This window comes from Alteromonas sp. IB21, assembly GCF_016405965.1.
GTDB lineage: Bacteria > Pseudomonadota > Gammaproteobacteria > Enterobacterales > Alteromonadaceae > Alteromonas.
The window spans coordinates 1-115,343 of the sequence record NZ_JAEFCD010000005.1 but is presented as its reverse complement, the minus strand read 5'-3'; the positions used below and the strand labels follow the sequence as shown (position 1 = coordinate 115,343).

General features: G+C 44.0%; 108 protein-coding genes and 6 tRNA genes. 56 read left to right on the top strand and 58 right to left on the bottom strand.

All coding sequences use genetic code 11. The features are described 5' to 3' along the window. Positions 1–31: 31 nt before the first annotated feature. Together JC525_RS05480 and JC525_RS05475 are read left to right on the top strand one after the other, a co-directional pair. A complete protein-coding gene (locus JC525_RS05480) occupies positions 32–1,234 on the top strand; it encodes a tyrosine-type recombinase/integrase (protein ID WP_233094998.1) in 1,203 nt (400 codons plus the stop codon). Between the two features lie 239 nt (positions 1,235–1,473). Further along, on the top strand, positions 1,474–1,824 hold the full coding sequence (locus tag JC525_RS05475; RefSeq protein ID WP_198814903.1) for a hypothetical protein: 351 nt from the start codon (positions 1,474–1,476) through the stop codon (positions 1,822–1,824). A gap of 52 nt (positions 1,825–1,876) precedes the next feature. Here JC525_RS05475 and JC525_RS05470 read toward each other — a convergent pair whose 3' ends face one another. Then, positions 1,877–2,233 carry a diacylglycerol kinase gene (locus JC525_RS05470; RefSeq protein ID WP_198814902.1) on the bottom strand — a complete coding sequence of 119 codons (357 nt, stop codon included), beginning with the start codon at positions 2,231–2,233 and terminating at the stop codon, positions 1,877–1,879. 97 nt (positions 2,234–2,330) lie between these two features. Continuing rightward, positions 2,331–2,753: a universal stress protein gene (locus tag JC525_RS05465; RefSeq protein ID WP_198814901.1), complete on the bottom strand. Its 423-nt coding sequence runs from the start codon at positions 2,751–2,753 to the stop codon at positions 2,331–2,333. 200 nt (positions 2,754–2,953) lie between these two features. Between JC525_RS05465 and JC525_RS05460 the strand changes: the two genes are divergently transcribed. Continuing rightward, positions 2,954–3,427, top strand: a complete 474-nt coding sequence (locus tag JC525_RS05460) for a c-type cytochrome (protein WP_198814958.1) — start codon at positions 2,954–2,956, stop codon at positions 3,425–3,427. Between the two features lie 71 nt (positions 3,428–3,498). Here the strand turns inward: JC525_RS05460 and JC525_RS05455 are convergent, their stop codons facing one another. Continuing rightward, a complete protein-coding gene (locus JC525_RS05455; protein ID WP_198814900.1) occupies positions 3,499–5,130 on the bottom strand; it encodes an FMN-binding glutamate synthase family protein in 1,632 nt (543 codons plus the stop codon). A 357-nt stretch (positions 5,131–5,487) separates the two neighbouring features. Between JC525_RS05455 and JC525_RS05450 the strand changes: the two genes are divergently transcribed. The 3 genes from JC525_RS05450 (at position 5,488) to bfr (JC525_RS05440) (ending at position 8,136) form a co-directional block, all read left to right on the top strand. Beyond that, positions 5,488–7,059 carry a cation:proton antiporter family protein gene (locus JC525_RS05450; RefSeq protein ID WP_198814899.1) on the top strand — a complete coding sequence of 524 codons (1,572 nt, stop codon included), beginning with the start codon at positions 5,488–5,490 and terminating at the stop codon, positions 7,057–7,059. Positions 7,060–7,192: 133 nt separating this feature from the next. Continuing rightward, positions 7,193–7,669 (top strand): bacterioferritin, encoded by a 477-nt coding sequence (gene bfr / locus JC525_RS05445; RefSeq protein ID WP_198814898.1) that lies wholly within the window; start codon positions 7,193–7,195, stop codon positions 7,667–7,669. Further along, positions 7,669–8,136, top strand: coding sequence for a bacterioferritin (gene bfr, locus JC525_RS05440; RefSeq protein WP_198814897.1), 468 nt, complete (start codon positions 7,669–7,671; stop codon positions 8,134–8,136). The genes bfr (JC525_RS05445) and bfr (JC525_RS05440) overlap by 1 nt, the downstream gene beginning before the upstream one ends. Positions 8,137–8,372: 236 nt before the next feature. On the opposite strand, the gene JC525_RS05435 is transcribed toward bfr (JC525_RS05440), so the two are convergent. Then, positions 8,373–8,852 carry a hypothetical protein gene (locus tag JC525_RS05435; RefSeq protein WP_198814896.1) on the bottom strand — a complete coding sequence of 160 codons (480 nt, stop codon included), beginning with the start codon at positions 8,850–8,852 and terminating at the stop codon, positions 8,373–8,375. Positions 8,853–9,080: 228 nt separating this feature from the next. On the opposite strand from JC525_RS05435, the gene ccoN reads away from it, so the two are divergent. The 12 genes from ccoN to JC525_RS05375 all read left to right on the top strand — a co-directional run bounded on the left by ccoN (position 9,081) and on the right by JC525_RS05375 (position 20,282). Beyond that, positions 9,081–10,514, top strand: a complete 1,434-nt coding sequence (gene ccoN, locus JC525_RS05430) for a cytochrome-c oxidase, cbb3-type subunit I (protein WP_198814895.1) — start codon at positions 9,081–9,083, stop codon at positions 10,512–10,514. A 15-nt stretch (positions 10,515–10,529) separates the two neighbouring features. Next, the gene (gene ccoO, locus JC525_RS05425) at positions 10,530–11,135 is read left to right on the top strand and encodes a cytochrome-c oxidase, cbb3-type subunit II (protein WP_014949590.1); all 606 of its coding nucleotides are present in this window, start codon (positions 10,530–10,532) and stop codon (positions 11,133–11,135) included. A 1-nt stretch (position 11,136) separates the two neighbouring features. Next, complete coding sequence (locus tag JC525_RS05420; protein ID WP_012518547.1) at positions 11,137–11,298, top strand: cbb3-type cytochrome oxidase subunit 3; 162 nt, start codon at positions 11,137–11,139, stop codon at positions 11,296–11,298. 16 nt (positions 11,299–11,314) lie between these two features. After that, positions 11,315–12,268: a cytochrome-c oxidase, cbb3-type subunit III gene (gene ccoP / locus JC525_RS05415; protein WP_198814894.1), complete on the top strand. Its 954-nt coding sequence runs from the start codon at positions 11,315–11,317 to the stop codon at positions 12,266–12,268. 216 nt (positions 12,269–12,484) lie between these two features. Continuing rightward, positions 12,485–12,964 (top strand): FixH family protein, encoded by a 480-nt coding sequence (locus tag JC525_RS05410; RefSeq protein WP_198814893.1) that lies wholly within the window; start codon positions 12,485–12,487, stop codon positions 12,962–12,964. Then, the gene (locus JC525_RS05405) at positions 12,964–15,396 is read left to right on the top strand and encodes a heavy metal translocating P-type ATPase (protein WP_198814892.1); all 2,433 of its coding nucleotides are present in this window, start codon (positions 12,964–12,966) and stop codon (positions 15,394–15,396) included. Before JC525_RS05410 ends, JC525_RS05405 begins: the two co-directional genes overlap by 1 nt. Position 15,397: 1 nt before the next feature. After that, complete coding sequence (gene ccoS / locus JC525_RS05400) at positions 15,398–15,628, top strand: cbb3-type cytochrome oxidase assembly protein CcoS (RefSeq protein WP_105931353.1); 231 nt, start codon at positions 15,398–15,400, stop codon at positions 15,626–15,628. Next, entirely contained in the window at positions 15,615–16,274 is a 660-nt protein-coding gene (locus JC525_RS05395; protein ID WP_198814891.1) for a sulfite exporter TauE/SafE family protein, read from the top strand. Before ccoS ends, JC525_RS05395 begins: the two co-directional genes overlap by 14 nt. A gap of 46 nt (positions 16,275–16,320) precedes the next feature. Continuing rightward, positions 16,321–17,061, top strand: coding sequence for a fumarate/nitrate reduction transcriptional regulator Fnr (fnr, locus tag JC525_RS05390; RefSeq protein ID WP_198814890.1), 741 nt, complete (start codon positions 16,321–16,323; stop codon positions 17,059–17,061). Positions 17,062–17,299: 238 nt separating this feature from the next. After that, on the top strand, positions 17,300–18,229 hold the full coding sequence (gene uspE / locus JC525_RS05385; RefSeq protein ID WP_198814889.1) for a universal stress protein UspE: 930 nt from the start codon (positions 17,300–17,302) through the stop codon (positions 18,227–18,229). A gap of 73 nt (positions 18,230–18,302) precedes the next feature. Beyond that, positions 18,303–19,256, top strand: a complete 954-nt coding sequence (gene ttcA, locus JC525_RS05380) for a tRNA 2-thiocytidine(32) synthetase TtcA (protein ID WP_198814888.1) — start codon at positions 18,303–18,305, stop codon at positions 19,254–19,256. Continuing rightward, positions 19,257–20,282: a patatin-like phospholipase family protein gene (locus JC525_RS05375; protein ID WP_198814887.1), complete on the top strand. Its 1,026-nt coding sequence runs from the start codon at positions 19,257–19,259 to the stop codon at positions 20,280–20,282. Between the two features lie 17 nt (positions 20,283–20,299). Here the strand turns inward: JC525_RS05375 and JC525_RS05370 are convergent, their stop codons facing one another. The 8 genes from JC525_RS05370 to JC525_RS05335 form a co-directional block, all read right to left on the bottom strand. After that, positions 20,300–20,947 carry a DUF2987 domain-containing protein gene (locus JC525_RS05370; RefSeq protein ID WP_198814886.1) on the bottom strand — a complete coding sequence of 216 codons (648 nt, stop codon included), beginning with the start codon at positions 20,945–20,947 and terminating at the stop codon, positions 20,300–20,302. After that, positions 20,944–21,735 (bottom strand): glucosaminidase domain-containing protein, encoded by a 792-nt coding sequence (locus JC525_RS05365; RefSeq protein ID WP_198814957.1) that lies wholly within the window; start codon positions 21,733–21,735, stop codon positions 20,944–20,946. Before JC525_RS05365 ends, JC525_RS05370 begins: the two co-directional genes overlap by 4 nt. Continuing rightward, the gene (locus JC525_RS05360) at positions 21,728–22,459 is read right to left on the bottom strand and encodes a stress protein (protein ID WP_198814885.1); all 732 of its coding nucleotides are present in this window, start codon (positions 22,457–22,459) and stop codon (positions 21,728–21,730) included. Before JC525_RS05360 ends, JC525_RS05365 begins: the two co-directional genes overlap by 8 nt. 80 nt (positions 22,460–22,539) lie before the next feature. Next, entirely contained in the window at positions 22,540–23,166 is a 627-nt protein-coding gene (locus JC525_RS05355) for a LysE family translocator (protein ID WP_198814884.1), read from the bottom strand. 10 nt (positions 23,167–23,176) lie between these two features. Continuing rightward, positions 23,177–23,902 (bottom strand): Sir2 family NAD+-dependent deacetylase, encoded by a 726-nt coding sequence (gene cobB, locus JC525_RS05350; protein ID WP_198814883.1) that lies wholly within the window; start codon positions 23,900–23,902, stop codon positions 23,177–23,179. 87 nt (positions 23,903–23,989) lie between these two features. Continuing rightward, positions 23,990–24,826: a sulfurtransferase gene (locus tag JC525_RS05345; protein ID WP_198814882.1), complete on the bottom strand. Its 837-nt coding sequence runs from the start codon at positions 24,824–24,826 to the stop codon at positions 23,990–23,992. 149 nt (positions 24,827–24,975) lie between these two features. Beyond that, entirely contained in the window at positions 24,976–25,473 is a 498-nt protein-coding gene (gene tpx / locus JC525_RS05340; RefSeq protein WP_105931364.1) for a thiol peroxidase, read from the bottom strand. Between the two features lie 74 nt (positions 25,474–25,547). After that, positions 25,548–26,240 (bottom strand): tRNA-uridine aminocarboxypropyltransferase, encoded by a 693-nt coding sequence (locus JC525_RS05335; RefSeq protein ID WP_198814956.1) that lies wholly within the window; start codon positions 26,238–26,240, stop codon positions 25,548–25,550. A 286-nt stretch (positions 26,241–26,526) separates the two neighbouring features. Between JC525_RS05335 and JC525_RS05330 the strand changes: the two genes are divergently transcribed. Beyond that, on the top strand, positions 26,527–27,720 hold the full coding sequence (locus JC525_RS05330; RefSeq protein WP_198814881.1) for an ISL3 family transposase: 1,194 nt from the start codon (positions 26,527–26,529) through the stop codon (positions 27,718–27,720). 36 nt (positions 27,721–27,756) lie between these two features. Here JC525_RS05330 and JC525_RS05325 read toward each other — a convergent pair. The 13 genes from JC525_RS05325 to JC525_RS05265 form a co-directional block, all read right to left on the bottom strand. Then, positions 27,757–27,843, bottom strand: a tRNA-Leu gene (locus tag JC525_RS05325). A gap of 58 nt (positions 27,844–27,901) precedes the next feature. After that, positions 27,902–27,975: transfer RNA gene (locus JC525_RS05320), tRNA-Cys, on the bottom strand. Between the two features lie 41 nt (positions 27,976–28,016). Beyond that, positions 28,017–28,092: transfer RNA gene (locus tag JC525_RS05315), tRNA-Gly, on the bottom strand. A gap of 169 nt (positions 28,093–28,261) precedes the next feature. Beyond that, positions 28,262–28,834 (bottom strand): CDP-diacylglycerol--glycerol-3-phosphate 3-phosphatidyltransferase, encoded by a 573-nt coding sequence (gene pgsA, locus JC525_RS05310; RefSeq protein WP_105931366.1) that lies wholly within the window; start codon positions 28,832–28,834, stop codon positions 28,262–28,264. A 124-nt stretch (positions 28,835–28,958) separates the two neighbouring features. After that, complete coding sequence (gene uvrC, locus JC525_RS05305) at positions 28,959–30,776, bottom strand: excinuclease ABC subunit UvrC (protein ID WP_198814880.1); 1,818 nt, start codon at positions 30,774–30,776, stop codon at positions 28,959–28,961. Positions 30,777–30,807: 31 nt separating this feature from the next. After that, positions 30,808–31,452: a UvrY/SirA/GacA family response regulator transcription factor gene (uvrY, locus tag JC525_RS05300; protein ID WP_198814879.1), complete on the bottom strand. Its 645-nt coding sequence runs from the start codon at positions 31,450–31,452 to the stop codon at positions 30,808–30,810. 190 nt (positions 31,453–31,642) lie between these two features. Continuing rightward, on the bottom strand, positions 31,643–32,374 hold the full coding sequence (locus tag JC525_RS05295; protein WP_198814878.1) for a pirin family protein: 732 nt from the start codon (positions 32,372–32,374) through the stop codon (positions 31,643–31,645). A 175-nt stretch (positions 32,375–32,549) separates the two neighbouring features. Continuing rightward, entirely contained in the window at positions 32,550–33,896 is a 1,347-nt protein-coding gene (locus JC525_RS05290; protein WP_442859522.1) for an aminotransferase class I/II-fold pyridoxal phosphate-dependent enzyme, read from the bottom strand. A 329-nt stretch (positions 33,897–34,225) separates the two neighbouring features. Continuing rightward, the gene (gene ovoA / locus JC525_RS05285) at positions 34,226–36,337 is read right to left on the bottom strand and encodes a 5-histidylcysteine sulfoxide synthase (RefSeq protein ID WP_198814877.1); all 2,112 of its coding nucleotides are present in this window, start codon (positions 36,335–36,337) and stop codon (positions 34,226–34,228) included. A 462-nt stretch (positions 36,338–36,799) separates the two neighbouring features. After that, positions 36,800–36,891: transfer RNA gene (locus JC525_RS05280), tRNA-Ser, on the bottom strand. A gap of 492 nt (positions 36,892–37,383) precedes the next feature. Further along, positions 37,384–37,475, bottom strand: a tRNA-Ser gene (locus JC525_RS05275). A gap of 139 nt (positions 37,476–37,614) precedes the next feature. Next, positions 37,615–38,469: a DODA-type extradiol aromatic ring-opening family dioxygenase gene (locus JC525_RS05270; RefSeq protein WP_198814876.1), complete on the bottom strand. Its 855-nt coding sequence runs from the start codon at positions 38,467–38,469 to the stop codon at positions 37,615–37,617. A 62-nt stretch (positions 38,470–38,531) separates the two neighbouring features. After that, complete coding sequence (locus JC525_RS05265) at positions 38,532–38,981, bottom strand: DoxX family protein (RefSeq protein WP_198814875.1); 450 nt, start codon at positions 38,979–38,981, stop codon at positions 38,532–38,534. A 165-nt stretch (positions 38,982–39,146) separates the two neighbouring features. Between JC525_RS05265 and JC525_RS05260 the strand changes: the two genes are divergently transcribed. Continuing rightward, positions 39,147–40,052: a LysR family transcriptional regulator gene (locus JC525_RS05260; protein ID WP_198814874.1), complete on the top strand. Its 906-nt coding sequence runs from the start codon at positions 39,147–39,149 to the stop codon at positions 40,050–40,052. 30 nt (positions 40,053–40,082) lie between these two features. Here JC525_RS05260 and JC525_RS05255 read toward each other — a convergent pair whose 3' ends face one another. Beyond that, positions 40,083–41,549: a DUF3360 family protein gene (locus JC525_RS05255; protein ID WP_198814873.1), complete on the bottom strand. Its 1,467-nt coding sequence runs from the start codon at positions 41,547–41,549 to the stop codon at positions 40,083–40,085. 143 nt (positions 41,550–41,692) lie between these two features. Continuing rightward, positions 41,693–41,784, bottom strand: a tRNA-Ser gene (locus JC525_RS05250). A gap of 239 nt (positions 41,785–42,023) precedes the next feature. On the opposite strand from JC525_RS05250, the gene JC525_RS05245 reads away from it, so the two are divergent. The 6 genes from JC525_RS05245 to JC525_RS05220 all read left to right on the top strand — a co-directional run bounded on the left by JC525_RS05245 (position 42,024) and on the right by JC525_RS05220 (position 44,980). After that, positions 42,024–42,689 carry a Bax inhibitor-1 family protein gene (locus tag JC525_RS05245; RefSeq protein WP_198814872.1) on the top strand — a complete coding sequence of 222 codons (666 nt, stop codon included), beginning with the start codon at positions 42,024–42,026 and terminating at the stop codon, positions 42,687–42,689. A gap of 56 nt (positions 42,690–42,745) precedes the next feature. Beyond that, a complete protein-coding gene (gene tusD, locus JC525_RS05240; RefSeq protein WP_198814871.1) occupies positions 42,746–43,135 on the top strand; it encodes a sulfurtransferase complex subunit TusD in 390 nt (129 codons plus the stop codon). Further along, positions 43,135–43,503 (top strand): DsrE family protein, encoded by a 369-nt coding sequence (locus JC525_RS05235; RefSeq protein WP_198814870.1) that lies wholly within the window; start codon positions 43,135–43,137, stop codon positions 43,501–43,503. The genes tusD and JC525_RS05235 overlap by 1 nt, the downstream gene beginning before the upstream one ends. Beyond that, positions 43,503–43,814, top strand: a complete 312-nt coding sequence (locus tag JC525_RS05230; protein WP_198814869.1) for a DsrH/TusB family sulfur metabolism protein — start codon at positions 43,503–43,505, stop codon at positions 43,812–43,814. Before JC525_RS05235 ends, JC525_RS05230 begins: the two co-directional genes overlap by 1 nt. Continuing rightward, positions 43,811–44,158, top strand: a complete 348-nt coding sequence (locus JC525_RS05225) for a TusE/DsrC/DsvC family sulfur relay protein (protein ID WP_198814868.1) — start codon at positions 43,811–43,813, stop codon at positions 44,156–44,158. Before JC525_RS05230 ends, JC525_RS05225 begins: the two co-directional genes overlap by 4 nt. A gap of 384 nt (positions 44,159–44,542) precedes the next feature. Further along, positions 44,543–44,980, top strand: coding sequence for a baeRF12 domain-containing protein (locus tag JC525_RS05220; protein ID WP_198814867.1), 438 nt, complete (start codon positions 44,543–44,545; stop codon positions 44,978–44,980). 139 nt (positions 44,981–45,119) lie between these two features. Here JC525_RS05220 and JC525_RS05215 read toward each other — a convergent pair whose 3' ends face one another. The 7 genes from JC525_RS05215 to lrp all read right to left on the bottom strand — a co-directional run bounded on the left by JC525_RS05215 (position 45,120) and on the right by lrp (position 53,334). Next, positions 45,120–45,821, bottom strand: a complete 702-nt coding sequence (locus tag JC525_RS05215; RefSeq protein WP_198814866.1) for an SOS response-associated peptidase family protein — start codon at positions 45,819–45,821, stop codon at positions 45,120–45,122. A gap of 101 nt (positions 45,822–45,922) precedes the next feature. Next, complete coding sequence (gene serS, locus JC525_RS05210; RefSeq protein WP_198814865.1) at positions 45,923–47,221, bottom strand: serine--tRNA ligase; 1,299 nt, start codon at positions 47,219–47,221, stop codon at positions 45,923–45,925. Between the two features lie 10 nt (positions 47,222–47,231). Then, positions 47,232–47,615 carry a fluoride efflux transporter CrcB gene (gene crcB, locus JC525_RS05205; protein WP_198814864.1) on the bottom strand — a complete coding sequence of 128 codons (384 nt, stop codon included), beginning with the start codon at positions 47,613–47,615 and terminating at the stop codon, positions 47,232–47,234. A gap of 101 nt (positions 47,616–47,716) precedes the next feature. Beyond that, complete coding sequence (locus JC525_RS05200) at positions 47,717–49,024, bottom strand: replication-associated recombination protein A (RefSeq protein ID WP_198814863.1); 1,308 nt, start codon at positions 49,022–49,024, stop codon at positions 47,717–47,719. Continuing rightward, positions 49,011–49,757, bottom strand: a complete 747-nt coding sequence (lolA, locus tag JC525_RS05195; protein ID WP_198814862.1) for an outer membrane lipoprotein chaperone LolA — start codon at positions 49,755–49,757, stop codon at positions 49,011–49,013. The genes JC525_RS05200 and lolA overlap by 14 nt, the downstream gene beginning before the upstream one ends. A 16-nt stretch (positions 49,758–49,773) precedes the next feature. After that, the gene (locus JC525_RS20185) at positions 49,774–52,563 is read right to left on the bottom strand and encodes a DNA translocase FtsK (RefSeq protein ID WP_198814861.1); all 2,790 of its coding nucleotides are present in this window, start codon (positions 52,561–52,563) and stop codon (positions 49,774–49,776) included. Positions 52,564–52,848: 285 nt separating this feature from the next. Beyond that, positions 52,849–53,334, bottom strand: coding sequence for a leucine-responsive transcriptional regulator Lrp (lrp, locus tag JC525_RS05185; protein WP_198814860.1), 486 nt, complete (start codon positions 53,332–53,334; stop codon positions 52,849–52,851). A gap of 184 nt (positions 53,335–53,518) precedes the next feature. On the opposite strand from lrp, the gene ald reads away from it, so the two are divergent. Continuing rightward, the gene (ald, locus tag JC525_RS05180) at positions 53,519–54,652 is read left to right on the top strand and encodes an alanine dehydrogenase (RefSeq protein WP_198814859.1); all 1,134 of its coding nucleotides are present in this window, start codon (positions 53,519–53,521) and stop codon (positions 54,650–54,652) included. Between the two features lie 238 nt (positions 54,653–54,890). On the opposite strand, the gene pyrF is transcribed toward ald, so the two are convergent. From pyrF to gyrA, 10 genes are all read right to left on the bottom strand, one after another. Then, a complete protein-coding gene (pyrF, locus tag JC525_RS05175) occupies positions 54,891–55,589 on the bottom strand; it encodes an orotidine-5'-phosphate decarboxylase (RefSeq protein WP_198814858.1) in 699 nt (232 codons plus the stop codon). Between the two features lie 6 nt (positions 55,590–55,595). Beyond that, positions 55,596–56,765 carry a lipopolysaccharide assembly protein LapB gene (lapB, locus tag JC525_RS05170; protein WP_198814857.1) on the bottom strand — a complete coding sequence of 390 codons (1,170 nt, stop codon included), beginning with the start codon at positions 56,763–56,765 and terminating at the stop codon, positions 55,596–55,598. After that, positions 56,765–57,022 (bottom strand): LapA family protein, encoded by a 258-nt coding sequence (locus tag JC525_RS05165; protein WP_198814954.1) that lies wholly within the window; start codon positions 57,020–57,022, stop codon positions 56,765–56,767. The genes lapB and JC525_RS05165 overlap by 1 nt, the downstream gene beginning before the upstream one ends. An 81-nt stretch (positions 57,023–57,103) precedes the next feature. Continuing rightward, positions 57,104–59,446: a PilZ domain-containing protein gene (locus JC525_RS05160; RefSeq protein ID WP_198814856.1), complete on the bottom strand. Its 2,343-nt coding sequence runs from the start codon at positions 59,444–59,446 to the stop codon at positions 57,104–57,106. Between the two features lie 207 nt (positions 59,447–59,653). After that, positions 59,654–59,941, bottom strand: a complete 288-nt coding sequence (gene ihfB / locus JC525_RS05155; RefSeq protein WP_014949641.1) for an integration host factor subunit beta — start codon at positions 59,939–59,941, stop codon at positions 59,654–59,656. Positions 59,942–60,017: 76 nt separating this feature from the next. Continuing rightward, the gene (rpsA, locus tag JC525_RS05150) at positions 60,018–61,688 is read right to left on the bottom strand and encodes a 30S ribosomal protein S1 (RefSeq protein ID WP_105931390.1); all 1,671 of its coding nucleotides are present in this window, start codon (positions 61,686–61,688) and stop codon (positions 60,018–60,020) included. A 119-nt stretch (positions 61,689–61,807) separates the two neighbouring features. After that, a complete protein-coding gene (gene cmk, locus JC525_RS05145) occupies positions 61,808–62,479 on the bottom strand; it encodes a (d)CMP kinase (protein WP_198814855.1) in 672 nt (223 codons plus the stop codon). Positions 62,480–62,650: 171 nt separating this feature from the next. After that, the gene (aroA, locus tag JC525_RS05140; protein ID WP_198814854.1) at positions 62,651–63,934 is read right to left on the bottom strand and encodes a 3-phosphoshikimate 1-carboxyvinyltransferase; all 1,284 of its coding nucleotides are present in this window, start codon (positions 63,932–63,934) and stop codon (positions 62,651–62,653) included. Between the two features lies 1 nt (position 63,935). After that, the gene (serC, locus tag JC525_RS05135; RefSeq protein WP_198814853.1) at positions 63,936–65,021 is read right to left on the bottom strand and encodes a 3-phosphoserine/phosphohydroxythreonine transaminase; all 1,086 of its coding nucleotides are present in this window, start codon (positions 65,019–65,021) and stop codon (positions 63,936–63,938) included. 143 nt (positions 65,022–65,164) lie between these two features. Continuing rightward, complete coding sequence (gene gyrA / locus JC525_RS05130; protein ID WP_198814852.1) at positions 65,165–67,879, bottom strand: DNA topoisomerase (ATP-hydrolyzing) subunit A; 2,715 nt, start codon at positions 67,877–67,879, stop codon at positions 65,165–65,167. A gap of 301 nt (positions 67,880–68,180) precedes the next feature. On the opposite strand from gyrA, the gene ubiG reads away from it, so the two are divergent. From ubiG to yfaE, 4 genes are all read left to right on the top strand, one after another. Continuing rightward, positions 68,181–68,885: a bifunctional 2-polyprenyl-6-hydroxyphenol methylase/3-demethylubiquinol 3-O-methyltransferase UbiG gene (ubiG, locus tag JC525_RS05125; protein ID WP_198814851.1), complete on the top strand. Its 705-nt coding sequence runs from the start codon at positions 68,181–68,183 to the stop codon at positions 68,883–68,885. A 544-nt stretch (positions 68,886–69,429) separates the two neighbouring features. Beyond that, positions 69,430–71,751 (top strand): class 1a ribonucleoside-diphosphate reductase subunit alpha, encoded by a 2,322-nt coding sequence (nrdA, locus tag JC525_RS05120; RefSeq protein WP_198814850.1) that lies wholly within the window; start codon positions 69,430–69,432, stop codon positions 71,749–71,751. 123 nt (positions 71,752–71,874) lie between these two features. Beyond that, the gene (gene nrdB, locus JC525_RS05115; protein ID WP_198814849.1) at positions 71,875–73,005 is read left to right on the top strand and encodes a class Ia ribonucleoside-diphosphate reductase subunit beta; all 1,131 of its coding nucleotides are present in this window, start codon (positions 71,875–71,877) and stop codon (positions 73,003–73,005) included. Positions 73,006–73,019: 14 nt separating this feature from the next. After that, positions 73,020–73,292, top strand: coding sequence for a class I ribonucleotide reductase maintenance protein YfaE (gene yfaE, locus JC525_RS05110; RefSeq protein ID WP_198814848.1), 273 nt, complete (start codon positions 73,020–73,022; stop codon positions 73,290–73,292). Between the two features lie 30 nt (positions 73,293–73,322). Here yfaE and JC525_RS05105 read toward each other — a convergent pair whose 3' ends face one another. Beyond that, positions 73,323–73,565, bottom strand: coding sequence for a DUF2164 domain-containing protein (locus tag JC525_RS05105; protein WP_198814847.1), 243 nt, complete (start codon positions 73,563–73,565; stop codon positions 73,323–73,325). Between the two features lie 275 nt (positions 73,566–73,840). On the opposite strand from JC525_RS05105, the gene JC525_RS05100 reads away from it, so the two are divergent. Both JC525_RS05100 and JC525_RS05095 read left to right on the top strand, forming a co-directional pair. Continuing rightward, on the top strand, positions 73,841–74,155 hold the full coding sequence (locus JC525_RS05100) for a hypothetical protein (protein ID WP_198814846.1): 315 nt from the start codon (positions 73,841–73,843) through the stop codon (positions 74,153–74,155). A 296-nt stretch (positions 74,156–74,451) separates the two neighbouring features. Beyond that, on the top strand, positions 74,452–75,549 hold the full coding sequence (locus tag JC525_RS05095) for an NADH:flavin oxidoreductase (RefSeq protein WP_198814845.1): 1,098 nt from the start codon (positions 74,452–74,454) through the stop codon (positions 75,547–75,549). A gap of 41 nt (positions 75,550–75,590) precedes the next feature. Here the strand turns inward: JC525_RS05095 and JC525_RS05090 are convergent, their stop codons facing one another. The 5 genes from JC525_RS05090 to dapA all read right to left on the bottom strand — a co-directional run bounded on the left by JC525_RS05090 (position 75,591) and on the right by dapA (position 82,056). Next, on the bottom strand, positions 75,591–77,924 hold the full coding sequence (locus JC525_RS05090) for a sensor domain-containing phosphodiesterase (protein ID WP_198814844.1): 2,334 nt from the start codon (positions 77,922–77,924) through the stop codon (positions 75,591–75,593). A 304-nt stretch (positions 77,925–78,228) separates the two neighbouring features. Further along, positions 78,229–79,104, bottom strand: coding sequence for a DMT family transporter (locus JC525_RS05085; RefSeq protein WP_198814843.1), 876 nt, complete (start codon positions 79,102–79,104; stop codon positions 78,229–78,231). A 225-nt stretch (positions 79,105–79,329) separates the two neighbouring features. Further along, a complete protein-coding gene (gene purC, locus JC525_RS05080) occupies positions 79,330–80,043 on the bottom strand; it encodes a phosphoribosylaminoimidazolesuccinocarboxamide synthase (RefSeq protein ID WP_105931403.1) in 714 nt (237 codons plus the stop codon). A 12-nt stretch (positions 80,044–80,055) separates the two neighbouring features. Beyond that, a complete protein-coding gene (gene bamC / locus JC525_RS05075) occupies positions 80,056–81,159 on the bottom strand; it encodes an outer membrane protein assembly factor BamC (RefSeq protein ID WP_198814842.1) in 1,104 nt (367 codons plus the stop codon). A 12-nt stretch (positions 81,160–81,171) separates the two neighbouring features. Further along, a complete protein-coding gene (gene dapA / locus JC525_RS05070) occupies positions 81,172–82,056 on the bottom strand; it encodes a 4-hydroxy-tetrahydrodipicolinate synthase (RefSeq protein WP_198814840.1) in 885 nt (294 codons plus the stop codon). Positions 82,057–82,234: 178 nt separating this feature from the next. Between dapA and JC525_RS05065 the strand changes: the two genes are divergently transcribed. Together JC525_RS05065 and bcp are read left to right on the top strand one after the other, a co-directional pair. Then, positions 82,235–82,798 carry a glycine cleavage system protein R gene (locus JC525_RS05065; RefSeq protein WP_198814838.1) on the top strand — a complete coding sequence of 188 codons (564 nt, stop codon included), beginning with the start codon at positions 82,235–82,237 and terminating at the stop codon, positions 82,796–82,798. Continuing rightward, positions 82,776–83,240 (top strand): thioredoxin-dependent thiol peroxidase, encoded by a 465-nt coding sequence (gene bcp / locus JC525_RS05060; protein ID WP_198814836.1) that lies wholly within the window; start codon positions 82,776–82,778, stop codon positions 83,238–83,240. Before JC525_RS05065 ends, bcp begins: the two co-directional genes overlap by 23 nt. A gap of 132 nt (positions 83,241–83,372) precedes the next feature. Here the strand turns inward: bcp and JC525_RS05055 are convergent, their stop codons facing one another. Continuing rightward, positions 83,373–84,461: an AI-2E family transporter gene (locus tag JC525_RS05055; RefSeq protein ID WP_198814835.1), complete on the bottom strand. Its 1,089-nt coding sequence runs from the start codon at positions 84,459–84,461 to the stop codon at positions 83,373–83,375. A gap of 326 nt (positions 84,462–84,787) precedes the next feature. On the opposite strand from JC525_RS05055, the gene JC525_RS05050 reads away from it, so the two are divergent. Beyond that, positions 84,788–86,251 carry a M48 family metalloprotease gene (locus JC525_RS05050; RefSeq protein WP_198814834.1) on the top strand — a complete coding sequence of 488 codons (1,464 nt, stop codon included), beginning with the start codon at positions 84,788–84,790 and terminating at the stop codon, positions 86,249–86,251. 12 nt (positions 86,252–86,263) lie between these two features. Here JC525_RS05050 and JC525_RS05045 read toward each other — a convergent pair whose 3' ends face one another. Next, positions 86,264–86,773, bottom strand: a complete 510-nt coding sequence (locus JC525_RS05045) for a TlpA family protein disulfide reductase (protein WP_198814832.1) — start codon at positions 86,771–86,773, stop codon at positions 86,264–86,266. 248 nt (positions 86,774–87,021) lie between these two features. Here JC525_RS05045 and arsC point away from each other — a divergent pair, with 248 nt between their 5' ends. From arsC to JC525_RS05025, 4 genes are all read left to right on the top strand, one after another. Continuing rightward, positions 87,022–87,375 carry an arsenate reductase (glutaredoxin) gene (gene arsC / locus JC525_RS05040; protein ID WP_198814830.1) on the top strand — a complete coding sequence of 118 codons (354 nt, stop codon included), beginning with the start codon at positions 87,022–87,024 and terminating at the stop codon, positions 87,373–87,375. Continuing rightward, positions 87,375–87,977 (top strand): NAD(P)H:quinone oxidoreductase, encoded by a 603-nt coding sequence (gene wrbA, locus JC525_RS05035; protein WP_198814829.1) that lies wholly within the window; start codon positions 87,375–87,377, stop codon positions 87,975–87,977. Before arsC ends, wrbA begins: the two co-directional genes overlap by 1 nt. Before the next feature lie 50 nt (positions 87,978–88,027). Continuing rightward, positions 88,028–88,450, top strand: coding sequence for a DUF2069 domain-containing protein (locus JC525_RS05030; protein WP_198814828.1), 423 nt, complete (start codon positions 88,028–88,030; stop codon positions 88,448–88,450). Between the two features lie 95 nt (positions 88,451–88,545). Continuing rightward, positions 88,546–90,513, top strand: coding sequence for a hypothetical protein (locus JC525_RS05025; protein ID WP_233094997.1), 1,968 nt, complete (start codon positions 88,546–88,548; stop codon positions 90,511–90,513). Between the two features lie 74 nt (positions 90,514–90,587). Here the strand turns inward: JC525_RS05025 and hda are convergent, their stop codons facing one another. Together hda and JC525_RS05015 are read right to left on the bottom strand one after the other, a co-directional pair. Continuing rightward, positions 90,588–91,331 carry a DnaA regulatory inactivator Hda gene (hda, locus tag JC525_RS05020; RefSeq protein WP_198814827.1) on the bottom strand — a complete coding sequence of 248 codons (744 nt, stop codon included), beginning with the start codon at positions 91,329–91,331 and terminating at the stop codon, positions 90,588–90,590. Between the two features lie 6 nt (positions 91,332–91,337). Then, positions 91,338–92,756 (bottom strand): DUF2066 domain-containing protein, encoded by a 1,419-nt coding sequence (locus JC525_RS05015; protein ID WP_198814826.1) that lies wholly within the window; start codon positions 92,754–92,756, stop codon positions 91,338–91,340. A gap of 301 nt (positions 92,757–93,057) precedes the next feature. On the opposite strand from JC525_RS05015, the gene purM reads away from it, so the two are divergent. The 5 genes from purM to JC525_RS04990 all read left to right on the top strand — a co-directional run bounded on the left by purM (position 93,058) and on the right by JC525_RS04990 (position 98,993). Then, positions 93,058–94,098 (top strand): phosphoribosylformylglycinamidine cyclo-ligase, encoded by a 1,041-nt coding sequence (gene purM / locus JC525_RS05010; RefSeq protein WP_198814824.1) that lies wholly within the window; start codon positions 93,058–93,060, stop codon positions 94,096–94,098. Continuing rightward, on the top strand, positions 94,095–94,745 hold the full coding sequence (purN, locus tag JC525_RS05005; protein WP_198814823.1) for a phosphoribosylglycinamide formyltransferase: 651 nt from the start codon (positions 94,095–94,097) through the stop codon (positions 94,743–94,745). Before purM ends, purN begins: the two co-directional genes overlap by 4 nt. Then, entirely contained in the window at positions 94,705–95,451 is a 747-nt protein-coding gene (locus JC525_RS05000; protein WP_233094996.1) for a DUF3108 domain-containing protein, read from the top strand. Before purN ends, JC525_RS05000 begins: the two co-directional genes overlap by 41 nt. 382 nt (positions 95,452–95,833) lie before the next feature. Next, positions 95,834–98,296 (top strand): acyl-CoA dehydrogenase FadE, encoded by a 2,463-nt coding sequence (gene fadE / locus JC525_RS04995; RefSeq protein ID WP_198814821.1) that lies wholly within the window; start codon positions 95,834–95,836, stop codon positions 98,294–98,296. Next, on the top strand, positions 98,280–98,993 hold the full coding sequence (locus JC525_RS04990; protein WP_198814819.1) for a CAP domain-containing protein: 714 nt from the start codon (positions 98,280–98,282) through the stop codon (positions 98,991–98,993). Before fadE ends, JC525_RS04990 begins: the two co-directional genes overlap by 17 nt. Before the next feature lie 29 nt (positions 98,994–99,022). On the opposite strand, the gene JC525_RS04985 is transcribed toward JC525_RS04990, so the two are convergent. After that, the gene (locus JC525_RS04985; protein WP_105931421.1) at positions 99,023–99,658 is read right to left on the bottom strand and encodes a response regulator transcription factor; all 636 of its coding nucleotides are present in this window, start codon (positions 99,656–99,658) and stop codon (positions 99,023–99,025) included. A 173-nt stretch (positions 99,659–99,831) separates the two neighbouring features. Between JC525_RS04985 and cmoA the strand changes: the two genes are divergently transcribed. From cmoA to JC525_RS04940, 9 genes are all read left to right on the top strand, one after another. Then, complete coding sequence (gene cmoA, locus JC525_RS04980; protein ID WP_198814818.1) at positions 99,832–100,563, top strand: carboxy-S-adenosyl-L-methionine synthase CmoA; 732 nt, start codon at positions 99,832–99,834, stop codon at positions 100,561–100,563. Between the two features lie 51 nt (positions 100,564–100,614). Then, entirely contained in the window at positions 100,615–101,613 is a 999-nt protein-coding gene (cmoB, locus tag JC525_RS04975) for a tRNA 5-methoxyuridine(34)/uridine 5-oxyacetic acid(34) synthase CmoB (protein WP_198814817.1), read from the top strand. 93 nt (positions 101,614–101,706) lie between these two features. Next, positions 101,707–102,579 carry a kinase gene (locus tag JC525_RS04970; RefSeq protein WP_198814816.1) on the top strand — a complete coding sequence of 291 codons (873 nt, stop codon included), beginning with the start codon at positions 101,707–101,709 and terminating at the stop codon, positions 102,577–102,579. After that, positions 102,576–103,385 carry an HAD-IIB family hydrolase gene (locus JC525_RS04965; RefSeq protein ID WP_198814815.1) on the top strand — a complete coding sequence of 270 codons (810 nt, stop codon included), beginning with the start codon at positions 102,576–102,578 and terminating at the stop codon, positions 103,383–103,385. The genes JC525_RS04970 and JC525_RS04965 overlap by 4 nt, the downstream gene beginning before the upstream one ends. A gap of 12 nt (positions 103,386–103,397) precedes the next feature. Then, positions 103,398–104,621, top strand: a complete 1,224-nt coding sequence (locus tag JC525_RS04960) for a glycosyl transferase (RefSeq protein ID WP_198814814.1) — start codon at positions 103,398–103,400, stop codon at positions 104,619–104,621. Positions 104,622–104,626: 5 nt separating this feature from the next. Then, positions 104,627–106,381: a sugar phosphorylase gene (locus JC525_RS04955; RefSeq protein ID WP_198814813.1), complete on the top strand. Its 1,755-nt coding sequence runs from the start codon at positions 104,627–104,629 to the stop codon at positions 106,379–106,381. A gap of 79 nt (positions 106,382–106,460) precedes the next feature. Next, positions 106,461–107,141 carry a phosphoglycolate phosphatase gene (locus JC525_RS04950; RefSeq protein ID WP_198814811.1) on the top strand — a complete coding sequence of 227 codons (681 nt, stop codon included), beginning with the start codon at positions 106,461–106,463 and terminating at the stop codon, positions 107,139–107,141. A gap of 151 nt (positions 107,142–107,292) precedes the next feature. Continuing rightward, complete coding sequence (gene moeA / locus JC525_RS04945) at positions 107,293–108,513, top strand: molybdopterin molybdotransferase MoeA (protein WP_198814810.1); 1,221 nt, start codon at positions 107,293–107,295, stop codon at positions 108,511–108,513. A gap of 125 nt (positions 108,514–108,638) precedes the next feature. Then, the gene (locus tag JC525_RS04940; RefSeq protein WP_198814809.1) at positions 108,639–110,012 is read left to right on the top strand and encodes an MATE family efflux transporter; all 1,374 of its coding nucleotides are present in this window, start codon (positions 108,639–108,641) and stop codon (positions 110,010–110,012) included. Positions 110,013–110,039: 27 nt separating this feature from the next. Here the strand turns inward: JC525_RS04940 and JC525_RS04935 are convergent, their stop codons facing one another. The 3 genes from JC525_RS04935 to JC525_RS04925 form a co-directional block, all read right to left on the bottom strand. Continuing rightward, positions 110,040–110,858 (bottom strand): nucleotidyltransferase family protein, encoded by an 819-nt coding sequence (locus tag JC525_RS04935; protein ID WP_233094995.1) that lies wholly within the window; start codon positions 110,856–110,858, stop codon positions 110,040–110,042. A gap of 271 nt (positions 110,859–111,129) precedes the next feature. Continuing rightward, positions 111,130–112,311 carry a vWA domain-containing protein gene (locus JC525_RS04930; protein WP_198814806.1) on the bottom strand — a complete coding sequence of 394 codons (1,182 nt, stop codon included), beginning with the start codon at positions 112,309–112,311 and terminating at the stop codon, positions 111,130–111,132. After that, a complete protein-coding gene (locus JC525_RS04925) occupies positions 112,311–113,147 on the bottom strand; it encodes an AAA family ATPase (protein WP_198814804.1) in 837 nt (278 codons plus the stop codon). The genes JC525_RS04930 and JC525_RS04925 overlap by 1 nt, the downstream gene beginning before the upstream one ends. Before the next feature lie 270 nt (positions 113,148–113,417). On the opposite strand from JC525_RS04925, the gene cysK reads away from it, so the two are divergent. Together cysK and JC525_RS04915 are read left to right on the top strand one after the other, a co-directional pair. Continuing rightward, on the top strand, positions 113,418–114,383 hold the full coding sequence (gene cysK / locus JC525_RS04920) for a cysteine synthase A (RefSeq protein WP_105931433.1): 966 nt from the start codon (positions 113,418–113,420) through the stop codon (positions 114,381–114,383). 243 nt (positions 114,384–114,626) lie between these two features. Further along, on the top strand, positions 114,627–115,085 hold the full coding sequence (locus tag JC525_RS04915) for a hypothetical protein (protein WP_198814803.1): 459 nt from the start codon (positions 114,627–114,629) through the stop codon (positions 115,083–115,085). Positions 115,086–115,343 lie beyond the last annotated feature (258 nt).

The window sequence follows — 115,343 nt, the reverse complement described above, 5'->3', positions numbered from 1 at the left end:
CGTTATCATTATTGTCAGTAAAGGCTCATTAATGTCCTATAAACAAGATACTTCACGATTTTTACCGCAAAAGTCGACGGGTGCGCCCAGTAGTAATGTTTACCGGCAGGACAAAGATACCGCCGATACACAGCAAGAAGAAATCCTAGGTTTTAACTATACCGAAAACAACAGTACTCTCAATTTGAATGCTCAACTTATCACACCTGGTGACGTCTCTTCAGCGCAAAACTTTGAACATTATTACCATGATATTTTTACTAAACTGCCGTATAACACGCAACGAGCTTATATTAGTGATTACAATGAGTTTGCTATTTTTTGCAAACAATCTGGTATACAAGGTTTTACTAGTGACTTCACTCACAATGAAGCATGTATCAAGCTGTATGTGGATGAGTTATGCCGGTCCCCCCTCGCCTACAGAACTATCAAGCGTCGCCTTTCTGCTCTGAGTAAATTTCTTGGGGTTGCAAAACTTCCAAATCCAATCGTACGCTCAGCATATCTAAGAGACTTTATTCGCTTGTCGCTAATAGAGAATCGAAAATATCGTTTGTCCCATAAGCAAGCAGTACCACTTACCATTGAAATGCTTGAACAGATTAATAACGCCATCATTCCTGATTCTCTTCTAGAGTTGAGAGACATCGCCATCATTAATCTTATGTTCGATGCTTTGTTACGAGCAGACGAATTAGTTCGAGTTTGTGTCGAACACATATCTTCTCGTAACAATACGTTGCTTGTAGTCTCTTCCAAAAGTGATCAATCTGGTCAAGGCCAATATAGGTTTGTTTCTTCAAGTACAATTTCTATGATTCAAGAGTATATTAATGAGGCTAATCTTGACCCGAAAACCAAACAGCCTCGTCATTTAACAGACCTACGTGGTTTACACAAAGGTATTCTTTTTCGGCGCCTAACAAATCATAAAACGGCGCTTTTACCGTTTGATGAAAATATGCCTAATCAGATGGCGAACGTATTGAATTACTCCAGTGTTTATAGGATTTGGCAGCGAATAGCACATCGAGCAGGAATAACAGAAAGTATTACGCCTCACAGCGGGCGCGTTGGTGGTGCAGTCTCACTCGCGGAAGACGGGGCATCTCTTCCAGAGTTGCAGCTTGCGGGTGGCTGGCAGTCACCAGAAATGCCGGGCCACTACACTAAACAAGCTAATGTTAAACGTGGTGGTATGGCTAAGCTGTCAGCTAAAAGAAAACGATGATAGAGAATCACATCAATGGATAACATCTTTATTTTATAGTAGTAGTAAAGTAACGCGTAACGCGCATCTGACAAAACCAACGCCCAGCGCGACCGCCCTCTTCTCTCTCATCATCTTATTATTGAACCTAAAGTCGCATTCATTGCGTACCTAAATGTAGATACAAATTTGCGTCAATGTATTGATGGTAATCACCTTCAAATCAAGCGCGTTGTTGTTTTTAAATAAAGGAGTTTTACATGAGCAGTGGAATTGATACCAAGCACGGAAAATTACTCGCAGAACTGGTCGTCCCTTCTTCTTCGTGGCATATCCAACCAGAAAAACAAGACCCTTTCAAAACGAAAGAAGCTGCGGTGGAATATTTAAATTCACACAACGAGCCACTTTATCTTCATGTTCCACTGGCACAGTCTGAAGATTTCGTTCGAATATGTGTCACATCTCGTGACGAGGATGTGGTGTTCACTATAAAAGACATTAACATTGGCGGCGAGACGTCACTTCACTATTCTCACATCAAAAATCTAGACAGCACTATTCGTACTTTGGTTAATGAGTGTTGTGATAAAAAGATAAAGGCACTGTAGTTTTACGCGGGTGATTTTGGCTATCTCTTTCGGTGAAATTCTGTTTTACCATTCACAATAAAATAGTAAGCCAAACAAATCCAGCCAGTAAGAGACTGACAAAAACTGCTGCTGAGCCAATATCTTTTGCTCTCCCGATGAGTATATGAATATCTGTTGATACATGATCGCAGAGCTTTTCGACGGCGGTGTTGAGAAGCTCTGTTATTAGCACAACAAATAGCGAGATGATTAGCAGGATGCGTTCTACACCGCTCACATCTGCATAGAAAGCAAGCGGCACGAGAAACAACATCACGAAAATTTCTTGCCTTATTGCGGCTTCACTCGCAAACGCTGATCTTAAACCTTTTATCGAATAATAGGTGGCGTAAAGAATTCTTGATAGTCCCGAACGTTTTATCATCATCGTTAGATCTCATAAATGAAATCACGCTATCGAACATTTATTACGACCACATGACGACTAAAATCTTTTTAGACCAAACAATAGCTAAAAATTAGCATTATACTTTTACAGCAAGAACATCAGTTTTCACGCCATGCAATACGGCGTTTGCCGTAGACCCTAACAATAAGCGAAGCCCACTTTGTCCATGGGTACCCACGACGATAAGATCAGCATTTATTTTTTCTGCCATATGATGAATTTCATCGGCAGGCGATCCAATTTCTACATTCACATGGCTATACGGAATATCGTGTTTTGACGCTACGTCTTTTAACTGCCTTAACGCTTGTTCTCTTACTTCCTCGGAAAAGTCTCTTTCTAAAAACAATCCATATGGTTCCATGGTTGTTTGAGGATAGGCAACGTAAAGAAGATGAATCTTATGACTATTGCCGGCCACAGCAATGGCTTTTTCAACAACTAACTCATAATCTGAGTAAACGTCGATTGGTACTAAAATAGTGTCATAGCTTTGCATGGGATTTCTCCTTAATGTGTAATGAGAAAATATGAAACGTCAGTTCTGCCTTCTCAGTATTTACCCTTTGATAGTAGTCCGATGAATCTGGTTTAACATTGCGCTAGGTCAATGTTTGTTCGCATAGATAAGCCATACTCATATTGTTGAAACGTAGAAGCGTGACCTTCACATTTAAACATTAACGGGAGAAGTTGATGATGAAAATTGCAGCATTAGTACTAGCTACACTCTTACTTTTTGCCTGCGAACAAGGCGCAAATTCACCAAGAGGATTTAGTCTACCCGAGGGTAATATGGAGAAAGGCTATCAAGTTTTCGAAAAGTATCGGTGTCAAGATTGCCATAGAATAGCTGGAGAAGAAGAGCCAGAAAACGCACAGTATTTATTGGCAAAAGCAATACCACTAGGTGGTAGCAGTGGTCGAATTAAGACCTATGGAGAGCTGGTGACCAGCATTATCAACCCCTCACATAAGCTCACACCTCGTCAACCAGCAAGTTTTACTAGTGAAGACGGCGTATCATTAATGCGAGTAGTAAATGATGAACTTACGGTGTCAGAACTAATCGATTTGGTTGCATACCTACAACCCAAATATAAAGTCACGCCCTATAGAACAAGTGACTACCGCCTTTATCAACTGCGCACTCCTGACAAACCCGTTGAATAGTCGGTAAAAAATAAAGCCCCATCTCTTTGGTTGGGGCTTTAATTCTTAACGTAAAAAAATATCGATTAAAACTAAGAAACAGCTTTTGTTTCCTTTTCAATTTCAGCCAATAAGCTACAAGGCATAAAGCTCTGAGCATTTGCTTCCTTGAAGTGTAATTTAAATCTGTCAGGCACCTCATCAGTTAAAAAACTGCCTGTTTTAACGAATGGAAAGATTTCATCGTAGCGCGCCACATGACATTGATCGACCCTTCTAAAAATATGAGTTCTGTTTAGTTCAGTTGTGCTTATATGGCCTGTAGAGGATAAAATATCCATCAACGCAAGAACGGTTTTGTTGTGAAACCGATAAACCCTTTCATATTTATTCTGCACATTCAGACCCTTAGCAAGCTTGGGATCTTGTGTCGCAACGCCGGTTGGGCACCTGTTCGTATTACACGACAGTGACTGTACACAGCCTAGTGCCAACATCATGCCTCTGGCGCTATTGCATATGTCAGCACCTAGACTTAGATTTTTAGCTAACTGAAAAGCGGTAATAATCTTGCCCGAAGCAATGATTTTTATTTTGTCTCTCAGTCCAAAGCCCGTTAAACAGTCATCAACAAACGCCAGCGCCTCGCGAAGAGGAAATCCGATAGAATTTGAATACTCCAGAGGTGCCGCTCCGGTGCCTCCTTCACCACCATCGACGGTAATGAAATCGGGTGTAACCCCCTTCTCAACCATAGCTTTACACATAGCTATAAATTCACTTTTTCTTCCTAACGCTAGCTTAATACCTATGGGTTTAAAGTCACTGAGTTCTCTTAATTGCGTTATAAAATCAATCATTTCCAATGGCGTTGAAAATGCGCTGTGTCTGGGCGGTGAATCAACCTGCGTGCCTGGTTCAACCCCCCTTATTTCTGCAATTTCCGGGGTGTTTTTATAGGCTGGCAAAATTCCGCCATGACCAGGTTTTGCGCCTTGACTCAGCTTTATCTCAATCATTTTAACGCTGTCAAGATTGGCTTTTTCTTTAAATAAATCAGGCTCAAAGCCGCCATCTTTACTTCTACATCCGAAATAGCCCGTTCCAATTTGCCAGACAATATCGCCGCCATTTTCTAGATGGTAAGGTGTTAAACCTCCCTCGCCCGTATTGTGATAAAACCCTCCTTTTGCCGCTCCTTTATTTAAGGCAAGTATGGCGTTTTTTGATAGACTGCCGAAACTCATCGCACTGATATTTAATACACTCGCACTATACGGTTTCTTGCAATGCGGGCCCCCTACCGTTATTCGAGGGTCTTCGTCCATGTCCTCTACTTCTCGTGCAGACAAAGAGTGACCTATCCACTCATATCCATCTTTATAAGTGTCGAGTTGTGTACCGAAAGGTACCGTTTCTCGACTATTTTTCGCACGCTGGTAAACAATTGAACGGTACATTCTTGAAATCGGTGCACCACCGGTGTCTGTTTCGATAATGTATTGCTGTATATAAGGTCTCAGCCCCTCAACAGTCCATCTCACTCGGCCGATTAGTGGAAAGTTTTTGAGGATTGCATGCTTATTCTGAAACGCATCATGTAACCCAAACAATAATAAAGTAATGGAGAGCAGAAGGAACCACCAAACTGGTGCCCACAGTACTCCAATAATCACATTAAAAGCCACAAGTAGTAAGAGTACCGTTAATATAGTAAATCGCATTCAAATTCCTTCTTTAATTCGGCATGTCACAGCACATATTATGCTCACTGCAATCATCAATACACCCAAATAAGCGAACCAGTTTCATATTTGCGTTAATTCACTGAAATATAGCGATAATCTATTACCATAGGTCGAACAAGATTTAGTTACGCATAACCTATAAGTGTCGCTTTTTCTGTTTTTTTAGCTGCGAAAACAAGTTATTACGTGCTAGTCTTAGGCTTGCGTTTAAATGAGGAACCTTTGGCTTTTAAGCTGGCTTTTCAAAACCTCAAGACATCATTTGGTGCTTTAAATATTATAACCTTATTTGAGAATAACGGATTTTACGTTCAACATTTTGAAAGGTAATTCATGGAGTATGCATTTCTTCTCTTCGCATTTGTGTGCGGCTTAACAGTTAAACTCATCGGCATTCCTCCTCTCGTCGGCTATCTCGTCGCCGGTTTTTTACTTAATTTTGCAGGCTATACGTTAACCGAAGATTTAACCCAAATCGCTAATTTGGGCATTACGATTATGCTTTTCACCATTGGTTTAAAACTGAATATCAGAGATTTAAGCCGACGGGAGGTTTGGGCTGGAAGCGTTACCCACACACTGGTTTGGGTGGGCATTATTACTTGCTGTGTTTATCTTCTAGGCGCCATTGCAGCAAGTTTCGTCGATGGACTAAGCTGGAAAAGCGCAGCACTTATCGCCTTTGCGCTGAGTTTTAGTAGTACAGTGTGTGTTGTCAAAGTTTTAGAAGAAAGTGGAGAAAGCAAAACCCGCCATGGTCGTTTAGCCATTGGTATTTTAGTAATGCAGGATGTGTTTGCGGTTGTCTTCCTTGTGGTAGCAACAGGCAAACTTCCCTCTATATGGGCGCTAGCTTTATTAGCCTTGTTCCCTGCGATGCCCATCATTAAAAAGATGCTAAATAAGTCGGGTCACGGAGAGCTACTTCCGCTTACCGGGTTTATTTTGGCGTTAGGTGGATACCACGTATTTGAGCTGGTTAATATAAAAGGTGACTTGGGTGCACTAATTTTTGGGATTATGCTGGCTCAACACGAAAAAGCATCGGAACTTGCGAAGTCACTGCTTAGCTTTAAAGATCTTTTATTAATTGGTTTTTTCCTAACCATCGGGCTCACTGCGCTACCTGATCTGGGCATGATTACCCTTGCATTTATTTTCTGTTTATTCATTCCATTAAAAGCAGCGCTCTTTTTCGGCTTATTTACTTCGCTACGTTTGCGAGGACGAACAGCCTATTTAAGCAGTTTGGTGCTTTCTAACTATAGCGAGTTTGGGCTTATCGTGGGTGCATTAGCAGTGTCATTAGGGCTAATCGCGAATACATGGTTGGTCGTAATTGCGCTTGCTGTTTCTATCTCGTTCGTTATTACCAGTGTGCTTTATCGGAATTCCCATTCTCAATATCACAGTTACAAACACCTGATAAAACGTTTTGAAAAGGAAGAACGTTTAAAAGAAGACGTTTATCCGACGTTAAATAACGCAGAGTTTTTAGTCTTGGGTATGGGTCGTGTTGGACGAGGAGCGTTTAACGCGTTGTCAAAACTAAGCGATGTTAACGTGTGGGGTATGGATGCTGACAGAATGAAAATAAAAGAAATGTCGGCTGAAAGATATAATGTAATTTGTGGTGATGGCGAAGACGTAGACTTATGGGACAACTTAGATTTAAAGCACGTTCGGTTAGTGTTACTGGCTCTACCTTCTATCCAAGACTCCATCAACATTGCCCGTCAGCTCAAGAATGCTGGGTATACAGGTAAAGTGGCGGCCATTGCCCGCTATGAAGATGAAGTGTCATACCTTCTAGAGAACGGCGTTGATAAAGTGTTTAATTTCTTTACCGAAGCGGGGCTTGGTTTTGCTGAAGAGAGTTTAGCTTACGCCCAAACACAACAGTAATGCGGTTCTAAATGCGAACAATGGATGAATTGAGAAACGTTATCGTTTGTAAACATATGTTTTAAAAGGTTTTTTTGACAGAGCGCTAAAATAAGACTACACTTCAAACAAATAGGTTAAAAGGGTTTTCACAATGCAAGGTGATAAACAAGTCGTTGCAAAATTGAACGAAGTACTAACAAGCGAACTTACTTCGATAAATCAATACTTTCTGCACGCTCGTATGTTCAAAAACTGGGGTTTTTCAGAGCTCAACGAAAAGAACTATAAGAAATCCATTAAGGATATGAAGCAGGCCGACGATCTTATCGAACGTATTCTCTTTCTAGAGGGCCTGCCTAACCTTCAAGCACTAGGTAAGCTTTATATCGGTGAAGACACCGCTGAAATGCTATCTTGCGACGCACGTTTTCAAAAAGAGCAGCTTCCTATTCTTCGTGACGCCATAGCACTGTGCGAGGAAAAACAAGATTATGTGTCTCGAGAGCTTCTTGAAGACCTACTTGAATACGAAGAAGAACATTTAGACTGGATTGAGACGCAAGAATACCAAATTGATGCGATGGGTATTGAAAACTATTTACAAGCGCAAGTAATGGGAGATGACTAATGAAAGGTAACCAAGCAATCATCGATGGCTTAAATGAACTACTCTCTTATGAGTTAGCTGCCATGGATCAGTACTTCATTCACTCTCAGATGTATCTTGATTGGGGTTTTAAGAAGCTTTATGAGCGTATCGACCACGAGTTCGACGATGAACGTGGACACGCAACGAAGCTAATTGAGCGTATGCTGTTTTTAGAAGGTACGCCTGACATGACGAAGCGTACTGGGTTTAAAGTGGGCACAGATGTACCTGAGATGCTTGAAAGCGATCTTCGGGTTGAATATGAGGTAGACGCGAAGTTGCGCGAAGTAATTGCAATTTGCGAAACCGAAAAAGACTATGTAACTCGCGACATGCTTATCGTGCTATTAGACGATACAGAAATGGACCATGCCCATTGGTTAGAGCAACAGCTGGGCCTTATTAAACGCTTAGGCTTATCAAACTATCTGCAATCACAAATGTAGATAGCGCTTTACTTTCAAATCACTATTTAAGAACGGCAGCCATTAGCGCTGCCGTTCTTCGTTTTACCTATTTAACTGTTCACCACCCCGTGGTTAACGTTATTTCTGTTGCCTAATGTTTTGTGCTAGCGGTTTATTGGGTCATCTTGCGCTCATATGAGTTTTCCAGGCATTTGCCACTTTTAGTCTAGTGCTGCTAATTTGTAATTTCTCACCCATGTTTCAATGATTAACGATTAATATTGCGTAACAAAGTATAAGTAGTTTGGGCTTTCCTTATCTTTAATGTTAAGCCGCAATTGCCATTTCATTACCGGTTCGCTGCATGCTCCTAACATAAACCAACCTGACCACGCTCCCTTACCGTCATTCTCTAACAGCACAGGAACTTTGCCCATGTACATGTTAACTCCTTCAATCCAGGCACTTTCGATTTCCTGATCTTCAGGAACTATAATTTTCAACGTTACTGATTCTTCGGGCTCAGGCATGGTTGAAAATGTGGCAATCGCTAACTTGTCATCAATTAAGAATTCGCAAGCTTCATTGACAAAATTGCAGCTATTTCCTATTCCGTTAACTATGCGATTTGCGTTTAAAGGTGATGATTGAAATTCTTGGGCAAGGTAAACACACACAGCAACGACAACGATGGCGATTAATGGCAGCTGTGAATGTAAAAATTTTGATCGTTTATTGTTATGATTATTTAGCATTTCTTAAATTTTGTATATTTCTTCATTGACGGAGATCAAGCTTAGGTAGTTTATGGTATCTTTTTGTAATTAAAAACCTTATCATCCGCGTACCAACTGGCTTGGAGACAATAATTATTACTCTTTCCGAGCTCGGTGTGAAGCGTTATTCCTTGCTGATACACGTCTCGACCGCACTATTCCGGCAGTTGGAGACCATAGTTCATTTGAAGTGGAAGATTCATTAAAATGAGTGAAATAAGCCAAGCACAACCTGACTACAATTATAAAGTAGTTAGGCAATTTACCATCATGACCATAGTCTGGGGTATTGTAGGTATGGGCCTAGGGGTATTTATTGCCGCGCAACTATTTGCACCTATGCTTAACTTCGATACACCATGGCTAACATTCTCACGTTTGCGCCCGTTGCACACTAATGCCGTTATATTTGCCTTCGGCGGCTGTGCGCTATTTGCAACGTCGTACTACATCGTTCAGCGTACCTGCCAGGTAAGACTGTTCAGTGACAAGCTTGCCGCATTTACCTTTTGGGGTTGGCAAGCCGTTATCGTTTTAGCTGTTATTACCCTGCCTTTGGGGTTAACCAGCTCAAAAGAATACGCTGAACTAGAATGGCCAATCGATATCCTTTTGGCATTGGTTTGGGTCGCTTATATCATCAACTTCTTTGGAACCCTAGTAATCCGTAAAGTATCGCACATTTATGTAGCGAACTGGTTTTTAGGTGCGTTCATGTTAACTGTTGCAATTCTTCATATTGGTAACAGCATGGCGATTCCGGTGTCTTTCACTAAATCGTATTCACTGTATGCAGGCGCCGTAGATGCGATGATGCAGTGGTGGTACGGCCACAACGCGGTAGGTTTTTTCCTGACTGCGGGCTTCCTTGGTATGATGTACTACTTCGTACCTAAGCAAGCTGGTCGCCCGGTTTATTCATACAGACTTTCAATTGTTCACTTCTGGGCACTTATCTCTCTGTATATTTGGGCTGGTCCTCACCACCTTCACTACACTGCCCTACCAGACTGGACTCAGTCACTAGGTATGGTGATGTCTATTATCCTATTCGTTCCATCTTGGGGTGGTATGATTAACGGTATCATGACGCTTTCTGGCGCGTGGCATAAGCTTCGCACTGACCCAGTACTGCGTTTCCTAATTGTTTCATTGTCTTTCTATGGTATGTCTACCTTCGAAGGTCCAATGATGGCAATCAAAACCGTTAACGCACTATCTCACTACACTGACTGGACCATTGGTCACGTACACTCTGGTGCGCTAGGTTGGGTTGCAATGGTTTCAATTGGTTCAATTTACCACTTGATTCCAGTGCTATTCGGTCAGCGTGCAATGTACAGTACCAAGCTAGTTAACGTGCACTTCTGGTTCGCAACTATCGGTGTTGTTCTATACATCGTTGCAATGTGGATGTCTGGTGTACTACAGGGTCTAATGTGGCGTGCAGTAAATGCTGACGGTACGTTAACCTATAGCTTTGTTGAGTCATTAGAAGCGTCTAAGCCGTTCTATGTGGTTCGTTTCATTGGTGGTTGTTTCGTGGTAGCGGGTATGCTTGTTATGGCATACAACACATGGAAAACCGTTCGTGCACCTAAAGGCAGTATCGCTGCAGACCCAGCGACTCAGCCAGCGTAGTAAAGGAGACGAATAATGAAAAACGCACATGAGTTAATTGAAAAGAATGTCGGTCTGTTAACGGTATTAATTCTTATCGCTATCAGCTTTGGTGCCATGGTGCAAATTACGCCGTTGATGTTTCAACAGCAAACCATGGAACCGGTAACAGGCTTACGTCCATATACCGCGCTTGAGCTTGAAGGCCGTGACATCTACATCCGTGAAGGTTGTGTAGGTTGTCACAGCCAGATGATTCGTCCATTCCGCGCAGAAACTGAACGTTATGGTCATTACAGCGTTGCTGGTGAGTCAGTATGGGAACACCCTTTCCTTTGGGGTTCCAAGCGTACTGGCCCTGACTTAGCACGTGTTGGTGGTCGTTACAGCGATGAATGGCACCGAGTTCACCTGCTTAATCCTCGTAACGTAGTACCAGAGTCGAATATGCCAGGGTTTCCTTGGCTTGCGGAAAACACGCTTAATGGCGAGTTAACAGCTGAAAAAATGGAAGTATTCCGTGGCTTTGGCGTTCCGTATACCGACGAAGATATCGCGGGTGCGAAAGCGGCAGTACAGGGTAAAACGGAAATGCAGGCCCTTATTGCTTACCTTCAGTCTCTTGGCACACATTTGAAATAATATGGACCAAGGAATTGTAGGCAGCATTTTTACTGTCATCGTCTTTGTAAGCTTCATCGGTGTTGTGTGGTGGGCGTTTAGCGGCCGCAACAAGAAGAAATTCGATGAAGCTGCAAACTTACCGTTTGCAGACGAAGAAAAAGAAAAATCAAAAGAAGATTAGCAGGAGTCTCGAACTCATGAGTATGTTTTGGACAATTTGGATTTCAGTGATAACCCTAGGGTTAATCATTGGTTGCTACTTCCTTCTACGCTGGACCCTTGCGAACAAGACCGGTGTACCTGAAGGTGAGTCAATGGGCCACAAATTCGATGGTATTGAGGAGTTGAATAATCAACTTCCTCGCTGGTGGACAATTATGTTCTACATGACCATCGTTTGGGGCTTTTTATACCTAGCGCTTTATCCTGGCCTGGGTGCATATGAAGGTATTTTGGGTTGGAAGAGTTCAAACCAGAATATCCAATCGCTAGAAGAGTCTGTTCAGGCGCGTATCGACGCAAAAGAGCAAGGCTATCTAGTAGAGTATGACCGTGAACTTGATTTCGCTGCTGAGAAGTTCGACCCGATCTTCGAAGCCTACGCACAAGTTCCTGTTGAAGAACTGGCTAAAGACCCAGAGGCAAATAAAGTAGGTCAGCGTTTGTTCCTGCAAAATTGCTCTCAGTGTCACGGTTCAGATGCACGTGGTCAAAATGGCGGCTTCCCTAACCTAACCGATAACGATTGGTTGTACGGCGGTTCAGGTGCGAAAATCGTTGAAACCCTTACGCTTGGTCGTCAAGCAGCAATGCCTGCATGGCTTGATGCGATGGGTGAAGACGGTATCGAAGAAGTGGTTAACTACGTACTTAGCCTAAGCGGTCGCGATGTGGACCCACAGCTTGCAGAGGCCGGTAAAGCGCGTTTCGCAGCATGTGCGGCATGTCACGGTATGGACGGTAAAGGTAACCAAATGCTTGGTGCACCAAATCTTACCGATAATATCTGGCTTTACGGCGGCAGCCATAGAGCAGTGACAGAAACGCTTACTTATGGTCGTAACGGTGTAATGCCTTCATTCAAGAAAACCTTGGGTGAAGACAAAATTCACGTTGTTGCAGCGTACGTTTACAGCCTTTCAAATGATTAATGATTTAAATCATTAAATATCTTAGAAAGCCTCGTTACTACGAGGCTTTTTTTATGAGAAAATACAGCGATATACAAAGTGCTGTAGCGAGTTAAATTCAGACACTTTTATCCAATTTAACTAACACTCTATTTATGGGTATTACCTAACAGTGAAGCTTTTTAGGCAGTATTTATAAATATGTTGTTAGCGAATTAATCAAGAGTAAAAATTCTAATGAATAGACCCTGGTATAAAGAGTTCTGGCCTTGGTTCTTAATTGCCGTTCCAGTTATTACCCTGATCATGGGCGGTGTGTTGCTCAATCTTGCGATATCTACAGAAGATAGTCTGGTAATCGACGATTATTACAAAGAAGGTAAAGCAATCAACGTAAGCCTAGACAAAGAAGCCGTAGCAAAGCGTTTAAACATAACGACGGATCTGACTATTACAGATGGCAGCATTGCCCTTGAATTTCACTCAGGTATTCCACAAGACGGAAACGCCGTTAAACTCAGTTTTTATCACGTGACGCTTGAAGATCGTGACGTAAGCGTATTGCTAAGTCGTGATGCCAACGGAATTTATCGCGGTTTTGTAGAAGAAAGTTTAGATGGTAAATGGCGTGTATCGCTAACACCAATTGACGAAAGCTGGAAAATTCAAAACACGATCTATCTTCCCCATGAGGGAAAAATGAAATTTAATCCGTAATGGCAAAGCACGATTGTTACCATTGTGGCTTGCCCATAGCGAACCACGACGAGAATAAGTTTAGAACGGTTATTTTAGGTCAGCAGCGTGACATGTGTTGCCCTGGCTGTTTAGCAGTAGCCGAAGCCATCGTATCGAATGGCCTTGAAGACTATTATCAATTCAGAACCGAACCTGCTCAAAAGTCTGACGACGGCATTTTAGAGACCCTCGATAAACTTAAGGTGTATGACGACCCCTCCCTACAAGAGGAATTTGTTTTCGACGAAGGTCAGGATAAGCAGATACAGTTGACCCTTGAAGGTATTACTTGTGCGGCCTGTGGTTGGTTAATTGAAAAACAACTATCGAAAGTAGAAGGCATAAAGCAAGTTGCGGTCAACGTTCAAGAGCGTCGCGCGCTGGTTACCTGGTCGCCATTGCAAATAAAACTTAGCCAAATTCTTTCTACGCTGAAAAGAATTGGCTACGTAGGTTCGCCGTTTCACCCTGATGAACACGAAGCCAGCTATAAACGTGAACAAAAAACCTTCTTAAAAAAGCTGGGTCTCGCAGGCATTATGACTATGCAGGTCATGATGCTAATGACGGGGCTCTATTTTGACTGGTTTGGGGCCATAGAGCTTGAAACTCGCCAATATTTCTACTGGGTAGCCCTAACGCTTACCACGCCTGTAGTGCTTTATTCCGGCAGCACGTTTTATGTTGGCGCCGCCAAAGCGTTAAGCGCAAAAACGGTGAATATGGACGTGCCTGTTACGCTCGCCATTTTCGGTACTTACATTGCCGGAATACGTTCCACGGTTCTTGAACAAGGCGAAGTGTATTTTGAGTCTATCTGTATGTTCATTTTTCTGCTGTTACTCAGCCGGTTCTTGGAACATCGTAGTCGGCATCGCGCTGCGCAGATCTCCGCTAACATGATGCAATATGTCCCGGTTTCAGCCACGAAGTTAATGTCAGATGGCAGCGTTACCGAATGCTTAGCAAAACAACTACAAATAAACGACGTGGTACTGGTTAAACCCGGAGAGACAATTCCTATCGATGGCGTAGTATCCGAAGGTCATGCATCGGTTGACGAGTCTATGCTTACCGGCGAGTTTAACCCGGTGCGCAAGGAGAACAATAGCGTTGTCTACGGCGGTACGGTGTGTCAAGACGGCAGCCTAACCATTATCGTAACCCAAACCCTCAAAAACGCGCTGGTAAACCAAATTGTCAGGCTCCAAGCAAGTGCAATGGCTAGCAAGCCAAAAGCTGCGCAGATAGCGGATAATTTTTCTCGATACTTCGTTACAGCCGTGCTGATGATCTCAGCGTTAACCTATGGATTTTGGTGGTACCAAGGTAGCGATGATGCCTTTTGGATAACTATATCAGTGCTCGTTGCAACCTGCCCTTGCGCATTAGGTTTAGCCACACCATCAGCGCTCACCTGTGCTATGGCAAAATTGAACAGGCAAGGCATTTTGCTTAAACGCGCCGATGCGTTAGAGCAAATTACGGGCATTGACACCATTGCACTAGACAAAACAGGAACACTTACTAAGGGCAAGTTCACCATTTCAAGTGCTTGGTACGCTGACGGCGTCGATAGCGACAGCGCGCTTTCAATTGCCCGCGCGCTAGAGTCTCGTTCTGAACACCCCATTGCCAAGGCATTTACGGGTGATAAAGCCTCTAATGATGACTACAAACCTGCCGATTACACAGTGCACAAGGTGGTTAATTTTACCGTAGCGCCTGGAGGCGGGATCAGTGGTGAAATCAATGACACCTTGTTTTCAATGGGGTCTGCTGCGTTTTGCGTGCACGAGTCACAGCAAGCGTTTATTGAAGAGTACCCTTCTGCCAACGTATTTCTCACTGTAAAAGGCCGTATTATGGCGGCGTTTGAAGTACGAGATACACTGCGCGAAGATACACAGGAAACCCTCGATATCCTGGTAAAAAGCCACACTCTTACCGTCTTAAGCGGCGATACACAACAAAACGTGGACTCACTAACCGCATCATTGCCAATCGAAACAGCTAAAGGTGGGCTTACGCCAGAACAAAAGTACGAAGCAGTTCAGGCTATGCAGCACTCTGGTGCCAAAGTAATGATGATGGGTGACGGGATCAACGACGCACCGGTACTTGCAAGCGCAGACGTGGCAATAGCGGTAGGCAACGCTACAGATGTTGCTAAAACCGCCGCCGATGTTATTTTGCTTGGGGACCAACTCTTATCCGTTCCAGTACTTATTAGCACGTCTCATCAAGTGAAACAAAAGATAAGACAAAACATTGGCTGGTCTGTAGGTTACAACGTTCTAATTTTGCCTTTCGCCGTGTCTGGCTTACTATCACCGTGGATGGCTGTTGTTGGTATGTCATTAAGCAGTATTATTGTCGTTACTAACTCAACGCGACTTTTGAGCAAATAGCATGAGTATCATTTACGTATTAATTCCTATCGCCATCATCATAGTTGCGGTCGCTATTGTGATTTTCTTTTGGGCGGTAAAGACTAATCAATTCGAGGACTTAGACAGACAAGGCTACAGTATTCTTTTTGACGATGATTTGTCTCCTGAAGAAAAAAAGCTGGCTGAACAGCGCAAGCAGCTTCAAGAGAGTAAGGCAATGAAGAACAAAGAAGATAATGGACGGGATTAACTACTTCTCTGCTTTTCTTATCGGCCTGGCGGGCGGTGTTCATTGTGTGGGAATGTGTGGAGGGATCGTTGCAGCGCTCAGAATGGTCTCGCCAAAAGGCGCCTCCGCTGTACCGTATACACTCGCTTATAATATGGGCCGGATTGCTAGCTATACGATTGCAGGTGCAATAACAGGTACATTAGGTAAAATTGCGGCCGATTATGTTCCTCTTGCCAACTATGCTCTTTCACTTCTTAGCGGCACCATGCTGCTTTTACTTGCCTGCTATTTGGGTAAATGGTGGACAGGTCTAACCCTGTTAGAAAGCGCAGGTAAAGGCCTATTTTCTAAACTTCAACCTCTTTCTAAGCGTTTCTTACCCTTTAAAACCCCAATTAGCGCGATACCTTATGGTTTTATCTGGGGCTGGTTGCCTTGCGGGTTGGTGTATTCCACACTCACCTGGTCATTGGCTGCAGGGAACGCACTGCAAGGCGCTAGTATAATGTTTTTCTTTGGGTTGGGAACGTTGCCCACACTGCTCGCCGCCAGTGCGGGTAGTCAATATCTAGTGAGTGCTTTTCAGCGAAACGACGTAAGACAACTTATTGCAAGTATAATGGCTATCTATGCTATTTATCTTATTCAGGGCGCAATCCTATAAAAAAATAGGTATTATTGTTTTGTTCAATTATAAAAGAGCAAGTGTTATGAGCAAAGGAAGCCAATTTTCAATTCACTGTCAGAACTGCAGTTTCAGCCACCTCTGTCTACCGGTTGCACTGAACAAGACAGAAATTGAGTCTTTAGACGACATTATCGAGCGCAAAAAGCCGCTTCATAAAGGCGATACGCTTATCCAAACTGGCGATACATTCCGTTCACTGTTTGCCGTTAGAACCGGTTCTTTCAAGTCGTTTGTAACCAATTCTGAAGGTGAAGAGCAAATTACAGGTTTTCACTTTCCCGGCGATATTATCGGCTTTGATGCGCTGCGTGAAAATAAGCATCAGAGTTACACGTCTGCGTTAGAAACGGCGATGGTCTGTGAACTTCCTTACGAAACATTAGATGAAATGTCGGTTCAGTTTCCGAAACTTCGACATCAGATAATGAGTTTTATGAGTGCAGAAATAAAACAAGATCACGATTTGATCATGCTTCTCAACAAGCGTACCGCTGAAGAGCGATTATTATATTTTATCTCTCACTTATCTCAGCGATTTGAGGAGCGAGGTTTTTCTCACCGTGAGTTTCATTTAACGATGACACGAAATGAAATAGGTAACTATCTCGGTTTAACCATAGAAACCATCAGCCGCCTGCTAAGTCGCTTCCAAAAAGACAACATCATAAAGGTAGATGGCAGACTTATCACAATTCTAAATTTCGAATTGTTAGAAAGTAGGCTGTCCGCTCTCAATGGACCAAGCGTAGTATGTAATGGCTAGCAGTTTTACTCGTTTAATTGTTTAAGAACGCGCTTAATGCGCGTTTTTTATTTGCTTCATTTTAACTTACCTCCTAACCCATACTTTGATTTTCGCTATTTGAGAGGCCTATCAGCAGTATAATTATTGACCTAAAACAACACGTTTTCCCAAATGTCGTTTATAGTTAAAGAGGATGAACGAAAACAAATAGCTTTATTTATCGCCCCATCGAACTGTGAGCTTACCGGGAGATGTTATGATTGAGTATAAACGAATTCTTGCCGTTGTAGATGCTGAACGGGATAACCAACCTGCATTAAGTCGTGCCTATGAACTCGCGTCAAAAACAGGTGCGACAGTGACCGCTATGATGGTGGTCTACGACTTTTCTTATGACATGACGACGATGCTAAGCCCCGATGAACGCGAAGCCATGCGCGATGCTGTAACTAAAGAGCAAGGAAAGTGGCTTTCTGAACAATTAAAAAAACAAGGCTTCGCAGAAGCCGATATCGTTGTTGAATGGAACAACCGTGCTTTCGAATCCATCATTTACTACGCACTTAATAACCAAATTGATCTTGTGGTAAAAGCAACCAAAAACCATGATGACTTGGCGTCTGTTATTTTTACACCAACAGACTGGCATTTAATGCGTAAATGCCCTCGCCCGGTTTTACTGGTCAAAGAACATGACTGGCCAGAAGGTGGTGAAATTATCGCAGCGGTGAATGTTGGAAGTGAAGATGACGAGCACGCTGCACTTAATGACAAGCTTACAATTATTGCGAACGACTATGCCGCATTATTAAAAGGTAACGTTAACTTAGTGAATAGCTATCCATCTACCCCTTTAAACATAGCTATTGAGGTGCCGGAGTTCGATCCCGATACTTATCATGATGCAGTTAAAAATCACCATCAAACCGAAATGCGTCGCCATGCCCTAAAATATGGCATTTCTGAAGAAAGATGTGTAGTAAAAGAAGGCTTGCCAGAAAGAGTTATTCCGCAAGTCGCCAAGGAAATAGACGCAGAACTGGTTATTATAGGCACTGTGGGGCGAGTTGGAATTTCAGCCGCGCTTATCGGCAATACGGCAGAACATGTAATCGACGAACTCAACTGTGACGTGTTGGCAATCAAGCCAGATGGCTTTGTTCCTCCGCTAAAGGTACAAAATTAACGACACAACCATGGTTTAAAAAAGGCGCTTTATTGTATAATGCTTGCTTTATCACAAACCAAGCTAGTGAATTATGAGTTTAGGCACAAGCAGCGTTGAGCCATCTGCATTGAACGCTGCACAGAGTAAGCAAAAGTACAACTTCAACAAACTTCAAAAACGTCTTCGTCGCAACGTGGGTAAAGCCATAGCCGATTTTGGCATGATTGAGAATAACGACAAGGTAATGGTGTGTCTATCTGGCGGCAAAGACAGCTACACCATGCTCGATATTTTGATGTTTTTAAAGAAGATTGCGCCTATCCACTTCGATATAGTTGCGGTAAATCTTGACCAAAAACAGCCTGGTTTTCCCGAGCACATTCTCCCTACATACCTAGAGGAGATTGGTGTTGAGTATAAAATTGTTGAAGAAGACACTTACTCAATTGTAAAAGATAAAATTCCCGAGGGTAAAACAACATGTTCCCTGTGCTCTCGGTTACGTCGCGGTATTTTGTACAGAACGGCTAAAGAACTTGGCGCCACTAAAATTGCGTTGGGTCACCACCGTGATGACATGCTGGAAACCTTTTTCCTTAATATGTTCCATGGTGGCAAACTTAAATCTATGCCGCCTAAGTTGGTCAGCGATAACGGCGAACACATTGTCATTCGCCCCTTAGCTTACTGCACTGAAAAAGACATTGAAAAATATTCTCAAGCGGCAGAATTTCCTATTATTCCTTGTAACCTGTGCGGCTCTCAAGAAAACCTGCAGCGCCAAAACATTAAAGCGATGCTTCAAGACTGGAATCGCAGGTTTCCTGGTCGTATAGAATCGATGTTTAGGGCACTTCAAAATGTGGCCCCCTCTCATTTAATTGACAGCAATCTTCACGACTTTAAGTCTATTACGACCCAAGACGGCCCCGTTGAAGATGGCGACATAGGCTTTGATCAACCTTCTTTCTCCACTGAAGCGACATCCTCGTTAAATGACGACGAGCACACTATTGAAGTGGTAAACATTATGGAACCCAGATAAATGAAAATTGGACTTGCGTTAGGAGCCGGTGCTGCCAGGGGTTGGACACACATAGGTATTATTCAAGCTTTAGAGAAGTTAGGCGTTAAAATTGACGTGGTAGCGGGATGCTCTATAGGTGCTTATGTTGGCGCCGCCTACGCAAGTGGCAGGTTAGAAGGACTTAAAGAATGGGCATGCTCTCTTAGCGATTGGCAGGTACTTGCCTTGATGGGTGTTGGTCTTAGACGCGGCGGCATTGCAAGCGGTCAAAAGGTGTTTGATAAGCTAGCAAATGAGTTTTGTGAATCTTCATACGAGGCAATGCAAAAGCCGTTTGCTACGGTCGCTACCGATCTTTATACGGGCCGTGAAGTGGTATTTAATTCAGGCCCTATCGGCGATACCATTCAAGCCTCTTGTGCAATCCCTGCCCTTTTTTCGCCCGTGGCCCACGGCGATAGGTGGTTAGTTGATGGTGCGGTTGTTAATCCGGTGCCCGTCAACTTATGTCGGCAATTAGGCGCAGACTTTGTGATTGCGGTTAATCTTAATGCTGATTTTCGCCCTATTCGTCTTGAAAAGTTGAGACAAGATCACGAAGAGAATGAGCGTAAAACCGAGGACTTCTTTACTAAGAGTCAAAATGTTTTGCGTCAGTGGTTTTCTCCAGACAGCAAAGATGAAAAATCGTCGGAAACCAACAATGATGAACTAGACGTAAACGCATCAGATAACGTGGAAACGGAAGATGGTATTGCTTCTGACGTCATTGAGAAAGTAGAGGAGGAATTAACTGAAGTACCAGCAAAGGTAAATAAACGAAATCCTCCAGGTATTATGAGCGTGATGAGCAGTTCTCTTGAAATACTCCAGGCCCGCGTCACTCGCTCTCGATTGGCAGGCGATCCGCCCGATATCCTTATTGAGCCGCAGCTCACTGACGTTGGCATCATGGAATTTCACAGGGCCGAAGAGCTTTGCGCGAAAGGCGAAGAGACTATCGCGCGTTTAGCCGAGCAAATTAGGTATCAATTATTGACGTAGGTAGAACTCGTCAACACTTAGCTTGATGCCATTGCAGTAATACGAAGTGGCGCATGAGGCAACGTTAAACCTTTTGCGTCATTTATCCAATCTTGCTCAATTTGAAGAACACCATTATTTATCTGCACCCCCTGCGGCGTAATAAAATCTAGGTTCTTATCATCAAACTGAATCATAAGGCCTTTGACTGAAGGCATCATGAATGACAAAAAGCTTCCCATTTCGTTAAAGAAAGCCTCGTACTGTTCATATAAGAAAGTAAGCTCTTCCTGTTTGTAAAACTGCTTAAGATACTCGGGTTTAGTCTCAAGCTGCACCGACATATCACACACATTCGCACGCTCAACTAAATCGATTCGCACTAACGCGTTGGCAAGTTTAAGCGCTCTCTCCGTCGGAACAGTAAAACGGCCTTCGTCGCTGACCTCAAGCTCCATGGTTTTTTTGTCAGTGACAATAGATGCTGCATTAACCCCACATAAGCGCCCTTCTCCCACTCGGACAAAACCGAAGGCAAATTGAAGCGCTTGGGTATCTTCGTTATCTAGCTTTTTAACATGACTGTAGAAACGGCTGTACTCAACGTCAATGGTTTCAGCAGCAAGATGTGTACTGCTCAGACTCATAACAAGAGATGATGCTAAAAATAGTGCCGCGCGTATCATTCGGATAAAAACTCCTCGTTAAATCGGATCATTGTTTGAAGCTCTTCAACATAAGCGGCTCCGCGCTCTGAGTAATTCATCAGCCCTTCGGCCAATGCCACACCCGTGATAGGTATTTGGTTTGCGCGCAATCGGCTGCGTATTTCTCTTAAATCAGCATAAGCATCGTGACGATTTAGATTGCGCATATAAGTATATGTTGCCCTAGATAAGCTATCGAACTTTGCAACTTCGTGCGAGGCGCCTTCATTTCGACGGTTTGGAACAAAACCACAGCCTTTTGAAAAGCACCAAAGGCCGAAGAAGTTATAGCCTTTTCTTGCAAAGCGACTTGTTCCCCATGCTGACTCATTCGCGGCTTGAACTAAAACCAATTCAACGGGTAACACATCTATTTTCTGCAGCAAGGCCGGTAGTTTTACTTTGAGAGGCTGCGTTGACTTAACGCGATACTCTTCCTCAAGCCACGCCAATCTTTCTACATCATCTTTTGAAAGTGGCTCGTCTACCAATGCTTTCCTATAAAGGGTCTGCACGTAATGCCTAAGTGTCAAAAGATAAGCATTTTGCTTTTCTACCTCAGGTCTTAGGTAATTGAAGAACGCTTCCTTCTTTTCTTTTACATCCGTATAGGCAGAGAAATCAGGCACCGGCTTGTTATCTTTTACCGTTTGCGGAACATCAAGAATATCCGGTTCGTCCTTTGTAAAGATGATGGCGTTAATAACAATGACCGCCAAAACCCCTAACGTAATAAGGACAATTTTAAACGTTTCTCGCTTATGCATCGAAGCTTGACTCATTCACATCATTTACAGATGCTTCCGTGCCTACTCCTTGCTCGCCAATCAATTCCTGATAGAGCAACCCCATCATACTAAAATAAAAAGGTAACACCCAAATTAAAGACAGGCCAAAGGTGAGCGGTACCGACGCGAACAGTAGAAAGAACACACCGAAGATACTCGCAATTTGCGACCAGTAAGCGTTAAACACGCGACAAGATAAAATGATGGCGCTTATAGGCGTTAGCTTCCTATCAGCCACTAACATCAGCGAAAACGACGAGGCTAAGTAAAAATACACGCCCGGTAAAATGAGTAGCATCATCCCTAACTGGACAAGAATGCTATTCACTAACTGCGTTAACGCTAACAACAAAACGAGTGGAAAAAACTGAAAAACAGTAAAAACAGATGTTTTGATGCCCCGCGTGATGAACACGCCCATCATATACAAACCGCTTAGCAGCGGAGCAATAATGCAAATAGCCACAATTTCTATAATAGACTGATGCTCAAAAACGTAAGTACCATCATCGTTTATAGTGATGTATTGCTGTGCAAATACGCCCAACACAACGAACGTTAAAAACAACACTAAGCTACCTTGTAATAGCGAAGAAAAATTTGCTTTTGTTAACCCAGCAGCGCGGCGCAATAAGCCCTTGATATCGAAGTGATACTGTTTCGCTAACGTATTGTTTAATCGGTCAGTGTTTACGTCTTTCACACAACTCTCTTAATTTCTGGAAATCTTCGGGATTATATCAATTCGCGTAAACAAATGCCTGCCTGTAAGCTAAACAAAAGTTAACCCAGTACCAGCTTTGCCGCTAAACCGACTAGTAATACGCCCATAGCGCGGTCTAGCCAATACCCTTTTTTGCCAATAAGTTCAGCGACTCTACTCGTGCTTAAAAGGTAAGAGAGGAAACAGAACCAAAGCCCTGTAGCAATCGCCAAGTAGATACCATAGCCTAGCTTCACACTAAAGGGCGTATCGATGCTGATGATCGCAGTAAAAAGAGAAAGAAAGAAGAGCGTTGCTTTGGGGTTGAGCCCATTAGTTAAAAATCCCATCCACACCGCACGTTTAGCTGAAATTTGATTGCTCTTCTTTTCAAATGAAGGGCTTTCATCCTGCATCACCGGCCCGCTTTTAAGCGCGCCAAAAGCAAGATAAAGCAAATATGCGGCAGCAGCATAGCTAAAGGTAGTAAACAACCAAGGTGTCGTGGCGATAACTACGCTCAGTCCCACAAGCGAATAGGCCACATGTAGCAATATCGCTAAACCGATCCCGACACTGGTAAATAGTGCGATACGTCTTCCGTACGCTACGCTGTTTCGCACCACTACAGCAAAATCAGGCCCTGGGCTTGCCACGGCAACAAGATGCACAAGTGCAATGGTAAGGAATTCGTTCATATACTGCATCTTGCGTCTCCTACCGCGCGTATTTTGAAATTAAGTCGTCTACCCATTGGGGAACGATATGTGACGCAGGACCGGTTAACGATTCATCGAATAAGGCATTTGTTGCGCCCGGTGCTAAATTTGCTTCAATAGTGTGTGCACCGCTTTCTTTTGCAATCTGAACAAAACCCGCCGCAGGGTATACATTGCCCGATGTGCCAATAGCAACAAATAAATCTGCGTTGGCTAATGCCCTGTATATTTCATCCATATACAGGGGCATTTCACCAAACCATACAATATCGGGCCGTAAAGTTACCCTATTGCAGCAGGGGCATTTCGAGGTATGGTCAAAACTATCGCGCCATTCAAACGTTTCCTGAGAAATAGCACATCGGGCCGACAGAAGTTTACCGTGCATGTGATAAACACTTTTGCTTCCTCCACGCTCATGGAGATCGTCTACGTTCTGCGTAACCAGCATTACATTATCACCTAATATGCTTTCAAGCTTTGCAAGCGCCACGTGAGCGGCATTAGGGTTAACATCGTCTTGCTGAAGCTGTGCACGGCGTGCATTGTAAAAACGGTAGACCAAGCTGGGGTTTTGCTCGAAAGCTTCAGGCGTGGCAACGTCTTCCACACGGTGGTTTTCCCAAAGTCCGTCATTGTCTCGGAATGTTTTGAGCCCTGACTCTGCGGAAATACCTGCCCCCGTGAGTACAACTATTTTTGGTAGCGTGTTTTTAGTGTTCATAAATGTGATTCAAACGTGAGATATGCGAGCAGATTTGATCATAACCTTACCTCAGGTTAAAACAAATAACAGCCATCTCACACATCTCTATTTTTTATGGTCGTTTACGACTGGAAACTGTGTATCAGCGCCCCACTCCGACCACGAACCATCGTAAATAGACACTTGAGTAGCTCCACACATCAAGGCAGCTACGCCAATAATACACGCGGTAACACCCGAACCGCAGGTACAGATGATAGGCTTGTCTAAATTGATATTTGCTTGCTCAAAAACCTTCTTCAGTTCTTCCTTGGCGAGAAAATGGCCGTTATTTAGAAGTGTATCGAATGGAACATTATACGCGCCGGGCATGTGTCCCGACCTCACACCTTGACGAGGCTCTGGCACCTCGCCCTTGAAACGAAGCGCACTACGAGCATCAACTAACTGCGCTTCGGTATTTAATGCCTGAAGAACAGCACTGGAATTTGCAAACCAGCCTGGGCGAGGCGTGGCCTGATAGGTTAATTTTCCATATTGCTGTTGCTCAGAGATAGGAAGACCTGCTCTTTCCCAAGCCGGTTGACCGCCATCTAATAAGTAAACGTCTTGATGACCAATGGCTTTTAACATCCACCATACTCGCGGCGCGCTGAACATGCCACGGGTATCATATACTGCTATTGGTGTGTTAGCCGTAATACCTTGATTGCCCAAATAAATTGCAAGGTCATCTGCAGAAGGCATGCTATGAGGAAATCCCGTGGTGTGATCGCTTCCGTCTCCGTCTAAGTCTAGGTCGACAGATGCTGGCAGCACCATTGCGTTTCGCGCGTCAGGCGTTTGAGAAACAGGGTCGTCCATTAGTGCCCGCACAAGAGTCACAGGCTTTTGCTGCATTATGTTGGCTAAATCACCTACTGAAATTAACGCCGACGTCATAGCATTCTCCTAAATGACACCCAACCACGTGGGTGTCTGTTTACTACCGGCCTTAGTTAGCGATAAGCATAGTGCTAAAAACCGGACTACTATTAGCGATATTATCTAACATCAAAAAGCACACACTGGACAATTATCGCTAAAAAACGTTAACCCAATGCAGCAATAGCTGCTTCGTAGTTAGGTTCTTCCGTTGTTTCAGCAACTTGCTCTGTGTAAATCACCTTGCCTTCTGTATCGATAACCACTACTGAGCGAGAAAGAAGACCTGTTAGAGGCGCAGACTCGAAAGTCACGCCGTAATCGTCGCCAAAGCTTGAACGGAAGGTAGAACCGGTAAGTACGTTTTCAATGCCTTCTGCACCACAAAAACGGCCAGCGGCAAATGGTAAGTCAGCAGAAACACAAATTACTGTAGTATTGTCTAGCTTCGAAGCTTCCTCATTGAATTTACGTACTGACGTTGCACAGGTACCCGTATCAATGGACGGAAAGATATTTAGAACGACGTTTTTACCTGCTAGTTCAGACAGTGTCACTTCGCCCAAATCTGCTTTGACAAGGGTAAATGCTGGTGCACTTGATCCCACTTCTGGTAGTTGACCCTTTGTTTTAACTTCATTACCTTGAAAAGTAACAGATGCCATTGGCTTTCTCCGTGATTTATTGAATTAAAATAGTGGATGTAAAACAACAGTTTCGCAAATTAAAGTGACGGTTTTTATACGCTATCTTTAACTTGCGCTTCGGCAAACGCAAGCTTGTGCTGCAAATGAGGCTTACCTTTTAAATATTCCCGTCTAAACACACTAAAATAATGCGCTAATGTTTGTGCTCCTTCCTTTTGATTGGCTAGAGCTAAAACGCTAATACCAACCTCAGCGGTACAATGTTGAAAATCATGTGTAGATTCTCGCAGCAAATAGTCTGAAGCCGCATCCATGCTTACGCCTAACACAGGAAAATTATGTAAATAAGGGGTCTTAGCAAACATTTTTTTTGCTTCACGCCATGTTCCATCCAAGAAGATAAATAGTAACGTTTTGCCCGTATTCAATGGCGGCGTGTTAATACAGCGATCAATTGCCGCATATTCGTGTGGAAATACCACAATGGGAAAGTATTTTTCGTCACCAAGGATGCGCATCAGCTCGTCATCAGGCTTGGTGCGCTTCCATAAAAATGCGTGGTTATCTCTCACTACATCTGCAATTAAGCGCCCTGTATTGGTGGGCTTGTAGTATTCACCTTTGTACATCAGAAATAAAACTGCCACGTCAGTGCCAGCTTCAGGCTTGTAAGTGCAAATACAATTTTGCGTTGGAAGCAGACACGCATCACAGCGAACTACTTTGCTACCACGGGCGTGAAATGGACGTTCAGAACGAGATAATTCGTCTAAACGAAGTGACATAACAGAATTCAAGATAGTACGTCTTTGCCAAAATTTTTACGGATCTTACCACAGTAATACGCGGTGAAAGAGCGTAATAAGCGAGAAATGAATGGATTCTGAAATGCCTGGTATAGCAAAAACGGTATCGCAAATGTTCCAAAAAGACGCAACAGCGACCCATGGTAATTTAAAGTATACCTAAGTTTTTGATTTTTAAGTATAAAAGTGGGCTCTTCATCATTAACGGGGGACATCCGCATTCATTAAACTGATTTTGCGAAGAATCATTTAATGGAGAGTACAGATGTCCCACGCAGGTACTATTTTAGGCATAAGTGAGTTAGAAATAGAACGTGTTCATCGACATGATTTTATTGAAGTGTGGGCAAAGCCCACTAAAAAGCCGCTATGCAAGCATTGTGAGAGTCGACATTTACGCATAAAAGCCACACATAAGCGTACTGTGAAGCACACGCGCCAAGGTAATCAGGTGCTAACGCTACATTTAAAGGTACCTAAGTATCATTGTCGATGCTGTGGGCGTTATTTCAGGCATCCTTTTGTTGGGATCCGGCCACGCTATCGGGCGTCGGAGTGCTTTCGCTTAGAAGTCTTTGAAGCGCACCACGGTGGTGTTACGCAGCGTGGTATCTCACGCACACATCGCATTAGTCCCACTACGGTAGAGCGTTGGTACCAATCACACATCAGCCAGAAATATAAAGAGATTATCAGTCGTCCCTGTCCAGAGATGCTGGGGATAGATGAACACTTTTTTACCCGCAAGAAGGGTTATGCGACGACGTTTGTAGATTTACGACATCGCAGTGTGTTTGATGTAAAACTGGGACGTTCTGAATTAAGTTTACGCTCGTACCTGCGCCACCTTCCCAATAAAGAAAACGTGAAGCTCATCGCGATGGACTTATCGGAAACCTATCGTGGTATTGCCAAACGCTATTTCCCTAATGCTACGATAGTCGCTGACCGTTTTCATGTGGTGCGCTTGATAAACCATCACTTCTTAAAAGCGTGGCAGCAACACCACCCTGAAGGACGTAAGAATCGAGGTTTACTTAGTTTGATGCGACGGCATCAATGGCATTTAAGCGATGAGAATAACAGCAACCTACAACGCTACTTAGCTGACTATCCTGTGTTAAAAACACTGTATGAGGTCAAACAGAAGCTCATCAGGTATATGCTGTTAAAGACTATGAATGAAAAACGAATGGAGAAGACATTACCGAGGTTCTTAGACTTGCTTGAACAGTTACATCACAGTCCACTTCGTGCACTGGCCAAAACCTTAACTTCGTGGTTGCAACCTATCATCGCCATGTGGCGCTTTACACGAAACAACGGGATCACTGAAGGCTTCCACAACAAAATGGAAATGATATCAAGAAGAGCGTATGGTTTTAGAAACTTTGAAAACTATAGAATGAGAGTGATGACCCATTGTGGATGGGATGGTGTTATCAATCGTGTAAGGTGAATGCTGATCCCCCGTTTATGGGGTAGAGCCTAAAAGTGGTGCCCGGGGCCGGACTTGAACCGGCACGCTGTTACCAGCGAGGGATTTTAAATCCCTTGTGTCTACCAATTTCACCACCCGGGCATCGGGTTGCTTTTTAGCAAGGTGTCAGGCGTAGAACCTGATGCTGCGTTGCAGCTAATGGAGGCGGAACCCGGAGTCGAACCGAGATTGACGGATTTGCAATCCGCTGCATAGCCATTCTGCCATTCCGCCAGATGCGTCTGGCGCGTGATTAAAACGTCTCTGTAAGAGATTGGAGCGGGAAACGAGATTCGAACTCGCGACCCCGACCTTGGCAAGGTCGTGCTCTACCAACTGAGCTATTCCCGCATGTCTTAATCGACCATTTCGTTTGGTTGGTGTCCTCTCGAAATGTGGGGTGCATTCTACCTACCCATTCAAAACTGTCAACACAAAAAAGTGTTTAAATTGAGATAAATGCGGTTTTTTATGATCGTTTGCTATTTTTTTATTCACTTTGATTAAACCGCGATCAATTTCACTTTATCGCATTACCGCGAAGATGTGGCCAGGCTGCTTTTGTATAAACAACCATTGACCAAATTGACAACACTGCGGCGAAATATAAAAGAATATAACCCAAAGAAACCCAGTAGATTGGAAAGCCCATAAACGTTTCAAGGCCCGACAAGAGTCCTATTAAGGCTAACATTTGCGCAGTGGTTTTTGCTTTGCCTATAAAAGACACTTGAACGGCATCCCTTACACCGTTTGAACCCATCCATTCGCGAAGTGCCGACACATAAATTTCACGAACCAGTAGCGCTATCGAAGGCAATGTTATCCAGAGGGTTGCATAACTATGTGTGATCATGAGAAGTGCTGCGCCTACAATCAATTTGTCTGCTACTGGATCTAAAAACGCACCGAAGGGCGTGGATTGTTCTAGTTTTCTCGCTAGATAACCGTCGAACCAGTCTGTGATGGCAGCTAGCCAAAAAATAAATGCACCAGCTTCATGCGCCCAACGCCAATCGAGGAAATATACAGTGACAAAAACAGGAATAAGAATTACTCGAAATAAAGTAATACAGTTTGGAACAGTCCACATAAAAATTACGTCTCAGTGTTATATGCCTCTGTGGGCGTTTAGCGCGCTCGACTAGATGCTTTGCATCTTTCATTGTCGTTACACATTACATCAAATTGCAATGTATTGCTTGTTAGTCGTTCATTTATTGATGCAGGTGGTCATAAATCGTATCAGCCAGCTCGGGGCTAATTCCAGGCACGCTCGCAATTTCGTCTTTACTCGCTTTTTTGAGGCCTTGTAACCCCCCCATAAACTTGAGTAGGGACTGCCTGCGCTTTGCACCAATACCAGGAATACTTTCTAGGCTAGAGGTTGTTTTAACCTTTTGACGTCGGTTGCGATGCCCTGTAATGGCAAAGCGGTGAGACTCATCGCGAATATGCTGTATTAGATGCAGTCCGGGAGAGTGGCTGTCCATAGGAAGCACCTGATGACTACCCGCAAGGATAAGCGTTTCTAAACCGGGCTTACGTGTAGTCCCCTTGGCCACACCTAAAAGCATAGGTTTTTTATCATGAGGCCAGTCCTCGAAGAATTGCTCTGCTTGCGCAAGCTGTCCTTTACCACCGTCTATAAGCAGCAAATCAGGAATTTTTTGCACTTCTTTGACTGATTTGTAGCGCCGCTTCAGCGCCTGCGCCATGGCCGCATAATCGTCACCTGGCGTAATGCCCTCAATATTGTATCTGCGATAGTCACTCTTAAGAGGCCCCTCGCGATTAAACACCACACAAGACGCGACCGTCTGCTGACCCGAGGTATGAGATATATCAAAGCACTCCATACGTTGTAAGGGGGTGTCTACTTCCAAGGACGCTTCTAAATCGAGATAGCGGGCAAAGACTGACTTTTGCTGACTGTATTGTGCCTCAAGAGCTGTTTGCGCATTCGATTGGGCGAGCTGAAGGTACTTTCGTTTTTCTTCTCTGGCACCTTTGAAAAAATGCACTTTATGCCCCGCTTCGCTGGCCAATACTTCAGCTATCGCGCTCTCATCGCTTAGCGTATTACTTAACACAATTTGCTTGGGTATAACTTTGTTGCCTGCCAGATAAAACTGTAAAAAGAAGGACTCGAACACTTCTTGCTCATCAGCAATGTTAGGTACTTTCGGAAAATAGGCTTTACTGCCTAATAACTGGCCCTCGCGAATAAACATCACTTGAATACATGCCATATTACCTTTAAAGGCAAAGCCGAATACGTCCATTTCATCTTGTGTACCGGCTACCCATTGACGTTCTTGTACTTTTCTAAGCGCGTTTATCTGATCGCGATAACGCGCGGCTGCTTCAAAGTTTAGGGCTTCACTGGCTTTTTCCATCTTATCCACCAGCTCACCAATAACTTGTTGGTTCTTACCTTTTAAGAACAAGCGAGCAAAATTCACCTGCTCTCTGTATTCCTCATCACTCACATAGCCTTCAACACAAGGCGCGCTACACCGCTGCATTTGATACTGGAGGCAAGGCCTGCTTCGCGCACGATAGTAGCTATCCTCACACTGTCGGACAGGGAATATACGCTGCATTGAGCGCAAACTTTCCCTGACAGACCAGGCACTAGGATAAGGACCAAAATATTCGCCTTTCTTTTTTTGTGGACCGCGATGGAAAGAAAGCCGCGGATGCTCGTGGTCTGATAAGAAGATAAAGGGATAAGATTTATCATCACGCATGACCACGTTGTAACGCGGTTTGTACTTCTTGATGAAGTTGTTTTCGAGTAAGAACGCTTCTGTTTCACTGTTAACAACAGTAACGTCCATGTTCGCAATCTGGCTGACGAGCGAACGGGTTTTAGCATTGTCTAAGTTAGTACGAAAATAACTCGACACACGCTTTTTGAGGTTTTTGGCCTTTCCTACGTAAATAACCTCCTCCTGGTTATTGTACATGCGGTACACACCAGGCTGAGAGGTTAAATTCTTAAGAAATGCTGCTGAATCGAATGCAGACATAATCAACTTGACATTGCGCGCTTTGCGACGCTTAAAAGGTATTAGGGCTGATAAGCTTGTGACGGTAAGCTAAATGCGTTAACTCTACGTCTGAACTCACACCTAATTTTTGAAACATTCTGTAGCGATAAGTATTAACCGTTTTAGCGTTAATACAAAGCTCTCGAGCTATATCTGGCACTTTATGACCTTCGGTTAATCGCATGGCTATAGTAAGTTCTCTACTCGAAAGCTCATCAAATGGATTATCCGAACTGGGTAACAATTTGCCGATAGCGATACTATTTGCCACTTCGCTATCAATGTATTTCTGCCCAGCCGCTACTTTTCTTATAGCAAGGATAACTTCATCTGGCTCTGCGTCTTTGGTTAGGAAACCGAACGCTCCAGCATCCATAACTTGCATAGGTATGGGGCTTTCCTTATGCATCGAAACACAAATAACCCGCGTATTTTCAGACATCCGGACAATTCTTTTTGTCGCTTCGAGTCCGCCTATACCAGGCATATTCACGTCCATGAGTACCACATCTGGCGCATTTTTTCGGCACCACTGTACCGCGTCTTCACCATTTTTTGCTTCCGCAATAATAGAGAAATCTTTCACGTCTTCCAGAATTCGGCGTATCCCTGTTCTGACCAAATCGTGGTCGTCTGCTAGGATTATTTTTATCACTCTAGTATCTCACTGACTTCAGTTTTATAGATATCTGGTTTCCAGGGTTTATTTTGTTGACGGTAACGGGCAACAAAAGATATTAACGACCTTTCACCATGACCGAATCATCATACCATGAGATGCAGATTCGTGAAGTGAAGATACACAATTTGAAACTAAATTGTTGATCTAAATTATGTTTGGATAATCATTTTGGTAAATCGAACCATAGAGCAACGACATCTTGAGATGCGTTGAGTGCAATTCCGTCTTCCTCGTAAATACCGATGGCATCGCCAGTTCCCATTTCAAACGCTTCAGTTTCACTTTGCACGAAAATGCTTGCCTTCCCTGAAATAATATGAAGGTAACCTTTTTGACCTTCTGTATTTCGTTTCCAAACTTTACCAGGTTGTAAGATTAAACGGCTTATTGACGCATTTTGCTTAAGTTTTAACGATCTATCTTTGCCGTCATCGCTTACCAGTAACTCAAGCTCCGAGTCTTCATAGTCACTTCCACTAGCGCTTCTACCAAAGGTTTTTTGCGCATAGCTAGGTATTCCGCCTTTTACTTTTGGCACAATCCATATTTGCAGAAAGTTTACGGGCTCTTCACTAGAGGGATTAAACTCTGAGTGCATAATGCCTCTACCTGCACTCATTACTTGTACATCACCAGCAGGCACCACATATTCATTGCCCGTGTTGTCTTTGTGCTTCAACGCACCGCTCACCACATAAGAAATGATTTCCATATCTCTGTGTCCGTGGGTCTCAAACCCCCTGCCTGGTTGCACTACATCATCGTTAATGACACGCAGTACCGAAAAGCCCATGTGATTCGCGTCATAGAAGTGGCCAAATGAGAAGCTGTGTTGGCTCTTTAGCCAACCGAAATCTACCTGGCCTCTTTCATTTGCTCGCCTCAAATAAATCATTTTGTTCTCCTGATATAGCACCAACCATAAGCCATAGCGTTATAGATTTAATACATCTTTCAGAAACTACGGCTTACTCTTTTAAACCTAATTTTAATTCCATTTATTAGAAATAAAATGTCATATTATTGAGTCTTTCGTTCTAAAATTAAGAACAAAAGCAAGTGGATAGGCGTTACTTAGATTGAGGAATAAAGCATAGGCGAAGTAATGCTTCTTCAATTAATGCTGGGTGGCAGGCAATGTTGAGTCGGATATGATCTGGCGCACCGAAAAGCGCACCGTCATTACCAATCACGCCTCGTTCAATACATGCTTCAACGGTTCTTGCCGGAGAGTAATACAATGGAAACGAATACTGATTGATTGACGAGGACTTATAGTTAGAGATTTCATAGGTCTGATCCCGCTCATCTATATTGGCGCCAGTTTCATCAGAATCCATAGGCGACGATAGCGAAAAGTGAGAACATGTTGCGTTAAACGATTTTAGATTTAACCATAGAAAATACCCGGCACGTCCCGTCGTATATTCAACCGAAATGCCATAGTGTTGAAAAAAGCGTTTAACTAACTTTCTATTGAAGCTCAGCGCCCCCTTTACTTCGTCCAACCAAGGGCTACCTTCACTGTAGGCTGCTACGAGCGCAACTTTGCCCAGATTGCTAGCATTTAGATGCCTAGCGCTAATAGCTTCTGCAAACGCTTCTCTGGTTTGTTTATGTTTGATTACCGCATACGACGCACCGGGGATACTGGCTAAGTTAAATGCCTTTGAAACGCTGTTTAAATGTATCGCTCTTGGCAATGCATAAGGCGCCGTGTGTTTTTCTGTTTGAGAATCGGGCTTTTTGCCCTCGCCTTGATGCTCTATACCAAACATCGAAATAATCGTAGGCTCATCTGCCGAGTTAAAGGCAAATTCACTGTGTACTTCATCGGTTATCAATAAAATATTGTGTTGCAGACAAAACTCAAAAACCGCTTGCTGGTCAACAGGAGGTAACACAGTGCCAGTTGGATTATTAGGGTGGCATATAACAAAGGCTGTCGCCGACTTATCAAGCAAAGATAAATCTACACTGCTTCTCATAGCGGGATTAGCACTGTCTCCGAGATCAAATGCATCTGTGTTTAGTAATTTTTGACAACTACGAGATCTTTTATGATCAGTCGTGCGCGCTGAGAATGGCTCTGTACATCGAATATAAACAGGCTGTAAGCCATTGCGCTTGATGGAAGAAGTTAGTGGCTCGTAGGTAGGCGTTAGCACCATTACCTTATCGCCGGGTTGGCAAAATGTGCGAAGAGCCACATCGATAGCGCTAATAACACTTGCCACATCAACTATGTCAGTGTCTTCAACTTTGTAATTATAATTAGATGGTCTGCTGCGCTCATACCAACTCGCAACCGCCCCACCGATATCACAAGACTGATAACCATAGGCACTGCGCAGATTATTGCTAACCGCACTGATTATGCTATCACAAGGTGGAATGTCCATATCGGCTATCCACATCGGGATAGGACTTCTATCAGAAGAGGTGTCTTCTGCATGATTATTTAAAGAAATATTAAACCGGTGGAAAATGGCAGAATACTTTAATCGCGTTGTGTCTCGCTTTAAATGAGAGGGTAAATGCCATACATCCGTGTAAGGCATAAATTCATGTTGTAACGACGAAAACAAAGAAAATTGTTTTAACTCTTGGTCCACGCTATCACTGCCCTCTTTTGTTATATATCGTGTGGATGTGAGTGAATAATCTGAGTCAAGACCGTTTCCCTAGTTACTTGGCGACTTAACCCAGTATTTAACTTCGCATTTCAACTAGCGCTTTTGCTTCACTAATCTAGCTTTTCAAACACACTGAACTCTGAGAGTGTATGTTGATACTTACGCTTAGTTTCACGTATAACAAAAGGGATCTCGGTTGGCTCTCCCACTCGTTTAAAGCCGTCACCCAATGCATCTTCTAGAGCCTGGGTTGAACTTAAGGTCTCGCCGTTTTCATCCTTATAGCCACCTAGCCACTCACTTCGCTCGGTATATTCTTCAAGCCAAGTAAAAGGACTAGCTATAATTAACAAGCCACCCTTATTTAGTCGCATAGCCATGTCTTTCAACACCTTCCTTGGGCTGTACACTCTATCAATTAAGTTACCCATGAAAATGAGATCGTAACCGGTAAACTGAGGCTTCAAGTTACACGCATCGCCTTGTGCAAATGCAACATTTTTTGCGCACTCGACAAGGCCTAATGAATAAAGTTTACGTGCCTTAAATGACGTCAACTCACCTTCCTCAATTAAGTTATAACGAATTTCGCCACGCTCTTGCATATCAACTGCGGTTTTAATAAAGCGCGCCGAAAAATCTATACCGTCGACATGGTTGAAATGCTTGGCTAATTCAAATGATGAGCGACCTACCGCACACCCCAAATCAAGGGCTTTAGTATTTGGTCTTCCTTGCATAGCGTTAATGCAAAACAGCGCACTTGCTTTAGCAAAGTTAGGTACGTTGTAATATTCATCTCCATAATGAAATTCGCTGTACTGTGAAACTTGCGTATCGCTTTCATAATCAAAATCGTTCACTGCTATTACTCGCTTCCCTTGAACATATCGAAAACCTGCGTGCTGAAAGAAATGTCGTCTAAATGCGTAACGACTGTCTTTCATCGCCTCGTTGCCTGTAGAAATCCAGCTTCCGCCCTTGAAAAGATTATGTTTATTGTCGAATGTCGGTGTAGTGAAATCATCGTAAAGAGGATGAACTTTAAAACCTTCAAAGGGATAAATTGGTGTTTCAGTCCACTGCCAAACATTGCCAACTACATCAAAAAATTCGCCAGAACGGTTTACCGTAACGGGCTCGCTCGACGCATACTTTTGAAGTGCGATATTAAATCCATCAGCGTACACCGCTTGCGTCACGCCCGCCTGTTGACGAAGCGCCAACCACTCATTTTCAGTAGGCAGACGAATAAGCTCGCCGGTTAACTCACTTTTGTAATTGCAGAAGGCTTTCGCCTCGTGATAATTCACGTCGACTGGCCAGTCTAATGGTAATGGGTGCTCTTCTAACATGCTACGGTATGCAAAGCCGTCCCCCTTTTTTATCCAAAACACAGGGTGCTGCGCTTTTGTATATTCACGCCATTTGTTGCCTTCGTCTTCCCAATATTTAGCGTTGTTATAACCGCCATCTAGTACAAAGGCTAAAAACTCACCATTGCTGACCAAAAACTTAGAAGCACTGAACTCACTCACCGATTCGGCCTGATAACCATATTCGTTATCCCAACCGTAATACTCACTGTCCCACGACTTTTCGTTAATGACATCTTGTGACGGCACCGTAATCAAAGCATTAGCCTGCAGTTGCTCAATGTCTGTTGTCATGTCTCGACACACTGGCCATTCGCTTTTAGGGCGAACAGATGCAATGGGCAGTTGGCGTATGAGCACTGACGACGTTTCTAAATGGATGCGCTCGTGCTCAATACCCATTACGACAGGCCACATAGGGTTATCCCAATCAATGGGCATAGTAAACGACATGGTATCAATTAAATCACAAACTAATGTGCGAACCTGATTTCGGTATTGTCGAACCTCGTCTACGCTGGGCCAATCATAATTAGCGTCGTTAAGATCGTCCCAACTCATTTCATCCACGCCAATGGCAAACAGAGATTCAAATTTTGGATTTATTCGCTCGTTAATTGCCTTAGATAAAACAAGCTTGTTAATAAAGAAAGTGGCCGTATGGCCAAAATAGAAAATTAATGGGTGACGAAGCTTTTCGGGTCGTTGAAAGAATACTTCGTCGCTAGTTAGGCAAGAGAAAAGTGATTCATAGGTATCAAAAGAATCGAGAAAATAAGCTTTGATTTCTTTTCTTTTTTGCTCAACCGTTCCTTCCCTGAGGTTGAGTGTGGGCATTGCCTGCATAATGTCCTCTCGTATTATTTTTATGTACTACCAACTGCACAAAAATAGTTTTGCGTGTATAGAAGCAGGAAAGCCTCATTTAAGCAGCGTGAATTCAGTTGATTGTATATCTATTTATTAGTAGCAGCTTTTTATGAAGAAAGCGCGATACATCTAGATTTTCTTTGAAATGTTCTGTAATTACCTGATCTAGACAAGATGAGATCAGAAAAAATTTCATAAAAACGGGTCGTCATATCATGATGAACACCGTCACTCTAGCGCAGATTAGTGTTTTACTATATTCACTAAAGTAGTAATTAACAGCAATGCGGCTTACCACTCGTCACATTGAGTAAGTGATAATTAAGTGACGGTAGAGCACGACTTGAGACCGTGGTGGTATTTGCACTCACCCTCACTCTATAGAAGTTTTATTTAACCCACAAAAAAACCCGCAACTATGTGCGGGTTTTCGTGGTATGGCGGAGAGTGAGGGATTCGAACCCCCGGTGGGTTTGACCCCACGTCTGATTTCAAGTCAGGTGCATTAAACCGAGCTCTGCCAACTCTCCTGAAGTAAGAGGTATATTAATGAATTAAATGTCTCTGTAAAGCACTAATTTCAATTAAATCAATCAACTGGTGAAATATTGGCCTTCCGTTTTTTGTTTATGGCTTCAAGAACAACGACATGACCTTTTTGCTTGATTATCGTTTAAACAATGTTTTCGCAAAGCAATATGCAATGTATGTTGCGGGCGTTAATTTGCGTACTATTGGGTTTAACGTACTCGTGCATCAGTATTTCTAGCATCAATTATTTTCAATTGAGTAACGAGTGAGTTTCATGCACAAAAAAACCCGCAACTATGTGCGGGTTTTCGTAATATGGCGGAGAGTGAGGGATGTGCTCGGGTACGTCCTGTACCCGCCCCTTCGGGCGCCTACGGCGGCACCAATCGTTCCCGACGATTGGTCGAACAACGGGGGCTCTCACCCTCACTCTATAGACGTTTTATTTAACCCACAAAAAAACCCGCAACTATGTGCGGGTTTTCGTAATATGGCGGAGAGTGAGGGATTCGAACCCCCGGTGGGTTTGACCCCACGTCTGATTTCAAGTCAGGTGCATTAAACCGAGCTCTGCCAACTCTCCTCAAGTGCTGCGTATCTTAATGATTTAACCAAGGGTGTAAAGCAATAATTAAAACTTTCACGTTCAAGCGAACAATTGGTAATCAATATGCCTAAAATTTAATAAATCCAGGGTGTTTGAGCGTTAAAAGATGGCATGTTCACACAGTATCGTGCCACAAGAACATGCTCGCAGGCTTGGTCAGCAAGGTTAGCGATATCGCTTTGTCCGCCGCCCTATTGTTTAGTCCATAGCAAACATGCAAGGGCAACAAATGCTCTTCCCTCGGGTGTGCGTATCGAGCATCCGATCCTTTAAACCACGCAATCAAGCAGTCTTTACGCTCGCTTTCGCTGTAAGCACTAGAATGTAATGTATCTTGTAACCAAGCGTTAAAATTCCGTGCTCTTTCTAGCGCAACGTCGGAGTTATCGAAAAAGCCCTCCATATTGTGAAAAGAAGACCCTGATCCCAACACTAAAATCCGATCCATGGAATGATAAGCTGCCAGAATATCCCTTAACGCTTCACCAAGTGCAACATGCTTTGCAGCGTTAAGGTCTGCTGCAAGCGAAAGCTGAACGACGGGGATGTCTGCATCCGGATACATAATGCTAAGCGGAATAAACATCCCGTGGTCAAAACCACGTGTTCCATTCCCGCTTGCATTAATTCCCTTTTTGTTTAGACCGTCTACGATTGATGTAGCTAGGTTAGGCTCACCCCTCGCATCATATCTAATTGAATATGCCTCTTCAGGAAACCCGTAATAGTCGTAAATTAACGTTGGGTAAGCGTTTGTTGTTACGTTGATTTTACGGGCCTCCCAATGTGCGCTTACCACAACTATTGCATTTGGCTTTGGTATTTCTTCTGAAAGCGTCGTTAGAACGTCAATCATTTCTCTATGGTACTTAGGACGCGCTACCGCCTCGCTTGATTGCATTTCAAGAAGCGGAAGCGGACCTCCGCCATGAGAAATATACGCCGTTGTAATTTGTGTGGAGCCCACCATCGATATATTCCTTATAAACGTGAACATCGGTCAGTTTTAGTAACGTTTATTTTTAGCTCTATTCACTTTGTAAATTTATCGCTGATAAACCCATCAACAGAATATTTACCACCGCCCTGAATGGTCAAAGCACTTGTTGCAGCAAGCAATGCAAGCGCGAATTCATAACCATTATTGCTCATAAACAAGCCATTTGACGCATGCACGCTAAATATCGCTACTAACATTGTAAATGCACTTACTAATGCCGCAGGACGAGTAAACGCCCCAAAAATTAACGCTAGCCCACCAAAGAATTCTGCACTCCCCGCAAGTAGTGCCATAAGAAAGCCTGGGGCTAGACCTATACTTTCCATCCATTGGCCTGTGCCCTCAAGACCGTAGCCACCGAACCACGCAAAGAGCTTTTGCGCCCCATGGGCGGTTAGAATAATACCCACAGGTACACGCAGCACCAGGCTAGAAAAACTGTTATTAGACGTGAAAATGTTTGCGATAAATTGATTGTTCATTGTCGTATCCTCGAATATTAAGTATTAGATTTGACCAGCGACCTACTCACTTTTAACCACGTGGCTCGCTAACCGTATGCAATTAGAATAGTTACCAACAGCTATTGAATAAAGCGACAAAATATAGAATGATTACCAACATAATGTTGTTAATCATCAAAAATTATGGATAAGTTATCTCTGCTGAAAACATTTAGTGTTGTTGCGAATGAAGGGAGTTTTACAAGAGCAGCACATAAGCTCGATACGTCTAATCAGCTGGTAAGCAAATATATCGCTGAGCTTGAAAAGCAACTTGATACCCGATTATTTAATCGCACCACGCGAAAAATACATCTTACAGAAGCGGGCCAGCAGTGCTTACAACACGCAAATAATATTCTTGAAAGCGTGAATGACATGGAGAGCCAGCTTGGACTCTTGAGTACAGAGGCCAAAGGCTTATTACATGTTAGCGCACCAGTTTCTTTTTCAACGTTACACTTAGCTGGAGCACTTGGTGCATTTCAACAGGCGCATCCAAACGTTTCTATAAACTTGCAATTAAATGATAGAAAGATTGATGTGGTAAATGAAGGGTTTGATGTTGCTTTGAGGGCCGGGAACCTTACTAACTCATCGCTCATTGCAAAAAGAATCACCACTATAAAACTCGCGCTTTGTGCCTCTCCTGCTTACCTTCAAAAATATGGCACACCTCGCCACCCAAAAGATCTTAAACCCGAACACTATCTCGAATATTCTTATGTGAACTATGATAACGAAGCGTCAACACTCATTGCAGCCCTGAAGGCGAACGCGCAAAAAGTAACGCCAAAGCTAACCGCCAATAATGGTGAGGTACTAACAAACGTTGCAAAGCAAGGAGAAGGCTACGTTTTGCAGCCTACATTCATTGCTGGGGAGGCCTTGAGAAAGGGCGAACTCATATCAATACTCGAAGACTATGTTCCTCAGTCTATTTCTTTGTATGCGGTTTACCCACATCGAAAGCTTATATCGAATAAGTTGAGGGTTTTCATAGACTTTCTCTGCGAATATTTTAAAGATACACCCTATTGGGACCAGTAATCATGGTTACGCATAACCAATTCACCATCTTCACTGCCTAAATGCTTCCATTATCGCTGGCACACCAGGGAACATACCAATCAATGCCATTACGGTGCAAAGCACTAAAAACGTGATACCGGGGATCAGCCAACGGCCCGCTTTACCAAGTTCACCAGCTCTATCCTTACAACCGACCAGGCCTAAATTATCCAACAACATAGTAAACGACCAGCCAAACACCGGGTTCACCAAAACCGATGAGATAACGACGAGGGCTGCTGACTGGGTTGTCTTACCTTCTCGAGTCATTTGCATACCTGCTTCCATTAACGGCAAGAACACACCAACAATTAGCGCAACGCAAAGCACTGGTGGCCAAATGGCTAAGTCCATGGGGTAACCCCAAAGTGCTGCGACCACACATAAAAAGCCTGTTACTAATGCGCCACCGGGAATGGGTCTACGAGCAATAGAAGCCGGAATAATATAGGTACCCCACGATGATGAAATATTTCCACCACCCAACAAACTGCCCACCGCCTGACGACTCGAAGCAGCAATCATGGTGTCATCTATATTCATGTGAGCTCGTTCGCTTTTTTTAGGGTAGCTTAACTTTTGAAATACTTGATGACCTAAAAAATCCGGCGACCACATAGATACCGCTAATACGGCAAAAGGTAGTACGGCAATGAAATGGGACCAGTCTGGTAAACCCAATTTCCACCCTGTGTCCTCGCCCCACCAATATGCTGGGTTTAAATTTGGCATTCCAGGCGATGTAGTAAATTCAAAAGGAGCACCAAAGGAAAAAGCAATGATTGCCGCCATAACGGCACCAAGTGGAATAGCCAACCAGCGCTTTTTTATGTGCTCTAGCCATGCGTACATCAAAATAGTTGCGATTATTACCACAAAGGCTAAATAAGCCATGTCGAAGCTCTCTGCCCATGCAAAGAGCTTTTTCACTTGCCCAGTAATACCTATAAAACCTAGGTACAATAGTAGACCGCCACAAACGCCATTACTGGTTAGTTTAGCTAACAGACTTCCGCCTTTGGTTATACCTAAAATAAATCCGAATAAGCCGATGAGTAGACCAAGGGCCATTGGATGGCCGCCTGACGCCACAATAAGCGGGACCAGCGGAAGAAGCGGGCCGTGTGTTCCTGCCAAATTAGCAGAAGGGTTTAAAAAACCTGAAATCAAAACGACGAATAAGATTGCAGCAATAAGTAATTCAAAGCGTACGTTTTCAATGACAAACTCTGGCGATAGCCCTAAAGGAGCCGCGAATGCGCCGACGACCGCCGCAACCATAACGATTTTACCTATGGTTGCTGCCATGCCCGGAACGAAGTCTTCCCACTCAACGCGGTAGTCTCTTCCTGGCAAATTCAAGCGCCAACGCTTAGGCGCCAATATTTGTAGCTCGTGGTCTAAATAATCGTCTCTTGAATTAAACTTGCTACTTGGCTTGTGAAGATTTTGATACGAAGAGCTTTCTTGTGACACATAACACCTTTAGATTGCGCGAAGAAAACGCAAGCCTAAACATGTGAATGGGATGTAACAATGCGACTGTGGTCTTATACTAAAGTTTAAATTAATAAAGGGGCATAAAAAAACCCGCAACACTGTGCGGGTTTTTCGTAATATGGCGGAGAGTGAGGGATTCGAACCCCCGGTGGGTTTGACCCCACGTCTGATTTCAAGTCAGGTGCATTAAACCGGGCTCTGCCAACTCTCCTGAAGTGCTGCGTATCTTAATGATATTTTTATGACTGTAAAGGGAAAAATTAAAAAAATTGTTTAAGTGCTGAGATTTCAATCAAATAGCGCGTTTCACACGTATAAGAGATGGTTTTGTATTCACCTGACACCATTTTCATCTGAAACTACTTGAAAATGGGAACTAAAACCCATACAACATACACTAAATAATTGTGTACCATTTTGGTCATATCATAAGTCCTGTTGGAGGAAACAATGGATCAACGTTCGATGTATTCAAGTGCATCTCAACCATCGGTATTGCAGACGAACAAGGTTCTACGCAACACCTATATGCTGCTTGCGATGACACTAGCGTTTAGTGCGGTTTGTGCTGGTATAGCAATGGCGGTAGGCATTTCTCCTATGATGTCTCTTGTTATGACTATCGGCGCTTTTATTACCCTATTTGTAGTGCAGAAAAAGGCTGATTCAGCATCTGGCATTTACTGGGTGTTTGCATTCACCGGTTTAATGGGTGCATCACTAGGCTACACGCTCAATTTCTATTTAGGTGTAGCGGGTCCAGGCCTGATCATGGAAGCACTGGGTGCTACGGCCCTTGTGTTCTTCGCACTGTCTGGCTACGCCTTAACTACTAAGAAAGACTTCTCGTTTATGGGCGGTTTCTTGGTTGTTGGATTAGTTGTTGTACTTGTAGCGGCAATTGCGAACATCTTCTTCGCAGTGCCAGCGGTAAGCTTAGCAATTAGTGCAGCGATTGTGTTCATCATGTCTGGTTTTATCCTGTTTGATACTAGCCGTATCATTCACGGTGGTGAAACAAACTACATTCGCGCGACAGTTTCGCTATACTTGAACATATACAACTTGTTCACGTCTATCCTTCACCTTCTAGGTGCGTTTGGCAGCGACGATTAATACAGCGTTAAAGGTTGAAAAGATAAACACCCCTTAGCCGGGGTGTTTTTATTTGTATGGCAGAATATTCAATACTTATCACATCATCACCTTTTAAGGGCGACACTGCATTGCGTGCCCTCGCCTTTGTGCAAGGTGCCATCGACAACGGTGATGTAATTAACCACGTCTTCTTTTACAGCGACGGGGTTCATCACACCAACAATCTAATGCTTAACACCGGTGACGAACTATTTGCTCTTGATAGCTGGAGGGCACTCGCAACTGCGCACAATGTTAAGCTACTGGTGTGCATTACTGCCGCAGTTAAGCGAGGCATTGTGAGCGAATTAGAAGCGAAAGAAAATGGCATTGCACACGCCAACCTTGCAGCGCCGTTTGAACAAGCAGGGTTGGGCGAGTTTTTTACTGCCCTTCACGAGTGTAATAGGCTGGTGCAATTCTAATGGCACGTTTACTTATTAGATTTACACAGGGCCCCTTTTCTAATGCGAAAAGCCCAGACGGTTTAGATTTCGCGCTCGCTGCAACAAACTACGGGCACGAAGTAAAGGTGATCTTCGAAAACCAAGGCGTGCTTCAGCTTGTTAAATCAGCGTCAATTAAGGGACTCAAGAATCATACTAAGCGCTTAGCCAGTATGCCCTTTTTTGACATAGAAGAATGCTTTATATGTAAAACAAGTGCAGACGCTTACGATATTGACCATGTTCTTGCAAATACTGACTTGCTTGAGGAACTTGAATGTGAGTGGGTAAATGCAGCTGAAAAACTTGCCCTTATACAAAGCGTTGACCATGTGGTGACCTTCTAATGCTTATTACTATCTCAATCCCAACGATTTCCATTGCTGATAAACAGTTTCTAACGGCTGCCGTTGAACAATCAGGCGCAGATGTAAGTGTGGTGTGTGTAAGCGACGGCGTTTATGCCCCTACAATCGAAAGTACGTTTTTTGAAAAATTAACAAATAACAGCAAAGAAGAATCGCCGTTCAAACTGGCATTTGTCGATAGCGATGCATCTTCACGAGGCGCTAGGCTGCCAGAAAACGCTACGCCTATCACTTCTAGAGAATTCGCTGCCTTGTCAGCAAAACATACGCACTGGGTAACCCTTTCATGACGCAAGAAACCTATAGCTTTAATTATAAGGGCCAAGAAATTCCTACAGACAAAGCCGGGTATTTGCTCGACTACACGCAGTGGGAAGAAGGAATGGTTGAGCCACTGGCGCAAGAAGAAAACATTGAATTAACTGAAGCTCATTGGGAAGTGGTCCGTTTCGTTCGCGCATTTTATGAAGAATACGAAACCAGCCCAGCGATCCGCGCCCTTGTAAAAGCCATGGCTAATAAATTTGGCCCAGAAAAAGGCAATAGCCGCTACCTGCAGCGACTGTTTAAAAAAGGCCCAGCTAAGCAAGCCACCAAACTTGCTGGTTTACCTAAACCGGCTAAGTGCTTATAAAACAAGATTTCAGAATAGTCTATAGAGCGTTTCTCGCATCTGATAGGAGGCTAGCAAAGTATGCTAGCCTCCTATCATAAATTATGCTTGTCGTTTGGTTTCTTTTTACCTCTAAAATCCGCTTTCTACCGTTGACTAATAAATAATTCGACGTTCGTCCCTTCGCCCGTCCTCTTAATAGAGCCGCTGCTTACTCGCTATCTTAACTAAAACTTAGAACTTGTTGGGTACTATCTATGTGTTCATTGATGCCATTGGTGCTGATATTGCAACACACCATTTACATTAGCGTTTATTCGGTATTCCTGGGCACTTATTTCATACTTGCTTGGTTGTACAGGATATAAGCGTGAATGTTTTACATAAATGGACATAGGAGGCTGTATGACAGTTCAAAAACACTACGTAATAGTTGCCAACCACGACAACGCCATTGCTTATACCTATACCAATCATGGAACCGCGCTTGTTGAAGTAAAAAGGTGGCATAACGAGTTTAGTGACGCCAGTGATCAAGATATCTACACCGGCAGGCCGGGAAGGCAGTCGGCTCCTGCGTCTCAAGTACCCGGCGTAGACAGTATGAATCGAAAAGATGCAGCTGAACTTGAGGATGAGCGTTTCGCAAGTGATATTGCAGATTGGCTAGATAGCGAGCGTAAAAGAGGTGCGCTAGGTTCAATAGATATTATTAGCGGACCAGGATTTTTGGGAAAACTTAGGAATGGAATGTCATCCGCGTGTACCGACGTGGTCGACAAAGAAGTAACAAAGAATGTTTTAGGTGCCGATGAGGAAACCTTGCTGTCCTATCTTAGATAGCACTCGATAAGATAAACAAATTAATACAGGCGGCTGTAGCAGTTTGGGTCGCCTGCCTCAAACTTAGTGAACGCTTTCTACCTTGCAAATTATTGCACTGGGTTTTAATTGCGTTCAGCGAATTGCCGAAAAACCTCTACTAAGCCTTGAGTAATTGCGTGTCTCCTATTGCCTCTGCACTTTTAAAAGTCTTTACACGGGTAATCTCAAGATCTGTATAAATACTCGGGTTATTTAATATGAACTCTACCTCATTATTGAGCATTCCCTTGGAGTCATTGGTCAGCCACGCGTCAATTGCGTGAGCGTCATGCGGCAAAAAGCAAGGTATGGATTTTTCATGATACTGGCTAAAACCATCGATAGGTGGCCGCGTCACAACCGCACAGGAAAACAACCCATTGCTAAAACGCCGGTATACCGCGCCAATAAGCAATGCTCCGCTTGTGGGCTTCATTAAATAATGTGCTTTTCCTTTTCCAACTGGGTTGGACTCCCCTACTGCCGTTGCTACCACTACCGCCCTGCGTTTTCGAATAAATTTTTCCCAATAAGGGCTATCTAGATTGCGGGCGTTAAACGTGGTTCTCTCCCCAACTTTTAACGTGTCGCCATGTGGTTTTGCATCAAACCACCATGTCGCATCTATAGTGCTATCACCAGACACAATTAAGTTGGTAATTTGCTTTTCGGGCGCTTTACCGAATGCAGGATAAAAGTTAATAACGTTGCTTGAAGAGTGCTCGTCAACAAAAAGCGGAATGGTCTGCGTAAGCCCGACTTCTTCAAGTAGTGCTATAACATCGGGTGAGTCGGTAATACGTTGTATAAATCCGCACATTGGTCACTTCCCGATCGCGCGCCCAGTAAAAAAATCCGGTATGTGAAAATACCGGATCTAAAAATAACGTTTGCAGAGATGGTCTGTCAATGAAGACCGGTTTACTTGGTAGCCTTAATCACCTCTTGCCCTGCCATGTAAGGCACTAGCGCTTTTGGAATAGTAACGCTTCCGTCTGCTTGCTGGTTATTCTCTAGAATAGCGACAAGCGTGCGCCCTACAGCCAAACCAGAACCGTTCAGTGTGTGCAGCAATTCAGGTTTATTGGTTTCAGGGTTGCGGAATCGTGCCTGCATACGCCGCGCTTGGAAATCGAGCATATTTGAACACGAAGAAATTTCACGATATGTATTTTGGGCAGGTAGCCATACTTCAAGGTCATAGGTTTTGCATGCGCCAAAGCCCATATCACCGGTACAGAGCAATACTTTACGATACGGTAATTCTAGCTTTTGAAGAATAACTTCGGCGTGACCTGTAAGTGCTTCTAACGCATCAAAACTGTCTTCCGGTTTTACTAGTTGCACAAGTTCTACTTTGTCGAACTGATGCTGGCGGATAAGACCTCGGGTGTCACGACCGTACGAACCGGCTTCTGAGCGGAAGCAAGGCGTGTGCGCTGTCATTTTCACTGGCAGTGTTTTCGCATCTAAAATTTCATCGCGGGCGATGTTTGTCAGCGGTACTTCTGCCGTTGGAATTAGGCTTAGCCCCTGCCCCTCTTCGGTTGCTGGCTTAGTGTGGAAGAGATCCGCACCAAACTTAGGCAACTGACCTGTACCGTATAGGCTGTCGGCATTGACAAGATAAGGCACGTACATTTCCTCATAACCATGCTCTTGAGTATGGGTATCTAGCATGAACTGAGAAAGCGCACGATTTAGCCGCGCAATATCACCGCGCATGACAACAAAGCGGCTGCCCGTAAGCTTACTGGCGGTTGCGAAATCTAAGCCGTTGTTCAAACCTTCAGCAACGTCTACGTGATCTTTTACTTCAAAATCAAACGTACGCGGCTCACCCCAACGAGAAATCTCAACGTTGTGGTTTTCGTTTTCACCTTCCGGCACCGACTCATGTGGCAAATTAGGAATGCCTTGCGTAAAGGTATTAATTTCTTCTAACAGTTCGCTAAGCTCCGCTTTAGCGGCATCAAGTTCGTCGCCAAGCTTACCCACTTCAGCCAAAAGCGGTGCAATATCTTCACCCTGCGCTTTTGCTTTACCAATGGATTTACTTCGTACGTTACGCTCGTTTTGCAGATCCTGTGTTCTGGACTGAAGTGTTTTTCTTTTTTCTTCAAGCGAACTGAAAGCTGCTACATCGAGGTTAAAACCACGGGCAGCCAATCGCTTAGCTGTTTGTTCTATATCGCTTCGCAAACACTTTGGATCTAACATGTGTTTCTAATTATCCTTTCATTAATTGAATGGCTAGCCAACCTGCTATTAGGCAAGCGCCAACGTTAAGAAATACATTTGCTGCGGCTTTAAGCCACAACCCGTTTTCTAATAAAGTTAAGGTTTCAACGGAAAATGTTGAAAATGTGGTAAAGGCACCTAATAACCCTACACCGATAAGCGCTCGGTATGGGGATTCGCTTAAATCGTGACGTTCGATAAAACCGTACAGCAATGCGAGTGCAAACGACCCAACCACATTCACCGTTAGTGTACCAAACGGCATGTGTTTTCCAAATAAGGAATCAACACTTGTGGTAACAAAATAACGTAAACATGCGCCGGTCGCCCCGCCAGCGGCAATAAAACAGTACAAAGCTAACCCCTGAGGCACGAATAACTCCCTAGCGCATTTTTTTAATTGAGTTGTTTGTTGAAGTGACCCTTTTTAACTAGTAAAGGTTTTAACAGTGAGTCACTGTACAGATTTGCACTTTACCTTTTATTCTGACTTCTCGCATTAAGTGTGTCGAGAAATTCACGCTTCGCTTTTAAGGCTTTTTCCAAACCGCGTTCGTTGGGGTTGTATAAGCGAGTTCCGGTAAGACTTTCTGGAAAGTAAGATTCTCCCGCCGCAAAAGCATTGGGTTCGTTATGCGCATAGCGGTAACCATCGCCGTTGCCTAGCTCTTTCATCAGCGAGGTAGGCGCATTGCGCAAGTGCATGGGAACCGGCGCATCTGAGGTTTTGCGCGCCAGTGCTTTCGCTTCGTTAAACGCCATATAAACGGCGTTACTTTTCGCCGCTAGCGCGCAATACACTGCTGCTTGCGCTATAGCACGCTCGCCTTCAGCAGGCCCTACGCGGTGAAACGTATCCCAGGCATTGATACATAGCTGCATCGCCCTAGGGTCGGCGTTACCAATATCTTCTGAGGCAATGGCAAGTAAACGCCTGCCAACGTAAAGCGCATCACCACCGCCGTCCAATATTCTCGCGTACCAATACAAAGCTGCATCTGGGTCTGAGCCTCTTACCGATTTATGGAAAGCAGAAATCAAATCGTAGAAGGTATCGCCTTTGTTGTCGTAAGTGGCAACTTTCTCGCCTACAGCATGTTCAACATCGCTAACGGTAATGTCGTTAGCGCTTGTGAAATCTGCAGCTAGTTCCAAATAAGTGAGAAGACGGCGGGCATCACCGCCACTTAAATCGATAAGCGCGTTTCTGGCTGTTTCGTCAATGCCAAGAGCCCTGTTGCCCAGTCCTTTTTCAGTATCGACTAGCGCCCTGTCGATCAGCTCCGACAGCGCGTGTGGTTCTAGCATCTTCAACACATACACACGAACTCGTGATAACAAGGCTTTGTTTAATTCAAATGAGGGGTTTTCTGTTGTTGCGCCTATAAAGGTGACAACGCCAGATTCAACAAATGGGAGAAAAGCGTCCTGCTGACTTTTATTAAACCGGTGAACTTCGTCAACAAAAAGCAGCGTTCGCTGATTATAACGGGCATTATCTTCAGCCGTATCCATAGCGGCCCTAATGTCTTTCACCCCAGAAGTAACGGCTGAAATACGCAGAACAGATGCATTGGTGTACTGAGCGATAAGCTCCGCAAGCGTAGTTTTTCCCGTGCCTGGTGGCCCCCATAAAATCATTGAGTGGCAGTGCCCTGCCTCTAACATTTTACGAAGTGGTTTGCCCTCTCCCAGTAGATGATCTTGCCCGCTATATTCTTCTATGGTAACGGGGCGCATGCGCGCCGCCAACGGCGCGAAGTCTTGATTAACGCTGGTCATCAACTATAAAGCTATCTGGGATATCTACTGAAAATGTATCGGCAGGAATAGGAAAACGGGTTTCAATATTATTGAATACTAAGGTGCTTACCTGTTGTTGGGCATCTAGCATATTGAGCGAAGCCAGTTCGTTATCTTGGTTGAAAGACAGCGTGAGAGTAACGATTTGCCCCCCTTCCTCTTTAGGCGTGATTTGATAACTTTGCATCACAGTATCGCTATTGATGTCACTTGCCGAATTGTTAGTAGATACACCACTGCTCATTTGGCTGATAGAAAACTTTGACCACGTTGCTTCATCCGTCGATGTAAGCAAAACGATAGGGTTATCTTTAATCGCATTATCTTGAGATAGTACCGTCACCTGCTCAACAAAGGTATCCACATTCCAAACCGCTTCGCCATCGGCTACCAGCAAAGTTTCATCAGGAAATGTTGTTTCCCAGCGTAGCTTATTGGGACGGGTCATGGTAAGTGTGCCTTGGGCCTCATGCACCACGTTTTGCTGCGCGTCTACTACTGTTTGAGCAAAGCCTGAACGGAACTGTTTCATGTTGCTCAATCGCGCCTGCAGCGATGAACTCACTGAGTCATCTATACTATCTTGAAGCGTTGTACCAATGACGTCTACGCTGCTATTAGTGGCTAATTCTGCCGATGCGTTGGCAGCATTTAACGTTAGGCCGCCAGCGGTTAGTGCACTTATAAAATAAACCGAAACTGCTTTATTCATTTATTCAATCCATTCGTTATTCTTTGTGGGGCGGCGGTGCAAGTACCTCACGGTTCCCGTTATGCCCCTGTGCACTTACGACACCACTCATTTCCATTTGTTCAACTAGTCGCGCAGCGCGGTTGTAACCAATTCTAAATTTACGCTGCACGCTAGAGACACTAGCTCGGCGGGTTTCAGTAACAAAAGCCACAGCTTCGTCATAAAAAGCATCAAACTCCTGGTCTTCACCTTCAGGCTGTTCACCAGGAAGTAAAACTTCTGCCGATGCCTCGCCATTTAAGATTTCGTCAATGTATTCGGGTTCACCGCGTTTTTGCCAGTCAGCTACTACAGCGTGCACTTCATGGTCGTCCACAAACGCACCGTGCACACGGGTAGGCACCGGACTTCCCGGCGGCAGATACAGCATATCTCCCATTCCTAGCAGAGTTTCAGCACCTTGCTGATCCAGTATGGTTCTTGAATCAATTTTGCTCGATACCTGAAACGCACAACGAGTTGGAATATTCGCTTTAATCAGACCTGTAATAACATCTACAGACGGACGCTGTGTGGCAAGAATAAGGTGTATGCCCGCAGCACGGGCTTTCTGTGCAATACGTGCAATGAGTTCTTCAACTTTTTTGCCCACTATCATCATCATGTCGGCAAATTCATCAACAACGACCACAATAGCGGGAAGCTTACCCAAGTCTGGCGCCTCAGCGTCCATACTTTCTTCATTCTTCCAAAGCGGATCTTTAATTGGCGTACCGTTGGCAATGGCCTCTTTAACTTTTGCGTTATAGCCTTTAAGGTTACGTACACCAAGGGCGCTCATAAGTCGATAACGGCGTTCCATTTCACCCACACACCAACGAAGCGCATTAGCGGCCTCTTTCATGTCTGTAACCACTTCCGACAGTAAATGGGGAATGCCTTCATATACAGATAGTTCAAGCATTTTGGGGTCAATCATGATCATGCGCACGTCTTCAGGCGTGCTCTTGTAGAGCAAGCTCAATATCATCACGTTTACGCCCACTGATTTACCTGAGCCTGTTGTACCAGCTACCAATAAGTGAGGCATTTTTGCCAGATCAACGACAACGGGTTGGCCTGAGATATCTGCACCCAGCACCATAGTTAACGGCGATTTATTTGATTGGAACGTGTCGCAACTAATCACTTCGCTTAAGCGCACCATTTCTCGCTTTTTATTCGGAAGTTCTAAGCCGATAACTGATTTGCCCGGAATAACTTCAACAACGCGTACTGAGATTGCTGACATAGCGCGGGCCAAGTCTTTTGAAAGGCCGGTGATTTTACTCACTTTTACCCCAGGCGCCAGATCTAACTCAAAGCGAGTAATTACCGGGCCAGGGTATACCCCCACGACTGTGGCTTCTATATTAAAATCAGCAAGCTTCTCTTCTACAAGCCGTGAAATCCCCTCAATCTCTTCAGGAGTAAGCGGATTTTCGTGCTTATCGGCGCGCTCTAATAAATCAAACGATGGCATGGGCGGTAAATTAGGGTCTACCTCTCCTGCTCTTGCTTTTACTGGTCTTGCTCCTAGCGCAGCGGGAGCAAAATTTTGTGCGTTTTGATTATTTTGAGCCTGTGCCGGAGCATTCTCGTGTTCTGCTTCCGCTGCGTGATCGCTAGAAGGTGTATTGCTTACAGAGGAAACTGGCTTAGTACCTGTTTCATAGGGCAAATCTTCATCAAACGCTTCTAACTCGTCAAAATTAATGTGCGGACTTTGCAAAGGAGCGTCGTCTTGCAGATGATCAGCAAGTATATTGTCTTTACCAGCTTCATCTTCATGAGATTTGCCGAACCCGACTTTATCTTTAACGGTATCAGTAACGGCATTGCGTAAACCTGACAAAGAAAATGGAGACTTTTTGGTGTCCGCCTGTGTGTTGTCAGATTCTGTTTCAGCCTTCTCACCCGTTTCACCTTCCGTCTCGCTACTGTTTACAGGCACTGTCTTGTTGGCGTTTTTCTTTGTGTCATATGCGTAAAACGGGGGCTCGTCGTCTAGGTCATCACTACTAAACGTTGGCTCGCTGCGCCTTGAAACCGTAGGTTGCGCGCGCGATTGCTGAGCATCAACGTTTGGCGCAAGGGGCTCAGCACGCATACTTGTGATATCTAACTCTGTACTTTCCTCGCTAGACTGTTGAGAGGATTTGTTGGAAAGAGCCAAGCGCGGCATTTCCAAAGCTAGAAGGCTCTGAGGAGCAGAAAGTGTCTTACGCCCTAACCACAGCGTACCCTCGCCTAGCCTGTCGATGATGGTTAGCCAGCTTATACCGGTAAGTAGAGTGAAACCGGTGCAGAAAAAGCATAGTAGCAAAAGTATTGTGCCCGCAGTATTAAAGTATGGCACAAGTGCTGAACTAATAACGTCGCCGACAAAACCGCCAGCTGAAAAATTGTAAATATCGTCAAAGTTAATACTGGCAATACCCGTTGCGCCAAGAGCCATGAGTAAACCGCCAATAATACGCAATCCAATGGTGAGGTAGTCAAACTCGTCCAGTTCTTTGATATGCTGAAACAAAAACCAGCCTAAAAAAGCGGCGCCAAACGGCAATAGATAAGCAAGAAAACCAAAAGAAAAAAGTAGTAGATCAGCGACCCACGCTCCGGTTGCTCCAACCCAGTTGTGTACGTCTAATTGCAACCCAGCCTGACTCCAACCTGGGTCTCCTGGATGAAAAGATGCTAGTGCCAGCAATAAAAAGAAGGCGAAAACACAGGCGATAATCATGCCTGCTTCCCACACTCGCTGAACCCCTGTTAATCGCGCCATAACCCTAAAAAACCTTCAAATTCCATCGCATTTACCACAGCTATCGTGACATGTTTTTTTACATGCTGTCACATGAGGTATGCGCTAATAGCAGCAAAGAGCTTAGCAAACTCTCTACTATTCCTAGATAATTTTTATTTTATGCAAGTCACTGAGAGTGCGATTAAATTCACATACCGGTTCCCTGCCCTTCCGTGTGACTCTTCTCATTTCCCTATAAAAAGACTCAAACACTGTATTTTTGCACAGCCTACCATAAAATTAAGCAATTGAGCCACGCTTTCATTACTTCAAATTAATGCGAAGTGACGATGTACTTTTTACCTCTTCCATCACGACATAGGTGCGTGACTCGCTAACCCCAGGTAATCGTAACAACGTATCGCCTAACAGTTTGCGGTAACTTCCCATATCCGCTACACGTGCTTTTAAAAGAAAATCAAAATCTCCCGATACCAAATGACATTCCTGTATATCGTCATGCAGTTTTACCGCAGCAGAAAATTCTGCAAAGATATCGACAGATGTCTTAGTTAAGGTTATCTCTACAAACACCAGCATTGCGGCCCCCAGCTTCTCAGGGTCAACAATGGCGTGATAACCTTTGATATAGCCTTGTGACTCTAGCCTTTTTACTCTCTCTAGACACGGACTGGGGCTTAAACCCACCTCTTTAGCAAGTTCAACGTTTGATATACGCCCGTTTTTCTGGAGTTGTATAAGAATATTCCTGTCTATTCGGTCAAGGTGTTTTGGCGTCTTTACCAGCATACAAAATATTTCATAAGTGACGATTAGCAAAATTATATTCGATAAAGCATGATTCTTCAGCAGATAGTTCGTTTTTTTATGGCGTATACTCGCCGAATATCGTGTTGGGCAACTTTACCCATAACTATAGATTGAAATTCAACCCGAGCCGCATAGAAGCTCACTTTAAAATTGAGGACGATACATGATAGTTGGTGTACCAAAAGAAATTAAAAACCATGAGTACCGTGTTGGCTTAACACCTGCGGCGGTAAAAGAATTTGTTACCCATGGCCACAGTGTTTTAGTTGAAACTAACGCGGGCGATGCTATTGGTTTCACCGACGATTTGTATATCGAGGCAGGCGCGTCAATTGCAACTACAGCCGAGCAGGTGTTTGCAGAAGCAGAAATGATTGTAAAAGTGAAAGAGCCACAACCTAACGAGTGTAAAATGCTGCGTAAGGGTCAAACACTTTACACTTACCTACACCTTGCCCCAGATCCTACACAAACTAAACTTCTCGTGGAATCAGGCGCAACATGTATTGCATATGAAACCGTAACTGACGAACGCAACGGGCTGCCGCTACTTGCTCCTATGAGTGAGGTTGCTGGTCGTATGTCGGTTCAAGCCGGTGCACATTATTTAGAAAAAGCGCACGGCGGTAGCGGCACGCTTCTTGGTGGCGTACCAGGTGTAGCGCCAGGCAAAGTACTAGTTATTGGTGGTGGTGTTGTAGGGACTAACGCCGCGAAAATGGCGCTTGGTCTTGGCGCTGACGTGACCATCTTGGATCGTTCTCTTCCACGTCTTCGTCAGCTCGACGACATTTTTAATGGTCAGGTAAAAACAGTTTATTCAACTGTTGATGCTATCGAGCACTATTCATCAAAAGCTGATCTTGTTGTTGGTGCTGTTCTTATCCCTGGTGCAGCGGCGCCAAAACTGCTTACTCGCGAACAGATAAAGGCAATGAAGCCTGGCTCAGTACTTGTTGACGTTGCGATCGACCAAGGTGGCTGTTTTGAAACCTCTAAAGCCACTACTCACCAAGACCCTGTTTATATCGTAGATGATGTGGTTCACTACTGTGTTGCGAACATGCCAGGTGGCGTTGCGCGCACCTCTACAATGGCACTTAACAACGCTACATTGCCATTCGGCTTAGCCCTAGCAAACAAAGGCCCAGCGAAAGCCATGCTTGAAGACAAGCACTTGCTTAACGGCCTAAATGTTCACGAGGGTAAAGTAACCTATAAGGCAGTAGTTGATGCACTAGGTGAAGAACTAGGCCTAACATATACGCCTGCTGAAGTTGCACTTAAAGGCGAATAAGTTAGTTTCACTAGGGTGAGTTGAGGGCCATACACTTTCTTCCCACCCTATCAATAAAAAGCTCGGCATGTGGTTATCACAGCCGAGCTTTTTTGATTTTGCTAGTTCATTTTGCTTTCTTACCTTTAGAAAACGATGATACCTTATACCATTAATCCGCATAGATAAGTGGGTAATTATCTATGCGGACTGGTATTAGCTAGCTGAACTACATAAGCACATTGTGTTGGTAGCACCATCAACATTCTAACGAGGCGTTTACTGCGTTAAGCACAGCAATAGGGTCGTCAGCTTTAGTAATAGGTCGCCCCATTACTAAATAACTCACACCCGCTTTCATTGCATCAGGAGGTGTCATAACCCTTTTTTGATCGCCTGCGTCTGCGCCTGCTGGACGAATACCAGGTGTCACTAGAAGGAAGTCGTCGCTATGTTTTTCACGCAACGCGCTGGCTTCTTGCGCTGAACATACAATGCCGTCTAACCCTGCTTTTTCAGTCAGCGCTGCTAAACGCAGTACTTGTTGCTCTGGTGTTACGTTGCTTACCACGTCAGCTAACTGCGCCTCGTCCATGCTGGTGAGTACAGTAACCGCGATTAGTTTGGTTTGAGGGTTGCTGCTTGTTGCAATGGCTTCTTTAGCCGCTTGCATCATTGGCAACCCGCCAGAAGCATGCACGTTTACCATCCATACACCCAGCTCCGCCGCTGCTTTACATGCTTTGGCTACCGTATTGGGGATATCATGAAATTTCAAATCGAGAAAAACATCATAGCCTTTGGCGATAAGCGCCTTCACAAACTCTGGCCCGAATAAGGTGAACATTTCTTTGCCCACTTTTAGCTTACACAAGCTTGGATCTAATTTATCCACAAACTCCAAGGCAGTGTCTTTATTGTCATAATCTAAAGCAACAATAACGCGTGGGTCATGCATGTCTTTTTATTCTCCGTCTAGCCCTTTAATTGGTTTCACTACGCCCCATTTTTTACAGCTCGGGCAAAGCCAGTATAATTTTCGACCTGAAAATCCACAGCTTCCACAGCGGTATTTAGGCCGCTGTAGCATTTGTTTTTCTACTAATTCTTTTAACAGCCGCAGACTATCAGCTGTGGTTTTATCTGTTAGCTGATCAATATAGAGCCCCATAAGGGTTTTGAAACCCCGCATGGTAGGACGCTTTCTAAGTTGTTCTAACAAATACTCAGCAGCTTGAAGCGTTTCGCCTCGCTTCATTAAAATATCAACCATAGCTAAGTACGAGGTGGCGCATTCTTGCCAATGGGCCTCTAGATTCTTTTGAAAACTGTCCCAGTCATCGGTTTCTTCGGCTATTTTTTCAAGACTAGGGACCGCCTCGCTAAACCAATTAATGTCACGTTCTGCCACTTGAGTAAAATAGGCGTTGGCATCTGTATAGCGCTGCTGTTCCAATGCAATGTCGCCTAACATTAACCAAGGCCTCACGGCGTGTTCATCTGCATTAACGGCCTTTTGCAGCAGAGTTAACGCTGACCCTTGGCTATCATTTTTAAGCTCTACTGCTGCCTGCTCACAATAAAAATGAGCCAGCCGCTCGCACACGTCATCATTGTCACCATGGCACTGAACCATCCGCTCAGCTAGCTCTATAGCGCGCTCCCATTCTTTTGTGGTCTGGTAGATGCTAAATAGCTGTTGTTGAGCGACAAGATAATGTTTTTCGCTGTTAAGCAGTTGAAGAAATGCATTCTCAGCACGTTCTAAAAAACCTGCCTGCGTGTAATCATGGCCAAGCTCTCTAAGAGCATTCTCGCGCTGAGCCGGCTGAAGCTCGTCTCTACTTACTAAATTCTGATGCACCTTTATCGCACGGTCAATTTCACCGCGGTGGCGAAAAAAACTACCCATTGCGATGTGCGTCTCCACCGTGTCGCTGTTCACATTAATCATTTTAATTAAGGTGTCTACGGCTTTATCAGGCTGATCGGAAAGAAGAAAGTTTAAGCCTTTATAATAGTGTTTTGATAGGATGCTCGACTGTTTTCGCTGGGCTTGGCGGACACTGTTTCGACCCATTATCCAGCCATAACCTGCCGCAACAGGCAGAAGAAGAAACAGCAGCTCGAGCATTAGTGTTCTTGTTCCAAACGCTGTATTTTCGATTCAGCACTCATTAACTGAACCCTTAACTTAAGCCAACTTAGCAGCATGATAAGGATGCCGATGCCGACTCCGATAGATAAGGTTATTGCAATGAGCGTCGATAGGCGTAAATTTGCCTGAGCTATCAGATAATTTACTGTCACTTGTGCTTCGTTTTGCGAGCCAATAACAAACGCAATGAAAAGCAACGCCAGAATAATGAGAAACGTTAGGATCCCTTTCAACACTAAACCCTTTTTATTGATTTATTTACAAGAATAGCAAAATGCGAAAAGAGATAACACAAAAAGCGTAACCGAATTACGTTAAGCAACGCCCTGTTCTTGCAGCTCTTGACGTTCTGGTTTAGCGATAAGGTTGTCTACAACTAAATCGTGATGCAATGCCGACATGTTGGTAATGAAGATGCAATGGGTATAGCCCGCTTGCATAGTTTCGAGTTTTAGGTACATGGCTTTGTCTATTTTAGACAGTTGTGCAAGACGCTTCTTGGTTAAAGGAGTGATGGCGCCATGACATCGAATGGCTGTCACATCTGTTGCACTTAGCTGAATTTTCCCTTCATCAAGCTGTGACTTAATCTGAGTGCGCAATTTAGAAAAAAGGAAATCTCGTTCTTTTATATAAACGAGTCTATTATCACTTTTTCTTACGCAGTGAACTACTAGCGCCTGATTAGAAGTTTCTTTAAACATGCCTTCAAGTATTCGGGACTTAGGTTTAGCTTGACCTTTATCAGCGAAGAAGCCGTGCAGCGGAATGATATTTTGTGTTCGCGAAAACGGGTAAAGATCGTCCGATGCATCACTTTGATAAACGGTTTTCAGCCTGTCTAATGTAAAGCGGTTCATAACGCATAGTACCGCTAAGGAAGGCATATGGCGGACGGCAAGTTCCCATATAAACCGGTGCGTTGAGCGCTGGATCCGCGCAATATCTCTCACCTTGAAATAGGCCGTATTTTCCTCAACCATGCTATCAACACTGGACCCCATTTTGGCTTTCCTTGTGTCCTCCACAAGACAAAGTCTAGCCACGCCAGTATTCGCATGGTAATGAACAACCTTATACTTCTCACCTTTGATTTTTAATTCTGGAATCGATACGCGAATTTCTTTTTGCAACTCGCTGTTCGGTGCCACGATGAGTTTCATGCCGCTGGCGCTTAAATCTGCCACACGAGCATCAAGAGAAGAAAGTAACCCTACCTTAATTGACGCGGATTTATCGATGATGTATCGGGTTTCTGACCGTCTGTCTAAGTCTTCTTCCATCACATAGTCAATATGCCAATTATTACCACTGGCTTTTAACGATTTAGATAAAGGTTTGAAGTCACATTTAGCAGAAAGCGTTAAATTAGTTAGGTAGGATGAAACGTCTTTGCAATATAACACATGAGATATCTGCGCGAGTTGTTCAAACTCTTTACTGGCAATATCGTGAATCGCAAAGGCTTTCTGTTTATCTTCTCTATTCACGGCATCAAGACGGCAGTGTGTACATATAAAATCGCCGTTTTTCGCGAGCAAATAGACCAAGGCATTAAGCTGATTGAGCGCCAATAGCTGACGATGGGTTGCGGTTATTTGGACGTTACCACTTTTTGTTTTGATATACCCCTGAAAAACATAAGCCTCGTTATATTTGCGCAGTTCCTCAACTAGCGTTGAAAAAATGGGTTTGTCTTGCAGACTCGCTAATAATTTCTCTGCATTGTTATGCTCTACATTGGCTTTGGTAAAAAGTGCTATGACGGGCTTTAACGATTTTTTTTCAGGCGCAAGAAAAACCGGTAACCAAGGGCTATTTTCCAATATGCGATCACGCTCCAACTCCTGCATTGCCCGTTCTATTTCCAAATCTCGTTGCAGCGGCTGTTTATAGGCCGTTACAGCGACATAGCGTTTTACCAACGCAATAAAGTCTTTGTCTACATCGTTTTGAAAGATAAACGATGTTTCATATTTCCCAAGGTGCTTGTTATATTTTACCGAATCTAACGCTAGCGTTATCTCAGTAGGTTCTTTAGTGAGACCCTTAACTTCAGGAATAGTGAACGTTAGTACATCGCCGGTAGAGGCATTAGGAGGCCTTTTTGTCTCAAGGGTTATTTCCCTGTGCGACATCGAACTAATTGAGCAATGCCGCCCTTTTTCAAATTCGGGAGAAGAAATTGTGAAGTTAGGTCGAATAGCTATATCTTCGCCAAAATCAATATCCGTAAATGATTGGCTCTCGACATTAAAGGCATCAACAATTTTTTTAAACTGCTCTTTCTTTATCTGATTTTGATAAAAGTCTGAGTTCATTACTGACTCAAACACACCTACCGTATACCTATCTTGATAAAGCGACGTTTCGTTTTTAAGTATCTGTGCGCCCACTTTATCAAGGCGCATTTGAACCCCGAAATGTTTAAATTTCATCACGGGAAATTGAGCGAACGCTGAGTTATCGGCAGGCGCGTCTGTAAGTGAGGTTAGCCTTACGACTTCCTCTTTTACAACCTTTCTGACACTACTTGGAAGGCGCTTCGAAAATTTGTTTATCCCTTCTAACAACTTATTTTGTTGTTCGTAAGGAATTAAAGCGCGAATTAGCGGCTGATATTGTTTTATTATTGCTTGTTCGTCGCCGGCTGACATTACTTCATAAATACCGTTTATTGTTATCAGAATAATATATAACCCTATTCAACTTGGGGTCAATAGGTATTAAAAATTAAACGTTGGTATACTGATGCGATGGTCTGGTCACCAATGTAAATACCATTTATGTACACAACTTACTTGTTAAAATGAAAAACGAGCAGACACAAAAAAGCCGCTTTGCAGCGGCTTTCAAAAAATACGTTATGCGATTGAGGCATCTACCCTTTCGCGAAGCTCTTTACCAGGCTTAAAGTGAGGTACATATTTACCATCAAGCTTAACAGTTTCACCCGTTTTAGGGTTTCTACCTACGCGAGGTGCGCGGTAGTGAAGCGAGAAGCTACCAAAACCTCTAATTTCAATACGCTCGCCCTTTTGGAGGGTTTGCGCCATTTGCTCTAGAAGTTCTTTTATTGCCAGTTCGAGTTCTTTCGCCGGAATATGACGCGCTTGATCCGCGAGCCGTTCAATTAATTCAGACTTGGTCATGCTTAACCTCATTGTCAATATTATTGTTTAAACAGCTATCGCGAATTGGGTGTGCATATGCACACCCACAAAAGCATTATTCGCCTTTAGCAGCTTTAAATGCTTCTGCCATCGCGTTAGCGAAACCAACATCTTCTTGCTGGTTAACTTTATCGATAGCTTCTTTTTCGTCAGCCTGATCTTTCGCTCTAACAGATAGGTTAACAGTGCGGTTCTTACGGTCAACGCCCATAAACTTCGCTTCGATGCTATCACCAACGCTTGCTACTTCTGTTGCGTCTTCAACACGCTCTACAGCAAGGTCTGCAACGCGGATGTAGCCGTCAACTTCTTCAGCTAGGTTTACAGTAACGCCTTTCGCATCAACTGCTGTTACTGTACCAGTAACGATAGCACCTTTCTTGTTATCTGTCAGATACTTGTTGAAAGGATCTTCTTCGATTTGCTTAACGCCAAGAGAGATACGCTCACGCTCTGGGTCGACTTGTAGTACAACTGCAGAGATTTCGTCGCCTTTCTTGTAGTCGCGAACCGCGTCTTCACCAGACTTGTTCCAGCTGATGTCAGAAAGGTGAACTAGACCGTCGATGCCGCCGTCAAGACCGATGAAGATACCGAAGTCAGTGATTGACTTGATCTTACCAGACACTTTGTCACCTTTTTCGTGTGACTCAGCAAATGTTTCCCAAGGGTTAGCAATACACTGCTTAAGACCTAGAGAAATACGACGACGCTCTTCGTCAATTTCAAGAACCATTACATCTACAGTGTCACCTAGGTTAACAACTTTAGATGGGTGGATGTTCTTGTTAGTCCAATCCATTTCAGAAACGTGTACAAGACCTTCAACGCCGTCTTCGATTTCAACGAAGCAGCCGTAATCAGTAAGGTTAGTAACCTGACCGTTGATCTTAGTACCTTCTGGGTAACGAGACGCAATTTCTTGCCATGGATCGTTGCCCATTTGCTTCATACCAAGAGAAACGCGCTGTTTCTCTTTGTCGAACTTAAGTACTTTAACGTTGATTTCGTCGCCAACATTCACGATTTCACTTGGGTGCTTAACGCGCTTCCAAGCCATATCAGTGATGTGTAGAAGACCGTCTACGCCACCAAGGTCAACGAACGCACCGTAATCGGTAAGGTTCTTAACGATACCCTTGATTTCATGACCTTCTTCAAGGTTAGCAAGTAGTGATTCACGCTCTTGGCTGCTTTCAGCTTCGATAACTGCACGACGAGAAACAACAACGTTGTTGCGCTTAGCATCTAGCTTGATAACTTTAAACTCAAGCTCTTTGCCTTCAAGGTGCGTAGTGTCGCGTACTGGACGTACGTCAACAAGAGAACCTGGAAGGAACGCGCGTACACTGTTAACTTCAACAGTGAAACCGCCTTTAACTTTACCGTTGATAACGCCTTTGATAGTGACTTTATCTTCGTAAGCTTTTTCCAGCTCAACCCACGCTTCGTGACGCTTGGCTTTTTCACGAGAAAGAATAGTTTCACCGAAACCATCTTCTACTGCATCTAGCGCTACATCTACTTCATCACCAATAGCGATTTCAAGCTCGCCTTCAGCGTTTTTAAATTGGTCAGCTGGGATAGCACTTTCTGATTTCAAGCCTGCGTCAACAAGAACGATATCTTTATCGATAGAAACAACAGTACCTTTTACAATTGAACCAGGACGTGTTTCTAGTTCTTGTAAGCTTTCTTCAAAAAGTTGTGCAAAATTTTCAGTCATAAGTCTCAAATAAACTTTTAAGTTGATATCCACGCTTCTTATCCGGATAACGCGGGGTTATTAAATTTAGTCGCCACTCCCTGTAGCAACACTGCTTTGGATGCGATCAGCTCTCGTCATTAAAGGCGTGAGGAAATAATATCCATCGCTTTTTCAAAGACTTGGTCAATATCCAAGTCTGTTGAATCTATAATTATTGCATCTTGTGCCGGTACCAAGGGCGCGACTGCACGTTGTGTATCGCGCTCGTCTCTGGCTTTGATATCGGTCAAAAGGCGCGCAATATTAACATCCATGCCCTTTGCTTTCAACTGACTATAACGACGCTCAGCACGAGCCTCTGCGCTAGCTGTAAGGAAAATCTTTACAGGCGCATCGGGAAATACTACCGTGCCCATGTCGCGGCCATCGGCTACTAAGCCCGGATCTTGCTGAAATGCACGTTGTCTGCGAAGCAAGGCTTCACGAACACGGGGCAACGCTGCGACCTTTGATGCTACCGCTCCCACCTCTTCAGTGCGAATATCATCTGTTACATCTTCGCCTTCTAGGATAATACGAGTAGTATCGCCATTCGTCTCGAAACTCACATCGAGACCGGTTGCTAGAGGAACAACACATTCTTCATCATCACACGGCAGGTCATGGTGTAGTGCGGCAACCGCTAAAACACGGTAAATTGCACCGCTATCTAGAAAATGCCACCCTAATTTCTTTGCTAACAAGCTACTTAATGTACCTTTGCCAGCACCACTTGGACCGTCAACCGTGACTACGGGTGTGGAATGCATACCTGCTCCATCATTTAAATTACTAAAAATCGCGCGTAATTATACGCTTTAGCGCAGGATAAGCAATGCCACCTGGCGTAGGTGGCATTGTACATTTGGCTAATACTGATATAGATCAACCCATCGCCTCACCAAAGTTTATTCGATGGATGTTATATTTAGGCAGTGTATTTACGCGCTATATAATGTTTTAAAGCGCGCAAAGTAGTCAGGAAAGGTTTTTCGCGTACAACCTGGGTCGTTAATGGTCACAGGCGTATCACTAAGCGCGACTAACGAAAAGCACATGGCAATACGGTGGTCGTTATACGTGTCTATTTCTGCGTGTTTCAGCGAGTCAGTTGGCCACACTGTGATGTAGTCATGACCCTCTTCCACCTTAGCCCCTAACTTTTGCAGCTCGGTTGCCATGGCAGCTAAGCGGTCGGTTTCTTTTACGCGCCAGTTATAGATGTTGGTTATGGTTGTTGGGCCTTCTGCAAACAACGCAGTAGTCGCAATCGTCATAGCCGCATCAGGAATATGGTTCATATCCATGTCTACACCCTTAAGCGGTGCACCGGTAATTTCTACATATTCATCGTTCCAGACTACATTTGCGCCCATGGCTTCAAGCACGTCAGCGAAACGGATGTCTCCTTGAATGCTGTTTTGACCAATCCCGGTTACGCGTACCGTTCCACCTTTAATGGCGCCGGCTGCAAGGAAGTATGATGCAGACGATGCATCACCTTCTACCATAAATTTACCCGGCGATAGGTACTTAGCATCACCTGAAACCGTAAACGTTTGGTAATTGTCATTCTCTACTACAACACCAAATTTCGCCATGGTATCAAGAGTAATGTCTATGTAAGGCTTAGAGACGAGTTCACCTTTAATACAAATCGTAACATCACCAGAAAAAAGTGGTGCAGCCATCAGCAGTGCTGTTAAGAATTGGCTTGAAACACTACCGTCAACTGACATTTCACCGCCACTCAACGTTTTACCCTTAATTTGAAGCGGAGGGTAACCTTCGTTTTTAAGGTAGGTAACGTCAGCATCGGCTTCACGCAGTGCATCGACTAAGTCGCCAATGGGACGCTCTTCCATGCGCGGCTCGCCAGTTAGCACAGTATCCACATTACTTGCAGCCAGCGCTGCGCATAGAGGACGCATTGCTGTTCCGGCATTGCCTAGAAAAAGCTCTAGCGGCTCAGCCACGTCAAATGCACCACCGTTACCTTGCACAACACACTGGGTTTTGTCTTCATTAAGGCGATAGCTAATGCCCAGTTTCGTAAGGGCATTAAGCATGTGTTCAATGTCCTCACTATCAAGCAGGTTTGTCAGTTCCGTTTCGCCTTCCGCTAACGCCGCTAGGAGCAGTGCGCGATTAGACAGACTTTTTGAACCAGGTACATTGACCTCTCCCGACACTTTCGCAATCGGGTCTAATGTTAACTGCTCCATTTTATCCATTCACTCTTTCAAATTCGCGCATAAATTCAACAAGCGCAACAATACCTTCTACCGGCATTGCGTTATAAATACTGGCACGCATGCCACCTACCGAACGATGCCCTTTCAATGCTAGCAAGCCAGCGTCTTGTGACTGTTGAAGGAACAATTTGTCTAGCTCAGGGTTAGCTAAATGGAATGGTACGTTCATTTTCGAACGGTTATCCGGGTGCACCTTACTTGAATAAAAGTCAGAACTATCAATCGCAGAGTATAGTAACGCTGCTTTTTCAGCGTTGCGCTTAGCCATAGCATCCACACCACCCATATCTTTGAGCCATTCAAACACAAGCCCCGCTAAATACCATGAGAACGTAGGTGGTGTGTTGTACATGGAATCTGACTTGGCTGCCAGCGCGTAATCGAAAATAGACGGAGTATCTTGACGTGCATTGCCAACAAGATCGTCACGCACGATGACAACTGATAAGCCGCTAGGACCAATATTTTTTTGTGCGCCAGCGTAAATAACACCGTGCTTCGCTACGTCTAGCGGCTGAGACAAAATAGTCGAAGACATATCAGAAACCAGCGGTACTTTACCGGACTCTGGTAACCAGTCGAAGGCAATACCATCAACCGTTTCGTTAGGGCAGAAGTGATAGTATGCAGCAGACTGATCAATGTCGGTTAACTGAGGCGGCGCAATATAATGCAGGCCGTCTTTCTCAGACACCTCACCAACAACAACAGCATTATTGTATTTGTTGGCTTCATCTACCGCGCCTTTCGACCAAGAGCCGCTTACTAGGTGAAGACTGGTATCGTTGGTGTCTGACAAGTTAAGCGGTACCGCTGCAAACTGCCCACGACCACCGCCATGTGTAAAAAGCACGTGGTAGTTGTTTGGGATGGATAGCAGGTCGCGCAAGTCTTGCTCTGCCTTAGCTGCTATTTCAATGAAATCTTTACCGCGGTGGCTCACTTCCATAACAGAACAGCCTAGATCGCGCCAATTTGTAAATTCTGCTTGAGCCTTAAGCATAACTTCTTTAGGAAGCATCGCCGGACCCGCACTAAAGTTAAAAACCTCTTTCATCGCGTTGTTCAACACCTGTAGATAATTACCATTCAACTCACGAGCATCTTTATATTCTGTGAGCCATTAGGCAAACAAGCGGCAAAAGCCGCTTGTTTAAAGAACACTGATAATACGCAAAGCACGTTGCTCGCGCGTTACCCCTACTCTTCTGTCGTTGAGCCTTCACCGTCTTGTGCAGTGTTGTCTTGCTCTTGAACAGCAGTTTCTGCTTGTTCTTGCGCGTCATCAAGAATTATTGGGTTACCGTCCTCATCTAATTCTTGTAACTCGGCAACTTCTTCAATTCGCTGCAACCCAACAACGTGCTCACCTTCGACTGTGCGTATTAAGCGAACACCTTGTGTGTTACGACCTACTACCGACACTTCGCTAACACGGGTTCGTACCAGTGTGCCTTGGTCACTAATAAGCATTATTTCATTGCTTTCGTCAACCTGTACCGCGCCGACCACTTTACCGTTGCGCTCAGATACCTTGATAGATACAACACCTTGTGTTGCACGGCTCTTCGCTGGGTAATCTTCTAGCGGTGTACGTTTACCGAAACCGTTTTCCGTAGCGGTTAGTATAGGGCCATCGCCTTTAGGTACAATCAGCGACACCACTTTTTGACCGTCTTGTAAGCGAATACCGCGCACACCTGTTGCAGTGCGTCCCATTGGACGAAGGGCTAGCAGCTCTTCACCAGTTTCTGGATCGCGCTTCACGTCTCCGGTTTCACTGTCGCGAAGCTTTTCGTTAAAGCGAACTACTTTACCCGCATCAGAGAACAACATAATGTCGTCATCACCATGAGTAATATCAACACCGATCAACTCGTCACCGTCGTTCAGATTCACCGCGATGATACCACTTGAACGAGGGCGAGAATATAAGCTCAGGTCAGTCTTTTTGACCGTACCATTTGCCGTTGCCATCAATACAAACTTACCTTCTTCAAATTCTTTGATTGGAAGAATGGCGGTAATACGCTCGTTATCTTCTAAAGGAAGAATATTCACAATTGGACGTCCACGAGCATTTCGGCTTGCAAATGGCAATTGATACACTTTCAACCAATATAAGCGACCACGGGTTGAGAAGCACAAAATATGATCGTGGGTATTGGCTACGAGTAGTCGTTCGATGATATCTTCATCTTTCATCTTAGTAGCCGATTTGCCTCGCCCACCACGGCGTTGCGCTTCGTAATCCGTCAGCTTCTGATATTTCACATAGCCTTCGCGAGAAAGCGTAACAACAACGTCTTCCTGCTCAATTAGGTCTTCAATATCTATATCGTGACTTGCAGCGGTAATTTCGGTACGACGCTCGTCGCCGAACTCGTCACGGATTTTTTCAAGTTCTTCTTGAATGACTTCCATCAAACGCTCAGGGCTATTTAAAATGTGAAGTAGTTCAGCGATAAGCTCTAGAAGCTGCTTGTATTCTTCGAGGATCTTCTCATGCTCTAGACCTGTTAACTTGTGTAAACGAAGGTCAAGAATTGCTTGGGCCTGCTGTTCAGTCAGATAATATTTGTCATCACGAATACCAAATTCCGGCATCAGCCAATCTGGACGAGCAGCGTCATCACCAGCGCGCTCTAGCATTTGCGCTACGTCACCTAGGTCCCAACCTTGTGCAACAAGCGATTTCTTCGCATCTGCAGGGCTTTGCGACGCTTTAATCAACTCGATAATTGGGTCGATATTGGCAAGCGCGATAGCTAAACCTTCAAGGATATGAGCACGATCGCGGGCTTTGCGTAATTCAAAAACGGTACGGCGTGTTACCACTTCACGGCGGTGAAGGATAAAACACTCTAGCGTTTCTTTGAGGTTAAATACTTTGGGCTGGCCATTATCAAGCGCAACCATGTTAATACCAAATACCGTTTGAAGTTGGGTATTGGCGTATAAATGGTTAAGTAACACTTCGGCAGATTCGTTGCGTTTAACTTCAACGACAATTCGCATACCGTCTTTATCAGACTCGTCGCGAAGCGCTGAAACGCCCTCGATACGTTTTTCCTTTACAAGCTCGGCAATCTTCTCAATAAGACGTGCTTTATTGACCTGATAAGGTATTTCGTTAACGATTATCGTTTCTTTGCCGTTAGCGTCAGTTTCAATGTCAGCTTTAGCGCGAAGATATATTTTTCCACGACCTGTACGGTAAGCGTCCTCAATACCTTTACGACCACTGATCATAGCCGCTGTTGGGAAATCAGGTCCTGGGATATAGGTCATGAGATCATCAATCGTAATTGATGGGTCTTGGATCAATGCAATACAACCGTTAACGACTTCAGTAAGGTTATGGGGCGGAATATTCGTCGCCATACCTACCGCAATGCCCGAAGAACCGTTGATTAAAAGGTTAGGTACTTTCGTCGGCAATACTTCAGGGATAAATTCTGTACCATCATAGTTAGGTACAAAGTCTACGGTTTCTTTGTCTAAATCAGCTAGAAGTTCGTGGGCGATCTTTGCCATTCGAACCTCTGTGTAACGCATTGCAGCGGCCGAATCTCCGTCTACGGAGCCAAAGTTACCCTGCCCGTCTACTAACATATAACGGAGAGAGAAAGGCTGCGCCATGCGAACAATCGTATCGTAAACTGCGGAATCACCATGAGGGTGATATTTACCTATTACGTCACCTACCACACGGGCAGATTTTTTGTATGGCTTGTTAAAGTCGTTTTTCAGTTCGTTCATTGCGAACAGCACGCGACGGTGCACTGGCTTCAAGCCATCTCTTACGTCAGGCAAGGCTCGCCCGACAATAACGCTCATCGCGTAATCAAGGTATGAGTTCTTTAACTCTTCCTCAATATTAACGGGGAGGATTTCTTTAGCGTTATCAGACATAAACTGCTTAATCCCTTTATTTTGGTTTGTTCTGCGTTATCCAGCGCCTTACATCACATCATTGTGAGAGCAAGACTGGGCGCGCACTCTTGTTATTATGTGGGTCATAATCGTTGCTTGAGTGTACCACTTGATGACAGATTTATGTAGCGGTTAATTACGCTTATTAAGCAACAAAAAGACAAGCGATTATTTTTCACTCATCCTTTAATATAAAAACACTAAATCTATTTAAAAACAGTGAAACACGCGCCTAATTTGCGATATCTTAAAAAGAGATATATTAAGGATTGTTTTACCTATGACGAACGTAGACCAACAAGAAATAAACAAGTTTTCCGAGCTTGCCTCCCGCTGGTGGGATCCAGAGGGTGAGTTCAAACCATTGCACCTTATTAATCCCCTTCGCCTAGACTTTATCAATCAACATAGTGAAGGCCTTTTCGATAAACAGGTGGTTGATATTGGCTGTGGTGGCGGTATTTTAGCAGAGTCAATGGCGCGTGCGGGCGCTAGGGTTACCGGTTTAGATATGGCTGAGGCGTCATTGGAAGTAGCCAAATTACACGGCTTAGAGTCTGGAATAAAAGTAGACTATGTGTGTTCAACGGCTGAAGATTTTGCACAAAATAATGCAGGCAAGTTTGATATAGTAACCTGCATGGAAATGCTAGAGCACGTGCCTGACCCGGCATCTGTTGTCATGGCCTGCGCAAAGTTAGTCAAACCTGGTGGCCATGTTTTTTTCTCTACGTTAAACAGGAATATCAAATCCTATCTGATGGGTATCGTTGGCGCTGAGTATATTCTTAAACTCGTTCCAAAAGGTACGCACGATCACAGTAAGTTCATTAAACCTTCTGAGCTCATGGCGATGACCGATCGAGCAGGTTTACTCCCCCGTGACATGACAGGGCTTCACATGGACCCTATCACTCAAGGCTTTTATCTTTCGTCTAACAATGTAGATGTAAACTACTTACTATATACAGTAGCGCAAAATTAATTTAACACTACATCTTGGGTTGCGGCGATATTTTAAACACCATATATCGTGTTTTTATAAAAATTGAATCTTAAGAATAAATTAATTTTTACGTCAAAGAACCTTATTAAAATGCTTGCAATCCCGATGTTTAATGCTTGTAGAACCCTAAAAAGTTAGTTGTTACTAACATAAATTCCATGCCAGTTTGAGTGCTCGAAATACCACCAGATATTGGGTTGCATTACGGCTAAAACCTCACTATCTTGTGTTTGATTCAGCAAGCGATCCCAACCCATTCTTGGGATCGCCAGATCGCAGCTTTTATGCCGATGAATGAACTCATTTGGATGGTGTGACAACAAGCTCGCTGGAAAAAAAGCAGTAAACGAATTTAACAAGCAGTCTCTACTTCAAACTTTAAAGGTTTTGGTCTAGGCCGCTTTTGTGTGGGCTGTTATTTGGCGTGAGTCAAAGTAAATAGCAGTAATTCATACAATAATTAAAATTAAAATGGGCGTCACATAGCCCCGCATCAAGCGCTAACAAAAAAACGGCCAGTAACATGAACAACAACTTATTTGTCACCAAACGCAACGGTGAAAAAGAAACCATCGACTTAGAAAAAATTCACAAAGTCGTTACTTGGGCAGCAAAGGGGCTAAATAACGTCTCAGTTTCACAAGTTGAAATAAAAGCCCAAATCCAGTTTTTTGACGGCATAAACACCAGCGAGATCCACGAAACCTTGATCAAATCAGCGGCGGACTTGATCTCAACTGACGCTCCGGATTATCAATACCTAGCTGCGCGCTTAGCCATTTTTCATCTCCGCAAAAAAGCGTACGGCCAGTTTGAGCCTCCTTCACTGATTTCGCATGTAGGTAAAATGGTTGATATGGGCAAGTATGACAAGCACTTGCTTGAAGACTATACCGCTGAAGAATTTGCAGAGATGGATACCTATATCGATCATTGGCGCGATATGAATTTCAGTTATGCAGCGGTGAAACAGCTTGAAGGTAAATATCTGGTGCAAAACCGCGTTACCGGCGAGATATATGAAAGTGCACAGTTCCTCTACATTCTTGTGGCAGCGTGTTTGTTTGCAAACTACGACAAAACAATTCGAATGGATTATATCCGTCGTTTCTATGATGCGGCATCTACATTTAAACTTTCATTACCGACACCCATTATGGCCGGTGTACGCACACCAACGCGTCAGTTCAGCTCATGTGTACTTATTGAGACGGGCGATAGCCTCGATTCAATTAACGCAACAGCAAGCGCTATTGTTAAATACGTAAGCCAGCGTGCTGGTATCGGTGTAAATGCAGGTCGCATTCGTGCACTCGGCAGTCCTATACGCGGTGGCGAAGCATTTCACACTGGCTGTATCCCGTTTTACAAATACTTCCAGACTGCTGTTAAAAGCTGTTCGCAAGGTGGCGTCCGTGGTGGTGCAGCAACACTGTTCTACCCTATCTGGCATATGGAAGTTGAATCTTTGTTGGTTCTTAAAAACAACCGTGGTGTAGAAGAAAACCGTGTACGTCACCTCGACTACGGTGTTCAGTTTAATAAACTGATGTACCAACGTATGATGAAAGACGGCTACATTTCGTTGTTTAGTCCGTCTGATGTGCCTGGTCTTTATGATGCATTCTTTGCCGACCAAGAGAAATTCGAAGAGCTTTACGTTAAATACGAAAACGACGACAGCATCCGTAAGAAGCAAATTAAAGCTATGGAACTGTTCAGCTTGTTCATGCAAGAGCGTGCAAGCACAGGTCGTATTTACCTTCAAAACGTTGACCACTGTAATACACACAGCCCGTTCAACCCAGAAGTGGCGCCGGTACGTCAAAGCAACCTTTGTCTTGAAATCGCGCTTCCTACTAAGCCGCTGCAGCATGTTAATGATGAAAACGGCGAAATTGCATTATGTACGCTATCTGCGTTTAACCTCGGTGCAATTAAGTCACTAGACGAATTTGAAGAGCTTGCCGATCTTGCGGTACGTGCACTTGATAACCTACTCGACTATCAAGACTACCCCGTTCCGGCGGCATACAACGCTACTATGGGTCGTCGTACACTTGGTGTTGGCGTTATTAACTTTGCTTACTATCTTGCTAAAAACGGCGTTAAATACTCGGATCACAGCGCGAATGGTCTGGTTCACCGTACATTTGAAGCAATGCAGTACTACCTATTAAAAGCGTCGAACAATCTTGCGAAAGAGCGAGGTGCGTGTCCTAAATTTAACGAGACAACGTACTCGCAAGGTGTTTTGCCAATCGACAGCTACAAGAAAGATCTTGATAGCGTGTGTAATGAACCGCTTCATTACGACTGGGATGCCCTTCGTGAAGAAATTAAAACTCACGGCTTGCGTAACTCTACGCTGTCAGCATTAATGCCATCAGAGACATCTTCACAGATTTCTAACGCGACGAACGGTATTGAGCCACCACGCGGTTTCATCAGTATTAAGTCGAGTAAAGATGGTGTACTTAAGCAAGTAGTACCTGAGTACGAAACTTTAAGAGACAAATATGAGCTACTTTGGGATATTCCTTCAAACGATGGTTACCTACAACTTGTTGGTATCATGCAGAAGTTTATCGACCAAACTATCTCAGCAAATACAAACTATGACCCAAGCCGTTTTGAAGGTAACAAGGTGCCAATGAAGCTTCTGCTCAAAGACCTTCTTACCACTTACAAGCTTGGTGTTAAGACACTTTATTATCACAATACTCGCGATGGTGCATCAGACACCTCAGCGCTAGACGCAAAAGCAAGCGAGCCTATGCCACGCCAAGAAGAAGTGGTTGTAGAGGAAGATGATGATTGTGCAGGCGGCGCGTGTAAAATTTAATACGCGCCCACCTGTTTAAGTGGCAAATGCACAAACGGATATTACCGCATTTGCCCTTAACGTTTCGCAGCAAGAACACAAACAATAATACGCGTTAATCATTAAGTTTTTAGTTAGGCTATCATGAAATACACTACGTTTAATCAGCAAAGTACTAATCCATTGATCGAACCGATGTTTTTCGGCAACCCCGTAAACGTTGCACGTTATGATCAACAAAAACATGCCATTTTCGAAAAGCTTATTGAAAAACAAATTAGCTTTTTTTGGCGTCCTGAAGAAGTTGATGTTTCTCGTGACCGCGTTGATTTTCAGAAATTAACCGATCCGGAAAAACATATCTTTATATCAAACCTTAAGTATCAGACCCTTCTGGATTCGGTACAAGGCCGCAGTCCAAATATTGCGTTTTTGCCTATTATCTCGCTACCTGAGCTAGAAACCTGGGTAGAAACATGGTCTTTCTTTGAAACGATCCACTCTCGTTCATACACGCATATTCTTCGGAACTTGTTTTCAGACCCGAGTGAGATCTTTGAAGATATCGTAGTGAATGAAGAAATTAAGCGCCGCGCTGCTGATATTTCCAAATACTACGATGATCTCATTTTTGCCACTCAGCTATGGCAAACACAGGGTGAAGGCATTCACACCGTTGATGGTACTGCCTACACGGTTAACATGTACGAGCTCAAAAAGAAGCTGTTTCTATGCATGAACTCGGTAAATGCGCTTGAAGCTATCCGTTTCTATGTGTCTTTTGCCTGTACCTTTGCTTTTGCCGAACGCAAGTTAATGGAAGGTAACTCTAAAATCATTCGATTGATTGCCCGTGATGAGAACCTTCACTTGTCCTCAACGCAGCATATTCTTAACCTGTGGGCTAAGAGCAAAGATGACCCAGAAATGGCACAAATTGCAGAAGAGTGTAAAGATGAAGCTCGTGCTATTTTCATGAATGCAGTTGAGCAAGAGAAGCAGTGGGCAGATTATCTGTTCCAGAACGGTTCAATGATTGGACTTAACAAAGAAATCCTATGCCAGTACGTTGAATACATTGCTAATCAGCGCATGTCTGCCATTGGTCTAGATGCACCGTTTGATATCAGCAGCAACCCACTTCCGTGGATGAATAATTATCTGAACTCAGACAATGTCCAAGTAGCGCCTCAAGAATCTGAAATTAGCTCTTACCTTGTTGGCCAAATCGATTCGGCGGTAAGCGAAGACGACTTTGCCGATTTTGAGCTGTAAAAAATTACAGCTTAATGAGTAGTAATGAAAAATCTGTCCACATCGACGTTGTCGATGTGGGCATCATTCAAGCCCCTTCTGATAAAACAATCTTAAGTGCCCTTGAAGCAGCGGACGTTCATATCCATTACCACTGCCGGGAAGGATTTTGTGGCGCGTGCCGTACCAAGCTTATAGAAGGCGAAGTTGAGTATACTACCGACCCTCTTGCATTCATCGATGACGACGAAATACTGCCGTGCTGCTGTGTGGCTAAGTGCCCGTTAAAAATTAAAGTACCGCTATAACCTTTTCATTAATCACGCTCACTATCACTCTCACAGCACTATTTCGATGGCATATAATTCTTCATCAATGACCTGTAAGCGCGATGCAACGACTGCTCTAGCGTCGTTTACCCCTTTGTTGTAAAACGATGCGCCCATTTCCTTACTAATGAAATCCAGCAGAAACTCGCCGTCGAACTGACCAAGCTCAACACTTAATTCATCATCAAAATATCGTTGTAATTTAGCGACTAATACGCCTTTTTCCTCACGCGAAAATACAATATCACTCATTGCGCCTCCTCAATTCTTGTTTATTAACTATCTGATTAACAGCAAGTTTAAAACGTAGCATAACCGAACGCACGTTTATTAAGCATTTGATAACTTATCTTGTCCACCCTGGTACAGTTTTCGCTGTATCACTATCATGCTGCTATTTTACGTTCACTAATTTTCAATTTTGAAAAAGGCTTATAGCGTATAAGATTCAACGCTCTTGGTCTTAGTACGCCTTTGCTGAACGATAAAAATAGTGTGACGCTTTCATGCATTATGTGAGGATGACAATGAAAATTTTACCATTGCTAAGTATTTCCGCAGTGTTGGCATTAATTAGCTTGCCCGCGAATTCCACCACGAACAATGGGCACAAGGATAAAACTCTGCCCCCAGGTATAGAGAAAAAATATGAACGGACGGGTGAACTACCGCCCGGTTGGGAAAAAAAGTTAGCCGTTGGCAAACGTTTAGACCGAGATATTTACGGCCATGCTCGGGTTGTTGTGCCACTAGGTAACGACGGCTTGATCACCGTTCGTATTGAAAACAAGGTGGTAAGACTTATTGAAGCCACAAGGGAAATTGTAGAAATCTTAGATTAACATTGATGAGTTTTGAATCAGGACTCCTCCATCAAAGGCGCCCTTTAGTTCACTTGTATTTATGACTTACTATCAACATTGGAAAATTGACTTAGCCCATCTCCCAAGTAGTATCACATGTTACCTATGGTGCTTTTAGTGTATCAGTGACTCTTTTAAAGCGTTGAGAACAACACGCGATTAAACAATATGCGTGGCGCTAATAAAGGGCTTGTAACATCAAAGTGGATTTCCTTTGCCGAAATAAAAAAGACGCTAAAAGACCCTAAACACAAAAGAATAATCAGGAATAAAAGATGACAGCTAACGCCCTGTTTAAACCTTACTCACAAGGTAACCTTTCGTTAACTAACCGTATTGTGATGGCGCCGATGACGCGTCAATTTTCTCCAAATGGCATCCCAACGGCAGACGTTGCTGCTTACTACAAACGTCGGGCACAAGGTGGCACAGGCCTTATTATTACTGAAGGTACAACGGTAAATGATAAAGTCGCAACGATGGATGGAAATATTCCTCAATTTCATGGAGAGCAAGCACTGATAGGTTGGAAGCAGGTTGTTGATGAAGTGCATGGCGCAGGTGGAAAAATAATGCCTCAATTGTGGCATGTTGGTATGGCCCGTGTTGCAGAAAAAGCCCCCTACCCTGAACTTCCAAGTGCGGGGCCTTCTGGTCTCTTCAAGCCAGGTAAGCAAGGCGCCGAGCCTATGACGGTTGAGCATATTGAATCTGTAATTGCTGCATTCGCTCAAGCGGCATCTGACGCGAAAGCCATTGGTATGGATGGAATAGAAATCCATGGTGCCCATGGTTATCTTGTTGACCAGTTTTTCTGGGAAGGCACAAACCAACGCACAGACAGTTGGGGTGGCAGCATGGAAAACCGTGGACGTTTTGCTGTTGAGATTATCAAGGCTATTCGAAGCGCAACTTCGCCCGACTTTCCTATAGTACTTCGTTATTCACAGTGGAAACAACAAGATTACACCGCTCGTTTAGCACAATCACCTCAAGAATTAGAAAAGTTTTTGATTCCTTTGAGCGAGGCTGGCGTCGATATATTCCATTGTTCTCAGCGTCGATATTGGGAAAATGAATTCGAAGGTAGCGAGTTAAATCTTGCGGGTTGGACGAAAAAGCTAACTGGAAAACCTACGATAACCGTTGGTTCGGTTGGGCTAAATGATGACTTCTTCGGCGCCTTCAAAGGTCAAGGCTCAGATACTCGTTCAGTTGACGATCTACTTGAACGTCTAAACGCTGAGGAGTTTGATTTAGTTGCTGTAGGTAGAGCCCTACTCCAAGATCCTAATTGGGCGAATAAGATAAAAGAAAACCGAACAGAAGAGCTTGAAACATATTCTGGTCAATCGCTTGCAACGCTCTCTTGAGTCGTTGAGGTAGGTATATAGCTAGCGCAGCGTCTGTTGCGCTAGCGCGCTAAAAGAAAAGACTCAAAATCAGCCTCTAATAGTGGCCTAGCAATCAGATAACCTTGCGCATAATCACATCCCATATGTTTTAAGATGTCATACTGCTCCTGTGTTTCCACACCTTCTGCCACCACGCTAATTCCAAGCTTTTTAGCTAGCACAATAATGGCCTCGCACAGTACTTTATCGTTACTCACGTCCGTCATAGACTTTACAAAGCTTTTGTCTATTTTGATGTAATCGGTAGGGAATTTCTTAAGATAGGAAATAGAAGAAAAGCCTGTGCCGAAGTCATCAAGTGCGATATCAACACCAGCCTGCCTAAATTCAAACAGCTTTTTAGATACCATATCATTCGCTTCCATTAGCAAGTTTTCCGTCACTTCTAAAAGAATGGAGCGCGCTGATATGCCTCTTTCTAACAACAAATTCAGCCACTCAGTGATATTAGACTCTGCATTAAAATATTGGCTAGGAGATGTATTAATACTTATTTGTAGTTCGCTACAAAAGCGCGACTTCCAATGCTTGATATTCCTGCACACTTCATCGAAGACCCAATTACTTATTTCAATAATGAGTCCCGACTCCTCGGCAAGTGGAATAAATTCGTCTGGCGGGATCCTACCTTTTTCTGGATGCTGCCATCTTAGCAATGCCTCAGCTTTCACAACCTTTTTACTGTCAAAGTTACAGATAGGTTGATACTCAATAAACAACTCCTTGTTCTTTACGGCGTAACGCAGGTCATTGAGTAACGTGATCCTTTTAATCGCCGCCGACTGCATTTCATGAGTGTAATATTGATAACTATTTTTTCCTTTCCCCTTGGCGCCATACATTGCCTGATCAGCATTCTTCAATAGGTTCGTTACATCACGACCATCATCAGGGTAGATAGTAATTCCTAAACTTGCACTAGAATGAACTCTTTGAAGATCTAACATATATGGTTTAGCAATAGCATCAAGTATCTTTTGAACTACAGCTTCGACGGAACTCAATCCAGTAATGCCATTGAGTATAATGATGAACTCATCGCCACCTAGCCGAGATACAGTATCTTTTGCTCGCAACGCTTTTTTAATACGTTCTGCGCACTCTACAAGTAATTTATCACCAAGATCATGGCCAAGGGCGTCATTGATATCTTTAAAGTTGTCTAAATCTAGGAAAATTACCGCTACTTTTTCTCCGTCACGATCCGCCGAGACCATAGCAAGCTGCAAGTGATCCAGCATTAAATTGCGATTAGGTAAGCCGGTCAACACATCGAAATTAGCCTGCTTCCAAATGAGCGTTTTGGCCAATTCTCTTTCCACCGCAATGCTTGCGATATGTGCAAACTGCCCTATTAAAATAATTTCTTCAGAAGACGGAATGGCTTTATCTTTATGATAGATAGCGAACGTTCCGATAACATTACCCTTGGAATCTTGAATGGGCTGTGACCAACATGAGCCTACGCCTGCTTTTGCTGCCAAACCTTTCCATTCCGACCAGAAAGGATGTGTGCTGATATCTTCTACAATTGTCAGTGTGTTGGTTGCTGCGGCATTTCCACAGGAACCAACACCAGCACCTATCTCAACGCCATTAATAGCTTCGTTATAAAAATCAGGCAGTGACGGCGCAGCCCCTTTTTTAAGCTTGCCATCCTCTAACAATAAAATGCTGCATATCTGTTCTGAAAATTCAGTTTCAATGGCATACACAATGTCGTTGAGCACATCTTGCAAAGACACCGCATTAACTACTTTTTCGAGTATGGCGCTTCTCACCCGCGTTATTTTTTGCGTACGAGCAAGACGACGCTGATATTCTTCTAGTTGGTTGGATAATTCGTTAATCTGTTGCCGCTGAAGCTCTGATTCGACAAGTTTTCCTAAATTGCCTAATTGCTCAATTCTCTTTTCATCAAACTCTTTTGCTTCGGTGTCAAATACACACAGTGCTCCAACGGGCTGGCCTTCTGACATAAGTTGGACCCCAGCGTAGAAACGAATATGTGGGCAGCCAGTTACGTAAGGGTGATTTCTAAAACGATCGTCATTGCAGGTATCAGAAACAACCAGCACTTCTTTTTGTGCAATAGTGTGAGCACAAAATGAAAGTTCACGGGCACTTTCACCCAAATCAAGATTAACTGAAGACTTAACCCACTGCCTTTCTGCGTCAATAAAAGTAATTGTCGCGGAGTGACATCCAAAGATGCTTGACGCTAAACGGGTTAATCGGTCAAAGCGTTCTTCCGGCAAGGTGTCGAGTAAACCCAGTCGTTCTACCGCTTTAACTCTTTCATCATCGTTTAAAATGGGTGGGGATAATTGCAAAACTTACTCCTTCGCAAAGGGAACTCCCGCCGCCAATGTTTAGCGTTTATACCCATACGGATTGTTCTATGTTCATATCGGAGAGTATTCTAAACTCAATGCTTTTAAACGCTAGCCCCGATAAGTTACTTGTAAATCAACCATCTGGACAGTTAGATTTTTTCACATCAATTAAGAAAGTTCGTACTCACTAGAGTATCACTCAAAAAGGTTTCGAGCATTGCCCATTAGTATAATAGCCTTTTGATATACGGACAGAAAAAAGGAAACTTTAAACGCTTATTGATGGCTAAAGTTGTTATCACTATTTTCTTATTACAAGAGAAATGCCACCTAGCGTAATGATAGAAGCGAGCACAATTTGCATTGTCAACGCCTCACCTAATACCATCCACCCCATAATTGAAGCAAGCACAGGAACACTCAACTGGACGGTAGCAGCGGTTGTCGATTTAACCAGCGGCAAAGCGCTGTACCAAATTGCATAACCGCAACCTGATGCGAAAATACCCGAAGCAAGGGCGTAGTATATTCCGGCTTTATCTAGCGAAAACTCGCCCAAACTTAGGAACGAAACAACGACAACTAATGGCACACAGAGTAAAGTTGCATAGATGAAATTGCCCGAGGTAGACAAAAGCGCAGACGCACTTTTTTTACCTAACAGAGAATATACTCCCCACGCCACACCCGCTGACGTCATAATGACACCAGATAATAATGAAGGCGCCGACGCGCCGGGAAGGAGAAGAATGATTAACCCTGCAAAAGCTAACACAAACCCCAGCCACTGCAGTTTCTTAAATCGCTCTCCTTTAATTAGACCTACTGTTATCATCGTTAGTTGAACAGCACCAAACAGTAGCAAGGCTCCCGTGCCGGTGGACATGGATATATATGCGTAAGAAAAGCATATTGCATAGATAAACAATGAGACACCACCAAACACGCTGGCATTGCTACTCAACTTATGCCACAAGCTTACTGATGTATCATTCTTGCCACTGCGACCTTGAGAAATAAACGAGAGCACGACAAGTGCTATTGCGCCACTCATCAAACGTAATACGGTAAAGCTCGCAGGGTCTATCGACGTATTGGCAAGCGCCATTCGGCACAACAGTGAGTTTGCAGCAAATGCAACCATAGCCATAGTCACTAAAAATAGAGTCTTAACCAAAAATACTCTTCCTAATACGCTCTCATATTTTTTATCTACAATAGCTTATTTAGACATGGCGATGGAAGCAAGTTGTGTATTACCGGTCCGCACAGATAATTGCCCACTCAGAAGGCGCTGGCAAGTTTAAAATGTCTCCATGGCGCTATTTATCCGTACCATAAAAACACAAAAAGAGGACCATTTGGTCCTCTTTTTAAAAATTAATAGAAGAAGTTGTTCCAGTTACAGCGATAAGCCTAAACGTTCTGCCACTTCTATATAGGTCTCTACGACAGAGCCTAAACCTTGTCTGAATCTGTCTTTGTCCATCTTTTTACGGGTTTCTTTATCCCATAGTCGACAGCCATCTGGCGTGAATTCATCACCTAAAACAATGTTGCCATCTTTATCAACGCCAAACTCTAGTTTGTAGTCCACAAGTAACATACCCGCCTCATCAAACAGCGCTTTTAGCACGCTGTTCACTTTGAACGTTAATGCTTTCATCTCAGCAATTTGAGACTCTGTGGCCCAGCCAAACGATAAAATATGGTAATCATTAACCATAGGGTCGTGAAGCGCATCATTTTTAAGGAAAAACTCAAAAATAGGTGGATTCAGTTCTTTGCCTTCCTCAACACCTAGTCGGCGAACCAATGAACCCGCAGACAAGTTTCTCACCACACACTCAACGGGGATCATGTCGAGCTTTTTAACTAAAGACTCAGTATCAGACACCAGTGCTTCAACTTGCGTTGCAATACCAGCTTCCTCAAGCTTCGTCATAATAAAGTGATTAAACTTATTATTCACTTCACCCTTGCGATCTAACTGCTCAATTTTTTCACCGTCAAACGCCGAAGTGTCGTTTCTAAAGTGAAGGATCAATTTATCGCTATCATCAGTGTAATAAACAGTTTTTGCTTTACCGCGGTAAAGCTCGTCGCGTTTTTCCATTCTCAGTCTCAGTTATATATCAAGATTATCTTCTGACATGACCTCAGCAAAGGCGCTGTAAAGGTCGGAAACCTGATTTGCTTCAAACGGCACGCTTTCATTATTCATGAAAGTCACTGATGTGCGATCTGCACCCGCTTTTGCAACTTTCAAGCGATAATCGCCCTTCTTAAGAAGTTCATCATCGCCTGAGAATAAACCATCCCACCAGCTACCTTGATCTCCATTATAGGTCACAAATAGCAGGCCGTTAGATTTATCTAAATCTTTTACGTCGAAACCGAGCTTGCGCAGCACTAGCAACATTCTAGGCCACGCCACGTCATATTGCGCCTCAACAATGTAAGCCGCATCGCCATCGTCATTAAAGCCCATCTCAGTTTGAATACCTTGACGTATACGTGCAATGCGTCGAGTTTCAGCCAATTGAATTTGGTACTCGTAATGACCAATCACTTGGTTAAGCACTTCGACTTCTTCGCGTCTTTCTTCCATTGAAGATACCTCGGCGATGACATCACCATTTAAGGTTTGCATGTAATCTTTGAGATCTACCGTCAGTGCAGCGCTTCGGCCGTGTGGTTTGACATCTAGTTTGAATTCAAAACGCTCACCAATTTCACTTTCTTCATCAGTAAAACTATACCAAGGCCCATCAATTTCTTTTTTAATCACTATCCAGTCAGTAACCAGTACTTTCTCTTCAGGACTGAAACTATCGACACCAATACCCTGCTCATCCAAGAAGCTCAACAGCGAGTTCCAAATAGCTTGGCTTAAAGGTTGACTGTCGTCTACTTGGTCGAACCAGATCGTGGCTGAACTCTTACCTTCTTCGACATGTGAGCCGGTGACAAGGGGAAGAACCAAGGCTGGCGATCGTACCACTAGCGACTTGCCAACAAGGTTAGCATCGGCTCTTTCGCCTAATGCAGGTACTTCAAATTCTCGTGAAAATGTAGGCTTTTCTAGGTCGGAAGGTACTTCTAACGACTTTTCTTCTTTCGTTTTTAAGTATTCGTAGCTGCCCGACGCGGTCTTTCTATCTATTTGGCTTGAACAACCTGCAAGTGCAACCATCGCTACTGAACTTGCTATAGCCAGCGTTCTTTTCATCTGTGTTCCTTATTAACCAGAAATCAATGCGTATTTTTTTAGTAGTTCTTCGATACGTTTTTGGCTTGATAGTTCCGGTAAAACCATTGGCAAGCGCATAACGGCGCTTTCCATCATGCCCATTTTATATAGAGCCCACTTAGGCATTACTGGATTTGGCTCTATAAATAGTTCGCTATGTAGCAACTTGATTGTTTCATCAATGTCGCGACACGTGTCAAAATCTTTAGCAAGTGCTGCTTCACACATTTGTGCAATCGCTTTAGGCACGATGTTGGCCGTCACAGAGATAACACCATGCCCGCCTTCACGCATAAATTCGCAGCTGGTGCCGTCGTCGCCGCTTAACAATACGAAATCATCTGGTACGAGAGGTTGCGTTGCTTTAAGACGAGCAATGCTGCCGGTGGCGTCTTTCAAACCAACAATATTTTGATGCGCAGATAACGTTGCAACCGTTTCTGGCAGCATATCTGCCACTGTGCGACCGGGAACATTGTATAAGATAACGGGTAAATCACTGGCGTCTGCAATCGCATTGAAGTGAGCAACCATTCCAGCTTGTTGAGGCTTGTTGTAATAAGGGACTACGCTTAAGAAACCATCGATACCTGTTGAGCCTAACTGTTCAGTAAGAAATATTGCTTCTGCAGTAGAGTTTGCACCGCTACCAGCAATAACAGGTATTGCACCTGACGCCATAGCAACGGTCTCTTTGACTACATTTATATGCTCTTCAAAAGGTAGCGTTGCTGACTCACCAGTAGTACCAACTGACACTATGCCGTGAGTGCCCTGCTCTACATGAAACTCCACAAGTTTCTGTAAAGACTTGTAATCAATATCGCCGTTTTCGAGCATCGGCGTGACGAGTGCTACGTAACTACCAGTAAACATAATCTCTCCGCAAAATGTGAGCGCACATGGTAAATATGTCAGTCCTTAAACACAAGTAATAGCGCATGTAAAATGACAAGAAATTGACAATATCTTACTCAAAGGCAACAAAAAGGCACTGACTTCTAAAAAAACTCTGTGCTAACATCTTTTCATAGTTACCATTAAAGTGAAGTAGATGTCGAAACACCAACTTATCGTCACCATTCTAGGTACAGACAATACTGGCATACTAAGTGAAATTGCTACGACAGTTTCAGAAGCGCAATGCAATATTCTTGATAGCAGACAAGGTATCTATGGCAAAGAGTTCTCTCTGACTATGATCATTGAAGGAACGCAAAGCGCAATTACGAAGGCAGAGTGTATTCTGCCACCGTTGTTTCAACAACTTGATTTGCTATCAATGATGAAGCGAACGAGTCACCACGAAAAACAAAACCTAGCACACCTTTTTAACGTTGAATTTAGCGGTGAAGATGCTGCGGGTCTTATCAAATCCGTGACTGGATTTTTTGCAGAGCGTCACGCCATGATAAGCGCCTTTCGACAGCGCACTTTCAAGGATAAGATAACGGGTAAGGACAATATGCGATGTAAATTCGTGGTGTCCCTTCCTACCGATGAAAACGTCGACACGTTAGAAACTGATCTAATGACCCTGTTTGCGTCGTTAAACGTGACAGGCAAAGTAGTAGACAAACAAAAAAAGGATCACAATGAAAACGTTACAAGCTGGTGACAACGCGCCGCAATTCTCATTGCAGAACCAAGATGATAAAACCGTATCCCTCGCTGATTTTAAAGGCAAAAAAGTATTAGTGTATTTTTACCCAAAAGCCATGACGCCAGGGTGCACCGTTCAGGCACAGGGTTTACGAGACGTAAACCAAGAACTTCAAGATAAAAATGTTATCGTTCTTGGTATTAGTCCTGACGCAGTTAAACGTCTTCCAAAGTTTATCGAGAAAGAAAACCTAAACTTTACGCTCCTTTCTGACGAAGACCACGCTGTTGCAGACGCATTTGGCGTATGGGGCCCTAAGAAATTCATGGGTAAAGAATATGATGGCATTCACCGCCTTACATTCTTGATTGATGAAAATGGCGTTGTGGAGCACGTATTCAATAAATTTAAAACAAAAGACCATCACACCGTGGTCTTAGACTATTTAAATAGCTAAGGCAGCATAAAACACCATTAAATAATAAAGCCTCGCGAGTGCTAAACTCCCGAGGCCTTCTTTATATTAAACGGCTCGTTCTACATAGCGTGGACAGCGTTTCCTCCGCCAACGTGTTCCATGACCATTATTCTAATAATCTGTTTCTTGCCCGGCTTGTTCAGGAATAACGACGGGGTTACTCGACCAAGCCGTAATAACTGCCTTGACCAGTGTAGCCAGCGGAATGGCGAAAAACACGCCCCAAAAGCCCCACAAACCACCAAATACTAATACCGCGACGATAATATAAAGGGGATGCAAACTTACCGCTTCGGAAAAAAGCAGCGGCACCAACAAGTTTCCGTCTAAAGCCTGAATAATGCCGTAGGCAATCATTAAGTACCAAAATTCCGGAGATATTCCCCATTGAAACATCGCTACCACGGCCACAGGGATGGTAACCACAGCCGCGCCGATGTAGGGAATAAGTACAGAAAAACCAACCAGCACGCCAAGTAGAATTGCATAGCGCAGGTCCATCAACACAAACGTGACGCAACTTACCGCACCGACAATAACGATCTCAATGACTTTCCCGCGAATATAGTTAGCAATTTGCGCGTTCATCTCGTGACCAACTTGGGTGATTAAACGGCGTTCTTTTGGCAGCAAACGAGATATGCTCTCTAAAAAGAAAAGCTTATCTTTCAGCATGAAAAATACCATTAAGGGCACGAGTATCATGTAAACAAGCAGCGCAGCAAAGTTGGCAATGTTACTAAACGATGCGGAAATAAGGGTTTCGCCCACTTCAACAAGCTTTTCGTTGAGCCCTTCCATCATTTGATGTATTTGATATACCTGCACATAGTCGGGGTATTTTTCAGGTAGCGTTAATATCCACTCTTGGGCTTTTTGCCAAATAAGCGGGGTCTCTTGAATAAGATTAACGCTTTGTTTTGATATGATGGGCACTAAACCGATAAGCGTAAAAATAGTAATAGTAATGAAACCTAGCATCACAATGCCGCAAGCAACAGTTCGTCCTACGCCAATATTCACCAATCTGCAAACCGGCCAGTCTAGTAAATAGGCGATCACTGCCGCTACCAGCACGGGCATTATTAACCCCCCCCATAGCAGCAAAACTGCCGTGGTTAAGAGGATAAGAATAAGCAGCATCGCTGCGTCAGGATCGGAAAATTTGCGTCGGTACCAACGACCAAAAACGCTAATCATATAAACGCCCAGAAATTACTAAGAATAGGACACGCATCATAGTTGATAGCACTAGCAGATAGCAACAAGCAGAACTTAAGAATCTTTCAAAATCAAACTGGTATGACGATTTCATCGTATGTATTGTTGGGTATTGTGCTGTTTTTGAATAAATATTGATTAAAGAAACAGAGTTTGCTTCAAATAACATAGTATAAGCGAGACAACTTCGGCATTATGTCCTCTCAAGATGAATGCATATAAGAAAAAATAAAATTTGAAACTGTTTATCAACTTAGCGCTCTAAGCGTTATGCAGTATTAACCGTGTACAATGATTGTAGGTTCATGAGAAAAAAGTTTTCAGCATCTTTGTTTGCCTTTTCCTTCTTGCTCACTTCGAGCTTAACGGCTGTTGCACAAGATGCCAAATACAGCAATAAAAACGCGCTTCCTGAAATTGGGGTTGTTGCATCAGATGCCATATCACTCGATAAAGAGATGATTGTAGGTGACGCTGTTATGCGACAAATGCGCGGACAAAGCCCTGTTATATCAGACCCTGTATTGGACGAATACTTACAGGACTTGGGCAACCGTTTAGTTGTTCATGCCGACAATGCTAAATTTCCTTTTGAATTTTTTTGGGTGAACAACGACGCCATCAACGCGTTCGCATTTTTTGGCGGACACATCGGCGTTCATACAGGATTAATGCGACGGGCAGAGAATGAAAGTGAGTTAGCCTCGGTGCTAGCGCACGAAATTTCACACGTTACTCAGCGCCACATTGCGCGGCGCATGCAGGCACAGCAGCGGTCATCCCCGCTGGCGTTAGCGTCACTTATTGGTGGAGTGCTGATTGCCATGGCCAATCCAGAAGCAGGGATTGCAGCAATGCAGGCCGGTTCTGCAGCATCTGCTCAGTTACAAATTGATTATACCCGCACTAATGAACAAGAAGCTGACCGCATCGGTATTTCTATGCTAGCAAGAGCTGGCTTTGACCCTAACGCTGCCGCTTCATTCTTTTCTACCATGGCCGAAGAGTACCGTATGGTCTCACGACCGCCCGCGCGCCTTCTCACGCATCCACTAACGGAAACGCGTATTGCTGATGCGAGAAGTCGAGCTGGAGACTACCCGCGCCGATATCTACCTATTAATAAACGATTTGAACTAGCGAAAGCGCGGATTAAAGCCCGCTATTCATTTAAAGCGGATTACGCGGTTGAATATTTTGAAGCAGCAGTGCAACAAGACGTTCAGCGCAGCAAAGAAGCGTCGCTTTATGGACTCGCACTGGCTTATATGCGCAAAGAGCAAACCGAGAAAGCTAAAAAAATTATGGACGAGCTGATTGCGGGCGATAGTAGCAACCTTTTCTATCTTGATGCGTTAACGGACATTTACATTTCATTAGGTGAACCGCTTAAAGCTGTCGAACTTCTAAGCCCTCACGTTACGCATAACCCTCGAAATCAAGTATTGGCGCTTAATCAAGCGAATGCGTATATCAGCGCACAAAAATACGACGATGCAATTTCCTTGCTTAAAGACTTTTTACTTGTGAAGAAAGATTATCAAATTGCGCATCAATTAATGAGTGAAGCGTATCAGAAGTCTAAGCGCTTTTCTCAAATGCATCAGAGCAAAGCAGAAGTCTATGCCCTCTACGGCGCCTATAACCGCGCAGTTGATGAGTTACAGTATGCTTATAACTTTGCTGGCGAAGACCATTTAGAAAAGCAACGAATAAGGGCACGAATAAAGCAGTTTAGAGACCAAGAAGAAAGGTTAGAAAGGCTTTAGCGCTTTCCCTTGTTAATTAGCGCCTTTGAGTATTTCGAGGTGCTGTTTTAAGTGAGCAGCGGTTAACTCGCCCATAATGGTATCAATTACCTTGCCGTCTGGCCCAATGATAAATGTGGCTGGCAAGTAAGGGGGCTTTTTCATCGGCAGTTTCGTGTCCTGTGAGCTGACGATGACAGGAATGGTAATATTAAACTCCTTCGTCATTTCAGCCAGTTCGCTTGCAGATTTAGGGTCGTAATTGATGGCAAAAAGTTGCGTTTTTTCTGGCAACGAAGCATTAAAAATCGCTAACTCGGGCATTTCACGAAGGCATGGCGCGCACCATGGGGCGAAATAATTTAAGACTACCCACTGCCCCTCTAACCCTTTCCAGCGATATGTTTTTCCGTCTAAGGTTTCAAAATCGTGTTGAAGGTATTGATAGGTAAATACACCGGCGAGCGCTGCACACGCTATTAATAGCGTAAAGAGAAAGAGTTTGGCTTTCGTGAAAGTAGATTGGGTGTCTGACACACTCATATTAGGCTTCTTATTCGTTTAATAGCGCTACCTGTAAATATAGTGCCAGATTCCATTTTTTATCTCTATTCTAATTTTAACCAACACAAAGTGTGTTGGTAACTCACCTATCCCTATTTACGTTTATAGAATTTGCGTTTATAGAAAATTGCACGCTCTATGCCACTTAACGGTAAACTGCTTGATATTCTTCGGCAAAAACGCAATAGTTCGCGCCAATTTAAAGGAAAACTCACATAGGAGCATCTATGACGGCCATTACGATTATCCATAACCCGCGCTGCTCAAAGAGCAGACAAACCCTTGCTCTTTTGGAAGAGCATGGCGTCTCGCCCGTTGTCGTTGAGTATTTGAAACACCCACTCTCGGTTCAGGAATTAAAAGATATATTTAAAAAACTTAACGTTGAATCGGTTAGAGAGATGATGCGTACTAAAGAAAATGAATATAAAGACGCTAATTTAGGTGACAGCACAATGAATGACGATGCGCTGTTCGAGGCAATGTCGTCAACACCAAAACTAATAGAGCGCCCCATCGTTGTTAATGGTGACAACGCAAGAATTGGTCGCCCACCCGAATCAGTCCTGGAAATACTATAGTGCACCCTATTCTTGTACTTTACTACAGCCACCACGGCAGCACTAAGCGATTAGCCGACGCTATCGCACAAGGTGTTTCAGCTGAGAATATGCCTGTTATCGTACGCACAGTGAAGCGTATTCACGACATACAGGATGAGGAGACCGAGGCGAATGCGTCAGACTTGGTTCCAGAAGTCACGCTTCAAGAACTTGAACAGTGTAGCGGCCTGGCGTTAGGTAGTCCTACACGTTTTGGCAATATGGCTGCGCCAGTGAAACACTTTTTAGATTCGACCAGCAGTCAATGGTTAAAAGGTTCGCTTATAAATAAGCCTGCATGTGTATTTACGTCTTCTTCATCCATGCATGGCGGCCAAGAATCTACGCTTCTTTCAATGATGATCCCGCTTATGCATCATGGCATGGTGATTTGCGGCTTGCCCTACAGCGAGCCAGAACTACACAGTACCACAACAGGCGGCTCTCCCTATGGTGTGACCCATGTGGCGCAAGCAGGGCAAACAACACCTGAAAGGCTCAGCGAAGATGAAAAGGCGTTGTGCTTCGCACAGGGCAAGCGTTTGGCTATGTTGGCCAAAAAACTTGAGCAAAAAGCGTAAAAGCGAAATTTAATAGACAATTGGAAACACAATTTCATCGGAGAATTAACATGGCATCAGATACGCGTTTTTTTCGCTATCTCGCACTCATCAGTCACACCGGACTTATTGTTTGGATAACATTATGGCAATTTACGTTTACTAAGATGCACACGTACTCGCCGCTTTTTATTTCTCTGTTTTACATTTTGCCTTTATTGTTACCTTACTGGGGTGTATTGAAAGGCAAGCCATACACACATGCGTGGGCGAACTTTGTGGTTCTTTTCTATCTTATTCACGGCTGCACTGTTGCCTATGCCGTTCCCGACGAACGTTGGTATGCTGTGGTAGAAATACTTTTGTGTACGGGCATGTTCATTGGCTGTGCCGCATTTGCAAGAAAGCGTGGCAGAGAACTTGGTCTAGGCATCAAAAAATTGAAAGACGAGATGGAAGAAGAAAAAGCACGCTTTGAGCAGGGCTCGCAGTAATACTCGGAAATAATACTAAGAAATGACACTCAGAAATCATACCCAGTAATGTGTAAGTGTGGGGCCTACAGTGTCGAATTTTACGAGGGGTTAAAATGAAGTGCAAAGTACCAGTGTTAGTGTGGTTTTTAGTACCATTAACGCTACTTACCGCCTGTGGCGGCTCAGGCTCTAACGATAATGTCCCCTCTTCAACACCCTCAACCCCTCTATCGATAAGCATTTCAGGCGCTGAAAATGCGATAGCTGGCGATTCCGTCGATTTTGCTGTGTCAGCGCCAGCGGGTGCAGAGATAAGCAGTATAGAATGGCAAGTTACAGGCCTCTCACAACAACCGCTCAACGCGCATACGCAAACTATTGGTTTCGACGCCCTTTCTTCCGGTAGTTACGACATTACGGTTAGCGCTGAGCTTGTAAATGGCTCTCGGTTGACTGACAGTATCACGCTACAGGTCGCCGAAAATAACGCACCATTAGCGGCCCTACGCTTGGGTCACGAGGCCTCTGAAGGCGGGCGTGTTTCTTTGCGGGTAGATACCGTAAATGCAGAGAATTTAGCTATCACTGACATTGAATGGCGCCAGAAGTCCGGACCGTCAGTGAGTCAGTTTATTTTTGATGACGGCGACTACTCGCACTCAATTTACTTCCAAGCGCCTAGCGTCAATAGTGACACCGTTATCGAAATAGAAAGCACTGTCATATTGTCGAATGGCGAAACGCTTACCGACACTGCACAAGTACTTGTAAAAAATATTGATATCAACAATAACGGATTTTTTGTAGACGACGAATCAGGTCGTCCTGAAACCGTTAGCACCCACATGATGCCCTATCGCACGAACAGCCCTTACGCCGAAGCGCTAAAAGCGTGTGTTTACAACAATCAGGTGGCAAATAGTTGCTCGTTTTCAAACTTACCACTGATCGGACAGGTGACTGAAAGCCCAACCATCGACGATATACTAGATAGAACGTATGTTTCTCACCCTTGGATGGGTGATGCTTTCAAAGACTTTTTGGAAACTTCAGCCACCCAAGAGGATATGCTAAAGCTTTTTCGAGCAACAACGGCCGTGGTTATTTCATACGATATTCGCCCTTCGTTTTATTGGGTGGCTACAGGCGCTATTTATCTAGACGGGAATAATTTTTGGCGAACACCACAAGAGCGGGATACGTTGAACACGCGTCCAGATTATAGAAGTGGTTTTGGCAACGAACTCGACTTCACCACAACGTGGCGCTACGTAAAAAATGGCGAATATTATTTTCCAATTATCAGCACATCAGATGTTGCGCAACGGCAGCCTAGAAAGGGAACTGATGTTGAGGCAGCGCTGAGCTACCTTCTATATCATGAACTCGCGCACGCCAACGACTTTTTTGACTATACTGAGTGGCAACAATTAAATGATAGCGCAAGCCCACTTTCGTCTTACGACGACCGCTCTCCAATTTCGACAGGGCTGACGTCTTCTCTACCTCTTAACTCATCTCAATTGCACGCACTGGCGGACGTAAGGTTCGGCGGCGCTACAGCATCTAATGTGCAGCGTAGTTACACTGCACAACAGGTTGCTAATTGGTTTGAGGAAGATGGTGCGGTAGATTTCTATGCTTATTTCACCGAGCGCGAAGATCTTGCTATGCTCTTTGAACGCTTTATGATGCTGTACCGCTTGAGCGCCGAGGCAGACGTTGGCGTATTTACACGGGACACGCTAGATGACGGTAGTTTTGTACCGACGTGGGCACAGCGCAATCGCATAAGTGATGATGATGTCACCATGCGCCTCGACTACGTAGCTAGTAGAGTGTTGCCCGATTTGGACATACCTGCTATTCAAGCATCATTGCCTGCTCCCTTCATGCTCCCTACCAACATCACCTGGCGTGACTCTGCATCCAGTGTTAACCCAGATGAACAAGAAGCTGGTGTTAGCGTATTAATTAATGCTACCGAACCAGTAATAGACGTAGACCAAGCGAAAACCATGTCGGTTATTGAAGAATTCAAAACTACATCACGACTTAACGACAGAAATGAGCATCGGTAAGGTATTGTTTATTGAGCGAGATTATTGAGTTTCAGCTGGTCGATGAAAATGTCGGTAATATCGGTTTTAAAGGGTCAATGTTCACCGAGATCCAGTTCTCGTTTTACCATAGCAACTGAAAGTCGCTTTTGTTCCTGCAATGAACGGGTATCTAATCGTGCTAGCAACGACATCAAGCTTTTCAAATCTCGTTCACTGTGATGTAAAAGAAACTGTCGCGCCTGTTTAGAAAGCTTCAATCCACGTTCTTCAGCACGAAGGCGGACCGCCTCTTCCCGTCCAGCATCATCGAGTTGGTTTACATGATAAATCACCCCCCAAGCAAGTCGAGACCGCAAATCGGGAAGAGCAAACGCAGGGTTAGACGGGCCTAAATGACTGGTACAAATAACCAACGCATGCTTGGTTTCGACAACCCTGTTGAGCAAGTCAAATAGTGCTTCTTCCCATACCCTATCACCGGAAATTGCGTGAACATTATCGAGCGCAATGAGTGACAGGTTTTCAAGCCCTTCAAAAATGTCGTGTGACCATGACTGGTAATCATTCAAATTTAGATAGAGGTGACTTACTGCTTTATCGGCCAATTGATGACAAGTGGCGAACAGCAAATGACTTTTACCAGTAGCAGTGCTACCCAAAAGGGTAAGCAAGGGCAACTGAAGTGATGATAGCGGACCTAACTCAATTGACTCCCGCCAGTGTGGTAGTGCGTCGGCAATCCGCTCAAGAACTGAGACCACTTCTTCATTGCCCGTAGTAACGAAACTATCGAAGTTTTCGTCCACGGGTAACGTGACTGGCAAAGGCAGTTGCATGCTAAATTAGTTGCTCCAATAGAAACTGTGCCCTTCAACGGTTTGTCCGTACGCATCAGTAACGGGGCGAAGTTTACTTTCAAGTTTTATACTGTTGAGTAAATCATCATAGGTGCCGATTAGAATCAATGAGTAGGTCGCTACGGTACCAGATTGCTCAACTAGTGATGCGTTTTCAATAACACTTAAACTATTGAGATAATCGGTTGCACTTGCGTACCTGCTGATTGACCCAATGTTTGCGATTGAAACATTGACCACTTCTCGTTCTGACGCCTCAATGCCAACAATGGCATAAAGCGAAGAGAGATAATTTGAGTACGCGTCAATGAGTTGACTGCCTAGTGCTTCTGGAGAATCACCGTAAATACTGCCATAACTGACCTTACCCCCGCCTATAAACACCCAATCAAGTGCGTATTCCCCCTCGCTTGCACGTCTAGCATAATCAGCAAATTCATCCATTGTAAATGGAAGGGTTGTGTTGCTGCTGGTATCAATCAGTGAAGACGTCACAGTATCCGACTGCTCGCTTGGAATGCTTTCTTGTAACGTATCGTACTGACTTAGCTGCTGACTTTGCATACTGTCCTTTTCATCGCCAAACCCGTCTAGCTTATCTGCTGAAGGCTCCAAAGATTCAGTCTCTTGTTCATCGCTTTGTGTTTCATCAAGAAGCACATCATCGAGTGATTCAACCGTTCCCGACGGCACAACATTATCAGGAAGGTCTGGAATTGCACTGGCGTCATTGCGATATACGCGAGCCCCTATGATGTTATCTACGCTGTAACGAGCGGACGCCTTGCGCAATGGACCGGCGAAACGCCCCCACACATCATAAGAAGAAATATTAACACTGTCGGTGAGATCCATCAGCGGTAAACTAAGGGGAATGCCCCGCTCTTTCGCCGTTTGCTTAAGGGCGCGCTGTAATTCCGTATCTAATGATTCATCTAAAATCACTCTGGCGTCGTTATTCTCTTCTTTGGCAAGCCACACGATAGTCTCTGGACGCCTGTCACCCCAAAGTGGAAGCATTTCCCTTTGTAATAATTCGTTTAGCTTAGATTGGTCAAATTCAGCGACATAATAAGTTTTGTTGTTCTCAAAGGAAAATCGGTAAGAACGGAGCAAAGATTGAGGTGACGTTAATGCAGCGCGAACGCCGGCATTTTCCAGTACACCTGTGCTGCCAGACATTTTCACGAGTACCTGCTGCAATGCTTTTTTCTGGGCTGCTTGTTGCGTTCGCTGAGATTGGTCTTCTACCTGAATCTGCGCTTCATTTACCACAACGCGCTGAGCAGCCTGTGAAAAGCCTGTATAGCTCAGCAAGGCAATCAATGAAAGACCTACAATATGTTTAGCGCGCTGTCTCTTTTTGTTGGCCCCACCGCCGTTGCGTTTTACTGCCGTTAACATTGACACTCCATACCCTCTCAAATCAAATCCTTACTTAGCTAACCAGCCATTAATCGCCTATACCGATACGCGACAAAACGATTTAACTGCCGCACTGCATGTCCCCTCTTTTGGGGCGAGACGTTTTATCTAGCAAGATGTTCTCCAAAAGTGGGTTTCTATTGTCTTTTATATTGCGTTTAATTTCATCCTTAAAATAAAAAAGATCAAAAAGCACATAAAATAGCCGTCACAAATTGGACTTGTGCAGACTTGCTGGTAGAATCCGCGGTTTTCTACCTCTTAGTTTCAGGGCCCAACCGTGAGCGAAAATAAAACCTCTTTAAGTTACAAAGATGCAGGCGTAGATATCGATGCAGGTAATCAACTTGTTGAACGCATTAAATCTGTTACCAAGAAAACCCATAGACCCGAAGTAAAGGGTAATTTGGGCGGCTTTGGTGCTTTATGCGAACTGCCTACCAAATATAAAAAGCCGCTACTTGTTTCAGGTACGGATGGCGTGGGAACAAAACTAAGAGTTGCTATGGATGCTAACCGTCACGACGGTGTGGGCATCGATTTAGTCGCAATGTGTGTAAACGACCTGATTGTGCAAGGCGCAGAGCCCCTATTCTTCTTAGACTACTATGCGACAGGAAAACTTGATGTTGATGTTGCTACTTCAGTGGTTACCGGTATTGGCGCAGGCTGCGAACAAGCAGGATGTGCACTAATTGGTGGTGAAACTGCTGAAATGCCGGGCATGTACCACGACGGCGACTACGACATTGCCGGTTTTTGTGTAGGTGTCGTTGAAGCTGACAAAGTCATTGACGGTACTAACGTTAAGCCTGGTCAAAAACTTATCGCCCTTGGCTCATCTGGCCCGCACTCAAACGGTTATTCATTAGTAAGAAAAATTATCGAAGTAAGTGGCGCAGATGTTAACGCAGAGCTCAACGGTAAGCCTATCATCGACCAGTTGTTAGAGCCTACACGTATTTATGTGAAATCAGTATTAGCACTGCTTGAAGAAGTGAAGGTAAGTGCTATTTCACACATCACTGGCGGTGGTTTTTGGGAAAATATCCCGCGCGTGCTGCCTGAAGATGCGAAAGTCGTTATTAACGAAAGCACGTGGGAATGGCCTGAGATTTTCTCTTGGTTACAAGAAAACGGAAACGTCACGCGTCATGAAATGTATCGCACCTTTAACTGTGGCGTGGGCTTGGTAATTGTTATTGACGAGAAAGACACTGACCAGGCAATAAATATTCTTAAGAAGCACGGTGAAAATGCGTGGGTTATTGGCGATATCGCAGCTAAAGACGGCGATGAGCAAGTAGAGATTAACGCGTGAGTAATTCTGTAACCAAACTATGTGTACTTATTTCTGGAAACGGAAGTAATTTACAAGCAATTATTGACGAAATAGCTGCAGGGCGTCTTAACGCCCAAATAAGTGGTGTTATCAGCAACAGACCGAATGCGTTCGGGTTAGAACGTGCTAAAGAAGCGGGTATTGAAGCAGTATGCTTGGATCACACTAGCTTCGACTCCAGAGAGTCTTACGACGCTGCACTCAAAGCCCAAATTAATGCGTTTGGTGCCGATTGCGTCGTGCTCGCAGGCTTCATGCGTATATTAACGCCAGAGTTTGTAGACAGCTTTACTGGAAAATTAGTGAACATTCATCCATCTTTGTTGCCAAAGTACAAAGGTTTGAATACGCATCAGCGAGCTATTGACAACGGCGACGAAGAGCATGGCGTAAGCGTGCACTTTGTTACGCCAGAACTTGATGGTGGCCCGGTTATCATTCAAAGTCGTGTGCCGGTGTTTGAAGAAGACACCGCCAGCGATTTGGCTGAGCGTGTTCAAGAACAAGAACGTCGCATTTACCCGCTTGTGCTATCTTGGTTTAGTGCCGGTCGACTTTCTATGCGAAACAATAAGGCAGTTTTAGATGAGCAAGAACTTCCAGAATCTGGTTATGCAAACGACTAAACCTCTCGCGCTGAGCTTTCTTTTGGCTTTATCGCTGAATGTAGCCACCGCCCAGACAGGGAGTACTGCACAGCTGCCACTTCAGCCCTACAAAGCAACGTATACCGCTTACAAGTGGGGTGATGATGTCGGTGAAGCGAATATAGAGCTATCTGAATTAGGCAATCAGCAATATTCGCTTCTTTATACGTCTAAAGTGTCTAAGTTCTTTTTATCGGACAAACGCAGTGAACATTCTATTTTCACCGTAGATGATAATACGGTTGTTCCCTCGGAGTACTACTATAATCGCTCAGGGACCGGTCCAGATAAACAATTAAAAGTAACGTTTAGCCATCAGGGCGACGGTAAAATTTCTGTGGAAAATGGCGACACGTTTCAATGGAACGGTGAGTTCGATAACCAAATTTACCGAATCGACCTCGCTAAACGCTTAGCGCAAGGTGAAACATCGTTAGACTATAATTTTGTTAATTATCGTGGCGAGCTAAGGCACTACGGCGTTCAGGTTGTAGACGAAGAGGTGCTGTCTTTACCGTATGGCAAAATAGAAACGGTGAAGGTTAAACTTATTCGAGAATCGAAAACGAGAGAAACGTTTGCTTGGTTTGCACCATCACTCAACTACACTCTTGTAAGATTGCAACAGTTTAAAGAAGGTGACGAACAAGGCGATATAAAGCTCAGATCGTTCGAAATGCAGTAACCTGATTTGCTGCATGGCGCTTACAGCGCTCGAAGCTTCGTTACCTTTTACAGTTAATACAAAAATGCGCCGCTACTTTCCAGTCGGCGCATTTTTTTACTCAAGCCATATCACCAAAATTTAGACGTGTTCCTACAACAATAATTCATATAGTTAATAGAATTTATAACTAAGCGCTATACTTAATTAGGGACCTTGGTAAAAGCCTACTATTTATCGCGTTGTTAATAGAATATTCATGTAAAAATCTTGATCTTTGCACTGTTAAATAATAGGTTTACAGCATGCTGGTCTGACCTCGATATTTGCTAAAAGAAATATAGCGATTGGTAGAGTGATTAAAATGACTAGCGTAACGTTCAACGCCTTTCAGGAGTGAAGTATGGCAGATTTTATATGGTTTTTACTGGTTGTTCTGACACTAGCGGTTGCTAGCTATCAGCGCACCAGTTTGGTAACGGCAGTTGCCATGGGCGCAGGTGTTATGATTTTAGGCACCCTTTTCGGTGACATCGGCCTGCTTGGTTGGGTAGTGTTTCTCGCTTTAACGCTGCCATTCACACTTGCAAATATCAGACAACAGCACATCTCTAAGAAGCTGCTTGCCTTCTACCGCAAAGTTATGCCTGAAATGTCGAGCACTGAGCAAGAAGCTATCGACGCTGGTACCGTATGGTGGGACGGCGATATCTTCAGCGGTAAACCAGACTGGGACAAGCTACATCGCATCCCCAAAGGTCGCTTGACTGCCGAAGAACAAGCCTTTTTAGACGGTCCTTGTGACGAAGTTTGCTCTATGGTTGATGAGTGGCAAATAAACCATCAAGACCAGGATCTTCCTCCTGAAATTTGGCAGTTCCTGAAAAAACACAAGTTTTTCGCCATGATCATCAAAAAAGAGTATGGCGGCCTTGAGTTTTCTGCGTACGCACAATCACGTGTATTACAAAAACTTGCAGGCGTAAGCGCCGTATTATCAAGCACTGTTGGTGTTCCTAATTCATTAGGCCCAGGTGAGTTGCTTCAGCACTACGGAACAAAAGAACAGCAAGACCATTATCTTCCACGTCTCGCCGCTGGTGAAGAAATCCCATGTTTCGCTCTTACAGGTCCTGAAGCAGGCTCAGATGCCGGCGCAATTCCTGACGTGGGTGTTGTATGTAAAGGCGAATGGAATGGTGAAGAAGTGCTAGGTATGCGCTTAACGTTTAGCAAGCGTTACATTACCCTTGCTCCTGTAGCTACGGTTATCGGTCTTGCGTTTAAACTTCAAGATCCTGATGGTCTATTAGGTGATAACAAAGAGCCGGGTATTACCTGCGCACTTATCCCAAGAGACACTAAAGGCTTAGAAATTGGCCGTCGTCACTTCCCACTTAACACTCCATTCCAAAATGGTCCAATCAAGGGCGAAGAAATATTCGTACCTATCGATTTCATCATTGGTGGTCCTAAAATGGCAGGCCGCGGTTGGCGCATGCTTATGGAATGTTTATCTGTTGGTCGTTGCATTACGCTTCCATCTTCGGCGGCGGGTGGCGCCAAATCAGTATCACTTGCTACTGGTGCCTATGCACGTATTCGCCGCCAATTCCGCATGCCTGTAGGCCATATGGAAGGTGTTGAAGAAATGCTAGCCCGTATTGGTGGTAATGCTTACTTGATGGACGGTGTAACGCGCTTTTCAACTGTTGGTGTTGACCTGGGCGAGAAACCTTCTGTTATCTCAGCTATCTGTAAGTACCACTTAACCGAGAAAATGCGCCAAGTCATCAACGACTCGATGGATGTTCACGGCGGTAAAGGCGTAATGCTTGGGCCAAATAACTATCTTGGGCGCGGTTATCAAGGTGTCCCTATTTCTATTACGGTTGAGGGTGCAAACATTCTAACTCGTAATATGATGATATTCGGTCAAGGCGCAATGCGCTGCCACCCTTTCGTGCTCAAAGAGATCCAGGCTGCGTCTATTGAAGACAAAAAAGAGGCGCTGCAAGCGTTTGATAAAGCCGTATTCGGTCATATTGGCTTTGCTGTAGCTAACACAGTTCGCAGTATCTGGTTCTCATTGACTAATGGCGCATTTAGCAGTGCACCTTTCACCGATGAAACGGCCCGTTACTACAAGCTGCTTCAGGGCTACAGCGCTAACTTAGCACTGTTAACCGATGTTTCGATGGGCGTACTTGGGGGCGATTTAAAGCGTCGTGAGCGATTGTCAGCACGTTTAGGTGACATTCTGAGTGGTCTTTACATGGGCAGTACAACGCTTAAGCGTTTCGACGAAGATGGTCGTTTGAAAGAAGATTTGCCGCTTCTCCATTGGGCAATGCAAACCACATTGCATGACATTGAGACGGCAATTGTCGATTTCTTAGCGAACTTCCCAAATCGAGCTATTGCTGCGGCACTGCGTGTGATGGTAATCCCGTTTGGTCGTCGTATTGGCAAGCCTTCTGATAAAACAGAGCACGCCATTGCTCAAATGCTTCAAACACCGTCAACAGCGCGTAGTAGGTTAGGCTATGGTCAGTACTTAAGCCGTGAAGACGGTAGTTTATTCGGCGACCTAGAACAGACGCTTGACGATGTATTGGCGAGTGAACCTATCTTTGAGCGCATCTGCAAGCACAAGAAAGCTAAACTTCCATTCACTCGTTTAGACGTGCTGGCTGACGAAGCACTTGCAGAAGAAGTTATTAACGAGGATGAAGCGGCTCTACTTCGTAAAACAGAAGCAGGCAGACTTCGCACCATCAACGTTGATGATTTTGACCATGAAGAGTTAGTAGCAAAAGTAAACTCTTCAACTGCCGCTAAGAAGCGAGGTGGAAAAGCTGCTTAGTCCAACGCTTAAGAACAAAGGCCGCATAAGCGGCCTTTTTCGTCATAAAAAAATGGGCTTGGCAATTTTTGCCAGTTTTATAACCACTTCTACTTTTTCTAACGAAACGACCTGTGGCAATACAGAACAGGCGAGAGCACTGTCTTTGTTAATAGCTAACGACTCACGACAACAACGTAAAGTATTGCTATGCAACCCTACCCTTGTATCGTTAGCGGAAGAAAAAGCTAAAGACATGGCAAAAAGAGGGTTGGTATCTCACTTTCTTGGAGGAAGCCCAAACACTCGTATCCGCAATGCGGGTTTAACGCTGCCTGAATACTATGGTGATGCAATGAGCAATCAAGTAGAGGCACTAGCGGGCGGCTATATCTCAGCGGATGACGCCTGGTACGCGTTGAAAACCTCAACATCTCATCGCCAACATTTGTTGGGAGAGTTACCCTTTTATCAAGAGCAAGACCAAATTGGCATCGGGTTTTATAAAGATTACTCAACGCCCCATGTGGAATATTGGGCAATTTACTTAACTAAATTAGCCGATGAAGCAGAAAATCGTGATGACACTAATGGTTCAGGGTCATCTACGATTTTGATAAAGCGGAAGAAGAAGTTTGAAAACGTGCCTGACAAAGGGTTAGGTATTGTGACTGAAGATGGGGAAATTATTCTTCAAACAAAAAAACCGGGTCAATAACCCGGTTTTTTTATCACGTAAAGTTTGGCTTAGCTTAGCTGAAGTTTGTCCATAAGCAGCACGGCCTGTGTACGCGTGTTGATTTCTAACTTGCGTAAAATTGCACTAATGTGCGCTTTAATCGTTGCTTCTGTAACATTCATTTCATGAGCAATTTGCTTATTCATAAGCCCTGCTCGTAAGTAAGAAAGCACCTGGATTTGCTTAGGTGTTAGCTCGCGGAAGCGCTGAAGCAGCAGTTTAAGCTCGTCATCAACCTTTTCTAACTGCTCTTCCATGCCTTGTGGAAGCCATTTTTTACCGCCGATCATATCAACGATGGCTTGAGCAATTTCGCGAGTTTCAGACACTTTCGGAATGAAACCTTGAGCACCCAAACTCATTACTTGTGCAACTACCTCAACGGTGTCGCTTCCTGAGATAACCCCGACTGGAATAGATGGATATTGCTCTCTAAGCGTAATAAGACCGTTAAAATATTCCCCACCAGGCATATTTAGGTCTAGAAGCACCAATTCTATGCCATCGAACTCTTTAAGCTTTGACACTGCATCATCTAAGCTTCCGGCTTGAATTATTTGTGCATTTTCAAAGTAAGGTTCCAATGCGCCACTCAATGCCTCGCGAAACAATGGATGATCATCTGCTACTAGAATTCTCGTCATCAGCGTTACTACTTCCTTATTTTCATTATGTTCATAGATTAATACTTTAGAATAGTAACGAAAAGCCCTAATCTTAAAAAACACGCAATTTATAACAAAATTAGTGTTTTTCATTGGCATTTGCGCGTCAGACGGTAAAATTGCGCCCCAAATTAGGCAAGTGAAGACTATCAGTGAAGAAGCACGACAATATATACGCGAAGGCACTCAATAAAGTAGACGACTTTAAATTTGACGAGTCTGTCGTTGATGTATTTCCCGACATGATCCAGCGTTCGGTGCCCGGCTATGAAACTATCGTCCACACCATCGGAGAACTGGCTAAGGTTGCGGTAACGCCTAATTCGACGGTTTATGACCTCGGATGTAGCCTTGGTGCGGCAAGCTTATCGGTATCAAGAGCCGTAACCGCTGCGTCCTGCAAAATAATCGGTGTCGATGCGTCAGAAGCGATGGTTGAGCGTTGTAAACGTGTTGTGCAGACATTTACACTTCCCAACCCTATTTCTATTCAACATGGTTTTGCCCAACATGTAGAGATTCAAAATGCTTCACTGGTTGTTATGAACTTCACCCTACAGTTTATCCCACCCGCTGACCGACAAGCACTGCTTCAAAGCATTTACGACGGCTTGAATCCCGGAGGTATGCTTGTGTTGTCTGAGAAAATTCGCCACCCTACTCTTGCCGGCAATGAGTTGCTCGTAGACTTGCATCACCAGTTCAAGCGAGATAACGGTTACAGTGAATTAGAGGTAAGCCAAAAGCGAGCGGCACTTGAAAAAGTTATGCTCACCGATACGTTTAATGAACATGAAACCCGTTTGAAAAAGGTCGGCTTTTCCGATGTTGTCATGTGGTACAAGTGCTATAACTTCACATCGATGGTTGCCATGAAAGCATAAACCCTGCCGATAGCGCTCACGCAAAGCTTAAATAAATATACAGAGATAACCATGACTAAACTTGAACAGATTTGGTTTAACGAGTGTTATAAGTCGTTAATAGACAGCCCGCTTTCACACTGGCTACAAACGCTACCTTCGTTAATGGATTCATGGCAGCGAACGGCTAAACACGGAGAGTTTGACAAGTGGTGTCGGTTACTAAACAAACTCCCAAAGACATCACCTAGCCACATTGACCTTACATCGTCAGTTTCCATTGGCAGTCATAGCGATGTTGATGAATACACGAAGAAACAGATAGAAGGTCTTTTGAAGCAATTTATGCCGTGGCGCAAAGGCCCTTTTCATCTCCATGATATACATATCGATACAGAATGGCGTTCTGATTGGAAATGGGATCGTGTATCACCACACATTACTTCGCTTAAAAATAGAAATGTATTGGATGTTGGCTGTGGTAGTGGTTATCACATGTGGCGTATGCTCGGTGAGGGCGCAAGCAGCGTTATTGGTGTCGATCCCACACAACTGTTTCTAATTCAATTTCACGCAATAAAACACTTTATTCGTAACACCGATGCACCGTGTGAAAATATTCATTTTCTTCCCATGGGCATTGAGGACATGCAACCACTTAACGCCTTCGACACGGTTTTTTCTATGGGCGTGTTGTACCATCGAAAAGACCCAATGGCTTTTTTACAACAATTAAAAGACCAGTTGAGAAAAGGCGGAGAGCTTGTTCTTGAAACGCTTGTCGTAGATGGTGATGAGAATACGGTGCTGATGGCCGGGGAACGCTACGCTCAAATGAGGAATGTATGGTTCTTGCCAAGTACGGACGCCCTTTCGGTATGGCTAAGCCGATTGGGATTTGAAAACATCCGTGTAGTAGATGTTAATCATACGACGCTTGACGAACAGCGCTCAACACCCTGGATGGATACCCAATCTTTGAAAGATTTTCTCGATCCGGAAGATATTACTCGCACCATAGAGGGTTACCCTGCACCACAACGAGCCGTTATTGTTGCAAATAAGAAGTAGTTACTAGTATCCATTTTATTAACGCTATTGGCACAATTGTTGTTACCTCACTTGCTATTGAAGTGTGAATTCTGCATTGATTGAGGTAACAATATGGATATACATGGCTTTTTAACTACGCATCAATTGCCAAGTAGTTATGCAGAAACTGCACAACAATGGTTCAAACCATTATGTGAACGGCTAGTGGAGCACCAAAAAGGGGCAAGCACCCCGCTTATCGTTGGCATTAACGGTAGCCAAGGTTCTGGGAAATCTACGCTAACCAGTTTTATTGACGCTTACCTCTCGTCTGTTCATGGGAAACGGGTAGTTTCCCTGTCTATCGACGATTTCTATTTTGACCAAAGCCAACGAAACGCGCTCGCCATAAAAGTCCATCCGCTTTTAAAGACCCGAGGCGTACCGGGAACACATGATGTTACCTTAGCGCTAAATACATTTCGTAGTCTAGATAAAGGCGCGCGCACGCTACTCCCTCGCTTTAATAAAGCAACGGATAACCCCTTCCCTCAAGAACAGTGGCCTGTCATAGAATCATCACCTGATTTCATCATACTTGAGGGATGGTGCGTGGGCGCCACGCCACAGTCGCCCGCTGAAATTAAACCTCCAATCAATAACTTAGAAGAGGTTGAAGATCCTTTGGCAATCTGGCGTTCGTTTGTAAACACAGAACTTGCCGGTGATTACCAAACGTTATTCGAGAAAATCGACTATCGTATTATGCTAAAGGCACCTAGCTTCGATTGCGTGTATCAATGGCGGCTTGAGCAGGAGCATAAACTTGCAAGTAAAGCCTTGAAAGATAGAGCCGGCATTATGTCTGATGAAGAAGTGGCAAACTTTGTGCAACATTACCAACGCATTACGGAGCACACGTTGGAGCACTTGCCTGAAAAGTGCGATACGGTGTTCTATCTAGATGACACAAGAACAATAACTAAACAGGACGTAAACCAATGACGAAGACGCTTGTTTTCACCGATATGGACGGCACGCTGTTAGACCACCATACCTACTCTTTTGAGGCGGCGAAACCGGCTTTAACGGCATTAGAAGAAAAGCACATCCCCGTTATCCCTACTACCAGTAAAACATTTGCAGAGCTACAACCATTACGTGAAAAAATTGGTCTGGATGGACCATTCATTATTGAGAATGGCGCCGCTGTTTTTATTCCGCACGGTTTCTTCAAGCAAAAACCTACGGGCACTATTTGGATCGATGGCTATTGGTGCAAGGCGTTTATCTCTAATAAAAACTACTGGATAAAATTACTGGAGAAAATGGGCAGTGAATTTGATGGCAAGTACAAACAGTTTTCAAAAATGTCGGTCCAAGAAATCCAAGATTGCACAGGGTTAGACGAACTATCGGCATCGCTCGCTGCAAAGCGTCAGTTTGGCGAACCTGTCTTATGGCTTGGCACTGAAGAAGAAAAACAGCGTTTCTTAAAGGTTGTCAAAGACCGAGGTGCGTTTCCGCTAGAAGGCGGGCGTTTCATTCATGTTTCTGGTAACTGTGATAAAGGCCAAGCACTTAAGTGGCTAGCCAATGAATACCAAAAACAACATATCACTAAAGTTAAAACCGTCGCCCTTGGCGACGGTAAAAATGACGTAGCAATGCTCGAAGCAGCGCACGTCCCAATTCGCATTTTATCACCGGTAAATCCTCCGCCTGAAATAAAAAAAGAAGAGGTCTATACCAGCACCCTAACCGGCCCTGAAGGCTGGAACGAAATGCTTACTCAATTAATATCCCTATGATCAGGAGGACACATGGCTGATTTTTATCAAAATGGTGTTGTTACTACGTTACATAACTTGGCTCGTCGTCCTACCGAAGAGCTAGAAGCCGAACTGCTACAGTTTTCTCAAAAGCGCCCAATGGCACTTATTCTTCCTTCACTTTTTTCTGAGTTAGAAGGTGATGCACTTCCCCATATCGTTAATGAGTTAACAAACGTTCCCTATTTGTCAGAAATTGTTATCGGCCTTGACCGTGCAAACCAAGACCAATACAAGCACGCCCTAAAGTTTTTTGGCAAATTGCCTCAGCACCACAGAATTCTTTGGAATGATGGACCTCGCCTGAAAGCATTAGACGAGGAGCTTCAGGCACAAGGCTTAGCGCCGAAGGAGTTAGGTAAAGGTCGTAATGTGTGGTATTGCATGGGCTATGTCCTAGCGTCTAATTGCGCCGAATCTGTAGCATTGCACGACTGCGATATTGTTACCTACAACAAAGACCTTCTGGCAAAGCTCATCTACCCTGTCGCAAACCCAATGTTTAACTATGAGTTTTGTAAGGGTTATTATGCCCGCGTAGCTAATGGAAAAATTAATGGCCGTGTATCTCGCCTTCTAGTGACCCCATTACTGCGCGCATTAAAACGCATTATGGGTGACAATGAATATTTAGAGTTCATGGATAGTTTTCGCTATCCATTAGCCGGTGAGTTCTCGTTTCGCAGGGATGTATTGAACGATATTCGTATTCCTAGCGACTGGGGTTTGGAAATTGGCGTTCTGTCAGAGATGCACCGCAATTATTCACACAATCGACTGTGCCAAGCCGATATTTGCGATATTTACGATCACAAGCATCAAGATTTATCGCTCAATAACGACCAAGGCGGTTTATCTAAAATGTCTATCGACATTACCAAAGCAATATTCCGCAAATTGGCTACCCAAGGCTACACGTTCAGTAACGAAATGTTCCGCTCTATCAAAGCGACATATTTCCGTATCGCCCTAGACTTCATTGAGACCTATCACAACGATGCGGTTATGAACGGCTTGAGCTTAGACATTCACAGCGAAGAAAAAGCGGTTGAAATGTTTGCCAGTAATATCATGAAAGCGGGTCAAAACTTCCTAGAAAATCCGATGGAAACGCCGTTTATTCCAAGTTGGAATCGCGTGACAAGTGCGGTACCCGATATTTTAGAACGATTATTAGAAGCGGTTGAAGCTGACACTGCAGAATTTATGGAGTAAGTAATATGGCGTGGGAGCACCTCCATGACAAAGTAAAGCACCATTTAGAAAGCATTTATGCCGATGTAGCGCTAGACGTCTCATATGAGACGCTCGCCACTCAGTTATTAAATACGATAGGTATTCAACAAGAAACCGACATTGCTTCCCCTCAATCCCATCATAATTATTGGGATGAAGATGACATAGTTATGATTACCTATGGTGATAGCATCGTAGAGGAAGGCGAACGACCTCTTGTTACCTTAAACAAGTTTTTGCATCGCTATTGTAAGAACACTGTAAATAACGTGCATATCCTTCCTTTCTTTCCCTATAGTTCGGACGATGGGTTCTCGGTTATCGATTATTCGACAGTAAACGAAGCACTAGGTTCATGGGACGATATAGAAGCGATAGCTAAAGACTATGGTCTTATGACCGACTTGGTAATAAATCACTGTTCGGCGCGCAGCGCTTGGTTCGATAATTTTATAAAAGCTGAAGGACCTGGGTCTGACTTTTTCTTTACAGCGGACCCTACAGAGGACTTGTCGATGGTGACAAGACCACGAGTTTCTCCCCTACTGCGCGAGACGGAAACTGCTGACGGGACTAAACACGTTTGGTGTACCTTTAGTCACGATCAGGTAGATTTTGATTTTAGAAACCCAAAGGTGCTTTTAGCATTTATCGACATTATTAAGCTATACATTGATAAAGGCGCCAAAATATTTCGCTTAGATGCTGTGGCATTTTTATGGAAAATTGTCGGTACCAATTGCATTAACCTGTCCCAAACTCACGAAGTCATTCGGCTGATAAGAACGTTGATAGAGCATGTTGACCCGTCAATCATAATCATTACTGAAACTAATATTCCTAACAGGGAAAACCTCACCTATTTCGGTAATGCAAACGAAGCCCATGCTATCTATAATTTTTCTCTTCCGCCACTGCTGGTCAACACGCTGGTGAGCGGAGACTGCACCTATCTTAAAAACTGGATGATGAGTATGCCGCCCGCCCAAAACGGAACCGCATATTTCAACTTTATAGCTTCACACGATGGGATTGGCCTTCGACCCGCCGAGGGTCTGCTAAGCGATGAGGAAATATCTGATTTAGTTCACGCTATGCAGCATTTTGGTGGAAAAGTTTCGTGGCGCGCTTCTGAGCACGGCCAGCAAAAGCCCTATGAGATCAACATCACCCTGTTTGATGCGCTTCAAGGCACAATCAAAGGCCCTGACAAATATCAAGTCGATCGTTTTATTTGCGCGCATGCCATTATGTTAGGTATGGAGGGTATTCCTGGCATCTATATACATAGTTTATTGGGTACCTCTAATGATTATGAAAAAGTTGCGAATACCGGTCAAAATCGTTCTATTAATAGAAAACGCTGGGACTTTAACGAGCTAGAGGCCTTGTTAGATTCTCCGTTCTCTCAACATCACAAGGTCTTGACCCGTATTTCTCAATTGATCCGCATCCGTAAAGCGCAACCAGCATTTCACCCAAATGCAACCCAGTTTACGCTTCAGTTAGGTAACCAAATCTTTGGCTACTGGCGTCAGAGCTTAGACCGGAAACAAAGCATTTTCTGCATCAGCAATATCAGTGACGAAGAGCAGACAATTCTTTTATCCGACATTAATTTAATAGGTACTGATAATTGGATAGACCTTATCACTCGCGATGAGATAGCGCTTTCGAGTGGCTTTTTACAAATGAAGCCATACCAAGTACTTTGGATCAGTAACCAAGATTTTGAATAAATCAACTGATTAACTTTTTACCGCGGTAAGGATACTGCGGTGTTATGATTAACCTCTCATTTCAAAATGCACATTTGTAATGCGCGATATTAATACATTTTTATTTGACCTTGACGGCACATTGGTAGATTCGGCACCGGATTTGGCGACATCGTTAAACCTGACGCTTGCTGAATTAGGCGAAGCTCAATTCTCCTTACCTGAGATTAGAGGCTGGGTGGGCAATGGCGCAAGAACGCTTGTGCATCGAGGACTATCTGGCAGTCATGAGCTTGATAACGCTATATCAGAAACCCACATAAACAAAGCGCTCGAAGTCTTCCTTCGTCACTATTCAAAGTATGTATGTCACGCTTCAGCACTCTACCCTAATGTAAGTGAGACCTTGCACACGCTTAAGCAAAGCGGATTTAACTTGGCTCTTGTAACTAACAAGCCAAAAGCGTTTATTCCTGCTATTCTCGAAGGTTTCAATCTCAATCATTTATTCGATCTTTGTATCGGCGGCGATTCACTTGAAGAGAAAAAGCCATCGCCTTTACCTCTTTTACATGTATGTAAAGAATTTAGCGTGTCATCCTCTCAATGCGTCATGGTAGGCGATTCTAAAAACGATATTCTTGCCGCGAGAGCGGCCAATATGAAAAGTATTGGCCTTACATATGGCTATAATTACGGGCAAGACATTTCAAGTTTAAACCCTGACTGGGTAATGGACGACGTTGGCAGCATATTGGACATTTTAAGCCTGAGTCATTAACACACTGAACGTTTCACAACTTTTCCAAAAATTGTGCAGCAAACGTCGCCATTAGCCAGCTGACTATACTTAATTTCACACGTTAACTTTTGGTATAACGTGTTTTTTTTCTGTAATATCCGCCTGTTAAATAATTTCATGGAGTTTTGGTATGTCATCTAAATGGCTTTCGCTAGAAGAAGCCCTCACAAAAGCGTTGAGCGCTGCAACAGCAATAACCGACGTTGAACAAGTGAGTATTTTTGATGCCCATAATCGCATTTTGGCACAAGATGTTGTTGCAAATGTGGACGTACCACCATGGGATAATTCAGCGATGGACGGCTATGCCGTCAATACCGCAGAACTGGAAAAAACGGCTGAATCAAAGTTAGAAGTACAGGGTGTCATTACCGCAGGTATGCTTGCAGATACTCCCCTTCAAGCCGGGAAAGCATTTAAAATTATGACGGGAGCGCCCATTCCTGAAAATGCTAACGCGGTTGTAATGATAGAAAACACCTCGGAATTTGAGGGCGCAGTGGTTGTGAATAAACGCCCTGTCGCGCACGAAAATATTCGTAAAAAAGCAAATGATATAGCGCGCGGCGACACGCTCGTAAAAAAGGGAACGCGCTTACATGCAGAGCACCTAATGTTGCTATCTTCACAGGGTAAAAATACGGTAGACGTTATACGAAAGCTTCGCGTTGGCGTTGTAGCTACAGGGTCAGAATTAGCTGCACCAGGCACAGCACGTGCAGATACTCAAATTTATGAGTCTAACCGCGTTGGCGTGAGTAGCATTTTAAAAACCGAAAATGTAGAACTGATAGATTTTGGTATTGTGGAAGACAACGAACTCTCTTTACGTAAACTGTTTACCGATGCAAGCTCACGGGTTGATGTAATGGTAAGTAGCGGAGGCGTATCCGTTGGCGACGCAGACTATGTGAAAGATATTATTGCAGAATTAGGCGCAATCGACTTTTGGAAAATAGCGGTAAAGCCAGGTAAACCTTTCGCTTTAGGCAACATAAATAACACGTTATTTTGTGGCCTTCCTGGTAATCCAGTGTCGTCATTTGTAACTGCCAAATTGCTTGTGGTGCCAATCATCAAGAAAATGCAGGGACAATTAGACACCTTCACGCCATTTTCTGTGAGCGCTACTATCACAACAACACTTAATCGTCGTGCTGGACGCCGAGATTTTCAGCGCGCAACCATGGTTAAAAATGAGTGTGGCGATTGGGAAGTAACCCCCTTCAAATCCCAAAGTTCGGGTGTGATGACCTCTATTACGTCAGCAAATTGCTTAATGGTTGTGCCCGAGGATGTCAGTGAATTACAGGTAGGCGACAAAGTTGAAGTTATGCCTCTTCACTTTTAGCCTGGGCAAGATTTAACAACATAAAATAACTCACATTTCCTCGCGTTTGGCTGATAGCTAAAAACGTTAATACGCCTTACAGATTACCCCCTGTAGTTTGGCAAATAGTTAAGAGACACATTGTCGTGATTAAAAAACGCTTTCTTCTAGAAGGTCGAGACATTTTAAAACTCGCGTGGCCATTGCTGGTGGCGCAAATAACGCAAATGCTGATGGGTGTTAGCGATACTATTATGGCTGGACGCTACAGCGCTACCGATATGGCAGCCGTAGCGCTCGGTTTTAGCATTACCGTGCCATTGCTATGCTTTATTCAGGGTATCGCTTTAGCGCTACCTCCCATCATCTCTCGGTTACAAGGCAATAAAAACTTAAACGGCATTGCTGATGCCAGTCTACAGGCTGGCTACTTGGTTTTCTTCGTAGGATTAGTGATCGCAGGGTTAATACCCTTTACCGAGAGCATTGTTGCACTATTCCCAATGGCGCCAGCGCTATTTAGCATTACCGTAGATTATGTGCTTTATGTACTGTTTGCCATGCCTGGGTTTGCCCTTTATCAATGGCTTAGGAACTATTGCGAAGGATTAGGTAAAACAAAGCCAACCATGATCATTACCGTTATCGGACTTATGGCAAACGTAGTGGGTAATTACCTTTTCATTTATGGCGTAGGACCGATCCCCGCCATGGGGGGGGCAGGTTGCGGTATAGCGACAGCCATTGTCATTTACACCATGCTTATCGCTACCATAGTTTACGTTCGCTTCGCTCCAGCGCTACAGAAATACAACTTGTTTGGGCAAATGTACAAACCCAATATGGTGACCATAAGTCGAACATTTAAAATGGGATTGCCTATCGCTATGACCATTTTATTTGAAGTGACACTATTTTCAGTGGTGGCATTATTACTTGCACCTTTTGGGGCAACAACGGTGGCTGCACACCAAGTTGCGCTGAACTTCTCAGCACTCATGTTCATGTTTCCTATGAGTATGGGCATGGCAGCGGCTATCCGCATAGGGTATCGAATAGGCCAAAACAATCAACGTCAGGCTCAGATCGCAGCCCGTGCAGCTATTTTTATTGGCTTTTGTACATCCGCATGTACCGCTAGTTTTACTCTTTTAGCGAAAGGTTTCATCATAGGCTTATACACCAGCGATGAAGCAGTTTACACGCTAGCCAATGCACTGCTTATTTATGCAGCCCTATTCCAGCTGTCAGATGCGGTTCAGGTTATTTCAGCTAACGCGCTGCGAGGCTATAAAGATACCACGGCCATGTTTATTATCACGTTTATCTCTTACTGGCTCATTGGTTTGCCAACCGGTGTAATTTTGGGAAGAACGAACTGGATAACGGCAGAGCCTATGGCTGCTGCAGGTTTTTGGATTGGTTTTATAGTGGGGCTAAGCGCAGCTGCCGTTATGTTAGGCGCTCGATTGCTTTATATTCAGCGTCCTAGTAATGCGGCAAGATTAAGGGCACTGTAGCCGACAACTTTCAATAAGCGTTTTAGGTTAGTCTTCGTGAGTGGGTCGATTTTCTGGCATTGCTAAATTGACCCAGTCTTGTGGTACGTCTATATCAAACTGCGCATTGGGCGTAGGTATCGCAACTACTCTCCCCTTTTTCATGTATTTTTTGATAATGGGTTTAGCGCCTGTATCTCCCTCAAGCGTAAGAAGCTCGCTGAATATAGCCTTAGGAAATATGGCCGGTACCGTTAGCCGTGCCTCTGAACCATTGAGAGCTTCGTTTCCACTGTTTTTAGCTTTCCATTCACAGCACACTATTTTATCAGGGTTACTTTGCGACGCTTGGATCAAGTTTGCTAAATCCTGCTCTGTTAAACACGGTAAGTCTGCCAAAGAAATGAGCAAGTGACTCGGCGAGTAGGTACGGCTCGCAATTTCTGCACCTTGTAAGCCCCTATGATTATTGCCATTTGAATTTGGCGCTATTAGCTCAGAAACTGAACAGGATACTGATAAAATATACTGCAATCCAAAACGAATACTAGACGCAATACCCTCTTCCCATTGTGTATTGTGCACAAGGCTAACAGGACAGTGGCTTAACTGTATTTCTAAGCTTTCATGCCATTTGCCCGCAACAAGGGTAACCTGATTCGTTTTGTCGAATAAACCTTTATGACTTACCTTAGACACCGCGGCTTCGCTATTGGTGAATTGCGTACCTGTATGTGCCGTTTTCGCATTTAAAAACACGCGTAAACTGTGCTCGACGAGAGGTAGATTTGATTCCGGGTGCTCGGATAAAAGTTTATTCCCCCCGTAACGCGCACTTCGACCGCCGGCAAGTAATAAAAATGCCAAATGATAGCTTTCATTATGCAACGTTTACTCACCCATTAATGTTTAGTTTAACTGCGGTCATACAGCATGACTTGGAATTACTTATAAAAAGAGCCCTGTGCGGGCGTTTATTTTAAACGCCGACCATGCCAGTCTTTTAGGCTTAATCAAGATTCTTCAATACCGCTGCAGTGGACCATGGCACATTCACAAGGTCAACATTAGCGTAAAGCCCTGATTGAAAGCATTACCCTTACCTTCGCTCGGTTTAGTAACACGGAACAGCACAAAGTCAGCGACTTCGGCTAAGCCCTTTAATAGCCGCCGTTAACCCTTCGAGAGTAAGCCCATACATTCGGTCTTCCATTATTTCTCGCATTATTTTGACTGAAGAATAATACGGCCAATAATTTTCAGGCTGAGGATTGAGCCATACGGCATTATTGAAATGGTTCAATAGGCGCTGCATCCAAACACTGCCCGGCTCTTCGTTCCAATGCTCTACACTGCCACCAGGATACGTAATTTCATAAGGCCCCATGGTAGCGTCGCCAACAAAAATTACCTTATAGTCTTTGCCATAGCGATGAATGATATCCCAAATTGGAATGCGCTCTTTGTTGCGGCGAAGGTTATCTTTCCACACCTCTTCATACACGCAGTTGTGAAAGTAAAAATACTCCAAGTATTTGAATTCAGTTTGTACAGCAGAAAATAGCTCCTGCGTGCTTTTAACATGTGGGTCCATAGAGCCTCCCACATCAAAAAACATCAGTACCTTTACCGCGTTGTGGCGCTCAGGGGCCATATGGATATCAAGCAAACCGCCTTTCTTAGCGGTTTCACCAATGGTGGTAGGTACGTCAAGCTGTTCACTGGCACCGGTGCGGGCAAACTTACGCAACTTTCTCAATGCCACTTTAATGTTACGGGTACCCAATTCCACATCTGAACTCAGGTTTTTAAACTCGCGTTTATCCCATACTTTAGCCGCAGAAAACTTTCTATTGCCCTTCTGACCAATTCTCACTCCCTCGGGGTTATCACCATATGCCCCAAAAGGAGAAGTTCCACCGGTACCCACCCACTTGTTGCCACCCTGATGACGTTTCTCCTGCTCTTCCAAGCGCTTTTTGAGCGTTTCCATTAGTTCATCAAGACCGCCAGCCCTGCGCAACGCTTCACGCTCCTCTGGACTTAGATTTTTCTCAATTTCCTTGCGTAACCACTCTTCAGGAATGTCTTTCCCGAACAGGTCAATAGACTCGACCCCTTCAAAATACTCAGCAAACGCCCTGTCGAACTTGTCGTATTGGGTCTCGTCTTTCACCATAATAGTACGCGACAAACTATAAAAGGCTTCAATGTCGGCATACACCACGTGCTTTTCAAGCGCACTCAGCAAATCAAGTAACTCGCGCAGCGTGGTTTTAACCTGATATTTTCGCAGTGTATAAAAAAACTGAATAAGCATTAGCGACGCGCCATAAATACCAATTTTTCGAACAAATGAATATCTTGTTCATTTTTAAGCAACGCTCCATAAAGAGGAGGAATAGCCGCTTTACCATCTTTTGAATGGAGCGCTTCTGGCGGAATATCTTCAGCAACAAGTAGCTTTAACCAATCAATCAGTTCTGACGTAGAAGGTTTCTTTTTAAGCCCTGGCACATCGCGAATGTCGAAGAAAGCTTTTAACGCTTCATCAAGCAGTTTCTTCTTTAGATCAGGGAAATGCACATTTACAATTTCCTGCATTTCATCTGGTTTCGGGAACTGAATATAGTGGAAAAAACAGCGGCGTAAGAATGCGTCCGGCAGTTCTTTTTCATTGTTCGACGTGATGATAACAATAGGACGCTGCTTCGCAACCACACGCTCCTGTGTTTCGTAAACAAAAAATTCCATCTTATCGAGTTCTAACAATAAGTCGTTGGGAAATTCAATATCGGCTTTATCAATTTCATCTATCAGTAATACAGGACGCTTTTCTGCACTAAACGCTTCCCACAGTTTACCTTTTACGATGTAGTTGCCGATATCGTGCACGCGATCATCACCTAATTGAGAGTCGCGAAGACGAGATACCGCGTCATATTCATACAAACCTTGCTGCGCTTTTGTGGTCGACTTAATGTGCCACTGAATTAGCTCGGTTCCCAGGCTCTCGGCCAGTTCCTCTGCCAGCATGGTTTTGCCCGTTCCAGGTTCACCTTTAATTAAAAGCGGACGCTCTAACGTGATGGCTGCATTAACAGCCAGCTGTAAATCTTTGGTTGCGATATAATTAGACGTGCCACTAAAAGCCATTATTGTTGTACTCCGTTTAATTTTTCGTCTTTGCTAGTTTAGCTATGATATCAAGGCCTTCATATGATTTCCCATCGATATAACATATAGCTAAAAAGCACTTTGCATTTTTATAATTGGGACCAATGATATAGGGGTATAACGAAATCCCCTAATTTAGGCTGTGAATTATTAACTATCACAGGCGTTGAATTATTAACTACTAAAAAGGTCGTACAGATCACGACAGAAGGGGTTTCCTTTAAATCAGGAACGAGGTAAAGACTTATAATGAACGTATTTGACGACCACTCCCTATCTATTGGCCGCACGCCGCTAGTAAAATTGAATCGCGTAACATCAGGTAATGTTTACGCAAAAATCGAGTCGCGCAACCCAAGTTTCAGTGTTAAATGCCGCATCGGTGCTAACATGATTTGGGATGCAGAAAAGCGCGGTGTTTTAACCGAAGGCAAAGAAATTGTAGAGCCTACAAGTGGCAATACCGGTATTGCGTTAGCCTTTGTTGCAGCCTCTCGCGGCTACAAACTTACGCTTACAATGCCTAGCAGCATGAGTTTAGAGCGTCGTAAGCTGTTAAAAGCATTGGGTGCAAACCTAGTTCTTACCGAAGCACCGAAGGGTATGAAAGGTGCCGTTGCCGCTGCACAAGAAATTGTGGCATCAGATCCAGATAAATACGTATTGCTACAACAATTCGACAACCCGGCTAACCCAGCCATCCATGAAAAAACCACGGGCCCAGAAATCTGGGAAGATACCGATGGTAAAGTTGACGCGTTCGTTGCGGGTGTAGGTACGGGCGGTACTATTACCGGAGTTAGTCGTTATCTTAAAAATACTAAGGGTAAAGCTATTACTTCTGTAGCTGTAGAACCGACAGACTCGCCAGTTATCACTCAGGCCCTTGCTGGTGAGGAGTTAACGCCTGGTCCACACAAAATTCAAGGCATTGGCGCTGGTTTTATCCCTGGTAACCTAGATCTAAGTTTGATTGATGAAGTTGAACAGGTTTCAAACGAAGAATGTATGGAAATGGCGCGTAAGCTCATGACCGATGAAGGTATTCTTGCGGGTATTTCTTCTGGTGCAGCAGTTGTTGCAGCAAAACGCTTTGCTGAACGCCCAGAGAACAAAGACAAGATTGTTGTTGTATTGTTAGCAAGTGGAACAGAGCGTTATTTAAGTAGCCCATTGTTTGCCGGTGCCTTCGACGAGCAAGAAGAAGTCCAGTAAACCGAACTGCGGTAATATTTAATAAGCGAGGCTCAATGCCTCGCTTTTTTATATCTTACGTTTTGTTCTATTCCCCTACGCTGTTCTTAATAAATAGGCGCTCTGCCTTTCTTTCAACTTTGCTTTTTAACTCAATGTTGTGAATAATCAACATGAGAGTTATTGAAGCACCAAGTGTATTGACTTCAATAGGACATAAAACTATCAATAAGAAATGGACCTCTTGAAATTAAGGTAATCCAAATGAAAACGCGTATGTGGTGCGCCCTTATCGGGCTTTTTACAGTTTTGATTCTATCGGCCTGTGGTAAAAAAGAAGAAGGAATTGGTAGATACGGAATGCTTGATGAAAGCACCCCCGAATATACAACAGTGATGTTCCTTAAAAGTGTTTACGAAGACGATAACCTTGACAGAGCCATTCGTCTTTCAAGTGAAAAAATGTCGCGTATTTTGACGAGATACCATACAAATAACAACGTACAGCGACATCTACTTAATTTAAAGTACGACACTGTTACAGTAACCCCCCAAAGCGCAGGCCAAGTTGGCCGAAGTGAGTTCTCTGAGAAATCAACCATCACCGTTTTTCTTAGCGGCAACTATAACGGTGATAAAGTAGAAGACTTGCGTAGCTTAGACCTGATAAAAGAAGATGGTGAGTGGAAGGTAAATAAAATTCACCCCGACGCCTATCTATAGCTACACGAAGAAACTGTTTATTTATACAGTATACTTGCTATTTGGGGCACGCAAAAATAAAAAGGATAGTTTCCGTTTTTGACGCCCTAACTATTGTATCTGTTCATTAAAATATTATTTTAGGGTAATATTTTGGTATAACCCTAAATTGATATACGGATTCTTTCCGCCTTGCATAAAGGATTTTTTCCGTATACTAAATTGTTATACGCAAAAGGAAACCTGTGAGTAAAAAGGAATTTATTGCTCGTGTTGTAT

Bases quoted from the DNA above. Each gene is read 5' to 3' on its own strand.
- JC525_RS04950 (WP_198814811.1), top strand. From the start codon at position 106,461: ATGCGCGATATTAATACATTTTTATTTGACCTTGACGGCACATTGGTA.
- ovoA (WP_198814877.1), bottom strand. From the start codon at position 36,337: ATGCAGGCAATGCCCACACTCAACCTCAGGGAAGGAACGGTTGAGCAA.
- bcp (WP_198814836.1), top strand. From the start codon at position 82,776: ATGAAAACGTTACAAGCTGGTGACAACGCGCCGCAATTCTCATTGCAG.
- uvrC (WP_198814880.1), bottom strand. From the start codon at position 30,776: ATGTCTGCATTCGATTCAGCAGCATTTCTTAAGAATTTAACCTCTCAG.
- JC525_RS05335 (WP_198814956.1), bottom strand. From the start codon at position 26,240: ATGTCACTTCGTTTAGACGAATTATCTCGTTCTGAACGTCCATTTCAC.
- JC525_RS04985 (WP_105931421.1), bottom strand. From the start codon at position 99,658: ATGACGAGAATTCTAGTAGCAGATGATCATCCATTGTTTCGCGAGGCA.
- nrdB (WP_198814849.1), top strand. From the start codon at position 71,875: ATGAAATACACTACGTTTAATCAGCAAAGTACTAATCCATTGATCGAA.
- JC525_RS05435 (WP_198814896.1), bottom strand. From the start codon at position 8,852: ATGCTAAATAATCATAACAATAAACGATCAAAATTTTTACATTCACAG.
- cmoB (WP_198814817.1), top strand. From the start codon at position 100,615: ATGACTAAACTTGAACAGATTTGGTTTAACGAGTGTTATAAGTCGTTA.
- JC525_RS05470 (WP_198814902.1), bottom strand. From the start codon at position 2,233: ATGATGATAAAACGTTCGGGACTATCAAGAATTCTTTACGCCACCTAT.
- bfr (WP_198814898.1), top strand. From the start codon at position 7,193: ATGCAAGGTGATAAACAAGTCGTTGCAAAATTGAACGAAGTACTAACA.
- JC525_RS05465 (WP_198814901.1), bottom strand. From the start codon at position 2,753: ATGCAAAGCTATGACACTATTTTAGTACCAATCGACGTTTACTCAGAT.
- JC525_RS04955 (WP_198814813.1), top strand. From the start codon at position 104,627: ATGGCGTGGGAGCACCTCCATGACAAAGTAAAGCACCATTTAGAAAGC.
- JC525_RS05405 (WP_198814892.1), top strand. From the start codon at position 12,964: ATGGCAAAGCACGATTGTTACCATTGTGGCTTGCCCATAGCGAACCAC.
- JC525_RS05095 (WP_198814845.1), top strand. From the start codon at position 74,452: ATGACAGCTAACGCCCTGTTTAAACCTTACTCACAAGGTAACCTTTCG.
- fadE (WP_198814821.1), top strand. From the start codon at position 95,834: ATGGCAGATTTTATATGGTTTTTACTGGTTGTTCTGACACTAGCGGTT.
- JC525_RS05230 (WP_198814869.1), top strand. From the start codon at position 43,503: ATGCTTATTACTATCTCAATCCCAACGATTTCCATTGCTGATAAACAG.
- JC525_RS05375 (WP_198814887.1), top strand. From the start codon at position 19,257: ATGAAAATTGGACTTGCGTTAGGAGCCGGTGCTGCCAGGGGTTGGACA.
- JC525_RS05245 (WP_198814872.1), top strand. From the start codon at position 42,024: ATGGATCAACGTTCGATGTATTCAAGTGCATCTCAACCATCGGTATTG.
- JC525_RS05000 (WP_233094996.1), top strand. From the start codon at position 94,705: ATGAGCAAGAACTTCCAGAATCTGGTTATGCAAACGACTAAACCTCTC.
- cmk (WP_198814855.1), bottom strand. From the start codon at position 62,479: ATGCATTCCACACCCGTAGTCACGGTTGACGGTCCAAGTGGTGCTGGC.
- JC525_RS05055 (WP_198814835.1), bottom strand. From the start codon at position 84,461: ATGATTAGCGTTTTTGGTCGTTGGTACCGACGCAAATTTTCCGATCCT.
- JC525_RS05265 (WP_198814875.1), bottom strand. From the start codon at position 38,981: ATGAACAATCAATTTATCGCAAACATTTTCACGTCTAATAACAGTTTT.
- JC525_RS05345 (WP_198814882.1), bottom strand. From the start codon at position 24,826: ATGACGTCGGCGTTAATTTCAGTAGGTGATTTAGCCAACATAATGCAG.
- JC525_RS05030 (WP_198814828.1), top strand. From the start codon at position 88,028: ATGGCATCAGATACGCGTTTTTTTCGCTATCTCGCACTCATCAGTCAC.
- ihfB (WP_014949641.1), bottom strand. From the start codon at position 59,941: ATGACCAAGTCTGAATTAATTGAACGGCTCGCGGATCAAGCGCGTCAT.
- JC525_RS05065 (WP_198814838.1), top strand. From the start codon at position 82,235: ATGTCGAAACACCAACTTATCGTCACCATTCTAGGTACAGACAATACT.
- cysK (WP_105931433.1), top strand. From the start codon at position 113,418: ATGAACGTATTTGACGACCACTCCCTATCTATTGGCCGCACGCCGCTA.
- serS (WP_198814865.1), bottom strand. From the start codon at position 47,221: ATGTTAGATCCAAAGTGTTTGCGAAGCGATATAGAACAAACAGCTAAG.
- JC525_RS05270 (WP_198814876.1), bottom strand. From the start codon at position 38,469: ATGGTGGGCTCCACACAAATTACAACGGCGTATATTTCTCATGGCGGA.
- JC525_RS05455 (WP_198814900.1), bottom strand. From the start codon at position 5,130: ATGCGATTTACTATATTAACGGTACTCTTACTACTTGTGGCTTTTAAT.
- JC525_RS05025 (WP_233094997.1), top strand. From the start codon at position 88,546: ATGAAGTGCAAAGTACCAGTGTTAGTGTGGTTTTTAGTACCATTAACG.
- JC525_RS05480 (WP_233094998.1), top strand. From the start codon at position 32: ATGTCCTATAAACAAGATACTTCACGATTTTTACCGCAAAAGTCGACG.
- moeA (WP_198814810.1), top strand. From the start codon at position 107,293: ATGTCATCTAAATGGCTTTCGCTAGAAGAAGCCCTCACAAAAGCGTTG.
- JC525_RS05160 (WP_198814856.1), bottom strand. From the start codon at position 59,446: ATGTCAGCCGGCGACGAACAAGCAATAATAAAACAATATCAGCCGCTA.
- bfr (WP_198814897.1), top strand. From the start codon at position 7,669: ATGAAAGGTAACCAAGCAATCATCGATGGCTTAAATGAACTACTCTCT.
- JC525_RS04915 (WP_198814803.1), top strand. From the start codon at position 114,627: ATGAAAACGCGTATGTGGTGCGCCCTTATCGGGCTTTTTACAGTTTTG.
- JC525_RS05295 (WP_198814878.1), bottom strand. From the start codon at position 32,374: ATGATTTATTTGAGGCGAGCAAATGAAAGAGGCCAGGTAGATTTCGGT.
- JC525_RS04925 (WP_198814804.1), bottom strand. From the start codon at position 113,147: ATGGCTTTTAGTGGCACGTCTAATTATATCGCAACCAAAGATTTACAG.
- JC525_RS05100 (WP_198814846.1), top strand. From the start codon at position 73,841: ATGAAAATTTTACCATTGCTAAGTATTTCCGCAGTGTTGGCATTAATT.
- serC (WP_198814853.1), bottom strand. From the start codon at position 65,021: ATGAAAGAGGTTTTTAACTTTAGTGCGGGTCCGGCGATGCTTCCTAAA.
- JC525_RS05015 (WP_198814826.1), bottom strand. From the start codon at position 92,756: ATGTTAACGGCAGTAAAACGCAACGGCGGTGGGGCCAACAAAAAGAGA.
- hda (WP_198814827.1), bottom strand. From the start codon at position 91,331: ATGCAACTGCCTTTGCCAGTCACGTTACCCGTGGACGAAAACTTCGAT.
- ccoS (WP_105931353.1), top strand. From the start codon at position 15,398: ATGAGTATCATTTACGTATTAATTCCTATCGCCATCATCATAGTTGCG.
- JC525_RS05395 (WP_198814891.1), top strand. From the start codon at position 15,615: ATGGACGGGATTAACTACTTCTCTGCTTTTCTTATCGGCCTGGCGGGC.
- JC525_RS05475 (WP_198814903.1), top strand. From the start codon at position 1,474: ATGAGCAGTGGAATTGATACCAAGCACGGAAAATTACTCGCAGAACTG.
- lolA (WP_198814862.1), bottom strand. From the start codon at position 49,757: ATGAATAAAGCAGTTTCGGTTTATTTTATAAGTGCACTAACCGCTGGC.
- tpx (WP_105931364.1), bottom strand. From the start codon at position 25,473: ATGGCATCTGTTACTTTTCAAGGTAATGAAGTTAAAACAAAGGGTCAA.
- JC525_RS20185 (WP_198814861.1), bottom strand. From the start codon at position 52,563: ATGGCGCGATTAACAGGGGTTCAGCGAGTGTGGGAAGCAGGCATGATT.
- JC525_RS05215 (WP_198814866.1), bottom strand. From the start codon at position 45,821: ATGTGCGGATTTATACAACGTATTACCGACTCACCCGATGTTATAGCA.
- purC (WP_105931403.1), bottom strand. From the start codon at position 80,043: ATGGAAAAACGCGACGAGCTTTACCGCGGTAAAGCAAAAACTGTTTAT.
- ccoO (WP_014949590.1), top strand. From the start codon at position 10,530: ATGAAAAACGCACATGAGTTAATTGAAAAGAATGTCGGTCTGTTAACG.
- JC525_RS05450 (WP_198814899.1), top strand. From the start codon at position 5,488: ATGGAGTATGCATTTCTTCTCTTCGCATTTGTGTGCGGCTTAACAGTT.
- lapB (WP_198814857.1), bottom strand. From the start codon at position 56,765: ATGCTCGAGCTGCTGTTTCTTCTTCTGCCTGTTGCGGCAGGTTATGGC.
- JC525_RS05200 (WP_198814863.1), bottom strand. From the start codon at position 49,024: ATGACCAGCGTTAATCAAGACTTCGCGCCGTTGGCGGCGCGCATGCGC.
- JC525_RS05420 (WP_012518547.1), top strand. From the start codon at position 11,137: ATGGACCAAGGAATTGTAGGCAGCATTTTTACTGTCATCGTCTTTGTA.
- JC525_RS04965 (WP_198814815.1), top strand. From the start codon at position 102,576: ATGACGAAGACGCTTGTTTTCACCGATATGGACGGCACGCTGTTAGAC.
- ccoN (WP_198814895.1), top strand. From the start codon at position 9,081: ATGAGTGAAATAAGCCAAGCACAACCTGACTACAATTATAAAGTAGTT.
- ubiG (WP_198814851.1), top strand. From the start codon at position 68,181: ATGACGAACGTAGACCAACAAGAAATAAACAAGTTTTCCGAGCTTGCC.
- yfaE (WP_198814848.1), top strand. From the start codon at position 73,020: ATGAGTAGTAATGAAAAATCTGTCCACATCGACGTTGTCGATGTGGGC.
- JC525_RS05365 (WP_198814957.1), bottom strand. From the start codon at position 21,735: ATGCATAAGCGAGAAACGTTTAAAATTGTCCTTATTACGTTAGGGGTT.
- JC525_RS05050 (WP_198814834.1), top strand. From the start codon at position 84,788: ATGAGAAAAAAGTTTTCAGCATCTTTGTTTGCCTTTTCCTTCTTGCTC.
- aroA (WP_198814854.1), bottom strand. From the start codon at position 63,934: ATGGAGCAGTTAACATTAGACCCGATTGCGAAAGTGTCGGGAGAGGTC.
- JC525_RS05225 (WP_198814868.1), top strand. From the start codon at position 43,811: ATGACGCAAGAAACCTATAGCTTTAATTATAAGGGCCAAGAAATTCCT.
- uspE (WP_198814889.1), top strand. From the start codon at position 17,300: ATGATTGAGTATAAACGAATTCTTGCCGTTGTAGATGCTGAACGGGAT.
- pyrF (WP_198814858.1), bottom strand. From the start codon at position 55,589: ATGCATGACCCACGCGTTATTGTTGCTTTAGATTATGACAATAAAGAC.
- ald (WP_198814859.1), top strand. From the start codon at position 53,519: ATGATAGTTGGTGTACCAAAAGAAATTAAAAACCATGAGTACCGTGTT.
- tusD (WP_198814871.1), top strand. From the start codon at position 42,746: ATGGCAGAATATTCAATACTTATCACATCATCACCTTTTAAGGGCGAC.
- JC525_RS04970 (WP_198814816.1), top strand. From the start codon at position 101,707: ATGGATATACATGGCTTTTTAACTACGCATCAATTGCCAAGTAGTTAT.
- gyrA (WP_198814852.1), bottom strand. From the start codon at position 67,879: ATGTCTGATAACGCTAAAGAAATCCTCCCCGTTAATATTGAGGAAGAG.
- JC525_RS05355 (WP_198814884.1), bottom strand. From the start codon at position 23,166: ATGCAGTATATGAACGAATTCCTTACCATTGCACTTGTGCATCTTGTT.
- pgsA (WP_105931366.1), bottom strand. From the start codon at position 28,834: ATGTGGACTGTTCCAAACTGTATTACTTTATTTCGAGTAATTCTTATT.
- fnr (WP_198814890.1), top strand. From the start codon at position 16,321: ATGAGCAAAGGAAGCCAATTTTCAATTCACTGTCAGAACTGCAGTTTC.
- rpsA (WP_105931390.1), bottom strand. From the start codon at position 61,688: ATGACTGAAAATTTTGCACAACTTTTTGAAGAAAGCTTACAAGAACTA.
- JC525_RS05260 (WP_198814874.1), top strand. From the start codon at position 39,147: ATGGATAAGTTATCTCTGCTGAAAACATTTAGTGTTGTTGCGAATGAA.
- JC525_RS05460 (WP_198814958.1), top strand. From the start codon at position 2,954: ATGAAAATTGCAGCATTAGTACTAGCTACACTCTTACTTTTTGCCTGC.
- JC525_RS04960 (WP_198814814.1), top strand. From the start codon at position 103,398: ATGGCTGATTTTTATCAAAATGGTGTTGTTACTACGTTACATAACTTG.
- JC525_RS04930 (WP_198814806.1), bottom strand. From the start codon at position 112,311: ATGCTTATTCAGTTTTTTTATACACTGCGAAAATATCAGGTTAAAACC.
- JC525_RS05045 (WP_198814832.1), bottom strand. From the start codon at position 86,773: ATGAGTGTGTCAGACACCCAATCTACTTTCACGAAAGCCAAACTCTTT.
- JC525_RS05330 (WP_198814881.1), top strand. From the start codon at position 26,527: ATGTCCCACGCAGGTACTATTTTAGGCATAAGTGAGTTAGAAATAGAA.
- arsC (WP_198814830.1), top strand. From the start codon at position 87,022: ATGACGGCCATTACGATTATCCATAACCCGCGCTGCTCAAAGAGCAGA.
- ccoP (WP_198814894.1), top strand. From the start codon at position 11,315: ATGAGTATGTTTTGGACAATTTGGATTTCAGTGATAACCCTAGGGTTA.
- JC525_RS05220 (WP_198814867.1), top strand. From the start codon at position 44,543: ATGACAGTTCAAAAACACTACGTAATAGTTGCCAACCACGACAACGCC.
- nrdA (WP_198814850.1), top strand. From the start codon at position 69,430: ATGAACAACAACTTATTTGTCACCAAACGCAACGGTGAAAAAGAAACC.
- JC525_RS05410 (WP_198814893.1), top strand. From the start codon at position 12,485: ATGAATAGACCCTGGTATAAAGAGTTCTGGCCTTGGTTCTTAATTGCC.
- ttcA (WP_198814888.1), top strand. From the start codon at position 18,303: ATGAGTTTAGGCACAAGCAGCGTTGAGCCATCTGCATTGAACGCTGCA.
- cobB (WP_198814883.1), bottom strand. From the start codon at position 23,902: ATGAACACTAAAAACACGCTACCAAAAATAGTTGTACTCACGGGGGCA.
- dapA (WP_198814840.1), bottom strand. From the start codon at position 82,056: ATGTTTACTGGTAGTTACGTAGCACTCGTCACGCCGATGCTCGAAAAC.
- JC525_RS05290 (WP_442859522.1), bottom strand. From the start codon at position 33,896: ATGTGGATAGCCGATATGGACATTCCACCTTGTGATAGCATAATCAGT.
- bamC (WP_198814842.1), bottom strand. From the start codon at position 81,159: ATGAAAAGAACGCTGGCTATAGCAAGTTCAGTAGCGATGGTTGCACTT.
- JC525_RS05370 (WP_198814886.1), bottom strand. From the start codon at position 20,947: ATGATACGCGCGGCACTATTTTTAGCATCATCTCTTGTTATGAGTCTG.
- JC525_RS05105 (WP_198814847.1), bottom strand. From the start codon at position 73,565: ATGAGTGATATTGTATTTTCGCGTGAGGAAAAAGGCGTATTAGTCGCT.
- JC525_RS05235 (WP_198814870.1), top strand. From the start codon at position 43,135: ATGGCACGTTTACTTATTAGATTTACACAGGGCCCCTTTTCTAATGCG.
- lrp (WP_198814860.1), bottom strand. From the start codon at position 53,334: ATGCTGGTAAAGACGCCAAAACACCTTGACCGAATAGACAGGAATATT.